Genomic DNA, 84,715 nt, shown 5'->3' on the forward strand with positions numbered 1-84,715 from the left:
ATATTTGGCATAATCATAGGCTTGCCACTGCGGATTGCTTTGCAAGGCAAGTGAACCTACACTAGTACTTACATTGACAATGCGAGGCTCATTCGAATTTCTTAGCAAATCAATAAAAGCTTGCGTGACTCTTACGACTCCAAAGACATTGGTATCAAATGTGGACATAAATTGTTCAATACTTGCCTCAAGAGCGGTAAATGGACTCCCCCCATTTATTCCTGCATTATTAACTAATACATCCAAGTAACCTACTTTATTGCCAATTTCTACCCTAGACTCCTTTACTGAGTACCCATCTGTAACATCCAGACGTACTGCCTCAACCTGAACCAGACCCTCAGCTTTTAATTTATTTACGGCTTCCATGCCCTTTTCCAGATCACGGCAGCCGAGGAATACATAAAAACCTTTTTCCAGCAATTGCCTTGCTGTTTCGAATCCAATACCTTTATTACCACCCGTTATTAATGCTGTTTTCATTTTTTCTATTTGATATTTGACTGAGGCAAAGTTCCCATACAGGAGCATTTTATCAATTACCAAATGTTAAAAAAGACTTACCGAATTTTACTTCTTATTCTACTTAATGACTGCTGCGTAACGCCTAAATAGGAGGCAATATAGGAAAGGGGTACTCTATTGATTAGTCCGGGATGATTGTCAAGAAATTCCAAATATCGGGTAGTTGCATCCTGAGAGATAACGGGACCCTTCCTGGATTTTTGATACATACATGTCTGCACTACCTTGTTTTTTATAATATTCCAGCCTGCAACATGTTCAGAAAGTGCATTCCAGCTTAACCTAGAAAAAACTACAATGCTACAGTCAGTAATAGCCTGAAGATAATCCTCGCAAACAGTTTCGTTCTCAAAACATAAATAGTCGACCAGCATACTATTTTCTTCAATAAAGCAGCGTGTAATTTCATCCCCGGCAGGAGAATGGTAATATCCGCGAACCACTCCATCCAGCACAAAACCTACACTTTTCGGTACTTTACCTGCTTCAGAAAAAAATTCCCCCTTCAGAAGATTATGTTTTGTCGCTTTACTATTTATAAAGTCAATTTCCTGCGAATTCAATTCGCCAAATTTCAATAGATACTTTATTAGCTCATTCATAATTACTTTTTCTGCTTTTTAACTTTCCGTACTTTCTTTGATTGAGGAGTAATTTTGAATCGCCTTCTCCCTTATCCATAGATAACCGAACCATTATTCCTAATGGCTTATCCCAATAATCGATCATAGTCCATTTGGATTTGCGCATCTAAGTAAGCCCAGGTTTCTGAGGACCAGTCTCTTTGTTTTAACAGCTTATTTTTTAAGGTAGTTGAAGTACTCACTTCTAACAAAAATTCCCGGGCAGTAAATTGGTCCGTAAACACTATATCGGCCAACATCAATCGAATGCAGATCTTTTTCTGAGCTAACCATTCCCAATCTACTATTTCCCGGATCGAAAGCCACTCCAAAAAGTCATATCGGGGCTCCGGAAAATTGAAAATTAAAAGGGGCAAATCTTGATAATATTCCACTCTAAAGCGAACTATGGAATCTGCTTTAAGGAGATTCTCTGGGAAACTGGTATTTTTTAAAATAATCTGCAGGGAGTTCGATGAGGGCTGTAGCCTTGTTAAAGCTCGTAAAGACATATATAATAGTTTATATTCTAAAACTGAACCCTTGAGAAACAACAATATTAATCACTCAGGTCATATAGGTAGGAAGAAGCGGCTGGCCAAGATCCGTCCTACTCGGAAATGCTAATATACTTTCAAAAATTGCCATTTGACCGTAATTTCGAACCAAAATTTAAATGGTACTTTACAGTGAAATTTTATCCTCCAGATTTATCAGCGAAATCTGTTGAAAAGAAAAACTTATAAATACTGAAAAGAAATAAAGAATCCGTTATTTCTTTTAGTAGTAACACCTAAGCCATTCATAACCGTATCCCTCATTCCATGATCCAGTTCATTTACAAAATAAGATCAACGGCCCTGATAAGTGTTTTGCTGTTGATTGCCCGACCAGTTGTATCCTTAGATCTATACGTATCTTTAAAAGGAGACGACCGAAACCCTGGAACGATGCAAAAGCCCCTGGCCACCTTACAAGGGGCACAGTTAAAAATCAGGACGATTCAAGTGCCCGTGACAGTATATGTTCGCGCCGGAACTTACTATCTGTCCAAACCCATCCTTTTTGGACCAGAAGATTCCCGCGAGCCTAAACAAAGGACGATATTTAAACCATACGCAAATGAGCATGTTGTGATCAGCGGAGGAGTGCCTATATCTTTGCAATGGAAGAGGCATCGGGATAATATCCTAAAGGCCCAGGTTCCTCAGGAACTTCTATTCGACCAAATATATCTGGATGGACAAAAGCAAAGAATGGCCCGATTTCCCAATTTCGACCCTGCTGCCAGTCATTTTGGAGGCTATTCAGAAGAGGTGCTGTCACCAGAACGCATTAAAAAATGGAAGAACCCTACCGGAGCGTTTATACATGCCCTGCATAGTCATGAATGGGGAGGTTATCACTACCGTGTAATTGGCAAAAAATCTGAAGGGGAGTTAGATTTGGAGGGCGGATATCAGAATAACCGTCAAATGGGTATGCATAAAAAATACCGATTCATAGAAAATATTTTCGAAGAACTCGACACTTTGCACGAGTGGTATTTTGATAAGGGTGCACAAACCCTATACCTATACGGATCTGATATTCAAGCGATCAGCAAACAAAAACTGGTAACTCCGCAACTTAAGAGCTTGATAATGTTTAGGGGTACCGCTAACACCCCGGTTCGAAATATTCACATTGAAGGTTTCGAATTCGCCCACGTTCTGCGGAGCTTTATGGATACAAAGGAGCCGCTACTACGAAGCGACTGGGCTATCTACAGGGGAGGAACGGTGCTATTGGAAGGTACAGAGAACTGTTCCGTTAAAAAATGCTATTTCAATGAGGTTGGTGGGAACGGGGTGTTCTTTAGTAATTACAACCGCAGCGGGGAGGTATCTGGCTGCCATATCAAAAATGCAGGTGCCAGTGGGATCTGTTTCGTAGGCGATCCTGCAGCGGTGCGCTCGCCAAGTTTTGAATATCATCAGTCGATCCCCTATAAAGAAATGGATTTAAAACCGGGACCCGTTAATAATAACTATCCTGCGGAATGCAAGGTATATGACAACCTCATACACGATATAGGGACAGTTGAAAAACAGGTAGCAGGAGTCCATATATCTATGTCGATGGATATAGAAGTTAGCCATAACACAATATATAATGTCCCACGTTCAGGGATTAACATCAGTGAAGGCACCTGGGGCGGACATTTAATAGAATTCAATGATGTCTTTAATACGGTGCTGGAAACCGGGGATCACGGAGCCTTTAATTCCTGGGGACGAGATAGATTCTGGCACCCTAATCGCAAGGTAATGGACAGCCTGGTGGCCTCACATCCCGAATTGATTCTCTTAGACGTTCAGAAAACAATCGTCCTTAGAAACAATCGCTTTCGCTGCGATCATGGCTGGGATATCGATCTAGACGACGGAAGTAGCAACTACTACATTTACAATAACTTATGCCTGAATGGTGGATTAAAGCTTCGGGAAGGATTTAACCGGAAGGTCGAAAATAACATCATGGTAAATAATTCTTTTCATCCGCATGTATGGTTTGCAAATAGTAAGGATATCTTTAGGCATAACATCGTGACTAAGCCCTATTTTCCTATCCGCGTCAACTATTGGGGCCAGGAGGTTAATTATAACTTTTTCCCTGACCAAAAATCTCTGGAAGCCTCCCAGAAGAATGGTACAGACCAGAATAGCAAATCTGGAAATCCCGAATTTATGGACCCTAAAACAGGAGACTACCGGGTTGAGAAAAATAGTGCTGCCAAAAAAATTGGCTTCAAAAATTTCCCCATGGACCAGTTTGGAGTAGTTTCAGCCCATCTTAAATCCTTGGCTATCCCAGTTCCCCTTCCACTGTTACATGACAGGGACCCTGAACAAGTTTTATCAGAGGCGTTTTGGCTTGGAGGTAAAATTCGGAATGTATCGGGTTTAGGAGATCGGTCAGCCTTTGGCCTTCCCGACCAGTTTGGTGTCATCGTTGAAGAACTGGTATCCGGCAGTGTTCTCTCAAAATCACCATTACAAAAAGGAGATGTCATACGTAAGATTGAGGGTATTTCTACTCCAGACGTAAGCGAATTGATGAATGAATACCAAAAATTGACTTGGAAAGGACGAGCCCAAATCGAAGTTTACCGCAATCAGCGTCCTATTCAGTTAGACATTCTCTTTAAATAGGTATGCTTTAATAAGCCTGAAGTACTGCCACCCCAGTACAAGCAATACAGGGCAGACGGGGGAGAATATTTACTCCCCCACCATTTCCTTAAGAAATATGGATTCTACCAGCTCTATTTGTTTGGTATAGATACTTTTTTTACGCATACCGAAATAAAGGGTATTTTCAATGGGCTGATATCCCTCCCAAAGAACCTTAATCCTTCCCGAATGCAATTCCTTTTGTGTCAGGAAATCAGGACTAACCGCTAATCCCCTTCCGCCTCCCATACATCGGATGATAGAGCTGATATTGGGGACTATAAAATTAGGTCTAAAGTCAGGACGTTTCCCAAAATTCTGCTGCCAAAAACGGCGCAGATGTTCCATATCCGCCGTGGTTCCATACCATATCTGTTGCACTAACCATTGATGAAGCTCCTCCTGTCGGTTGGCCACTAATAGATCCTGGAAAGTACTGGTATCCGTTTCTGATCCAGAAATAAGGACAATTCTTTCCTTATAAAATGGCTTAAAGAGTAAGGACCTAAAATCTCCTTTCTGCGGTGTAATGATTAAGTCCAATATACCATGATCCAAATCCTTTAACATTTCTGGATACTCCCCGAATTTGATGATGACATTGAATGGTAATTCTGACAAATACGGTTCCAAGGTAAACTGAAAAGTCTCAAAGCACATTCCAATACTAATGGTGGGTCGTTCCTTTTCTTTACTCTTCTGAAAATGCTGCTCCGCCTGTTCCAGTTTTATCAACGGCTCCATCACAAAATTGTATAGTAGTTTACCCCGCTCAGTAGCCAGCATTTTTTTGGAAGAGCGATCAAAAAGTTTGTAACCCACATGAGCTTCCAACGAACTGAGGTGAAGACTTACACCGGGTTGAGAAATGTATAAACTCTCAGCCGCTGCTGTCAGAGAACCTTTTTCGTATACGGCCCTAAAAGTCCTGAACCATTCTAGATTAACCATATTTATCTATCATTATTATGATGCAAAAATATGATTTATATAATTATAATAATAGAAACTGTCCGGCTAACTTTGTATTATTAAAATAATACAAATAACTAAGGAACATGAAAAATATTCTCATAATCAACGGAGGACAAGAATTCGCCCACTCGGGAGGTCTATTTAACAGGACACTATTTACATTTACCCAAGATTTCTTCAAATCCCGTGAAGGGTTTAATATTAAGAATACGGATATAAATGTGAACTACGATATTCCGATGGAGGTAGAGAAGTTTGTTTGGGCAGACATCATTATTTACCACACTCCCATATGGTGGTTTCAACTCCCACACGGATTCAAAAAGTATCTGGATGAGGTGTTAACTGCCGGACATCAGAAGGGACTTTACCTGCATGACGGTCGTTCTTCAAAAAATCCTGATATTAATTATGGAAAAGGAGGACTGCTTCATAACACCCAATATATGGTGACCAGTTCATGGAATGCCCCCAAAGCCGCCTTTACGATGGAAGGAGAGTTTTTTCAACAAAAAAGTGTAGATGAGGGGCCACTTTTCGGATTTCACAAAATGAACGAATTCATGGGTATGCAGGCCCTGCAAAGCATGCATTTTCATGACGTAGAAAAAAATGCAAATATCAAAAGTGATCTTGCACGCTATCAGGCGCATTTGGAGAACATCTTCGCTCCTACAGCTGTGGAGGACGACCAACTGGTCCATTAAACTATACGGGCAGCTGAGCAAAGTAAGAGCCTTCACTCAGCTGTCACCCTTAGGTCTATGATGCTAACCTTATCTTCTCCAATTATATAAATCAGGCAATAACTGGCCTTGGTTCTGACTTTTTTGACTTAGCTCTTTTCCTATTCTGCAGAATCAAAGAAATACAAAGGCCTAGCAGGGCAAGTCCCGCACCCACCCATTCGGGCGACGTAAACCCATAACCCCATGCAATGGGTAAACCGGCCAGATATGCCCCAAGGGCATTCCCTACATTCATGGCGGCAGGACCAATGGAAGAACCCAACATTTCCGCCTTTTGAGAAGCCTCCATAATCAGGATTTGTACTGGTGAAACCACAGCAAAGGCAACAGCACCAATAACTGGCGTCATAAGCATCACTAAAATCTTAGACTCTGCCACGAATATCATCATTCCTAGCACCAGGGCCATGGCGCCAAGGAGAATGATGGTGGCCTTTAATGGATTTAACCAATCTGAGAGTTTCCCTCCTAAGACGTTCCCTACGGTCATTCCCAAGCCTGCTAAGACCATTAGGTAAGTCACAGAACCAGCATCGAAGCCTCCTACCTCGGTAAATAAGGGGGCGATATAGCTATACCAAGCGAAAAAGCCTCCGGTACCAATTATGGCGATCATCAGAATAAGTTGTAAGTCCCATTGCCTGAAAATCGCAAAGTCACTTCTTATATTCCCCGATTTTCTCGCCTTCATTTCCGGTAACCAGAAACGTATTCCAAATAGGGTAAGGAGCCCAATGAGTCCTACTATACCAAATGTGATTCTCCAGTCGAACTCGTGACCAATATAAGTACCTGCCGGAACCCCAACGATATTGGCAATAGTAAGTCCGGTAAACATATAGGCTACCGCCTGCGCTATTTTACCTTTCTCAGCCAACCTTCCCGCTACTACCGCACCAATACCAAAATAAGCTCCATGAGGAATTCCAGCTACAAATCGTAGCAATAACATTGATTTATACCCTATTGCTAGAGCAGCCATGGCATTACCCAGCATAATCCAGGTTGCTAAAATCAACAACGCCGTCCGGGGAGGTTTGTTTTGTAAATAAATTGTTAAAACCGGCGCCCCTATCACTACACCTAAGGCATAGGCCGAAATTAGGTGGCCTGCTTCCGGTATCGTAATTTCCAGAGCAATAGCCATATCTGGCAGGATCCCCATCATCACAAATTCAGTCATTCCCAAAGCAAATGCCCCTATTGCCAAGGCCGTTAGTCCCTTTCTCATAATATTTTCTCACTCGATGTTAGTAGTCAGAAAAGGTTAGATACGAGTAGGGAGTTCCCGCCAATTTTTTATTCATATAAAGATTATAAAGATTCTGACTTACATTCAAACCGGAACGCAAACAAAATACCATTTCATCCAAAACCGTAGTAACCCATATAAGGCAAGAAAATATAATCCTTGGCTCAATATAAAGGCAACCGGCATATTTTCCTTGTACTTTATAGAGCATATTCTATTGGACCTTCTCTTGTGGTTTCTATATTAATCTAGACAGTTGTCAAAATTAAGAACAGTCAGATGTTCAAGTATATTTAAAAGATATTCTACTGAACACCTTGTAACCCTATTTATCTTTTTTTTCGATTAACTTCCTAGTAATTATCGACGGACTACTATATATTTAATCTAAAATTATAGAATCAGAATGTCGCTCGTTAGAATATTGCGTATACGATAGTTTTACCGATGCCATTAAAAAAAATAGTCTATCATTTAACCAAAATAGATCGGGTCTGGATTCACCATAATAAACTATATGCATATGAAAAAGAAATTACTTTACTTAGGAACAGTCGTATTATTGATAAGTCTCTGTTTCGGGGGGCCTCCATCCGCCAAGGCTCAGGTCCCCTTCTCCTGCTCCTCCGACGCATATCAGCTTGTGAGAAATACTAACCTGACCACCTCAATATTGTATAAATACAATGTAAATACGGGGGCTCGCTCCATATTAGCCAATGTCGCCACGGTTGGAAATGGAATAGGCTTTAATCCCGTAGATAATCTTCTTTGGGGATATTCTGGTGCTGTGAGTGGAAGCCTGGTACGCATTGATGCCCAAGGGAACTACACGACATTCGCCATTCCAAACCTTCCTGCAGACAATTATATTATTGGGGATATTACTTCAGATGGATATTTATTTTTACAGGCTAGTCCATCCACTCGTTTTTATGTGGTTGATCTAAATCCTGCACGGACGGGGACCTTTTTAAAATTGGTCAATCCAACCACCGGTTACACCCTCCAAACCTCATCTCCCTACGGAACGGCAATTTCCTACTCTGGAAATATATCTTCAGCAACTTATCAAGCAGCTGACTGGGCATATAACGCTTCCGATGGTAATTTTTATACGGTAAATGCGGGAACTTCCACAGCAGGAATCCATAAGCACATGGTACTCCGTCTTAACCCAACGACAGGTGTAATAACTGGTCTTTCCAAAGCTGCTGGGGGTGGAATACAAAATGAGGAAACTGATTTTTTCGGGGCTACTTTTTTCGACGCAAGTGGCTTTTTATATGCCTTCGGAAATGGTACTGGCAAGTTTTTTAAAATAAATACTTCAACATATGTTACCACTCACCTCTCTACCTCCACGCCGTCAAATAGTAATGATGGAGCGAGTTGTGCCAGTGCTATTTTAACATCTACAAGTATCTCCGGAATTATTTATGACGATGCCAACGGGGTTACTGATAATACCGTAAATGGCACAACAGTAAGTTCGTTGGCGAGCAACGACTTATTTGTCAGCTTGGTTAACTCCAGCAATCAGGTAGTCGCCAGTAAGGCGGTTGTTAACGGAGTTTATTCTTTTGAAGTAACACCTAACACCAACTATACTGTAGTCTTAAGCAATACCATTGGTACAGTAGGTCAGGCGCCCCCCAGTACCGCTCTTTCTAATGAGGTTGAACATGTAGGGGAAAATATTGGGCTCAGCGCAGGGAACGATGGAGCTACAAATGGAATATCTAATGGCTCAATCGCGGTGGCTGTGGGTACTTCAAATATTGACTATGTTAACTTCGGGATTGATGTAAGACCGGTCGTCCAAGACGGCACCGACCCTACCATTCACGTAAATCCAGGAGGGGCGACTACGGTGCAGGTTAGCTCAACCGTGTATACGGGTACTGACAGTGAAGATGGAACATATCCTAATAATTTGACGAATCGCACCGTCACACTTTCACCAGCTACAGGTGGAACCCTCTATTATAATAGTGCTCCAGTATTATCGTCATCAGAATTTACCAATTTCAATCCTTCCTTGGTAACTGTGGATCCAACAAGTTTAGGAGAGACTACTGTAACCTATCCCTACACAGTGAAGGATAATGCCGGGTTGAATGCTACTCCAGCCACAGTCACCGTGCGTTTCGCTGACCCTCTCCCAGTCAATTTGATCTCATTTACAGGAAAAGTCGAAACCAGTATCATATCACTAGCATGGTCGACTTCAGAGGAGATTAATTCGCAGCGATTCGAAATTCAGCGAAGCTCCGATCTACAGCAATGGAACAGCATAGGAGAGCTACCTGCCTCTGTAAATTCAAATGCCGTCAACCATTATGTTTATACGGATCATAGCCCTAACTTAGGCCAGAATTATTACCGTCTCAAAATGATTGACATTGACCAATCATTCGCCTATAGCTCAATGATTAATTTTAATTTAAAAGATGCGGGGTCCCCATATCTTTATCCTAATCCAGCACAAAATGAACTTAGAATTCAGGAAATTGACCCCTCTCGGGTAGCTAGTATAGAAATTCTTAATGGACTGGGTGGAGTAGTTTCAACTTATGAGATTACCACCGAAAAACGGATTCCGCTCCATCAATTGTCTTCCGGCAAGTATATGCTCCGTGTAATTTATAAGAATGGCGAAAAATCATTCTATAAATTCATCAAAGCAGATTAATGAAATATAATCTGCTGTAGCATATACAAAAGAATAAGTATGCAGCGATAAGCAGCCTAATGCTAAACCTGATTGGTTGATGTATTGGGTTGCTTTTTATTACTTTCGGCAACGCCTATCAGGGAAACTACTTTGGATCTACTACGTTATAAGTTGTAAAGATCATTAGCTCCCTTTCGGTGGTGATAGGAGCATTCATTAACCAGGCCCAAATTTTGTGGTTTGCATTCTATAAAAGTTATTTACATTATATAATATTTGGAATACTTTCACTAATGCTACACTTCTGACGATAGCGGAACCCGGCAAGCAATATAGCCCAAAAATTATCATTACTTTTGATCCCTGATCATGCCAACTGGGAAGATCTCTTTTTTAAATTTTTCGTTCAAGTACCCTTTATTTGCATTTGGATAACTGCAGCCCAACCATAGATGCATTACATTTATTGCATCACTCTGATTCTCATACTCAGTCGCGAATTCCTTATTTATTTAACGAAAACCTTTTGCCAGTTACAGTAAATGCCGTAGAAGAACTTCAGTGTTATCTGACCCATCAGAAAGATTGGGATCATAATTTTGGACTGGAAGAGCAATCTAATGCCGTAATTGGTAAGATGTTCGGTGTCTTAGTGGTTCAAACAATAGAAAAGCAATGGGGTTTTTTAGCCGCATTTTCCGGAAAACTCGCAGGTAGTAATCAGCATGCCTACTTCGTACCCCCTATATATGATGGACTCAACACAGAAGGCTTCCTTAATGAAGGGATGGTCCAACTGGGACTAATGAGTCAAGAAATCAATTCAGGACTGGTATCTGAAGATAATCTGGCACATTTGAAACAGCTACGAAAACTACATTCCATTACTTTGCAAAATAAGCTTTTCGATCAATATCATTTCTTGAATCAAAAAGGTAAATCGAAAAGTCTGAGAATGATATTTAAGAAAGACAATGACAAAAATCCTCCCGTAGGAGCAGGTGAATGTGCTGCTCCCAAGCTTTTACAGTATGCGTTCCAGCACCATTTAGAACCGGTTCAGTTGGTTGAGTTCTGGTGGGGTCTATCCCCGAAATCTAAACGCTGGAAACATAAACATTTCTATGCGCCTTGCCAGGAAAAATGCAAACCCATACTGCGATATATGCTCCCTGAAAATAACCTGATTAGCTCTTCAACCCTTAATTAGAAAAATACCAGGACAACCCCTGTTTATTGATACTTCGATGAACCAGCGCCCTTTATTTAAGGGAATTCCCATGGCTCCTCTCATACTCACTACAACCCTTAGTTGATGGTACAGACCGGGATTAAGATAGGCCATACAAAACATATAATAACCCGGTCTGGATGGACCCAGTCTGGATAGACCCGGTCTGGATGGACCCAGTCTGGATGGACCCAGTCAAGTTGTAATTAGATAGCAGCATGCGAAAAAGAAAGCAGGAGGGAAAACTGACCATACCGCTATTGCCGAAGAAGGTCTGGAGTGACCCGGTCTGGATGGGCCCGGTCTGGATGGACCCGGTCTGGATGGACCCGGTCTGGATGGACCCAGTCTGGAGTGTACCCATCAAGTTGTAATTAGATAGCAGCATGCGAAAAAGAAAGCAGGAGGGAAAACTGACCATACCGCTATTGCCGAAGAATAGCCCCAGGATGCTCAAAGAAGGATTAAGTCTTGATATAAACTGTTCGGTGGGCCCAGGGATGGACTTTCCCAAGCCCCCCTGACGAAGTATCCATAAATTCAACAACTTTTGATAGGCTCTTTAGCGATTGAGAAACCTGAATAAACCACGTAACACACCATTCAATTTACCCTTCAGCATTTTCTCCTTTTCATTCACAATAATCATTTGGTTGACTCTAGAAGCTACGGGATAAGGATATATTTTGTTAAAAATAGCATCAATATCAAGTTTTAGTGAATTAGCCAACAGTAATTCTTGTACCAATTCGCCAGCTTGAGGGGCGATCATGGTGCCGCCTAGAATTCGTTGCTTTCGCAGTAAACCCCCAGGGCTCAAATACAAAATAAGTTTGCCATATTGATAGTCGTCAACCACGGCTCGATCATCGTCTTCAAAACTAATTTCCAAACGCTGATATTTTATTTTACGCTTTTTTAGTTCACTAAGTTGAAGCCCAAACGTAGCCACTTCCGGATCGCTAAATGTAACCCAGGACATATGGTCATTATTAAGCTTTCTCTTGAGGGGGGAAAACAAATTATTTAATAAAAGTCGGGTATGTTGTTCGGCGGCATGAGAAAACTGCATGAAACCTGCAATGTCCCCGCAGGTAAAAATTCTGTTATTACTCGTCTGAAGATAGCGATTTACTATAATTTTTCCATTTTGAACCTCAATTCCCGCCCGATCCAAATCCAAATTTTCCAACTCAAAGTGTCTGCCTGCAGCTACAAAAACCGAATCGAAATTAATCCTACAGGTCTTCCCCTGCCTATTAACCAAATTGGCTTCATATGGACCTTCGAAAGACTTCACTTCGGTATTCAAACGAATGTCCATACCTTCATCAATTAGTCTTTTATGTAATATTTCTACGATTTCGGGTTCTTCCTTAGCTAGGAGCTGTGGACCACTTTGGACAATAGTAACTTGTAATCCTAACCGGTTCATAGCCTGCCCCATCTCCACCCCTATGGGTCCACCACCGACGACCAACATTCTGCCAGCAAGTTCACTGGCCGTAAATAAGTGTTCGTTATCGATACAATTCACCCGCTCAACCCCAGGTACTGATAATTTGGTAGGCCTGGAACCTGTGGCCAAAATAATCCTTCGGGCTTTGTAAACAATCCCTCTGACCGTGATGGCATCTTTATCAACAAACTTTGCCATCCCTAAAACCACATCTATGCCTTCCCTGCGTAGATAATCAGCGTTCTCATGCTTTCTGATATGCTCCTGTTTTTCATAGATATAATGCATTACCTTTTCTAAATCAGGCTTGCCGTCTGCATAAATACCAAATGCTATACCGGCCTGGGCTTGATGGACCAATCTTGAGGCATGGATAAGGGCTTTGCTGGGCACACAACCGTAATTAAGGCAGTCACCCCCGATATGTTTGTCAGACTTATCAACCAATAAGACTTTTAAACCTACCTTAGCCATAAACAAGGAAACTCCCAGTCCACCGGAACCCGCCCCTATTACTATGATGTCATATTTGGAACTTTCCATAACCAAGAGCGCCTCTAAGTTCGAATTAAGCGATTGTATAAGCGTACCAGCGATTCTTGGGAATAGCCCAGGTAGTAACAAATATATAGGTAAATAAAAACAAATTGCATCCTGTAAGGACCATTTTCCCGATACTTTCTTGCAGAGGTAGTAACATATTCTGGAATAACTTGGAAAGACGTAAAAGTGGTAATTCTATAAATAATTTCCTGATCTTCCATAAGAATCAGCGATTCGTCGAAACCACCGACAATATCAAATAAACGTTTTTGAACATACAAGCTTTGATCTCCGAAACGAATGGAATTAAGATTAAATCTTGTGAACCATGCATTAAATTTCAAAAACCAATGATTCCAGTCGAAGCGAAGCCGGAAACAACCGGCCAGATGTCCCCGGTAGTAGGACTGCTGAATAAGGTCCAGAAAATTATTTGGAGGAATAGTATCGGCATGTAAGAAATAAAGAATTTCCCCGGATGCCACTGCAGCTCCTGCGTTAAGCTGTCTTGCTCTTCCTTTGGGTGAATTTACCACCCGTACCCCTTGTGCATAGGCCTGGGCAACTGTATCATCCGTACTGCCCCCATCACATACAATAATTTCTACCATGGTAGGGTTAGCACCAAGCAAGGCCAATCGGGCCAACAGGATGGGCAGACCTTCCCCTTCGTTCAGGACTGGAATAATAATACTTATATTTGGGGATGACATTCCTTTTGGATCATAGATGATTAGCTAAAACGCTCTACCCCTTGAAATGAGAAGTGTTAAGAGGAATAACGTAGATACCTGCTTACAAATATCCTACCAACCCAAACACTTCCCCGTCTTATTTTAATAATTTAAGTGCAGCCATTAGAAAGGAACCCTTCATCCGTTGTTTATAGTCGGGGTTAATATATTCAAAAAGAATTTCTGATTTTTGATTAACTATAAAAACCGCAGGAACAGGCAATGAGCCAGGATTTTTATTGTCGCTGGCATCTTTTAGTCGCTGTACCGAAGCCTCCGGAACGGCATAAGCCAACCCCATCGCCTGCGACAATTTCATATCTGCGTCAGACAGGAGCTGATAAGAAAGCTTGTTCTTGTCCATGGAAGCTTTCATGTGGATGGGAGAGTCGGGGCTGATGGCAATTATCTGGTATCCTAACTTTACAATTTCGGATTCTATCTCCTGCAGTTCAGCCATCTGCCTATTACAGTAGGGGCACCAACCTCCTCTATAGAATATTAACACGGTAGGCTTTACTGCTAACTGCTCCTGGAGAGAAACGGCCTGACCATTGAGATCCTCCAGTGTAAGATTGGGAATGGCCTCCCCAATCAATAATGGTGATATGTCCGTAGCCTTCTGAGGAAGTGATAACGTTTGCTGTGCAAAACTTTGCGCTACAGCTCCCATCAATACGAGCGTTGCAATAAGAAAGGGTTTAAGTTTCATCGATCTGAAGTCAGAATAATTTATAAGTTAAGTTTTTTTAACCTGATTTGGGCTGGTATCGTTCCGTTTTAAACGGCCTATTTATTTTACCTTTGATCTAAATTATCCCGAATTATATCCTGACGATAAGAAGTTATACCATCCTAAGACAATCCTTAACATATGTTCATTTTAGACAGATTAAAACCAAAGGAGCTGGAAGAATATCTTAAAAGTTTTGCAGTAATCGCTCCTGATGAAAAAATTCAAGACTTAACCATTCCGGGCGCCGGAAATATGAATCGGGTACTTAGAGCCCGAACCGAAAATTCATCATTAATCATTAAACAGGCCCATAATTATGTAGAAAAATATCCTCAAATATATGCTCCTCCGACGCGAATACACACGGAGGGAGCATTTTATGAACTGATCGTTACCAATGCAGACACCAGCCATATGATGCCTGAGGTAATCAAACAGGACCCGGAGAATTATATTTTGATACTAGAGGATATGGGCGATTCGGAGGATTTCAGTTTTTTATATCATAAACATCAATTCATTCGGCATGATGAGCTACAATCCCTTTGTAATTATTTATCAGCCCTTCACACCAGTTTCAAATCGCACCAGCCCAATCCGATATTCCTTAATGATGAAATGAGGAAACTGAATCACCAGCATATTTTCGTCTATCCCTTTTTAGAAGAAAATGGCTTAGATCTTGATCATATTCAAAACGGGCTACGTGAGCTGGCACAGCCCTATAAATCTGATGAGGGATTTAGGAATATAATAAAAGATATTGGTGAACAGTATTTAACTAATGGCCCTCATCTTCTGCATGGGGATTTCTATCCAGGAAGCTGGTTAAAAACCCAAGGGGGTATCCGGGTAATTGACCCAGAATTCTGTCATTATGGATTTGCGGAATTTGACCTGGCCGTTTTAATTGCTCATTTACATTTGGCCAATCAAAGTGAATCACTGATAGAACAGGTGCTTTACTGGTATAACTCAGCCATCGATTTTCAATTTCTCCAGCAATTGACGGGGGTGGAGATAATGCGCAGACTCATAGGTTTGGCTCAACTTCCGTTAGAAAGGTCATTGGAAGAAAAACGACAACTTCTATCTAAGGCCTATCAGATGATCATCAGTTAATTAAACAACATGCCTATACCCTCTCTATGAGGGCGTAGCTTAATTTGTTACCACCCCTTAAGTTCCTCTGGAAGGTCCTCGGCATAATCCACGTCGGACAGGACAGGCAGCAGGCCTACAGACAGGCCCTGACGCTTGGCGTCGGCCAAGGTGTCTGTCAGTACCCGATCGGTACTCCAGCTTTTACCTGTAAAGAGTTGTGAATTTTCTTTATTCATGCCTATCAGGTAATAACCTCCATCTCGTGCCGGGCCCAATACCACCTCCTTCTTTTCGAGCATATGAAAGGCATCTTGGAGAACCGCTGGTGTAATCTCCCAACAATCCGAACCTATGAGGCATATCGATGTATATCCTTCCTGGAAACCGTGAGCGATAGCACGATGCATCTTCATGCCGAGGTCTCCTTCACCCTGTACCAACTTTGCGTAATGATCCCCCTCAACATCCCAAACATCATTTTCGTCCACCCGATCACTATAATAAACAATTTTGGCCAATGGGAGACCAAAAGTCTGCTCCTTCGTTTTAAGTACTAATTGATTATAAATATCCAAAGCTCGTTTCCTGCCCACGGTGGCGGCCAGCCGGGTCTTAACCTGTCCTGGAACCGGATTTTTATAAAATATAATTAGTAACTGCCCTTTATCAACACTCATTAATTTCAAACAACAGGATAAATATCAATTCTTATTTTAATACTGTCAGATGCCAGGAAAGTTTGTTAGGCTATATAGCCTAACAAATCCATAAACACCTGAAACTACAAATAAAGGGGAAATAAATCGGTATACGGTTTAGTACTTCATGCTAAACATAAAACACCAGCCCTGCAAAATTGCCTGACTGGTGTTTATGAGAAATGAATAAATTGATCAATAGCCTGGGTTCTGAGGCATCAGGTTGGGGTTAACCTGAAGCTCTACCCTTGGGAGGGGCATGAGATAATCACGGTCTGGATTGAAATTATCATGCTTTTCCAAGGCATTCGCTCCTTTGAAAACCGTTTCACCCAGTTTTCTTCTTTTGATATCGAACCAACGTTTGTATTCGAAGGCAAGCTCCAAACGCCTCTCTTCCAACACCAGCGATAAGAACGCGTCCTTACTCAGCCCAGGGGCAACATCGGCAGGGAAAGTGACCTGTTTGCCGGCCCAGTTTCTCGCCCTGGCTCTTATCTGATTGATATAACCCATCGCTTCGGCAGTAGCTCCGCTGGTCTCGGCCAAGGCCTCAGCAGCAATTAAAAGTACTTCGGCATACCGGAAGGCTGCATAGTTTTGGTCTGAATACCGCCCCTCGGTATTGGAGGTTCCGGCAAACTGGGCGTATTTAGCAATATGTGGTCTGGGGGTATTGGGGAATTCGGTGTAGGGTTTCATTTTCCCTCCGATCAAAATGGAATCAACAAAGCTTACTTTTTTTCGGTAATCTCTGGAATCCCAGTCGGTATAGACCTTCATGGACGGCACAATGACGCTCCAACCGCTACGAGGGGCGTCTCCCCCACGCACTCCCGTCATAGGGGGTACTATGTCATCATTGGCACCGCTGGAACCATTCTGAAGTCCGAGGAAATCGATATGAAAAATATGTTCCTTAAGGTCATTGGCCTGAGGGGCCTTAAACAAAGTTTGAAAATCATCGACCAAACCATAGCCAAAACGATCCTTGTTGTCGATCACCCATTTGGCCTCAGTATAAGCCTTGGCATAGTCCTGTCGTGTCAGGTAGACCGATGCCAGATAGGAAGCTGCCGTACCCTTAGTAGCCCTGCCCCTTACCGACGCGGGCTGTTTATCGGGCAACCACTGCTTGGCAAACTCCAGATCGGCAAGAATACCGGCATAAACGGTTTCTGCCGGAGTTTTAGAAATTTCCTTTACTGCATTAGGATTGGTAATAAAATAATCGACATAGGGGATGTCACCAAATACCTGGACTAAATGGAAGTAGCTAAAGGCACGAATAAACCTGGCCTCTGCGATCAGGGGATTGATCGCTGTTTCCGAAAGACCTAGTGACTGTGCCCCGGCTATGGAGGCATTGGCGGCACTAATCACCCTATACCAGTAAGGCCAGAATTTTGAGACCATGCCATTATTATCGTCCATATTAAAATCGTTGACCTGCTGCCGCTCAGCAGGGGTTCCACGATCTCCGATATCCGCCATATCGCTTCGAAGCATTAAGGCAGAAACATATTGACGACCGTACAAACTCTCCGTTGCAATCAGTCCATACGCACCGAATATTGCGGTCTGAACATCTTTGGTACTCTCAAAAAGGGATTCCGGAGCAAGCAATCCAACTGGCTTTTCATCCAGGTTCTCACAGCCTGATACCATCAGGGCCGCAGAGAACAGAAAACATTTGATTATATTATATTTCATGATTCGCGAAATTTAAAGATGCTGATGGTTTAGAAACTAACGTTAAGGCCAACCGTATACGATTTTGCGTTGGGGTAGCTACCGTAGTCGAGTCCCAGATTGGTATTCCCGTTGGTATCGCCCGTTGAAGAATAATTCACCTCCGGATCATAGCCTTTGTATTTGGTCATGGTCAGTATATTCTGAGCACTTACATAAAGGCGAACCCTTCTGATCTTCATACCTTCTAATAAAGAGGCGGGTAAGGAATAGCCAAGGGATACGTTCTTTAGACGAACGAAGCTTCCATCCGAAATCCAGCGGGTAGACACCCTTCGGGTACGTCCTAGTTGCGCCTTCGGCACATCCGTATTGGTATTCGTCGGAGTCCATCGGTTTAGGGCATCGGTGGTGGCATTGTTAATTCCCGACAATAGATTTAGTTCCATTAATGTATAACTTAAAAGGTCGTTGCCCTGGGAGCCCTGAAAAAACACATTCAAGTCAAATCCCTTGTAGCTAAAATCGTTATTAAGCCCCCAGGTAAATTTTGGATGTGGATTTCCGATAATTGTACGGTCGTCGCTGTTGAGCTGCCCGTCGGGCACCCCGGTAAGCTGACCATTGCTATCCTTTGAACCATCGATATCACGGAATTTCTCTCCGCCAGCCTCGGTCTCGAAGCCTCCGCCCGGAAGAAAATCATCGCCTTCCTGATATACGCCATCATATATCCATCCGAAGAAACTACCTACCGGATAACCTTCGCGAAGTATTTGTGTCTGGTTAAGTCCAACGAAATGCCCTGGGCCTGAACCATACATGATGTCATTCCCGGCAGGGAGCTCTAACACCTTGTTGCGGTTGACTGAAATATTGAAGTCGGTATTCCATTTAAAATTACCCACTGTATTCCTAGTGCCTAAGGTTGCCTCAAATCCTTTGTTCTCGACGGCACCCAGATTCTGAAGCTGGCTGGAGAAACCAGAGTACTGGGGAAGTTGAACATTAAAGAGTAAATCCCTCGTCACCATCCGGTAATAATCTAAAGTCAGATTCAGACGATTATTAAACAAGGATACATCGGTACCCACATCAAACTGAGTAGTGGTTTCCCAGGTAAGGTCATTATTGGCTACCGTGGTAGGATAAACAGAATTGACAGGAGCGCCATTAATCACAGTGAAAATATTTGAAAAACGCGCTTTGGTCTGGTACGGAGCAATGGCCTGATTGCCCGTCAGTCCATAACTCACCCGCCATTTCCATTGGCTAATAGCCGCTACGTTCTGCATAAAGGGCTCGCTGGACATTTTCCAGGCAAAAGCTCCGGAAGGGAAAGTGGCCCATTTATGATTTTCACTAAAGTTAGAGGATCCATCACGGCGGATATTGGCTGTAAATAAATAGCGGTCAGCCAAAGAATAGGTGGCCCTGGCATAGTAGGACGCAATCTGCCATTCGGTAAGTCCCGAAGTAGGACTCTTCCAAACGGAAGAACCATCCAGGTTCCAGTACGATACGGCGTCGGTAATAAAAGACTGACCGGTTCCACCCCATCCTTCGGAAGATGAATGCTGAATGGAATAACCACCCAGAAGGGAGAAATCATGGACACCTATCTTCTTGGAATAGGTAAGGTAGTTCTCATTCAGAAGCAAGGTACGCTTGGCGCCGGTAACCGATGCCGATCCTCCCACGGTTCGGCCTATATTAAGGGTTGTAGGCTCGTAAGTTCCTGTACGACCGCTGTAGGTAGTGGCTCCAAAGGTAGTCTTGAAGTTCAAATCTTTAATGATGTTATATTCAGCAAAAAAGTTGGCCTGTAACTGATCGGACAGGGTACTATTTTCCAGCTGAGTGGCAATCGCATAAGGATTATCGATCGGATCGTTCAGTCTAGCCAGGGTAAATACCCCATTCGCATCCCAGATAGGCTGATCCGGCTCAAACTTAAAGGCAGAGGCGATTACCCCCGGAGTAAGTCCACTGGACCCTTCCTGGGTTTTAGACTGGTTACGGTCCACACGTTGGGCAAACAGATTCAAACCTAATTTCAACTTATCAGAGGCCTGAATATCAATATTACTCGTTAAGGAGTAACGTTTGAAGTCTGAATTGATAATGACTCCATTCTGGCCATACCAGGAACCTGATACATAATATTTCACGGCATCATTCCCCCCAGCGATCGAGAGCTGGTGATTCTGAATGCCACCACGACGCAACACTTCGTCCTGCCAATCGGTATCGGCACCTTTAGATTCCACCGCTGGTCTGATTTCCTTTATATAGTCCAGAAATTGGGAAGCATTCAAGAGATCGAGGCGATTGATTTCCGTCTGTGAAGAGAAGGAAGTGTTCATTTCTATCCTTGGTTTGCCCGATTTTCCTCGTTTGGTAGACACCATGACCACTCCATTGGCACCACGAGATCCGTAAATGGCGGTGGCAGAAGCATCTTTCAATATTTCAATAGACTCAATATCCTCCGGTGGAGGCATGGTGCCCCCTACAAAGCCATCCACCACGTAAATAGGATCGCTGCTGGCATTGATGGAGGTACCTCCGCGAATTCGCACTTTATAGCCGGCTCCAGGCTCTCCGTTGGTAGCCTGGATCTGAACTCCGGCCGCACGACCTTGAAGAGCCTGTACGGTCCCCAAGGCAGGATAAGCCGTAAGTTCCCCAGATTTGACAGATGAAACCGCACCCGTTAGGTCACTCTTCTTAACGGAACCATAACCTACTACTACAATTTCTTCCAGGGATTTTTGGTCTACTTTCAGTTGGACATCGATCTGGCTCGCCGATCCTATGCTTCTTTCTACCGACTCATACCCTACGAAGCTAAAAACCAAATTACCCGCATCATCTGGCACCTGGAGTACATAGTTCCCGTTACTGTCGGAGGTGGAACCAATCTGTGTCCCCTTGACTACAATGTTTACACCGGGTAATCCGTCCAAACTTGCGGCATCCGTTACTTTTCCTTTTATAGTCCTATCGATGCTTTTATTATTGGGAGATAACGGCTCGGTTTCAAGTGCAGGGGTCATGCTATTAGGACGAATAACTATATTTTTGCCCGACACTTCATAGTTTAGCCCCAGAGGTGTTAGAAAGTCCACAAGCACATCAGACAAGGTCTCATTAGTCTTGCTCAAGTTAACCTTGCGAGAACTGCCAATCAATTTTGAACTAAAGACAAAGCGCACATCGGCCTCCTTGCCCAGCTGATTCAGAACCGTCTTAAGGTCCATGCCCTGGGCATCAATTGATATTTTTTTGCGTAATAATTCCTGGGCATGTACTTCCACTGCCGTAGCTGTGCTTATAAAACACAGGGAAATAATAAGTTGTAGCAGACTAATTCGCATAAAAAATAACAGTTGTCGGTTAAACTGTAAGGGTATTTTCATAGTTTTGACTGGTTTTTGTTAAAAATATTTGACAATAACTTTCCCCTTCCCATATATAATGGGAGCTCTGGTCGCGAAACCTTTTAAGGGGTACTTAGGTCAGAGGTGTTGACGCACCACTGACCTTTCTTTTAACTTACTTGCATCCTTTCCCTTCAATGATGATTCGGCCATCAATTATTTCATAGCGTGCTCCCACGGCTTTACATATCAGATCTAATTTTTCATATAAACTCAAATCGGCCAGATTAGCCGAAAGGGGACATTCGAACCGTACACTAGAATCAACCAGAATTTCCACGGAATAGGCCTTTTCCAAGGTTTCAAATACCTTCTGAACCGGCACGTCATCGAAGTTAAAGGCATTAACATGCCGTGGCTCCACGATTATCTCAGGAATCGGAATCAGGGTTTTCGTCATTTTCACAGAGGCCCTGACCACCACAATCTGCTGATTTGGGTCGATAATCGTTCCGGTTAGTTCTTTACTCTGATCCCGTGGAGTTTGCGTATCTTGCCGGGCAAACACCGCTACCCGCCCCGATTTCACTCTAACTGACACTTCCTGTTCATTCCCAAAAGATCGGATAAGGAAACTTGTTCCCAACACCTTGGTGACTACTTCATGCGCATAAACAAAGAAAGGTCTGGAGGTATCTTTACTGATATCAAAAAAAGCTTCACCCGAAAGATAGACCTCTCGTTTATCTGCGTTGAACTTATTTGGGAAGCTAATTTTACTCTTAGGGCTAAGGGTAATATGACTCCCATCTTCTAAGACGACCTCCAATGGAAAGTTGCTTTTATTAACCCTTTCAACCAGGGGAACCGGCGCTTCCGACACCAGCCCTTCATAGTCTACCCTATGCCCATCGGGAGGCAGCAAAAAATACCAACTAGCTAAGAGTACGATACAAGCAGCAGCCACCCACCTCAGGTAAGCGGGGAATAGTAAGGGTTTCCTGCCGAATCCTGAAGGAGGCACTTCCCTCCTCCCTTCTAAAATTTTAGAAATGGCTATTTTTTTTTCGCTTAATGGGAGGGCCATTTCTTTGGGATGTATATGAAGTACCATTTCCCTTGCCTGCCTTACTATCTCCAATTTTTCAGTGTTATCGGCCAGCCATGATTCCCATTTATGGTGATCTTCCCGGGTAGGGCGCAATACCCAATTCCGAAAATCCTCATCCAGAAACAGCTCCTCTACTGTATAATGATAGTAATGATCCATTGTAAAATATTCTTATTCAAATACCATTAGACCATAGCCTCATCCAGATACTGTATAAATTCAAATTATTTTTCAAAAAGTTTTATTTTGTTTTTTTTAAAGACAAAATCAAGTGTGCCAGTGCGAACTGCATGAGAGGTGATATTCTATTAAGTAATACCGATGGTAAGCCCACCTATACGCATGGATTTCCCGGGGTACAGGCAAAAGACCATTATCAAAAATGACAAGAGATTTGGTAAAGACGATCGATCCAAGCATCTGAAATAACCCACCAGAGCGGATAGCCGTGAATCAAAAGTTCAGAGCAGATAGCCCAAAACCGATGGCTATCCAATATAGCCAATTGCTTTTCAAAAACTTAAATGCTGTCTGAAGTAGGTTGGATACCGACTGCGGATGTATATTCATAATTTCTGCTATAGCGTAACGATCCAGATCCTGGAAAAACCGTAGATATACGGCCTCCTGTTGTCGGGCGGGCAGTTTATTGAGCATTCCGGTGATCTGAGATGCATTGATACGATCTTCTTCCTGCTCAATAAGCCTGTATTCTGCACTAAACTCTATTTGAAATTCAGTATAAAATCGAGTCGGATCAGCTACCAAGACATTTTTATTACGTTGCTGCAAACGGTGTAACTTCCGACGTAGAGAAGCCAAGAGATAGGCCTTAGGTGGAATATTTTTGTTCAATGCCTGGCGCTTTTCCCATATCTCCAAGAAAACATCCTGAATGCTGTCTTTTACCAATTCCCGTTCCTTTGAAAATTTGAGGCCATACTGAAACATAAGATCATAGCAACGCTGAATCATCGACTCAAACGCCGACTCATTCCCTCCAAGCAGGGCCTGCCATAGCAGGGTTTCTTCTTCGTCACAAATAACCCCTTCTATGCTCATAGCTTCTATAAATTTGAAAAGAAGTCTGATTTTTCAACCTGAATTGCAATCCGGACAGGTACTATATCTGAATGGTTTAATTCCCCATTTATTCTAAAATATAGACGCAATTTTAATTAGCTCTCCCTTTCCTTAATTTAAAAACATTTCATCGACCAGCAATAAGGCCTTATTCCCCTTTCTTTTACTCCATATGGGGATAGATTTTACGGGACTAGCAATAATTTTCAGGAAAGACACCTCCTCTTTGGCAAATTTACCTTCGACGAGTCTTATACTGGGCGTTTCCCCTTTTTGCGTTAACGGGGCTTTAAACCGAGTTAAAAGTTTCCAGTTTCCTGGCTTATTGGCTCCCCACACTTCTATCTTTTCTGGAGGGAAGATACCAGTGTCTTCTTCTACCATATAATGCACGCCCACCGATGAAAGCGAGATAGGTTTTTGAAATTCTGCATAAAGCTCTATATCCGTATCACGAACCCCAGCCCAATAATTGGCCCAGGCAGGATTATTGGCACCGATCTGACCAAGCTTTCCATCGAAAAAGGTATGAGCTCCAGCGGCTTTATGAACCCTGTTAAGCACATATGCCAGGCGGACACTGTCTGGTTTATAGGTGTTTTTGAGAAAATCAAAACGGGCCGTCTCACTACCGTACCATCCAGACTTATAGGCCTTGGCTCTAATAAAGGTATTCCTATCCACTTTCAACTTTTGAAAAACTGGAGCCCTCAAACTGTCAGGCTCAGAACCATCGATGGTATAACGTATTTCTGTTCCACCAATTGGATGAAATAAGTCGATATCCAGATCCGAACGAAATACCATACTCGCATTTCGAACCTGAATTGGATTCAATTGAAGCGGTTTGCTACCATCGTCTTTGAACCCCCGCACCACGGTGAGGCCTGCTAGCTTCTGCTCGAGTAGCTGAAAATCCTTGTCTGTAAGTCCTGCATCCCAAAGGATAACCTGAGTTAAGGATTTTATTTTATCCAATTGGTCTACCAAGGCATGGACCTCCATCGAGGTTCCGGACAAAGATAATTGTTGCAAATGTTTTAAGGATTGCAAAGGCCTTAATCCTGCCGCCGTAATCTCCGTAAAATTCAGATCGAGCCTCCGGAGGTTCACAAGCTTTGAGATTCCGACCATATCTTTATCTTTTACCGGCATCTTGTTGAGATTAAGAGCCACTACCTGCTTACTTACGGGCTCTAACCCTGTTATTTGTTGAGCATCAAAGAGCTTTTTATTATAAATATTTACTGTCAAAGCCGGAGAATTAATAGCCAATCTCGCAACGGTACGATAGTCGGTATTCAGTTGCGCTAACAGTTTATCATCCACCGCCTCAAAGTCAAATGGCTCATTAGCATCCGCCCCAGACTTTAAATATGCCGTCGATAAAATTCTCAGTGAATCGGCGAGGGGAAGCTCTCTCAACTTCATATCAGGCTGGGCATAGGATTTCACCCAATGATAAAGCAATTTAATCTCCTGAGATGTTAGCTGGGCCTTACCTGAAGGCGGCATATGCTTTTTATCCTCCTGAGGCAAATGAATACGTTCTAGCAGCAGACTAAGCTCAGGATTACCCGCAACAAATAGCTTCCCCGACTTCCCTCCCTTCAGCAGGGAAGACATATCTGTCAACAAAAGCTCCCCTTTTACCTTATCGGCATTATGGCAGCTCAAACATTTTTGTTGTAGTATAGGATGGACCACATGTTCAAAAACGCGTGCGGAATCGGGGGAAACAGTGGCCCTATTATCGGCAGACTTCAAAGGATCAGTCACAAAGCCCTCGCCGTGGGTGAGGGCAGCACCAAAATGGCCGGCTACTATTAATAGTAAAAATGCCGGAATAGAGAGAATTTTAAGCCCGATTGGACTCACCCTTGGCCACCAACCAATAAGATATAAGATCGCGCTAAAAAAGTAAATCCCGATCCCTGACCATTTGTGCCATAACAACAAGTCTCCCGAATAACCAGGCTCAGAAGCCAGAAACACGCCCATTAATACGGTAAAACCTGAAAGTAATACCCCCAATAGTAAGGTCCATCTGGTAAAAATATCATAAAAATACTGCCAATCAGAAGACTTAGACCGGCGGAATAATTGCATGGTAAATGACATCAACAGCAGCACTATTGGGAAGTGCAGCAATAAGGGATGCATCCTGCCTACTGCCTGAGCCCAGGGCGGTAGTACCAGGGCACCTTCGAAGAGAAGTATAAAACTGATGAAGATAAGCTGAGCGATAAGAAATTGTTCGGCCAGCAAACGATATTTATTATTCATTTATCAAATAGAAAAAAATTAAATCTTTGTCCTTCTATCCTCCTCTTCATGACAGAATATCCTTGACTACGTGGCCTGAAATGTCTGTCAGACGGTACCTTCTACCCAGATGTTTGAAGGTAAGCTTTTCATGATCGAGACCCAGCTGATGCAGGACAGTCGCCTGAAAATCATGAACATGGACAGGGTTACGGGCGATATTATAGCCCAATTCATCCGTCTCCCCATACACCATCCCAGGCTTAATACCTCCTCCTGCCATCCACACCGTAAAGCACCGTGGATGGTGATCCCGACCATAATTATCGGCTGTAAGCGTACCTTGTGTATAGCTGGTACGCCCGAACTCACCTCCCCAAATCACCAGCGTTTCGTCCAGAAGTCCTCTTTGTTTCAAATCGGTGACGAGGGCCGCGGAGGCTTGGTCGACATCCATGGCTTGTTTGGTAATTTCGAAGGGTAAGTTTCCATGCTGATCCCATCCCTGGTGATAAAGCTGCACGAAACGCACTCCATTTTCGGAAAGTTTCCGAGCTAGTAAGCAATTGGCGGCATAGGTGCCAGGCACCAGGCAGTCGGGTCCATATAATTTAATAATATCGTCGGACTCTTTAGAAAGGTCCATCACTTCTGGAACCGCCGATTGCATGCGATACGCCATTTCGTACTGCTTAATCTTTGCGGCAATCTCCGGATCTCCAAATTCCTGATAGGATATATCGTTGAGCTGTGCCAGCTGATCAAGCATATCCCTACGTTCCGTCCGGTTCAGCCCATCGGGATCGCGCAGGTATAAAACCGGATCTTCTCCTGAGCTAAATTGTACTCCCTGATGAACAGAATCCAGGAACCCATTGGACCATAACTTTGAGTATACCCCTTGTCCATTCCCTACTCCTCTGGATAGCAGTACCGTAAAATTGGGAAGGTTTTTATTTTCATTACCCAAACCATAGCTGAGCCAGGAGCCCATGCTCGGTCTATTGCCCTGCTGAGACCCGGTCTGCAGGAAGGTTAGAGCCGGGTCGTGGTTGATCGCTTCCGTATACATCGATTTGACAATGCATAATTCATCAACAATTTTTGCTGTATAGGGAAGCAGATCACTGATCCAGGTTCCTGATTGTCCATATTGCTTAAATCCTACAAAGGAATCTACCAGTGGAAAGGATGATTGATTGGCTGTCATACCCGTCAGCCTCTGCGTTCCCAAAACCGAAGGGGGGATTTCCTGGCCGCGCAAATCATGCAATTTCGGTTTATAGTCGAACAGCTCCTGTTGCGAGGGCGCACCATTCTGAAACAGATAAATCACTCTTTTGGCCTTTGGAGCATAATGAGGAATTCCGGCCATCAAAGCATCCTCCATATTGTCCTTGTCTCCATTTAACAGATCGGGCATCAGCAAGGATCCCAGTGCTGCGCTACCGATGCCCAGACTCAGACTCGAAAGAAAACGCCGGCGATTAAAACTGAAACCATGTTCTTCTATTTCCTTTTCCATTCCGTATACTTTCTAATACCTTGATAAAATCTCAGCTTTTTAAGATTTTGTAATTGTTTCTTCTAAATTATATATCGTGTTAATCACCCGCATAAGGGCTGCCTGCTCAATCTGATCGACCTTCCTTATCAAAGGAAACTCCCCTATCTGAATGATTTCTTTGGCCTGTGTCACGTTTATACTCATCATTTGCTTCTGGTGATAGGTCACCAAAATATCCAATTCTTTTTCCTTAGGCTGCCGGCACACGATCAGCCTGAAAGCCTTAATGATACGCTGTTTCGTATTCATATTCTCTTGGAGCAGTCGTCCCGCCAACACCCTGGAAGCCTCTAAAACCATGGGGTCGTTCATCATTACAAGGGCTTGTAAGGGGGTATTGGTTTTTAAGCGTTTCACTTCACAAAGATCCCTATTACTGGCATCGAATATAGCCATGGTAGGTGGTGGGACTGTACGCTTAATGAGGGTATACATCCCGCGTCGGTATAGCTTAGCTCCTTTATCTTGCTCATAAATAGACAGAAGCCCACGGCCAGAAGTGGCCCCTTCCCATAAACCCGCAGGCTGATAGGGCTTTACGCTGGGCCCACCGACGGTGGGTACCAGCAGTCCGCTACTGGCAAGCACCAGGTCACGAATATGTTCTGCATCTACATGGTAGCGCGAGGATCGTGCGAGATAGGTGTTCTCTGGATCTGTATTCAAAGCCTTAGTGGTCACTTCGGCCGATTGGCGATAGGTCGCCGAAGTCACTATTTGTTTTACCAGTCTTTGGATATCCCATCCATGCTCCATAAAGTCTACTGCCAACCAGTCCAGCAAGGCAGGGTGCGAAGGTAGGTCGCCCTGCATACCAAAGTCTCCAGAGCTTTTGACCAAGCCCTTTCCAAAAAATTCCTGCCACATCTGATTTACATAAACTCTTGCCGTAAGGGGATTATTCCTGTCAAAAAGCCATTTTGCGAGCCCCAGTCTATTTTTTGGATAACGTGAAGCGAATGGTAAGATGGCTTTGGGCGTTCCCGGACTTACCTGCTCCCCATGGGCATCATATACCCCACGCTCGAGAATATAGGTCGCCCGGGTTGTATCCAAATCTCCCATGACCGATACAATCAATCGGTTCGTATCGGGTTTATTAATAAATGTAAGAAGTTCAGTGATGTCCCGATCCGAAATCTCCATCAATGGTTTTTTCGCATAGGTTTCTGGCCCGCCTATTACCGACTCTATTCCCACTTCTTTTACATTATTAAAGAAGGCAAATAACTGATAATATTCTTTTTGAGAAATAGGATCATATTTATGATCATGGCAGTGGGCACACTCTACGGTAAATCCTAAAAATGCCTTCCCAAATAAATCGTTCCGATCGGTAACATAAGATACTCGATACTCCTCCTGAATGACCCCTCCCTCTTCAGTTATCTTATGATTGCGATTAAATCCAGTTGCTAGCAGTTGTTCTTTATTAGGATTAGGAAGCAAGTCACCGGCAAGCTGCCAGGTAACAAAATCCTTATAGGACATATTCTTGTTGAATGCATGAATAACCCAATCCCGCCAGGGCCATTGCGTGCGGTACCCATCGTCCTGATAGCCATGGGAGTCGGCATAACGGGCTACATCAAGCCAATGAACCGCCATTCTTTCGCCATAGGCGGGCGATTGCATCAAACGATTTACCATGCGATCATAGGCGTCCGGGCTATTATCTGCCAAAAACGCATCCATCAGCTCCAAGCCCGGGGGCAAGCCAGTAAGATCCAGAGCCACGCGCTTCAATAAGCGCTCTTTATCAGCTTCTGGATTAGGCTTCAGACCAATTTGTTCTTGCTTGGCCAATATAAAATGATCAATTTCATTTCTAACCCATTTGCTCGATTTCTGTTCTGGTACTGTTAACTTTTGGGGAGGTACAAAGGCCCAATGTTTTTCGTAGCGGGCACCCTGTAGTATCCATTTCTCAATCAGGGCTATCTCCTCAACGGATAATTTTAAATGTGAATTCACTGGTGGCATCACCAAGGTCGTATCAGAAGACATTATCCGTTTAAAAACCTCAGACATGGCGGGATTGCCTGCCACGAGCGCAAAGGATCCCGGACTTTCCTTTAATGACCTATGGGCATCCTCTTCTACATCGAGCCTCAGTCCAGCTTCTCTTTTATTTTCATCTGGCCCATGGCAAGCAAAACATTTATCGGAAAGTATGGGGCGTATATCAAAATTATAACTAACCCGATCTGACAGTGAGACATGTGGACCCGATGAATTGCTCCCGCTTTTGCAGCCTATGATGCCTATACCTATCAACGAGTACAGTAAGATATTTCGATAACCTTTTAAATGCATGCTGATATTTCAGAGATTATACCTATTTATGTAATTTCGCAGGCAGTAGAAACATATAAGACCAGGGGAATTCGTTTTCGTTAACCTACCCGTAACCTGGATGTATGCATAAACTAATCCTTTGATTCTATTACCTAAGGAAAGGTAATAGGAGGCACTTCTACTCAATTTATTGTATTTTAAATATTAAAAATAGACTTTTTGTCAGCTACTTCATTTTTATAATAACGCTTAAATCTTAAATAGTGCAAACCAACTCCTTTATGATTCAGAATGATGCCAGCATTCTAGGGCTACTGATGGTAGTACTCGCCCTTATTTTCTACACTGCCTCGCTTCAAGGAAAATTCTGGCAACGGTTGTATAATGTAATACCTCCACTTTTACTCTGCTATTTCATTCCCGGACTCCTGAATTCATTCGGAGTCATTAATGGTGTAGAGTCTCAGTTATATCCAGTAGTTTCCAAATATTTTCTTCCTGCCTGTCTAGTACTATTTACTCTTGGCATGGACTGGCACTCCCTCATACGGCTGGGGCCCAAAGCCATTATTGCTATGCTCACCGGGACCATAGGCATTATTATCGGTGGACCTCTAGCCATTCTGGTGGTCGGAAGCATTAGCCCTGACACCCTTGCCGGAGAGGGTGCTGATGAAGTATGGAGGGGACTGGCAACCATTGCGGGAAGCTGGATAGGAGGTGGTGCCAATCAAACGGCCTTGAAGGAAGTATTTCAACCTAGTGATCGTTTGTTCTCTCAAATGATTGCGGTAGATGTATTAGTAGCCGAATTATGGATGGCCCTGCTGATTTATGGAGCCGGGGTAGCCAGCCGGATTGATACCCTGTTCAAAGCCAATGCCCAACCAATCCAGGATGTTCAGAACCAGCTGGCCAATCAGCAATTTGAAAACGAAAGAACGCCAAAAATGAAGGAGTATATCTATCTGGCGGCCATGGGTTTTGGAGCCAGTGGTCTGGCTCATTTCCTAGCCGATATCATTGCCCCCTATATAGGCAATAACTATCCGGCCTTGACAAAATTTAGTCTGAGCTCATCATTCTTTTGGGTGGTAACTATCTCTACGACCATTGGTATCTTACTCTCAACCACGCCCTTGAGAAAACTAGAGTTTGTAGGAGCGTCTAAAATCGGTTCTGTTTTCTTATATGTACTTATAGCAACTATCGGTATGCAAATGGATCTTAAAGCAGTCATGGACAATCCAGGCTTATTCGCCATAGGAATAATTTGGATGAGTGTTCATGCGATCATTCTCATCATCGTCTGTAGATGGCTGAAGATACCATTCTTCTTTATGGCCGTAGGAAGCCAGGCCAATATGGGAGGATCCGCCTCAGCATCTGTGGTAGCGGCAGCCTTCCATCCTTCACTTGCTCCGGTTGGGGTTCTACTGGCCATATTAGGCTACGCCGTGGGTACCTATGGCGGTTATATTACCGCCCTATTAATGCAATGGGTCAGTGGTATGATTTGAACCTAAACCCTATCTTTTTACGTTGCTTTGTCGGATAAATCAGAAAATTGACCAGATCAATTATAAATAATTACCTATGAATTGGATTAACATTGAAACTAAGGACCAAATCGAAAGCATTGCCAACGAGGATTCCTATTCTATAATTTATAAGCATAGCCCTCGATGTGTGGTAAGCATGATGGCACACCGGAGACTGAAGTCAGAGCTACCTTCATTAGCCGATCAAAATATTCCACTTTATATTGTGGATGTGGTCAAAAATCGTGCGGAGTCAATGGCTATTGCCGATCACTTTGGGGTCGTTCATGAGTCTCCTCAATTATTGTTGGTACAAAAAGGGAAGGTCATTTATGATGCCTCCCACGAAGACGTTACTTTTAATACAGTCCTGGAGAAAATTGGATCCAATTAATAAATCCAGTATCATCGAAATCTCCCTTATTTGAGGAACTACAGAATGGAGAATGAAATTCAATTTCGTTCTCCATTTATTTTAAGATAAGTTGCATGTAGACAAGATCAAGCCACTGATCAAATTTATATCCTACCTCCTTGATGTAGCCCTTTTCTACAAAGCCATATTTTTCATGAAACGAAATAGAACCTCGGTTGCTGGCATCGATACAACCGATCATGGTATGAATGCCCTGCTCCCTGGCGCGTTGAATAAGACTTTCCAGAAGGCGTCCGCCTACCCCCATCCCCCTCGAAGACTCATTTAAATAGATACTGTGTTCTACACTAAACATAAAGCCCTTCTTGGGTCTGAACTGCTGAAACGATCCATAACCGATTACCTTTCCTTCCACCTCTGCTACCAGAATGGGCATGCTATTCATTAACATCTGATCAAACCATTCTGTAAGCTGCTCCAAGGAGCGGGTCTCATAGTCATAAATGGCCGTTGAGGTGAGTATGCTTTCATTCAGAATTTCCAATATAACAGGTAAATCCAGAGGAGAGGCATTTCTAATTTTCAAACTCATCAAATTCTATATGTGTTGACTTAAAATTCTACTAAAACCATTCCAATTTCCAGGTTTGCCCTATGCTTAGGAAAGGTCATTCAGGCCCTAATATAACCGTGATCATCGAATGAAATATAAAAGTCAATAAATTTATTTCTACTGCCTGCCCTGTCTAAGGCCAGAACGGTCTACATTTATACCCTTTTTGAAGCCAGTAAACATGCTTCAGCACTAGCAAATCTGCTAAATTGGCCTTCTGATGGCTATTATCGTTATTTCGGCTATCTATATTTTTTATTCTCGACTATTTTACTTTAGCTTTGTAGCAACTTTGGGGGTGTCCACTATTGTGGTCTGAGATTATACCCTTTGAACCTGATTCAGTTAATACTGACGAAGGGAAAAGTAAGGAGTCCTCATGGGCTTACTAACCTTTTCTACGTGGTCCATTCCCGGAGTTTTATTCTATAAAACCCGTATACGAATGGAAATAATTCTCAATAATCTTCCCAAACAAGTTCCTGATACCAGTAGCATCCTGCAGGTAATCCATGAATTTATTTCTGACCAACCGACTGCAATGGCTGTCGCGGTCAATCAACAGGTCATTCCAAAATCGTCTTGGCATAGTCACCAATTGATGCCTTCGGACCGGCTTACCATCATTGTCCCAACTCAAGGGGGTTGATCTGCGCCGGCAGAACAACTGTTTATTCCTATCAAACCAACAACTTATGAAAGACCAGCAAACCGTAACGGACCACGCCATTACCAGAGAACCATTTCCTAATTCGAAAAAAATTTATGTCAAAGGGACTCTTCACCCAATAGAGGTTGCTATGAGGGAGATATCGTTGTCCGATACCCATCATCATGGCACTATCGCCAAGCCCACCCCCAACGCTCCCGTCACCGTCTACGATACCAGCGGTCCTTATACCGATCCTAGCATCGATATCGATGTACGTAAGGGACTAAAGCCATTAAGAGCGGAATGGATCCGGGGCAGGGAGGATGTGGAAGAACTCGACGCTATCAGTTCTGATTATGGAACCCAGCGACTTCGGGATTCCCGTTTGGACGAACTGCGTTTTGCACACCTGAATAAACCCCTTCGCGCAAGATCAGGCATGAATGTAAGCCAGCTACATTACGCCAAGAAAGGCATTATCACTGCCGAAATGGAGTATATCGCCATCCGGGAAAATCAGCGTATAGAAGCACATACCTCAAACCTTAGCCATCAGCACCCCGGGCACAGCTTTGGAGCCAATACTCCTAAAAACCTCATCACGCCCGAATTTGTACGATCGGAGGTTGCAGCGGGTAGGGCCGTAATTCCTTCTAACATCAATCATCCCGAGAGTGAGCCGATGATTATTGGAAGGAATTTTTTGGTAAAAATAAATGCAAATATTGGCAATTCGGCCGTCACTTCGAGTATAGAGGAGGAGGTTGAAAAGGCCGTCTGGGCATGTCGCTGGGGCGCCGACACCATTATGGATCTTTCAACGGGCAAGAATATTCATGAAACCAGGGAATGGATCATACGTAACTCCCCCGTCCCTATTGGTACTGTGCCCATATACCAAGCCTTGGAAAAGGTAAAAGGTAAGGCGGAAGATCTGACCTGGGAACTATTTAGGGACACGCTCATTGAGCAGGCGGAACAAGGGGTCGATTACTTCACGATTCATGCCGGTGTATTACTACGATACATTCCATTGACCGCCAAACGCATAACGGGTATTGTTTCAAGAGGGGGCTCCATTATGGCTAAATGGTGCCTAGCCCATCACAAGGAAAACTTCCTATACACACACTTTGAAGAAATTTGTGAAATAATGAAAGCCTATGACGTAGCCTTCTCCCTGGGCGACGGTTTACGCCCTGGATGCCTTGCCGACGCCAACGATGTGGCTCAATTTTCGGAACTTGAGACCCTTGGAGAACTTACGAAAATTGCCTGGAAACACGATGTTCAGACCATTATCGAAGGTCCGGGACATGTTCCCATGCATCTTATCAAAGAGAATATGGATAAGCAGCTGAAGCATTGTCACGAAGCACCCTTTTATACCTTAGGGCCTCTTACCACCGACATAGCCCCAGGTTACGACCATATAACCTCGGCCATCGGAGCAGCGATGATCGGATGGTTTGGTACTGCCATGCTCTGCTATGTGACACCGAAGGAGCATTTGGGACTTCCCAACCGCAAAGATGTGAAAGATGGGGTGATCACTTACAAAATTGCTGCCCACGCTGCCGACCTTGCCAAGGGGCATCCCGGTGCACAGTATAGAGATAATGCCCTTAGTAAGGCCCGTTTCGAATTCCGCTGGGAAGACCAATTCAACCTTTCTCTGGATCCCGATACAGCCAAGTCCTTTCATGATGAAACCTTGCCTGCGGAAGGAGCCAAGATTGCTCATTTCTGTTCTATGTGCGGACCCAATTTCTGCTCGATGAAAATCACGCAGGATGTCCGCGATTATGCCCAGGAGAATGGATTGATGGAAGAATCGGCCCTGGTAGAGGGAATGCAGGAAAAAGCCAGAGAATTCATGGAAAAAGGTAGCCAGATATATTCCTGAGATGCTGAAACTGGTGGTCATTACTACTGCAGAAAGATGGCTTGGAGAAAGCAGGCAGATCAACAGTCTTTTCGAGGCTGGATTGGACTGCCTGCACCTTAGGAAACCACATATTTCCCAGGCTGATCTCCACATCCTGATCAATGAAATCAAGGTCGAATTTCACCCCAGGCTTAGCCTTCATCAACACCATGAAATGGCCGATAACTTTGGAATTGGGGGGCTACATTATACTGAGAATGCCCGAAGGCAGCTGACTGCTGCTGCCTTGAGAAGCAACAAAGCCCGGGGACTGAGAACAAGTACTTCTTTTCATCGGCTGCAGGATCTGGAAGAATCAGCCTATGTATTCGATTATGCCTTTTACGGCCCCCTCTTCGATAGTATCTCCAAAGAAGGCTATCAAGGGCTGGCACACGAATATTGCGACCTCTCGGGACGTGTTTTGCCTATGCCTATATTTGGACTCGGTGGAATCACCCTGAACCGACTTTTGCAATTGCCCGCCTGGGGATATGCTGGGGCTGCCCTGCTGGGTAGCATTTGGAAGCAACCCGGGGAAGCAACCAATCAGTTCCAGCAGTTCCGGTCCATCATTCAATCAACCAACTGACCCCATGGAAGCCTTACATTTTATTTCCAATCAAACAGAAAAATATTCTCATCAGGAAAGCATTTTGATGGCCCTCGAAGCGGGCTGCAGGCTGGTGCAGTTGCGAATCAAAGACCAGCCTCTGGATGAAGTTCGATCTGAAGCACTGGCTGCTCAACTACTCTGCCAAAAATTCGGTGCCAAGCTCATTATCAACGACTACCCCAGCATTGCAAGGGAGGTCGATGCCTATGGCTGCCATCTGGGTTTAACGGATATGCCCATTGCACAGGCACGAAGCCTGGTAGGAACTCAAATGATATTAGGAGGAACAGCCAATACCCTTTCGGATGTGCTTCAGCGCATCCAGGAGGGAGTCGACTACGTAGGTTTAGGCCCCCTTCGGCATACCAACACCAAAAAGGTCCTAAGTCCTCACCTGGGCTTTTCGGGTTATGCATCCATCCTTGCAAACCTTGGTAAGAGAGCGCGACAAATCCCTATTCTAGCCATCGGGGGTGTAAATACCGACGATATATTGAAATTAAAAACCTTGGGAGTATATGGGATAGCCCTCTCTTCCGCCATTTTAGAGGCTGAGAACCGAACCCAAACTGTTCAACAAATAAAAGCAAAACTATGTTAACCATTGCCGATAAAACATTTCATTCCCGACTATTTACCGGGACTGGTAAATTTAGCTCATCCTCCCTGATGCAGCAGGCTTTGTTTGCCTCCGAGACTGAGCTGGTTACTGTTGCATTGAAGCGGGTAGATTTACAGAATGCCACGGACGATATGTTATTTCACCTGCAAGGAAAAGCGATTCATCTATTACCCAATACCTCCGGAGTACGTAATGCTAAAGAGGCCGTGCTGGCGGCCCAATTAGCTCGGGAAGCACTGGAAACAAACTTTATAAAATTAGAAATTCATCCCGACCCCAAGTATCTCCTCCCCGATCCTATCGAAACACTGCAGGCCACAGAGGAGTTGGCGAAACTGGGTTTCGTGGTGCTACCCTATATTCATGCTGATCCTGTTTTATGCAAACGACTGGAAGATGTTGGCACTGCCGCCGTGATGCCCTTAGGGGCACCAATAGGGAGCAACAAAGGCCTGAAAACCATGGATTTTTTAGAAATTATTATAGAACAAAGTCGGGTGCCTGTCATTGTTGATGCCGGTATAGGCGCTCCCTCCCATGCGGCCCAGGCTATGGAACTGGGGGCCGATGCAGTGCTGGTCAACACGGCTATAGCCGTGGCCAAAGACCCTGTCCAAATGGCTATTGCTTTTAAAATGGCCGTAGAAGCCGGACGCATGGCCTATTTAGCAGGTCTCGGTGCAGCAACTAAATCAGCAGTAGCCAGTAGCCCTTTAACCTCCTTCCTCGATGTCTAGTTTCTTTGATATATTTCAACAATACGACTGGGATCAGACAAAAGCGGAGATTTATGCCAAGACTGCCCAGGATGTCCGCCAGGCCCTGCTGTCTCCCCGCCGCTCTTTGGAAGATTTCAAAGCACTTATTTCTCCAGCCGCTCTTCCGTTCCTGGAAGATATGGCGCAGCTGAGCCACAAACTGACTCAGAAGCGATTTGGCAAAACCATTCAGATGTATATCCCCTTATACCTCTCTAATGAATGCACAAATATTTGTACCTATTGCGGTTTCAGCTTAGACAATAAGGTGAGGAGAAAAACACTCACCGAACAGGAAATCATGAAAGAAGTTCAGGTTATCAAAGACCTTGGCTACGACCATGTCCTCCTGGTCACTGGAGAGGCCAACCAGACAGTTCATACCGAATACTTTCTAAAGGTACTTCGACTTATTCGTCCCCATTTCTCTCAGATATCCATGGAAATTCAACCCTTAGATAAGGAGGAATATGGCGCTCTGATCCCTGAGGGACTTCATTCCGTATTGGTCTACCAGGAGACGTACCATCAGGAAGACTACCGGAAACACCATCCTAAAGGGAAAAAGTCCAATTTCAGGTACCGGCTGGAAACCCCTGATCGGGCCGGTCAGGCGGGCGTACATAAAATAGGTCTGGGAGTGCTGATAGGTTTGGAAGATTGGCGGACCGATAGTTTCTTTACGGCCTTACATCTACGTTATCTGGAAAAAACCTATTGGCAGACCAAGTACAGCCTTTCTTTTCCCCGTCTTCGGCCATTCTCAGGAGGGCTTCCGCCAAAGGTAGAAATGGGCGATAAGGAACTGGTACAGCTTATTTGTGCCTACAGGCTCTTGGATGAAGAACTGGAGCTGAGTCTTTCCACCAGAGAAACGGAAAAATTTAGAAATCACTGCATCCCCCTGGGCATTACCTCTATCAGTGCAGGTTCGAAGACCAATCCGGGGGGCTATACTGCGGCAACAGATTCTCTGGAGCAATTTGAGATTAGTGACGAAAGAACCCCGGCACAAATTGCTGACATGATCGGGCGTCAAGGGTATGAACCCGTATGGAAGGATTGGGATAAAGCTTTCTAGCCGTTCTTCCTCCTATATTTATTTCGCAGGAAAGTGAACATCTGGAACATTTCTAATGTTTGAAAAAATATTAGAAAGTAACAAGATGCAACACCCTTTACAATCAGTAAAATGACCTTTGAACCACAAGAAAGGAAACGGTATAGTCGGCAAATTATAATGCCTGAAATTGGTATTTCAGGACAAGAAAAGCTTAAAAATGCTAGGGTGCTGGTCGTGGGTGCCGGCGGGCTAGGATGCCCCGTTCTACAATACCTTACCGCCGCTGGCGTAGGTCATATTGGCATTGTCGACGACGATCGGGTAGAACTTACTAACCTTCACCGACAAATTCTTTATGGACCGGATGACATTGGTCTGAGCAAAGCGGCTATCGCAAAGGAGAAACTGGAACGCTTGAATCCCTATGTTTCTTTCGAAGTGTTTCAAGAACGAATTTCAGCTAAAAATGCCCTTTTCATACTACCCGGTTATGATCTGGTTATCGATGGATCTGACAATTTTCCTACCCGATATGCATTAAACGATGCTTGCTATAAGATAGGAATCCCTCTGGTATTTGGTTCCATACTACGTTTCGAAGGACAGGTTTCAGTATTCAATTATCAGGGTGGGCCTACCTATCGTTGTCTTTTCCCTGATGCCAGCATAGGGGATAACTGTGCAGAGGCAGGTGTATTAGGTGTCTTGCCGGGTATTATTGGTGGATTTATGGCCAATGAGGCTATGAAAATAATATGCCAAATGGGAGAAGTGTTAAGTGGCAAGCTTCTTATTTATAATGCCTTGAACCATAGCACCCATCTATTTAGTTTTAGTAAAGATCCACTTCTGAGTCCGCAAAGTATTGAGGCCTCAGAAACTGCCTCAGCCCAAGAGGGACGCTCAGAAAACGATGTGCAGAAGGATAACGCCCAATTAGCCTTCAGTACTTATGAAGATCGCCAACATTCCGATCCGGAACAGATTTTCCTGGTGGATGTACGAGAAGAGTACGAATTTGAAGAAGATGCTGTTGGAGGCGTAAATATCCCCCTGCCCGATCTACCGGCATCCCTTACTGCTATGCCCCCCGACAAGACAATTGTTTTTTACTGTCGTAGCGGACGCCGGAGTCAGATGGCCTATAAGCTATTGAAACAAAATGGATATACTGGAGAAAGTTATTGGATGAAAGAGGAATAAGTCAGTTTATCTGCACTATCGGGCAAATTTGATTAATTTTGCCCTGTAAACGATCGAATCATATGCTTACCGACTTCGGGACTATATTACTTTTTATAATCGCTGCGCTGGTACTTGCCACCGTAATGTTAGGAGCGGCCAGACTTTTACGTCCTAGCCGCCCTAATGAAGAAAAGCTTAGTACTTACGAGTCTGGAGAAGAACCGGAAGGTAACGCCGGAGTCCAGTTTAACGTACGTTTCTATGTGGTAGCTCTCATTTTCGTACTATTCGAGGTCGAGCTTTTGTTTCTATTCCCCTGGTCCGTGGTATTTGGAAATGAAAATTTGATAGACCAAACCGATGGTCTATGGGGATGGTTCGCAATGGCAGAAATGGCCACTTTCGTGGCTGTTCTTACCTTGGGTCTGGCCTATGCCTGGGGTAAAGGCTATCTGGATTGGGTACGGCCTACCCCCAGAATACCCGAAGTGAAAAGCCCCGTACCTATAGAACTGTATGACGCTATTAATCAAAAGTACGAAAAACCTTAAGTGCGGATGTCCCCCCCTATTTTTGGGATATCTCCTCATTCATTTAGGTCATTAAATGCTCCGGGAGTTAAATAACTTTAATTATATATTTCTAATACTACCAAACTGAAAGTGGAACATCATCCTATTTCCATACGTCCTTTTATAGGAGCCATAGACTTCAAAATCTCACGTGATTTCTATAGAGATTTTGGCTTTCAGGAATTAATCATTAACCCTAAATTATCTTATTTTAAGCGTGACCATATAGGGTTTTATTTACAAGATGCCTCTATCAAGGACTGGATAGACAATACTATGATATTTATGGAAGTGAAAGATCTGGATGTTTTCTGGACGGAGCTAAAAGCTTTAAATCTTCCAGAAAAATATCAATCCGTAAGAATCATTCCTATCCAGAATAAGGAATGGGGTAGAGAATGCTTTGTCTACGACCCATCAGGAATTCTATGGCATATAGGCAGCTTTTATTAGACGCCCCATCGACCCTATTAGAAGGATTTTAAATTAATTTTTAAGGAATCCCGATTTAAGGTCCTTAGCCAAAAGCCACTGTAGCATAATAATATTGGTAGATGCATCAAATAATTCTAAAATTCGGATTACAAAACTCGAAAAGAGGACCTATATATTCCAAATGAGCAGTCCTGTTTGTTTAGTTAAGTCTGGCATGAAATCACCTAGAACGATTTAACCAATACGCTAACTATTTACCCTATACGACCATGGGACAAATAGTATTGAAACACCAAAAACTGATTTATCAAATAATGTTTCAGCCCGCAGCTGTTTTTAAGCATTGCATTTTACATTTCTTTTCAACCGAGTAATATCTATATTTGTTTAGAAAAAATCAGAAAGATGGACATCATAAATAGAAATAATGTCAAGGTATTTGGTCAAGGCACCCAGGCAATGGTGTTTGCCCATGGATTTGGTTGTGGCCAGCAGATGTGGCGTTATATCTGGCCCGCCTTCGAAGATCGCTATCGTATCGTCCTATTTGATTATGTAGGCAGCGGTAAATCTGACATGAAAGCTTACAATGCCGAACGTTATGCGAGTCTTAATGGCTATGCCCTGGATCTAATTGAGGTACTTGAGGCCCTGAATTTAGAGAAAACCATATTTGTGGGCCATTCGGTCAGTGGAATGATTGGCCTTCTTGCCTCTTTGAAACAACCTCATTTATTTGAGAGTTTGATTATGATTGGCCCATCGCCCCGATATATAAATGATCAGGGATACACTGGCGGTTTTGAGGAGGAAGATATTCAGGAACTGCTGTCGACCATGGATAATAATTATATTGGTTGGTCCAATTATATTGCCCCAAACATTATGGGTAACCCCGATCGTCCTGAACTTGGGGAAGAATTGACAGAAAGCTTTTGTTCTACAGATCCCGTAGTAGCAAGACAGTTTGCTGAAGTCACCTTTTTATCAGACAACAGGGCTGACCTGGTCAAAACGAGACACCCTACCCTAGTTTTGCAGTGTTCCCAAGATTTGATTGCTCCCTCGGAGGTGGGACAATATTTAGAAAGCAATGTGCCTAACTGTACACAAAAAGTAATGAAGGCCACTGGCCATTGCCCCCACCTGAGTGCTCCGGAAGAAACGATCGGACTTATGAAGGATTTTTTATCATAAACCTAACAAATTTGTATCCTTCCAAAGATATTTTAGAAAATTTACCTTGTGGCTGCCTGATCTTCGATGATGATGGCCATATTCTATATGCGAACCCACATTTATGTGCCATTCTAGAATGTAATTTCTATGACATTGAGAATAAGGTTATGGAGAGCATACTAACCATTTCCAGTAGTATATTTTACCAAACGCATTTTTTTCCCTTACTAAAGCTAAAAGGTGAAGTCAGTGAAATATTCATGACTTTGAAAAGCAAAACCGGGAAACGGGTTCCTGTAATGATCAATGCTCAGCAAAGCGATCAGGACGCCATGCATCATTATATTGCCAGTGTAGCCACCGTATGGGAACGTCAGAAATATGAACAGGAACTATTGGAAGCAACCAAGGCCCAAAAAAAAGCCTTGGAGGATAATGCTTTGCTGAAGCAATTAAAAGCTGAATTGGAACAACATCAAAGGAAGCTGGATAGAAATTTGAGCGTTGTGATGGAAAGAAATGCGGAATACTTACAGATTGGCAAGGTGCTCACCCATGACATGCAGGAGCCAATAAGAAAGATATCTCTTTGCTTCGACTCGCTTATTTCTCAAACGGAATTAGGCAATAATAGTAAGATCAATCATATGGTAGGAATTATTAAAAAGTCTGCCAACCGATTACATACCCTAACCAATGCTCTCAATGATTTTGTGAATTTTGGCTCTCGTGATCAGCGAACCGAAGAGATTAATCTGACCAAACTCATAGAAGAAGTTAGACTGGAACTAGAGGAGTTTTATTCCGATAATTATACTGTAACTATTGGAATCACGCCGTCCTTTTGGGGTGTCAGGCTGCAGATCAAGCGAGTGTTTACTGAACTTTTTAAGAATTCTATTCAGAACCAAACCCCTGGTCTTCCCTTAAGCATTAACATTCATGCTGTTAATATCGAGGAAAACTCCTATCAGGTCAGCAGTCAAAAATATCATTATACAGATCATCTCCGCATTGAAGTCACAGACAACGGTCAAGGCTTTGAAAATCAATATGCTGAATACGTATTTGGACTTCTTAATAAATTAAAGGACCGGGAGGAATGTCTGGGAATAGGGCTCACTATTTGTAAGCAAATTATTCAGCAACATCGGGGGACCATGAATATCAAAACCTCCCCGGGGAACGGTACCACAGCCATAATCGTACTTCCAGTGAGCAGACCAAAAGAAGTAGAAAGTTAAATCTTAGCCGCGGTGATGAAGGTATGATTTGATTTCATCAGCCAAAATCCGCAAGTCGGCTAGAGACGATGGCTTAATAAAAAATTGAGCCGCTCCACTTTCGATGGCTTGTTTGATCACTTCAGGGCTTGCCGCTGTAGACAATACCAGGATAGGCAGGCCCTGACAATTGGGGAGCGATCGCAAGGCAGCTATCACTTCAATGCCGTTCATCCGGGGCATATTAATATCCATTAATATCAATACCGAGTCTAGATCCAGACCGGGCTGTTCAAGCTGTTTTAGAAAATCAATTCCGTTAGAATATTCCGAAAAGGAGACCTGCTCAAGCACGCCCTCCACCGCCTCACGAATTATAAATCGATCGTCGTCGTCGTCATCTACAAGATAAATTGTGTGTTGACCTGTCATAAAACAAAGGTAGTAAAATTACTCCTGAATCCCGGCCATCCCATCATTGTTTGAAACTGGCCAAGTAGCCAGCCTAGGTAGTTGATAGCTTTCAGTATTTTTTTCCGATTCCGTTGACATCCAATCCAGCGGTTATCAGGAGTTAGGGCTTATAGTGATGTCGCCTTCAGGTAAAAGGAGGCACAGTTAGATACACTAGCCCGCATATGGAAGCCAGAATTAAGAGTTTGTTTACTATTTTTGCCACAGTGCAAGTCTTCACCGCGCCTAATTGAGTCGGGTTTGAATGAATTTATTCGAACAGGAAGCGGTTGGCTTACTAGCCATAAAGGTAAAAGATATTATGAGTGAGAGAATAAAAACCGGAGAGGGAGGTATTATAATTACCAATTCAGAAGATCTGATGAACTGGGCACGATTGTCGTCATTATGGCCTATGGGATTTGGCCTGGCCTGCTGTGCCATAGAAATGATGGCAGCCTACGCCTCCAACTATGATCTGGAACGTTTTGGTATCATGCCCCGCCCTTCTCCACGTCAGTCAGATGTTATGATTGTCGCCGGAACGGTGACATTTAAAATGGCCGACAGACTACGTAGGTTGTACGAGCAAATGCCCGAACCCCGGTATGTAATTTCAATGGGAAGTTGCTCTAATTGTGGAGGTCCTTATTGGGAGCATGGCTACCATGTAGTGAAGGGTGTCGACCGGATTATTCCGGTAGATGTCTATGTACCTGGCTGCCCACCCCGTCCTGAGGCCTTGATTGGAGGATTTATGAAGCTACAGGAAAAAATTCGATCTGAACACCCCTTGGCTCCAGAAGTTTTTTTAGAAATGCAAGCCGCACATCAAGAGACCGGACTCCCCACCTAACCCCCTTTATACCATGATGGTTTTTGAAGAAATTAATGACTTATTGATAACGCACTTCCCGAAGGCCATAGTCCAGACCAACCATCAAGGACTCCAACCATCGATAGAGATAACTGTAGAGAGTCTCCCTCATATTTGTCAATTTCTTTTCGAAGATAAGACCCTATATTTCGATTATTTGGCCTGTCTTACTGCCCTAGATAATGGCCCTTCCGCTGGTACTATGGAAGTGATATACCATCTGTTTTCTATTCCATATGGCCATAAATTAGTCCTCAAGGTCAAGGTTTCACGCAACTCATCCGAAGAAGACCTTCCTCAGGTACCCTCTGTAAGCCATATCTGGCGCACCGCCGACTGGCATGAGCGAGAAGCATTTGATCTGGTAGGAATTCGGTTTTCTGGTCATCCAGATCTTCGTAGAATTTTATTGCCGGAAGATTGGGAAGGCCATCCCCTTCGCAAGGATTATAAGGCGCAGGACCAATACCATGGGATTAAGGTTCGTTATGAGGACGGAAACCTCCCCTCCTAAGAAAGTCAGGATGACCACGCCCTAGTTAACCAAGGACGGGCAGGAACGAAAATTTAATTGTATGGCAAATCCTGCTATATTTATTACCACTATCAACATCTATGCTTCATGATCTATCGTTTTCTACTGATAACATTATTTGCTTTCGCTCCTACTATATTGGTTGGGCAAGTGGATAGCCTCTATATCAAAGGCCAGATAAAAAATCTGAATGGACAACTTTACCGTCAAACATCCTCTGTAAGTTTTTTCCGAAGCAACCTTTTCGACCCTCGGTCCGAAATGGTAAGTCAGGCCCCCCTCCAGGCCGATGGTAGCTTTAGCATTGCCCTCCCCCTGAATTTCGATCAGGAGGAAATGTATTTGGAGTATGGATCATTGGCTACTTCACCATTTTTAGGCTCTAAAGGAACGCTTACCCTTACCTTCGACGCCGACTCAATTGGTAAGGCTAAAAGACTATTTTACTTTTCGGGCGTACATGCAGCGGCCAATAATCAATATCAATTATATATGCCCGTTGAGGCCCAATCATTTGAAAAAAATCCATCGGTGGGATCCGACTTTTTCAAAAACTTTTGGCCCAAGTCCCAGCAGCAGGCCAAGGCCTTGCTGGAGCAGAGGTTGCAACTTCGCCTTCAAACTCTTGAGCAATATAGTCGCAATAATATATTGGATTCCGAACTAAAAAATTGGCTTACCAGCAAAGCACAGGCGGAATATGCTAATATCTGGATGGATTACCTGCGAATCAACGACCTGGATATAGAAGGGGAAAAACTGGATCAGCCCAGTTTAAATCTGCCTCCACTGACCGCCGAAAAAGTAACCTTGGCAGAGAAGTATGGTGTTTATGCCGATATCGTAAAGGATTATTATATCTATCGTTACCCGACTAAAAGTGCCCCTTTGCCAGTAAAGGCCATGGCTGGCCTCATCCATCAATACAATACGGATTTGTCCTCACAGGAAGCTACGAAGCTGAAACAAATCATGGAAATTGGTATTACCGATAGGGCAGAATATGATTTTTTAAACGCATTATTTCTACGCAATAAAGAAATGATAAATACCCTGTTCGAATATGAGCAGGCCAAGCGCTTGTATATGGAGCTCCTACCCTCTTCCATGACGGATTTGCTTTCAGGGAACTACATGATCAAGCGACTAAACGGATATACACTGGACCAGAAAAACCTCCTTTTCCGACACATTTTAAGTGATTTAAAATCGCCAGCTCTAAAGAATTCTCTCTCTGAGGTGATGCAAAGAGAAGTTAAGGATAGCGTTGATATCCGCAAAATGGTCAATTACCAGACACAACAAATAAAACCAACCGAAGTGATTCCAGGAATATGGGTCAGCGCCTCTAATGAGGCGGGAAATTCATGGTTTAAGGAATTGTTAGGACAATACAAGGGAAAGACTATTTATGTAATCAAATGGAATTTGACTGACCCCAAAAGCCTGGACGAACTGGCCTATCTTAACTTCCTGAGGGAAAAGGCCCCGGTAGGCACCGTATTTCTGATGGTTCATATGGATGATATTGAGCAGGCAGCATCACAGAGTGGGCTAGCCCGACAGTACGTTGTTCGTCATCAGCTCAAAGGCACCCATATGTTTGTGGCGTCGGATCAGCTACTTAGCTTACTTCTCAGGCTGAATCCTTTGGAGCCAGGAACCTACGCCATCATCAAGCCTAATGGTAAGTATTATTCTAAAAATGCCCCGGCTCCTTCGGATACAGAGCGTTTGATCCCTATGCTTATTGACGCCTCCAGATAAGGAAATGGGGTGCCTTACGTTATAATTAGGCATTAAAATGCCCCGGATTAATACCAACTATGCACCGTTACGTACTCTTCTTTGTTTTACTCAGCATTTGTGCCTCCGCTCAGGTGACAGACAGCCTCCCCGCTCAGGCGGTGAACAAAGATAGTATACGCTATACGAACCTGAAAGTTCGGATGTCCAAAACCAAATTCTCAAGAGCCGTCTACAGGCTCTTGTTTAGGGATGTATATAATCAGGGGAAAGTGGCCGAAGTAAAAGAGATTGAGACCAATCCCTTTACCACCTACGAAGGCATGACCATTAAAAATATCATTATCAAACAACTCAATATTCTGGGTCAGTCGGTATATGATACGGCACGGACCGGAAACCAGCTTGAGCGATTTTTAAGTAAAAGTATGCATACCAATACCCGGGAAGGCATCATTAGACGCTCCCTGTTATTATTTGAAGAGGGTGATAAAATTCAGGCTCAGGTGTTTAAGGATAATGAACGACTTCTCCGGTCTAACCGCTTAATCGTCGATGCACGGATCCTTGTGATCCCAAGAAAGGATGTTACCTGGCAGGCCGACGTAATGGTCATTATTCAGGATAGCTGGTCCCTCAATGCCTCTGGATCTTTCAGTAGCTTCAATAAATTCAGGGTAGGACTGGAAAATATTAACGTAAATGGAACGACCCATTCACAGCTGACTTCCATACGATGGAACAAAGAGGATACCCTGAGAAAGTTTCAATTCAGAACCATTTATACAGTGCCCTATATTGGGAACACCTTTATTACGGGACAGGCCAGGTTTATTTTCGAAAATGATTTAAAGGAGAAATCCATCCGTTTTAATCGATCCTTTTTAACAAATGAAACCAAATATGCCGGAGCATTTGAAGCGGGGATTATAAAAAATCGCCAATATAAACGTGAATTATCGGACCCCGAGCAGGAGATCCGATTCGTTACTTCCTTCAACTATTATGATTTATGGGTAGGTCGTTCCTATCGGTTTCCTTTCGAGAATAATATATTTAATAAGAATTCCCGCTTCATTACTGCTTTTCGTTACAATCGTTACGATTACAGGGAAAGACCCGAGGTTGGCCCCGACCTTAATAAGATATATTGGGACAAAAGTGCCACATTATTGAGTCTTGGATACTCCAATAGAAATTATAAGCGTGATGTACTGATCTATGGGTTTGGTAGGACTGAAGACGTGCCAGTAGGGAATCTGTTATCGGTAACTTTTGGCAGGGAATCCACCGAATTCGGAGATCGTGGCTACAGTGGAATTCAGTTTGCCAAAGGGATGTATCTGCCTCATCGCCTGGGGTATCTATATGGACTCTTCAATTATGGAAGCTATTATAAAAGTAGTAAGGCACAACAGGGGGTTATCAGCGGTCAGGTCAATTACTTCAGCCAGCTCATACCTTTCAAATATAGTTTTTTACGACAGTTTGTTACTTTAAAATATACCAATGGATACCATCGGGACCCTCTCGATTATATCAATATCAGCGGTAATCAGGGCATAAGAGGAATCAATAGCGACCAGCTGATTGGCACCAAAAAGTTCACACTGGGTCTGGAAACGGTATTTTTCTCAGACAAATCCTTACTGGGCTTTCGTATTGCATATTTCGTGTTTGGTGACTTCGGATTAATTAATGGCACCCGCTCTCTGTGGCGTGGCCCAGTATACCAGGGATATGGGCTTGGCTTTCGGTTCAAAAATGAAAATCTTACCTTTAATACCTTTCAATTGCGTATTGGATATTACCCCAATATTCCTGGCAATACTTCCGTCCTACGGTTTGCCGCCGACGGCAATACCCCTTTACGTCTAAGAGATTTTGACATTTCGGCCCCTTCGATTGTGCCTTTTCAGTAAGACTGCAATTTTTGCAGGACGCTAAGTAGCATTCATTTTACCGCCCAAATTGAGATTTTGACGATACATTCTGAAATTTAATTTTCAGAATCCGGAAAAAACAGTTCCATTTTCAATAATGTAAATTAACTTTGTGGAATTTTTGGACCTAACCCTACTATAGGTTAGCTAAAGCAGGGTTATATCCTCCAAAAAGCAAACAAAATCATAATTTCTTCAAAAAATAAATTACTGTGCCCAAAAATCCGAATATCAAATCCGTTCTAATTATAGGTTCAGGTCCAATCATCATTGGTCAGGCATGTGAGTTTGACTATTCCGGCTCTCAAGCAGCCCGATCATTGCGTGAAGAAGGCATTGAAGTTGTACTGATCAACTCCAATCCGGCAACGATTATGACCGACCCCATTAGTGCAGATCATGTTTATTTATTGCCCCTGGAGAAAAAATCTCTGGTAGAAATCCTGGAAAAACACCAGGCTATGGGCAGGCCCATCGACGCAGTGCTCCCTACCATGGGTGGCCAAACAGCCCTTAACCTGGCTATCGACGCAGACAAGGCGGGAATTTGGAAAAAATACAATGTTGACATCATCGGGGTGGACATCAAAGCGATTGAGACCACCGAAGATCGGGAGAAGTTCCGATTAAAAATGATCGAACTAGGTGTAAATGTATGTAAGGGACGAACAGCTCGTTCATTTTTGGAAGGAAAAGAAATCGCCCAAGAAATTGGGTTCCCACTGGTAATTCGCCCTTCTTATACCCTAGGAGGTACCGGTGGAGGCTTTGTACATACAGAAGCAGAATTTGATAAAGCCCTTAATAATGGACTTCATGCCTCCCCAGTTCATGAAGTACTGGTAGAGCAGAGCGCCCTAGGATGGAAAGAGTATGAGTTAGAGCTCCTTCGCGACAGCAAAGGAAATTTTATCATCATCTGTTCGATTGAGAATTTCGACCCAATGGGGGTTCATACCGGCGACAGCATCACGGTAGCTCCCGCCATGACGCTACCCGACACCTTGTATCAGCAAATGCGTGATTTGTCCAGAAAAATGATGGACGGAATCGGTAAGTTTGCCGGAGGATGTAACGTGCAGTTTTCGGTTAACCCGGCTGATGATCAAATAATTGCCATCGAAATTAATCCTCGGGTATCCCGTTCTTCGGCTCTGGCTTCCAAAGCCACCGGATATCCAATCGCCAAGATTGCAGCTAAAATGGCTATTGGCTACGATTTGGACGAGTTGATTAACCCCATTACCGGGACTACCTCTGCATTTTTCGAACCTTCCATCGATTATGTGATCGTTAAGGTTCCTCGCTGGAATTTCGATAAATTCCAGGGATCCGACCGCAGCCTTGGCCTCCAGATGAAGTCGGTAGGTGAAGCGATGGGTATTGGCCGTAATTTCCAGGAGGCCCTACAGAAGGCCTGCCAGTCTCTAGAAATTCGCCGCAATGGTCTTGGTGCCGACGGTCGCGAACTAAGAGACCAGGAACAAATTAAGTATAGCCTGGAACATCCTAGCTGGGATCGTCTCTTCCATATATATGATGCCTTTAAAATTGGATTGTCATTTAAGACCATTCAGAATCTTACCAAAATAGATCCTTGGTTCCTTCGTCAGATTGAAGAGCTAATAGAGCTGGAACACCAGATCGAAAAATTTGAGCTCGACGAGCTTCCTAAAGACCTATTGCTCACGGCTAAACAAAAAGGTTATGCTGACCGTCAAATTGCGCATTTGCTTGGGACTAAGGAGAGTAAGGTGTACGATCGCCGCAAAGAACTAGGTATTAAGAGAATTTACAAATGTGTAGATACTTGTGCTGCCGAATTTGAAGCTAAAACTCCATATTATTACTCCACTTTTAATTCTTCCCAGGAAACGCCGGATAACGAATCGATCGTATCTGACCGGAAGAAAGTCGTAGTTTTGGGTTCCGGACCGAATCGCATTGGGCAAGGTATTGAGTTCGACTATTCTTGTGTACATGGGGTACTCGCAGCCAAAGAATCGGGCTATGAGACAATCATGATCAATTGCAACCCTGAAACCGTTTCAACCGACCCTGATATCTCCGATAAGCTTTATTTTGAACCTGTATTCTGGGAGCACGTTTTCGATATCATCGAACACGAGAAGCCTGAAGGAGTCATTGTTCAGCTCGGCGGTCAGACGGCCTTGAAAATGGCCGAAAAGCTAGAAAAATATGGGGTTAAAATCATCGGAACCAGCTACGATTCATTAGACTGGGCCGAAGATCGCGGACGCTTCTCGTCTCTATTAGAAGAGCTGGAGATCCCCTACCCCAAGTTCGGTACGGTACGTACCTCCGATGCCGCGGTAGAGCTGTCTCGTAGCCTTGGGTTCCCTCTTTTGGTTCGTCCCAGCTACGTTTTGGGAGGACAAAGCATGAAAATTGTGATTAACGAGAAAGAGTTGGAACAGCATGTAGTGAAGATATTACATGATATCCCCGACAATAATATCCTACTCGATCACTTCCTGGAAGGTGCATTGGAGGCAGAAGCCGACGCCATCTGCGATGGAGAAGATTCTTACATTATTGGAGTAATGGAGCATATCGAACCGGCCGGGATCCACTCCGGAGACTCACATGCAGCGTTGCCACATTTCGACCTTACCGACGATGAAGTTCGCCAGATCGAAGATCATACCCGTAAGATCGCAAAGGCTATGAGTGTTAAGGGCTTGATCAATGTTCAATTCGCGATCAAGAATGGGGTAGTTTACGTAATTGAAGCGAATCCACGAGCGTCACGTACGGTTCCATTCATTTGCAAGGCATACCAGGAACCTTATGTAAATTATGCTACCAAGCTGATGCTAGGTGCTAAGAAAGTGTCTGATTTCACTTTTAACCCGGTGAAAAAAGGTTGGGCGATAAAAATACCAGTATTCTCCTTCAACAAGTTCCCTAATGTTAACAAGGAATTAGGGCCTGAGATGAAGTCGACAGGAGAAGCTATTTACTTTATCGACGATCTCCAGGATGACTTTTTTCAGAAAATTTACGGTGAAAGAAACCTTTATCTGAGCCGGTAATTTTTCATCATTATTAAATTTAAATAACCCTGGAATCAAAAACCAGGGTTATTTTTTTGTCTTCACTTCCTCTACTTGGCCTTTTCAACCTCCCCTGGCCCCATTTTTATAGTTATATATACAGATTAATCCTGAGGCCGCCCGTTTCCCCCCTGCTCTCCCACTTTGTTTTTTACAATGATCACAACGGACTGAGTTTTCAAGCAGTTACCGAATTTGTGAAAAGTTTGAGAGTAGTGTGACAAAAGTTACTGTATTCAGATTTTCCAATGCGGACATTTGTATCATATTAAATATATACCCATGGAAATAATAGGATACATCGCTTCATTATTCATCGGAATTTCTCTTGGCCTTATAGGTGGGGGCGGTTCCATACTGACTGTACCCGTTTTGGTTTACTTATTAGGTGTCGACCCGGTACAGGCTACGGCCTATTCTCTATTTATAGTAGGCCTCACCAGTCTTGTAGGAGCCTGGCCCAAATACCGGCAAGGATTGGTAGATACCAAAACAGCCATCATCTTTGGCATTCCTGCCATTGCTGCAGTATATGCTACCCGGAAGTACCTCGTGCCTGCGATTCCCGACGCCTTATTCTCTGTCGGCCAATTTGAGGTAAGTAAGTCTATTTTCATTATGGTGCTTTTCGCTATTCTAATGCTCGCAGCCTCCGTATCTATGATCCGGGAGAAAAAAGAAGAATGTGTTGACTGTGAAGAGAATTTACAATACAATTATCCTATTATCCTTTTAGAAGGAATTCTAGTGGGCACACTCACCGGGCTGGTAGGCGCTGGCGGAGGATTTCTGATTATTCCAGCATTGGTGCTCCTAAGCAAACTGCCTATGAAGAAGGCCGTAGGAACCTCCTTACTGATAATAGGTGCCAAGTCTCTCATCGGTTTCACAGGCGACCTTTCGAATTCGCAAATGAACTGGATGTTATTGGGTAGCATCACCTTCTTAGCCATCATAGGCTTCTTTGCCGGCAATGCCCTTTCTAAAAAAGTATCTGCTCAGAAATTAAAGGGCGGGTTCGGATGGTTTGTCCTTGCAATGGGGCTATATATCATAGTAAAGGAGTTATTTCTTCATTAACAATAAATGGTCTCATTTTTTTAGAAGCATTTATTTTGAAAAAGTTTAAAAAAATCATCCCCTGTGACAAAAATCACCGAATGCCTGTTAGAAGTTTAACAACTTTGTAAAACATTACGATAATTCTTAAAACCAAATACATACCATAGTCATGCAAATAGAACAAATTTATACCGGATGTCTGGCACAAGGTGCTTACTACATCCAAAGCAATGGAGAAGCAGTCGTCATAGATCCCCTACGCGAAGTCGATCCATATATACAACGTGCCGAAAAAGATGGAGCCAAGATCAAGTACGTTTTAGAAACTCATTTTCACGCTGACTTTGTCTCTGGGCATATTGATCTGGCCAAAAAAACAGGAGCTCAAATTGTCTACGGTCCCACTGCCAAACCCGGATTTGACGCATTAGTTGCTACGGATGGACAGGTACTCAAGGTCGGTGAGCTTAGCATTGAGGTGCTGCACACCCCTGGTCATACTATGGAGAGCTCTTGTTATCTGTTAAAGGATGCGACCGGGAAATCCCTCGGACTATTTACCGGTGACACCCTTTTTATTGGAGACGTAGGTCGTCCGGATTTAGCTCAGGAGGTGGTGGAAGACCTGACTCAGGAAAAGCTGGCCAGTCACCTCTACGACTCTTTAAGAAATAAAATTATGCCTTTAGAGGATGATATAATTGTGTATCCCGCTCACGGGGCTGGCAGTGCATGCGGAAAGAATATGAGTAAAGAGACGACCGATACGCTTGGAAATCAAAAGAAAACAAATTATGCCTTAAACCCCGATTTGACCAGAGAGGAGTTTATCAAAGAACTGACCGAGGGGTTAACCCCACCCCCGGCATATTTCCCAGAAAATGTAATGATGAATATCAAGGGTTACGAAAGTATTGATACCGTGTTAAAACGTGGGCGCCAGGCATTGGATCCTGAAGGTTTCGAAGCCGTAGCTAATGAAACCGGGGCCGTATTATTGGATACCCGTGATGCACAAACCTTTGCCAAAGGATTTATCCCTAACTCTATTAATATTGGGATAGACGGGGGCTTTGCACCTTGGGTAGGAGCGCTAATTCCTGATATCAAGCAGCAGATTCTGCTGATAACTGACAAAGGCCGCGAGGAAGAGGTGGTGACACGACTTGCAAGGGTGGGATATGACCATACCATCGGATTTTTATCCGGAGGATTTGAAGCTTGGCAAGAGGCTGGTAAGGAAATAGATCAGATAGAGTCCATCTCTGTCCAAGAAATGGCCAATCGTCTGGAGGCCGACCCGGAAGCAATGGTATTGGACGTTCGAAAGGAAAGTGAGTATCAATCAGAACATGTGATAGATGCACAAAATGTACCTTTGGATTATATCAATGACCATTTGGCGGATATTAGTAAGGACAAAAAGTATTTTGTGCATTGCGCTGGTGGCTATCGCTCTATGATTTTCAATTCTATTTTAAAGGCGCGGGGCTTCGATAATCTCATTGATGTAAAAGGAGGTTTCTCAGCTATCAAGGATTCTGAAACCGTTCCTGTAAGCAATTATGTATGTCCTAGCACATTGCTATAAATAGGGCTTTACAGGCATGGACGTTCTTCATAACCAGTCCATGCCTGGTCATAGAGCCCCGACTAACCGATTTTTTAATTAACAAGAAATTATGGGATTCTTAGATTCATTATTTAATAATAAAAAAGTTGACTACAAGCAGCTGGTCAAAGATGGAGCGGTCATTGTAGATGTGCGCTCCCCTCAGGAATATGCCTCCGGGCATATAACAGGGAGTATAAATATTCCTCTGACTAAAATTTCAACACAGGTTGATGCACTTAAGGAACGTTATCCCGTAATTATCACCTGCTGTGCGAGTGGAAACCGCAGTGGTATGGCCTTGGGAAGTCTTAATAAGGCCGGTATTGAAGCCTATAATGGAGGCTCCTGGAATAGTCTGAATAAAAAAATTAACGCCGTTTAAGCCATGCTAGACTTCTTAACAAAACCATGGCCTTGGTATATTTCAGGCCCAATCATCGGACTTACCGTTCCGGCTCTACTTCTTTTGGGCAATAAGTCTTTCGGCATTTCCTCCTCTTTACGCCATGTATGTGCCATGTGTGTGCCCGCCAAAATACCTTTTTTTCAATACGACTGGAAAAAAGAGGTATGGAATCTCTTTTTTGTTGGGGGTATATTCCTAGGAGGTGTAATTGCCGCTGTCTTCCTGGCCAATCCCCTCCCTGTAAAGATCGATCCGGTTCTTGCACAGGAACTAGCAGGATACGGAATTACTAACTTCGACTCTCTCATTCCCACACAAATTATGAATTGGGAGCAACTTCTTACGCTAAAGGGGTTTTTATTGATCGTATTTGGAGGTTTTCTTGTAGGTTTCGGAACACGTTACGCAGGAGGTTGTACCAGTGGTCACGCCATAATGGGCATTTCTAATCTACAACTTCCTTCACTGATTGCCACCATCTGTTTTATGATAGGCGGCTTTGTGATGTCCAACTGGATCCTCCCTATTATCTTATCGCTTTAAAAAATTGTATACCAAGTAATAGCAAAAAGCTTATGAATACCCAGCAAACCCACCAGGAAGATCACACTCGCCGCCACCTTGATGCCATGTGCGTCAACGAAAGCGCGCAAGCTCATCCCTGGTACTATAATTTGAAATATATGGCCGTGGGAATCGTTTTCGGCATTATTTTTGTAAAGTCAGAAGTAATAAGTTGGTTCCGTATACAGGAGATGTTCCACTTACAGTCCTTTCATATGTATGGCATCATCGGCAGTGCGATCATGGTTGGGATGCTTTCTATATTCCTGATAAAACGATTCGATATCCGAACCATACATGGAGAGAAGGTTTCTATTGCCGACAAAAAGTTTAATAAAGGTCAAATTTACGGGGGATTGCTATTTGGTCTTGGCTGGGGCCTTACCGGTGCATGCCCGGGACCATTATTTGCTCAGATAGGAATAGGGGCCACAGTAGTTATTATCACCTTATTAAGTGCCATAGCGGGCACCTGGGTATATGGGCGTTTTCGCGACCATTTGCCCCACTAATTTTATTTAATGAATACCATCAGATTATATACCTTACTTTTAATTGTTCTGCACCAGGGCCTGGCCTATGGGCAGGACAACACCAGATATAATGCCTGGACCCGGCTCACGGTGCAAACGACACTCAACCCAAGGTTCATCCTAGATAATGAGATTCAACACCGGCGGCAAAATGATTTCGATAATAGAAATTTTTTTTCAAAAAATTTACTGACTTCTTACAGGAGCTGGATTCATTACCGACCTTCCCGGAAAGTTCAACTCAGTCTTTCTCCCTTCGCATTTTTTAATCAGTATCCGTCCTACCGGCAGCCTGCCGATGGAAACAAAAGCAATCTACATGAACTTCGCTTCGCTGGAGCTTTCACACTACATCAACCCCTATTTTCCTCTCTATATTTATTCAGCAAAACTGGATTGGAATACCGAAGTTTTATCGATCAGACGGATAAACTTAGAGCCCGGGAAAGAATAGGCCTTAGCTATTCCTATAATAACTGGCAGGTGAGTATCTACGAGGAGTTATTACTGCATGTAGCAGGGGTGCCTATTTCCAATTTTTTTGATCAGAATAGATTATCTGCCTCTATTTCATTATCCCCAACGGACCGTCTTGGACTAGAGTTTGGCTATATTCATACGGATAAACTTCCTGGTAAAAGTAGTTCACTCACTCAGGAAGAAAATTTGTTTTTAAACCTTTCCTATAAAATTGGAAAATTGTAAGGGAGGATAATTAAGCCATCCAATTGAAAAAAAAGTATCTGGGATTTTAAGAAAACCCTCCTGTTATTATCTATATCGATCTGTGCTTTATTTGTTTACAATAATTTAACAAGTTTATGCAGAATCGTCCAAATTCGCTCCATTAAACATTTCCTTGGTTCCGTCACCTGCATCAGCCTTCCCCTGCTATACGTCTTGCTTAGCATACCGATAAGGTATTGATTTTCAAACAATACGTCACTTTGCATTAGCTTTCCTAAAAGACTGTCCCCTCAAATATATTTAAAACAACAGCATGGATAAATAGTAGTATATCCAGAAAGAATGCGTCAATAAATATTAACTTTTTGATAACTATAAAAGGAACTTCTTCCTTGTAATCAAAATTAATTTTGTCCTTTCCCTATTAGTTATACTACTCATTTATGAAAATTGTAATCTTACTCATTCTATTTTTTTGGATTCCCCCTGCCTTGCGGGCACAAGATTCCGACAGCTTACGAACGGAATTATTAAAGCAGGTAAACATCACAGCTAACCGCCATACAGAGTCTAGCCTGTCGACAATTGGTTCGGTAGGAATCATAAAAAACCTCTCTAACTCCAGCCAGCCTGGTAGTACTACCCCCGATGTACTGATGGGTACCACTGGGGTGTTTATGCAAAAAACTACGCAAGGGGGGGGATCTCCATTTATCAGAGGACTGACCGGCAACCAGACCCTCACACTAATTGACGGCATCCGACTCAACAACAGTACTTTCCGTTATGGCCCCAATCAATACCTAAACACGGTTGACCCCTTTTCATTGGATAGGATTGAAATATATAGAGGGGGAGGGTCCGTCGCCTATGGAACAGACGCATTGGGAGGAACCATTCAGCTGTTCACCCCTACCCTAGCCTATGCCTCTAAGACACAAGCCTATGGTAAAGTTCTGGCTCGCTACGGCACATCAGATATGGAAAAGTCCATTCGGGTGCAGGGAGGAATCCAAAGGGAGCGACTCGCACTTCAAGCTGGAATCAGTGTCAAGAAGTTTGGAGATGTGGTAGGGGGAGATACCACGGGTAGGCAGACCCCAAGTGGCTATACAGACATAGATTTTGATCTTAAGGGAAAATTGAAAATTTCCGAAAACTGGAATGTGATTTTAGCACACCAATCGGTAAACCAAAGACATGTACCGGTGTTCTACAGATACCAGTTAGATCAGTATGCTCTTAATGAATTTGATCCTCAGAAACGCTCACTAAGTTATGCCCGTCTGGAGGGCAGTACCACAAAGAACTTATGGAGCAAAATAACTTTTATTACTTCTTACCAAACCAGTCAGGAAGGACGCAATAGTCAGAAAATCGGAGAAAATAGTCTAAGAAAGGAGTCCGATGGGATCAAAACCTGGGGATCCTCGCTCAACTTCCAGTCTCAACTAGGCAAAAATTGGACGGCAAGTTCGGGAGTGGAAGTTTACTATGACAAAATAAATAGTAAAAGAATTGACATCAATCAGGCCGAAGGCAGCGAAATATCCAAACGAGGGTTATATCCTGACGGCAGCGCCTACCTGAACTATGCACTTTACACCCTACACCAATATAGGCTCAATCGCTGGAAAGTCGATTATGGGCTTCGATATAATGGCTTCCATATCAAATTGAATGATCGGGATTTAGGAACAATCAAGATTAGTCCTAAAGCTTTCGTAGGAAATATAGGTCTGGCCTATCAACCTTCCAGCTTTTCAAATATTTATTTGTCCTTAAACACCGGCTTCCGTGCTCCCAATATAGACGATATGGGAACCTTGGGCATAGTCGATTTTCGGTATGAATTACCAGCTTATGATCTGCGACCGGAGCGCTCCTACAATTTTGAAATGGGCTATAAGATACGGTCGGGAAGCTGGGCTATGGGCCTAGCTCTATTTCAAAATTATTTGAATGACCTGATTACCAGAGAGAAGGTGCCAGGAGAACAGATCAATGGAGTGGATGTCTATATAAAAAGCAATACCGAGAAAGCCCAGATCAGGGGCGCAGAGTTTGAGGCCGAATACCATTTGACGGAATATTGGCGGATCTATACCTCAGCCACTTATAGCTACGGAAAAAGTGTAAGCAACCAGGAGCCATTAAGACGAATACCTCCAGTCAATGGTCGGGTTGGTCTATCATTTCATAGAAATCAATTGACTCTTACCCCCGAAATGCTCTGGGCTGGAGCGCAAAAGAGACTTTCGGCAGGAGACAAAAGTGATAACCGGATTCCTGAGGGAGGAACCCCTGCCTGGTCTATCTTCAACATCAGAGCTCTGTATGACTGGAAAATCCTCAGCTTACAAGTTCAGGCTCATAACCTTTTCAATGCCGACTACCGCACGCACGGCTCAGGTATCAACGGTCCGGGACGTAGTCTTTGGATAGGCTTAACAGCCAATTTCTAAAAAACAATTCAGTCACTTTATTTATAACACTTTCTGTTAACCCTGATCATTAAATGAAATCTTCGATTAAAACCCTGGCATTGATTACTTTATCTTGTGGGCTTTGGACAGCTTGCCAGCGAAATAGTCCTAGCAACAGTCCAGAGACCGACCCACTCTATAACAAATTGAAGGCCATGTCCGTGGATCTTCCAAATGGCTGGTCCTTGACGCCGATCGGTCGCAGTGTGGAGCTCGACGACCTTCCGTTGAATCTTATCGTTTCACCCAATAAAAAATTATTGGCCGTCACCAATAATGGGCAATCCGTTCAAAGCATCATGCTTATAGATGCCCAGACGGAGAAGGTATTGCATCAACAAATTATAGACAAAGCCTATGTAGGCCTGGCCTTCAGTCAAAGTGGAGAGCGACTTTACGCATCGGCAGGCAACGATAACCGGATTCTCGAATACAAGATCGAGTCCAACAAACTCGTTAAGGTCGACTCTATCGTATTAGGGAAGCCCTGGCCAAACAAGATATCTCCCACAGGTATTTGTCTGGACGATGCTCAATCCCGAATGTATGTGGTAACCAAAGAAGACAGTTCTTTGTATGTCTGCAATACACAAACACGTGAAGTATCGTCTAAGATTAAGCTCGCCTCCGAAGCTTATGGTTGCATGCTATCACCTACCGGAAAGGAAGTATATATTTCGCTTTGGGGTGGGTCGGCAGTATGTATTTATGATGTGGCTACTGGAAAAATCGACCAGAAAATCGCCACGGATAAGAACCCAAATGATATGGCTCTTACCAAGGATGGCAAATTTTTATACGTAGCACATGGCAATGATAACAGCGTGTCGGTTATCGATGTAGCTGCTAGAAAAGTAGCCGAGAGACTAACCACCTCCCTCTACCCGGACGCCCCTGTAGGAAGCACACCCAATGGCGTTTCCCTTAGCGAAGATGAAAATACCTTATGGATTGCCAATGCAGACAACAACTGTCTGGCCGTATTCGACGTAAGCGTAAAGGGCCGCAGTAAGTCCAAAGGATTTATTCCTACGGGTTGGTATCCTACAGCTGTTAAAAATATTGGAGACCGTTTGTTTATTACCAATGGTAAAGGTTTCTCTTCCAAAGCCAATCCCAAAGGTCCTAATCCATCTTTGGCTAAGGTACCCATGGACAAGGGAGCCAATCCTCAAGCCTATACAGGTCGTGAACAATACATAGGCGGATTATTTCAAGGTACCATGTCTATTATTGACCTTCCCAATGAAACGACCCTAGCCACTTACTCCCGGCTTGTATATAGTAATAGCCCATATACTAAGGAAAAGGAATTGCAAACGGAGGGTGAAAAAGGCAATCCAATACCCATGCGGGTAGGTGATGCCTCCCCCATTAAGCATGTATTTTATATTGTAAAAGAAAACCGTACTTACGATCAGGTCCTGGGTGATATGAAAGAGGGAAATGGCGATGCATCACTATGTCTCTTTCCTGAAAAAATAACGCCTAACCAGCATGCCCTTGCCCGTGAATTCGTATTATTGGATAATTTCTATGTAGACGCTGAGGTGAGCGCCGACGGCCACAACTGGTCATCGGCTGCCTATGCCAACGATTATGTAGAAAAAAACTGGGTGACCAGTTACGGGGGACGAGGCGGCACCTACGATTTCGAAGGCTCTCGTGAAATTGCCCATCCCCGCGACGGATTTATCTGGGACCATTGCCTCCGTGCTGGGGTGAGCTACCGTACATACGGATGGTTTGTAAAAGGGAAAGAAGCCTCTATACCCGCTCTTCGTTCCAATTTCTGCCCTGATTTCAAAGGTTACGACCTGGGCTATTTAGATGTGGATCGCGTGGCTGCCTGGAAATCAGATTTCGATTCTCTCCTTGCGATAGGTAAGGTTCCTGCACTGTCCACCATTCGACTGGGCAACGACCATACCTCAGGAGCCAGTGTAGGAAAGCCAACACCTTTTGCCGCAGTAGCCGATAACGACCTCGCCGTGGGTCGCCTCGTAGAACATCTATCTAAAAGTTCTATCTGGAAGGAATCGGTCGTTTTTATCCTGGAAGATGATGCACAGAATGGTCCTGATCATGTAGATGCGCATCGTTCTATTGCTTTTGTGGCAGGGGGATTTGTTAAAAGAAATTTTGTGGACCATACCATGTACTCAACTTCTGGCATGCTTCGAACCATTGAACTTATTCTTGGGCTTAAACCCATGAGTCAATACGATGCCGCTGCTACACCAATGTGGCGCTGCTTCCAGGCGCAACCCAATACTAAGCCCTTCACTGCCATGGCTCCAGGTGTAGATCTGTACCAAAAAAACGTAGCAGTGAATAAAAACTCCCGTCGCTCCGATTCCTTCGACCTAAGTATTCCCGATGCTATTGACGACTATGTCTTCAGTGAGATTGTATGGCAAACTGTCCGGGGAGAAAACAGCATCATGCCCGCCCCCAGGAGAGGAGCTTTTGTGAAGCTTGAGAAAAAGGATGAGGACGAAGACGACGATTAAGCTCCATTTACCTAATCTTGTAAAACATGAAAAAATCAACGCTATTACTTATCCTCGCCCTGGTCAGCACAGCATCCAGGGCTCAGAAATGGATAGCAGACTCCCCGGCCGGTACTTCCTACATCAGCAGGGACCTGAATGGGGTGAGTACCATTCCCAATGGACGCTTGCTTACTCCTTACGGCACACAATATATTATCGCGCCACACCCCTATGGTTTGGCAGTCAGCAGCGACGGCCGACTTGCTGTAACGGCTAATTCAGGAACGAGTCCGATTTCAATATCCATCTTGGATAAGGTCCTCGAAAAGGGGGGCACAGTGCGTCAGATACCCGAGGGTCAGAAAACAGATAAGGGTATTCTGGAAGCATGTTTTATGGGATTGGCTATCGCCCCGGATAACCAAACTGTATATGTTGCCGGGGGGCAGGCCAATAAAATATTCATGTTCGACCCCCTTTCTGGAGAGAGCAAAGGTACTATCTCCTGTGGAGCCAAAGATAATGGTACTGACTATAGCCACGGCTATATTGGGGATATGACCTTGAGCAAAGACGGAACTACCTTGTACGCAGTGGATCAGATTGGATTCCGGTTGATGGTCATAGACACCAAATCAAGAAAAATCAGATATAATATCCCCACCGGCAGGTATCCCTTTGGAATCTGCTTATCGCCAGATGAAGGTAGACTATATGTAGCGAACGTTGGCGTATTTGAATACAAGCCATTTACCGATTTAGATCCTGAGAACCTAAAGGGTACAGCGCATCGATGGCCCTCTTCCCGCTATGGGTCAAAGGAAATGAAGGAAGGGATACCCGCGGAAGGTGTACCCGCTTTAGGGGACCCGAATGTTCCTGAGGCATTTTCGGTCTGGAGCTATGATCTAAAAGACTCCCAGCCAACTATTTCTGCTAAAATAAAAACGGGTATACTGGTAGGACAGATGGTAGAAGATTTTCCTGCCGTTGGAGGGAGTAGCCCAAATTCACTTGCAGCCACCGACGATTATGTTTTCGTGAGCAATGGTAATAATGACTGCGTTTCAGTGATCGACATAAAAAAGGATACAGTCGTTCAAAACATATTCTTAAATCCAGAACCCAAATTGGGAAATCTTCGAGGGGTTATCCCCTTCGGGTTGACCACATCTCCTGACCAAACACGTTTGTATGTAGCGGAAGCAGGCATCAACGCCGTCGCCGTCATTGCCATTCCAGAGATGAAGGTGTTGGGACATATCCCTAGCGGGTGGTTTCCCTCGAAAGTCAAGACCAGCCCCGACGGAAAGAAGCTGATAGTTACCAATGCCAAAGGTATTGGCAGTGGCCCCAATGGAGGGCGTGAACATAAGCTTGGACCCGAAGGAAGCTATATCGGAAGTTTGATGAAGGGCACGGTATCGGTAATGGATGTACCTTCCGACAGCCTGCTTGCCAGGCTCACCAAGCAGGTGATTGATAATAATTTTCGCTTTTCCGATGTGAGTACTGCAAAAACCTCAAATCCTGTACCCCTGTACCCCGGTGAATCTGAGTCACCCATCAAACATATTGTTTTTATTTCCAAGGAAAATCGGACCTATGACGAGGTCTTTGGCCAGCTTCCGAAAGGGAATGGTGACCCTAGCATCGCCCGCTATGGCCTGAAGCGCAGTTTCTCCAACAAAAACAAAAGCAACAGCCTAACAGAAGTGGACGTAATGCCCAATCATGCGGCTCTAGCCCGAGCTTTCGGTGTCTCCGATAACTTTTACTGTGATTCGGACGTATCGGCAGATGGTCATCGCTGGCTGGTTAATACCTACCCCAACGAATGGGTGGAAACGGGCACCACTGCTGCCTATGGTGGGCAACGTAGTATGCGGGAAGGTTCCATGGCTCCTGGCAATCTCGCTTTCTACGGCTCCTCGGGAAGCATATACCCCGAAGATTATAACGAGGCGGGTTCCATCTGGGAACACCTGGAAAGAAATAAAAAGGATTTTTTCAATTTTGGATTTGGTGTGGAAATGGCAGCTAATTACTCTGATAGTACAATGAAGCATATCGGAGAGCTCTATCTTGCCAATTACCCACTTCCCGCCCCTTTGTTTGACAAATCCTCACGAATATTCCCCACCTATAATATGGCCATACCCGACCAGTTCAGAGCCGACCTATTTATGGATGAGTTTAATGAAAAATGGGTCGGTGAAGACAAGGTATTACCCTCAGTCATTACTCTGATGCTGCCCAACGATCACGGAACAAGAGAACGTCCCCATGCCGGCTATCCCTTTACTGAGAGCTATATGGCCGACAATGATCTGGCCTTGGGTCGCACCGTTGAGTTCCTGTCTCATACCCCGTATTGGAAAAATATGCTAATTGTTGTAACAGAAGACGATCCCCAGGGCGGCGTCGACCATATGGATGCGCACCGTAGTATCTTAATGACCATCTCCCCCTATGCCAAAAGAGATTATGTTGGCCACCAACATTATAGTTTCGGCAGTATATTCAAAACATTCTGGCATATTCTAGGCATTCCATATTTAAATCAGTACGATGCAACCGCCAGCGATCTGCGGGACCTGTTTACCAATACACCCGACTTTACCCCTTATAATGCCGTTGCCATTGACCCTCAGCTTTTCGATCCTCAAAAAGCACTGGACCCTTTCGATGAGAAATTCGACTGGAAAGCATTTGCCGAATCTGAAGAGATGGACCGTACCGAAACGATGCAGAAACGAAGAATGGAAGACGATGATAAACTTAGAAAAATGATCAAAAAGAAGAAGTTTAAGAAGTAAGATTGCCCTTTTCGGCTTTTAGGCCACAGAAGCCAGCTTCTAATTGCTAACTGGGTTCTGTGGCCTTTTGGATGGCTGGTACTAAAACGAATACTGGAAACCAATATTGAGCCCTTGAGCAAATTGAATATCTCCGCTTTGGTCGTCGTCATAGACCACGATACTACTTAAATTAACATTAATAAACTTATTGACTTTAGCCGTCAGTGCAGCGTCCAAACGGTGATCCGCATTAAAGGGATCCATGATCGTGGAATAAAGCTGGTAGCGAAACTTCAAATTGACCTGTTTAAATATTTCCTTGTTATAATTCGCTACGATCTGCATCAGAGCCAGTTCATAGCGAATTCTATGGCCGATGGGAACACCATAATTTTTCTGATCGGGTGTGTTTACATACAAACCCCGATCGGCTACTACGGTCTGACGAAAGGCTCCAGGTGCAAAGTCTAAGAAAAAATAGGGTACAGGTTTGTACTCCAAACCTATTGATTGAGTAAAATAAGCCGGAGAAAGTAAGTTAGAAACCCGCTTTTTTATATTAATGGAATCTCCGATCGTCTTGTAATCATATCCTGGAGCAAACTGTGATTGGAAGTTCACATTGGCAAAGACTTCCCATTTCGGATTCAATGTCCTACTATATTTAAAGTCGAGAAAGACGCGATCCATATTCTTACGACTCTCCTGGCCCTGATTCTTTACGAAGCCGAACTGAGACTGGAAGTCTGTTCTCCATGCATTTTTTCCATGCTTTCGTTCGAAAAGTGCATTTACAAACGTCCCAATTCCTACCGAGGTAACGCCCCCTCCTGTCCAGTTGCTACTGAAACTGCCCTGATTGAAGTTAGCGCCAAACTGAATTTTATGCCAAGCTGTATCCTGAGATATCTTCAGACGATTGGCATTGATTTTATTCGATAAATCGACCAGCTTCTGAAAATCATATCCGGTCTGGGCAAACACTGAATTAATACCAAGACAAAATTGGAGAAACACTGACCAAGCAAAGAATATGGATAATTTTTTTAACGTTGTTAAGGGTATCATACTGTAATCGGAAGGTACTGCACTCCCCTTTAGAAAAGGGGAAATAAATTTCACTCTTTTAACCCATGACATGGGATTCTTATTGCATTCGGAAAGTTAATAAATTCTAATCAAGCTTAACCTTTATTGATTCTACGATAAGAAATAGGAAAGCAAAACTACGAAAGTGTTCTACTGATTCAAAATTCAGGTCTATGCTTAGTACCATTGGAGCAAGACAGCAAGTTTCTATAAGGAGGAAAAATCCAATATAATTTATTCTTACAAAAGTGATATATACAAGAAATTCTACGTCACATTGTCCAATAATGTGCGATAATGTAACCTTTTAATAAGTATTTTTAGCAAAAAAACTTTTACATTATATTATTGCGTTATTGTCCTACATATATTAGTTTCATTATCTGATATTACTTGCAGTATTATATATGAAATATTTCAACCACTAATCAGGAGTTTACTTTAGAACATATGCTATATGATAGCGAATACAGTTGTACAATTGATCGGATAAGAATCTTGTTTTTAATTTTTTCAGCCATACTGGGGTTGGGGGGCTGCTCAGACTCGCAGGACAGCCAAGCACAAAGGAATCAGAAGCTAGACGATGCAAGGGAAATTGCTTACGAATATATGACTATCGGGCATATAGACAGCGCCAAATACTATTACGACTCCGTATATAGCAACATTCCCCATCCCAATAAAATAGAGAAAATACAGAGACATCTATTTTACGGGGCCGGCTATTATACGCAATTATACGATGCATCTATGCAAATTGCCCATCTGGACAGCATTCAGTACTTAACAGGAGAAGATCCTGATGATTCGCAGCTACTCTCTACTTTAATTCTCAGTCTATTCTTAGCGGGAGATCGACACTTTGAAGTGGGAAGCTATAATAAGGCCTTTAAAAAATATTTTGAAGCCAAAACTTTAATGCCCCGAGTAAAAGATCCCTGTAAGAGAGGGCATCATCAGTACCGGCTTGGAATGATACATTACAAACAGGGTTTATACCAGGCTGCCAAAAACTACTTTCAAAGTAGTTTCGATCTCACTGCCAATTGTGCTGACGACTTTCCAGAGTATGCGCTTCGTCAAGAGTTATTAAACAATATTTCGCTTACCTATGACCGCCTTAAGAATCAGGATAGCTCGGCGTATTATATCAATCTATCATCAAAACTTTTTGAACAGGGTACCAAAAAGTTTCCGCAGCATGTCAAATATTTTAATAGAGTACGATCTGTCTTCCTACAGCAGGCTGCGCAGCAAGATGAGCAGACGGGGAATATTAATAAGGCAATTTACAAGGCCAATCGAGCTTACCAATATTTAATCCCGGAAGATGCCTTGTATGAAAATACGCAGGAACTGCTCCTTTATCTTGTCCGCTTAAATCGTAAGAATGGCAATCTTTCTCAAGCGCTGAGATGGTATCGCGCCCTCATGTCTACCCTGATCAAACTCCCAAACCCTACCATACGCCGTGAAGCACTCCTAGAATACAGCCATATCAAGGGTATGGAAGGGGAGTATGCTGAGGCCAACTCCTATTTATCGGAATATATTACTGAAAATAAGTCTCTTCGATTGGCGGGAAGAAGTGCCTATCATATCGATTTCCAGGAAGAATTCAGGAATTTTGAAGATCAGAAAATTTATCAGGCTCTCTTTAAAAGTAGCCGTTATCAGACATTAGGGTTGATCATTATTGCTATTTTCGCCCTATTAGTTATAGTTATCACATTCCTGTTCATCCGAAGCATTATGATTAGTGGCCGAGGCATGACCCGTTTAGAATTTTTACACAAGGACCTGGCCTTTCAGAACTGGTTATTAGCCGGTAGTCTGGCAGACCTCAAACATGTAAATCAGCAAATGGATCATTTGCTGATCATGGTAGCTAAAGGCCTTCGGGGTCCGGCATATACTATCGGCGATTATATTCATAAACTTCAGACCCTCCAGTCGTCAGATCCTGCCGCTCTCGAACTATTACAAATGGCTTCCCAAGCGCATGCTCAATCTCAAAATATGATTGAGGGACTTCTTGGTCCAGAGGCGAATAGTCAAGAAGAATTTCAGATTACAAACCTGGAACAATTAATTAGGGATAGTGTAGAACAGTCAAAATTTAGCGCTCAGAAAAAATCTCAAACCCTTCATTTCTACGGGGACCGGGGGATAAGTGCTCCTGTGCAACCCCTACAATTAAGCCGTGTAATTAATAATCTTCTTGCAAATGCCATCAAATTTAGTTCTCAGCACCAGGCTATAGAAATTTATCTAAGAAGAACCGAGCAAATTGAAATTGAAGTTCGTGATTTCGGGATCGGAATACCGCCAGAAATGCTTGGGCACATCTTTGACAAAGTAGCTGATTCTAACCGGCAGGGAACAGATGGGGAAAAGTCATATGGCCTGGGGCTGGCTTTTTGCAAAGAAGTTATTGAACACCACCAGGGTAAAATATGGATTAATAGTATACCGGGTCAGCAAACTCAGGTATTTATTAGTCTTCCCATGATTAATTCATAAAAAAGGATCCTTTGCAGGATCCAGATATTCAAAACAAAATATTTAGCTTAAAAATAAGGAGGAAAATTAAGATTACTCTGCAACATTCTCCTTTGAGCGCTTTGCATGTCCACCTGGAGTAAATTCACCGTTGATCCATCTCACAAAGTTTATTGACTGGGTCTGATACATTTGTGCAGATAGAGGTTTTAGGTTAGACTCTTCAATCTCCTTCAAATACATTTGCAACAACCGATCAATTTCTTTTAAGTTACTCTCACTGGTTTTCGTCTGCTTCATACCGTCGTATTATAAAGTGCGTTAATAACAAAATAAGACTGCTTAAGCCTTATATTCAAATTTACCACCTTTTGCCCGGCAGGAAATAAAAATGGTGCCAATGCCATGTTTATTGGGGTAAGCCCGGATATTTCTGTGATTTAACAGATTCAATGATAGAGACCACCATTATGCAGTAAGTTCGAATTAAATTATTTTGATACTGAGAGAATCTTTGAGACCTTCTTTACGAATTGAACAGTATGGCCAACGAGCTATATCTCTGCCAGCAATAGATGCCCTATAATAGCAAAGAGCCGACTGATGTGCTTCAGCCGACTCTTTCATTAGAATACAGTTCGATTTATGGATTCTGTGCTAGATTAGGGTTGCGATCAATTTCTGACTGCGGGATATAAAAGATTGTCCGCGGATCAGTAGGCAATACCTTTTGAGATAAATCGGTGGTTGGGGTATTGTTCAGACTATGTGTCCCAGGATAATTACGCTCCATCGCTCGGTTATTTCTAAACAAGTCATAGGCCCGGTGACCTTCGAAGGCCAATTCCAACCAGCGCTCCTCAAGTACAACATCCAGCACCGACTTCGAACCTAGGTTCGCAACAGAATAAAGGGCATCTCCACTCAAGCCAGCCCTGGTACGTAACCGATTGATATCTTCCAACGCCAATCCGGTTTTACCTAATTTGGCATTGGCTTCAGCTCTATTCAGATACATTTCAGCCAGACGTAAATAAACGGGGGAACTAAGGTTGATTACTCCCTCCTGCAAATTGTATTTGTTTACATAATACATGGGTGTAGCTGGATTCAGCTTCTGATTATATTGCAAGGCTCCATCCTTAATATAAGGTGTTATAAAACGAGATCTTAAATCGGAGGGGTTTTTGGCCAGAAAATCAACCAGTTTCTGCGAGGCATAAATTTCTGCCCAACCGCTAACACCTTGCCCTTGAGGTGCTCCAGAGGCATCACCACTGAAATACATGGAACCTATGGCCGAAAATCCACGATCCTGAACTTTAGTATGCTGAATCGCAAAGATCGTCTCCGGATTACTTGCCGGAGCTGTTTGGAAATAACCGGTAAAGGCATTTCCTTCCGTTAGGGAATAACGACCCGAATCGATGACCAAACTGGCATATTTAACCGCATTTTCGTAGTCTTCTTTGTAGAGATACACCCTGGATAGTAATGCCAACGCAACTTCTTTAGAAGCAAAACTATTCGATTTTGGCTCGTTCATTAATTCAGCAGCCTTTTGTAAATCGGCTATAACCGAATCATAAACCTCCTTAACGGAACTTCTAGCAATTGTATTTTTTTCTTCATCGGAAAGCCCCTCCAGAAGTAAAGGAACTCCTGGATTAGCTCCACTGCCCTGAGGGTATGGCTTACCAAAGACACGCACCAGATTATAATGCATCATAGCACGTAGATAAAGATTCTCCCCCTTAAGCTGCTTAAGGGTAACAGAAGCATCGTCAGGTACGTAAGCAATAATCTTATTTGCAGCTGCTATTACCTTATATGCCTGGCCCCAAAAGTTAGTAGCATGGGTAGAAGTATTGATATGCGTATACCGATAGGCTCGAGTAAGGTCGTCACTGGAGGATTGTCCCTGGGCGATTTCATCGCTGGGAAATTCCATTAAAAAGTGAACACTCCTGACATATGCGGCATTTAAAAGTACCGCATAGGTACCAATTGTAGCCGTTTCCACGTCGGCGGCATTGGTGAGGGCAGACTCTTCATCTATAGAAGTTGCCGGCTCAAAGTATTGCTCACAGGAAGCCGAGCCAAAGGCCAGACCACCTATTAACATGTATTTATATATCGATCTTGATTTCATTGCTCTTGATTAATTAGAATGATAAATTGATACCAAACAAGAACTTCTTGCTAATGGGGTAGCGAATGGTAGATACGCCTGAGCTCAAATTCACCTGGGAAAGGGATACTTCCGGGTCGGGACCTGAAAACTTGGTTCCAGTCCATAAGTTGTCCCCACTTACAAATACTGAAATACCATTGAAGCCGATCTTCTGAGTAATGTTTTCTGGAATGGAATATCCAAAACGTACATTCCGCAAACGGATGTAGCTTCCATCTTCCAGATAACGGGTAGAAGTTTGATTAGAATCTTTATTACCTCCTACTATCGGTTTGGGGTGCGTAGCAATGTCACCAGGTTTTTCCCAACGATTCCATCCATCCGCCAAGACCATAGCATTATAGCTTTCATATAAACCATCGTTATCGAAGTAGAACCGACTTCCGTTATACACATAATTCCCATAAACGAAATTAAAAAATGCCGATAAAGTAAAACCTTTATAAGAAAGGGTATTAGACAATCCACCTGTGAATTTAGGAGCCGCAGACTTCCCGGTGAACTGGCGAGAATCGGCAGTCTGAACTTCAGAATACTTGTTAGTAAGCGTTTTGGTAATATTTCCTTCTGCATCCTTACTTAGCTTTTCCCATTGAGGATCACCGTTGTCCGGGTTAACACCCGCCCAAACTGGCATATTCCATTCGTCCATATCGTGTCCTAATGCAATGGGTTGACTTGCCCCGCTATTAAAGACAGTAGCTCCGTCGCTAAGGCTTATCACCTTGTTCCGATTCAGGGCCAGATTAAGATTGGTCTCCCAGGTAAAATCTTTTCGTTTTATATTAGTGGAGGTAAGGCTAAATTCCAAACCCTTATTTCGTACCGAACCCGCATTGACCCACACATAGCTATACCCTGTAGTGGCCGCCAATGGTTTGCGGTAAAGCAATTCACTAGCCTCCTTTACGTAAGCATCCACCACCAGATCAATTCGATTAAAGAAGCTAAGGTCAAACCCTATATTGGAAGAGCGAATTTTCTCCCAGGTTAGATCAGGATTTCCTTTCTGTGCCGGAGCGGCTCCCGGAAGACCACCGTAACTGGCAGACTGAGAGATACTATATAGTCCCAATGAGGCGAAATTGCTAATGCCATCTGCATTTCCTACCGTACCATTACTGGCTCTTATTTTGGCAAATGTCAACGCTTTGTTTCCTTTTAAAAATGCCTCATTACTCAGGATCCAGGAGGCTCCTAATTGGTAAAAGTTCGCTGTTGCATTGTTTTTTCCGAATAAGGATGAAAATTCGTTAACAAAAGATCCTGTTAGGAAGTAGCGGTTGTCAAAATTGTAGTCGGCGGTAGCTAAATATTTTCGAAAAGCCACCTGATCGTATTCTCCGGTAGGGTTACTTAAAACAGCCGTAGCTACTGACATTACATCTCGGCCAGGAGGCAACCCCTTCCCAGAGGAGCTCGCACTACTATTATAAGTCCTTTCAGCCTCTGCGACTCCGAGTAAACTCAGGCTATGCAAACCAAACTCTTCATCGTAACGAATACGATTAGACGTTAAGAGCCGATTGGTGTAGGTAGAGCCATTATAGAGCTCTCCCCCATTTGCGCCTCCCTGTTTGGTACGCTTATCATTATAACTTGCCGACTCTCCGTTTCCGAAAAATACCCTGTTATAAGATGACAAGGTCAGTTTGTCGGTCAGGCTATAATCTAGATTAATATCGGTGTTGATATTCAAACTTTTTGCTTTTGAATAGTTATACTGAATGGAATGTAAGAAATTTTCCCGGTCACGACCCTGCCAGCCCGCGTAGCTTCGACCATCTATCGGGGCTCCATCGGCATCGTAAGCCGGATCCCAGGGCATGTTATTATAGGCATCATAAAGCGTATTACTATTCGCATAATTATCCTTTGTAAATGTACCATTGATCAAAACCTTAGCCTGCAGCTTTTTGGTAAGCTGTGACTGTAAATTAGTACGAAAGTTGTAACCTGTTTTATCGTTTTCGACCAGCGTACCCTGCTCCTTGTAATAATTTCCCGAGATATAAAAAGTGGTTTTATCATTTCCTCCCGATGCAGATAGGTTATGGTTGTTAACCATTCCCGTCCGGAAACCCTCGTCCCACCAGTTCGTATTGACGGCAGTCAGACTTGGATCAAGCGTTCTGAAGGTACTCTGATAATCGTATAACTGCTGAGAATTCATCAATTTGAAGTTACCAGTAGTAGCCTTACCAAAACCGATGGTGTTATTAAACGTAAATTTGGTTTTACCTGCCTGCCCAAGTTTTGTAGTCACGATAATTACCCCGTTGGCCGCCCGTGATCCGTAAAGACCCGTTGCCGCCACATCTTTTAGAACTGTAACATTCTCAATATCCGCAGGGTTATAGGTACCACCAATATTACCATCCACTACCACAAGTGGGCTCGTTCCGGCGGAAATAGTCCCGGCACCCCTGATCAGAATCCGAGCTGGGCTGGTCGGATCACCCGAACCGGAGGAAACCACCACCCCGGGAGCCTTTCCCTGGAGCAAGTTTGGAAGCTCATTGGAGGTAACGTCTCTTAGCTTTTTATTATCTATCACCGCTACCGAGCTGGATAGGTATTTTACTTTCTTGGAGGAGTAACCCACAACCACGACTTGCTCCAATACGCTCACCGAAGATTTAAGGCTTACTGTCAGCTGATTCTGTGCGCCAATAGCGATTTCTTGTTGTTCATAACCAATAAAACTGAAAACCAGGGTAGGATTTACGGCCTGCCCCTCCGGAATGTTTAACTGGAAGGCTCCTGATATATCCGTAGTGGTCCCTGTATTGGTTCCCTTTACAAGTACGGTTACACCTGGCATAGTCTCCCCGTTTTCGTCGGTAACCGTACCGGAGATCTTCCGGTCGACTATCATTTTTCGCATATGCACTGTAGCAGCTTGAGCAAGATTGTCACTCATGACCGGACCTAATGCTGATAGACCCAGCACCAGGGCCAATGAGCGCCTGAGTGCTCCAGGGTGCTTCTGCACCCTGGTCATTTCTTTTCTAAAAGTTCGCATAATACATAATGGTGGTTAAATGTTTAGGTATGGATGTTAGGAATATTCAGTATATAGTTTCAAGAAACACTTACTGATTTTTGGATGTGTGTACGAACCCATTCGTGAGAATTAAAAAAGACAAACAAAGTATTGTATGCCTGCCTACCCCATTGAATAGAGAACGTTCATAGGGCAAGTTTAAGAAATATAAAATAGCAATCAAAACAAATTATATTTTAAGTTGGAGTAAAATTTAAAGATATTATATATATCACCAGGCATTATTAAAATATTTATACAATGATTCGCCGAAATTTACCAAAGCCCTCCTCCTTCAATCTTTTAAATCGTATCGCTAAATCGTATTAAGCAAATCACTTAATCAAAATATAAAATATAAATATTTTTATATTCAAGAATTTATCAGGCAGGTTGCGCTGTATTTCCGGTCCTTCGCCCCATCTACCCGCAGTTACCTGCCAATAGTTCGGGAAATAAATCAGCGAGCTGATTGCAGTGTATCTGCGATTTCTGCTTTGGAATCCAATACACGGTCGCACATTTTTAAAAATACTATAAGGAATAAGGACATAGTACCCTTAGAAAGGATGGTCATATCGACGCAAAAAGGCCGACTTGTTTCCAAATCGGCCTTTTTGTTATTAATTATGAATAAAGAGTCGGTTTTATCTTAGCCGTCCTGTATTGCTATTATACGTTCCTAAAGGAAAGCTTACACCGGCATGAATGCCCCATTGATGATTTTTTAAATTCACTGCATCGTTTTTGGCAATATCCAAGAGTCCCAATCCATAGCGGGCATCGACGTTGAGCCATATTTTCTGAGAAAGCCGGTAATTGAAACCTGCTCCAAAAGTAAGGCCTAAATCGAATGGATTGTAAACCCGGTTGTTGCTGTCCCCATTGATATTATCGCCGTTTTCGTTTTTAGCATTCAGCAAAAAATTAAGATTAGGACCAGCGAAAATCTTGGGTCTAACACGTTGACCATATCGACCTAAAAAGTAGGTTGCCAGCAGAGGCACCTGAAGATAATTGAGGTTGATTTCCTGTGTTTTGTTAAAACGTTGTGCTCCCATCTGGGTATACAGCACTTGTCCGCTAAAACCAAAATTGGTTTTTGTACTATAGTTGTAAAAAGCGCCGACTGTCAATCCCGGATTCCACTGAACGTCACTAATATCGCCGCGCAGTGAAGCCATTGAAAGTCCGGCAATAGGGCCAATGGAAACGTTTTCCTGAGCTTGAGCCCCTATCCCTATAAATAGAGACATGACGAATATGATGAATTTTTTCATAATAATAAGTTTGATTTTTTTTATAATCTACTAGAACTGTGCCAGCCTTATTTTATACCAATCCAGTTCGATCAACGACTTCATTTATAAAGTATTCTACATTTTCATCAAAAAACTCAGCCCTTCTCTGTCCGGAATATAGGGATATAAATTCTACAGTTCCTCCGCAAGACTCCCACAAGTTGTTGGCATTTCCATCTTAGGTCACGCTTCCCTATTGCCGTCCAATTTCCCAGTAAGTCGATTTAATGTAGCCACACTGCATTTTTAGGATGTTTGCTGAACCATACCAGAGGGATCAAGCAAAACTAAATATCCTTGCACTACAGAACGCAGACCCGGTTCCTCTCCCTCCCCCGACACGACGGGCAACTTAACCATCAGCTTCACCGGGCCAGGTTTTTTACTTCTGCCGCTTGCAATTATTAAATGGAGCAGCCCGGTTTCACATACACCGCTCTCTAATATATTAATCCCTTGACAGCCCTGGGCCCAGATTTACGAATGAGCTAATGTGTAGGTATCCCACACCAACCGATGAGATAAAAACTCTTAGACTCGATTAGGCTCAAAACGCACCTTTCTAACAACTGAAGCATCAGGGATTACGAAAGGGCATAGGTCTGGATTTACATCCAGTGGCTGCCCGAAAGTGACTTTGCCTCTAATGACCAGCCCTGTATGGAGAAATATCCTGAAGAGCCCGCGGGGAACTTATTAAAGTGGAATTTTTCATTCCAATATATTGATTTAAGCTATTTTTAAAAGGATAATCAATTCTGATCAACTACCTGTTAGCAATCGGACTACCAGACTATAAGACAGTTGGCAGTCATTGGATATTGTGCAACCCTGTATCCCTTCTCAGACCATATGCCAGTCCAACGATTAAAATAAGTGAACCAACAAAAACGAAAGCCACCGTCAACGAATACCAGTTGGCGAGCACACCCAAAAGGGCGGGACCAGCGAGCTGCCCGGCATAGCCTAGGGAGGTAATAGCGGGCAGGGCCACAGTACTTGAAATATTGGGAAGCCGCCCAGCTTCGCTAAAAAATACGGGAACAATATTGGCTGCTCCAAGACCTATTAAAGTAAAACCTGTTAAGGCTGCAAGGCTAGAGGGTACCCAAGCTATAATAGCAAAGCCTAGTGTCGCTGCAAGGCTCCCACACACTACGATCTTCTGAGATGATGTCCGGGATACGATCCCGTCGCCGATCAATCGCATAATAGCCATAGCCACAGAAAAGCAAGCATAACCCAGTCCTGCGTATGCCTCTGGAACATCCCGGTAGTCTCTTAAATACAGGGCACTCCAGTCGAGAACTGCCCCCTCGGATAAAAACACAATAAAACACATCCCACCAAGGAAAATGACGGAAGGATTGAGATAGGAGGATTTGGCAATATAAGCATCTTGAGAAGGCAGGCTAAATTGACTGATAGAAGCCTTTTCAGTATTATAATCTAACAACCAATAATAACGCAAAAGCACGATGGTAATCAGGACCAAGGAAATTATAACAACCGATACAAAGGGTGAAAGACCTAAGGTAATGAATAAGCCTACGAAAATTGGCCCTAATAATCCGCCCACACTATAAAAGCCATGAAACGAGGACATAACGGGTTTCGAGACCAGATTTTGCACCTGTACCCCATGTGCATTCATGGCCACATCAATACTGCCTATGCCCCCACCAAAAACGAAAAGCATGCAGGAAATGCTCAGGGGGGCTTCCATTAGCAAAAGAGTAGGCAGTGACCATGCCATAACCATAGCCGCGATCAGAACAACGCGTCGGCTGCCATATTGAGCAATGAGCCACCCAGCGACAGGCATGGAAGTTATGGCCCCTGCTCCCATAGACAATAACAATAACCCCATCCCCCCTTCATCCATACCTAACCGATCTTTCACAAAGGGTACCATTGGCGCCCAGGCAGATATACCAATTCCACAAACAAGAAACATGGCCAATGTAGCATGTCTTGCATGTCTCAGTTCAAGATTACTCCTCGTAACTTCCATACCCCCTATTGGTTTCCACGTGTCGATAATGGGCTCAGCTTATTTTTTTAATGATCACATTGCTTCGAATGAAAGACTATCAAAGCTTAATTCCTGTTAATCAAAGCAACAATTTCCTTTCATATGGCTCAAAACATAGGAGCCATATGAAAGGAAATTGTTTTCCAGGTAAGTAATATACCAGACACGCTCATCTTCCTATTTATGATCGAAAGAGCGCTGACTGACCTTATTTTCGGTAGGAAAATCGGTAGGAATAGGGATATCTACCTTACCGGTGGCAGCCCACTGACTTCCACGTTGCAAGCAGGTTATAAAACCTACGCAGGATACGGAATAGTCAACATGCCCCATAGCCATATGGAATACACGTCCCTTTCCATATTTTAAAGTCATAAGCATTGGTTCGTTTCGATCGGTACCCTTATTACTTTTAGGAGAAAAAGCTGTTGCCAGTATCTGCATATTTTCAGCAGGTCCTCGCAAGCGATCGTAGAGTTCATCTTTACTATGTAGCCAATGGCTGGGCATTCCTTTGGTTATAGGATGCTGAGGCTCGCGGACAGTAATCAGAAATTCGGATTGAGCACCATGCGATCCTGCATTCCCAGGCTCATTATCTCTCACCAATTTACCTTCCTGATCATAATAGACGTACGGTCCGTCCTTTTCGGTACGATTTCCCCAACCACCTAGCCCAATCATCTGGTTATAGGCTATCCACTCGGGAAATGAGTTATTAGCAGCATGTATAACCACCAGTCCTCCACCCTTCTGCATATACCTTTCAAAATCCTTTTGGGTCTCCAGGGGCCAGGGAGCGGCATTCCACCCAAAATTACTCACGATTACATCGTAGTCCGAAAACTTAGGTCGAAAACTGGAATCGGCCTTTGGTTTGGCTAAGGCCACAGTCTCTACCCTGTTACCACTAGGATAAGCCGAAAGCCACTCGTCTCCTTTCCAAGTATAATGACTACGTTGTACGTCTACCTTAAACTTTTTGGTGTCTTCCAGAAAATATTTCATCATTGCCGTCACCTTAGGCCATTGATCGTGATTATTCTGCCCATCAACGATCAGAACGCGGATAGGAGATCGCTGTCCACTGGCCGATGGGCTGCAATAAAAAATGCTGACTAAAGCTAATAATAAAGTGAGACTAGTATTTTTTTTCATCTAATTGTTCCTTTAAATAATTTCCTAAAGAAGTTCCGTAGAGTGAATTTTTACTTATATGAGGTTCTACATATATTTAGGACGATTTTACGTCCTGTGTGCACTGGCAAAATAATGTAATTAATGTTTCAAACTTTAAGTTTCGTGGTCAGAGCCAATGTATTCCTCTTTTGGATAGGAATCTTATTCTTTGAATCAGGATGTTCAAAATCTGTAAGCGTATTGCCAGAAGTAAACCCTCCTACGGATACGACAACCACCGGGGAGCCTACACCACTAAAGCCGAGCTTACAGCTGACACTCGACACGACGTTCGCCAGCGATAGCGATGAGATCTTTGCAACCACTGCCAGATTTGGATCTAAGGAGCTTTATTCTTGGGAAGAAATTAAGGTGGAAGAAGGTATTTATGGGCAGGCGGTAGACTACCTGGGTCGCAAAATTTCTTTACAATATAAATTCATGGCTCCAGCCAACGATACCCTTTCTCATAGACCATTTATAATGATGATTCATGAAGGGGCTTTCCTGTTTGGCGATAAAGAAAATGAGACCAACAAGGTCAGGAGCCTGGCCATGAGGGGTTATGCTGTGGCCACCATCAATTATCGTGTCGGGTATGACGGAGGAAGTCAGGTGAACCCCTGTGGCGGGCAATACAAAGGCGCTGCCGAGGCGATCTACCGGGCTGTTCAAGACAGCTATACTGCTCTTCACTACTTCATGGATCGGCGTCAAATTCTTGGCATCGATACCAGCCAGGTGTTTTTGGCCGGTAGCAGCGCTGGCGCTATCACCTTGTCTGCCTTAGCCTATACAACCGAATCAGATTTTGAAAAAATACAACCTGGCCTTTTTTCATCTCTGGGTCCTTTGGATCCTTGGCAGGTTGGACGACGAATAAAGATCAGAGGATTACTTACCAGCCTTGGGTATGGCCTGCCTGTTCCCCATCAGCTACGCAGGACGAATGCCAGACCTATTATCTTCTTTCAGAAGGCAGAAGACACGGTATTGCCAAATTACTCAGGGCCTCTCTTTGGCTGTAAAGGATTCCCGGAGCTCATGGGAAGCGAATTGCTTGTAACCGAGCTAAAGAAATATGCACAAAGCTACGAACTTAATATAGAGTCAGGAACAGGGCATTTATTGAACTTTCCCGATCAGTATATTGCAGAAAAATATGCTGTATTTATCAAAAAAATATGGCAGAAAGACCTTCAACAAAGTAGATACCTAGATTATAACATGATTGAAAACAATAAGTTATAATATTGAAACCGAGGGAGCAATCACGGTATTAGCTCTATTCACTCTAAAAATATTCTCTAAATAGCGGTGTGACAAAAAGGCTATGAGGAGGGTGCAAATTATACTAGCCACCAGAAATATACCCTGCGACAAATAATCAGTAAGACCTGCCCGAAGCAGCAAACTGATCAGGAACGATTGGACGGTAAGATGCCATAAATAGATGGAAAATGAAACATCTCCCAGCCAAAGTAAAGGTCTCCAGATTTTAATATTTTTGGTTTCGAAATAGAAAATAGTACTCATAAAGGCCAAAAAAAGGATCCAGCCCACCGCCATTGGTCCATGATCCATATGATATCCAGTTATGTATTTATAGCCAAAAACTCCCCATAAAAGCAAGAAAGGCCATATTGGCTGAAATATTTTGCAAAACAATCGATAAGGAGCTGGATATATGTAAGAAAAACCAGCCAGTATCCCAAGCAAAAAATTAATATAGATAGGGGTCGAAGGAAATAAGATAAAGGGTTCTATCAAGGTGGTTAAACCACTCGTGAAAAGTAGGCTTATCGAATCCCAAAATGGAGCCAAAAGATATAAACCCCCATGGATGGCAGCCAAAATCCACCACCGAAATTTCCGAAATATCAGCGAAAAGGAGATAAAGAAGTAAAAATAAAACTCGTAATTCAGTGTCCATCCTACAGGTAAACTGGCATACCCGTAAAAGGGAGGAGTAGTACTGTCCAGGGGTAGGTAAAATATACTTTTTAACATCGCAATCGATACCTCCTTCGTAAGTTGGAAACGATAGGTTAGTAATACATGCACGATGGTGGCAATGACATAAACGGGCCAGATTCTCATCACTCTCCTCTTCAAAAAAACAAGAGCCACTCTAAGCCCCCCGCCACCTGTCTCCTTCTTCTTTAATTTTCGGGTAATGAGCACCATTAAGAAGCCACTAATAATGAAAAAGAGATCAACACCTACAAATCCATTATTAAACAAAAGATCTAAAGCCTTTTTTAATTGAGTATCTGTAATCAACAGATTTTTAAAATGAAAGAAAAGCACCGCCATGGCGGCAATGCCTCTCAGGGCCTGAATGCTCTCAATTGTTTTCATATACTGCCAGCCTTGGTGTCAGCAATCACATAGCTCAAAGATTTATCGATCTGAATTGAAATTTCATTTCAGGCCCGAAATAATCACTATTCCATTAGATATAAAAGGTAATCTTATTATTTGGTCAATTATAGCAATTGTTAATAGCCGTCTGTTGCTGCTTAAACCAAGTCTCCAGTACGCCCAGGACGTACCATCCCCCCCCGCAGGGAAAAAGAAATATAAACGGTCTGAATGAATAGAGAGTGATACCCCTTCATGATATCAGGATTAACAAAGTATTTAGATAAGCTATTAATTTACATGGCTTCCAACCACCACTGGCTTCTGGGATAGTCTTTTCCAAGTTCAAAACGTTGCCCGATAATGGGAACAATATAAGACAACCCTTTCTGGTCTGCCGATTTTGAGAACCGGGTAATAGGATCCGTCCAGGCATGGGGAGCGAGACGGAAAGCACCCCAATGGATAGGCATGGCTAAAGCGGTATGCAGGTCCAGCCCTGCTTGCACCGTTTCTTCAGGCATCATATGAATTTCACTCCAGGCTTTGTTATATTGGCCGCATTCCAGCATGGCAAAGTCGAAGGTTCCGAACCGATCTGCAATTTCTGAGAAATGCTTACCGTACCCACCATCCCCACTAAAATAAAGCTTACGAGAATCGGTACTAAGAACCCAACTTGCCCATTGGGTAGCATCACGATCAGAAAAACCCCGACCAGAAAAATGGCGCGAAGGACATGCCGTAAAGCTAATTCCTTCCCGATTCGTATTTTCCCACCAATCTAACTCAGTAATATTTTCAGCAGCGATCCCCCAGGCTTTCAAATGTGAACCCACTCCTAAGGGTGTTATAAAATGGCCTACCCTATCCTTTAACTTGGCAATGGTAGGATAGTCTAAATGATCGTAATGGTCATGAGAAATAATGATCAGATCGATACCGTTAAGCTCCTCTAATGGAATCGGGTTTTGATAGGCAAATCGACGCGTACCGAATGGTACTGGAGCCGCCACGTCCCCTAACATGGGGTCTATCAGAATTCTCTTTCCAGCAAGTTCAATCAGAAAAGCAGAATGCCCATACCAAGTTATATATACTGAGGTGTCGGAATCCGTAGTACTATGTGCGTCCTTCTCAAAGGCGGTAGGCAAAGGACGGACCGGCCCTACTTTCTCTCCAAACATCATCGTTGGCATACTTTTCAGGGCTTCCCATACGTCTCCGGTGCTGGTATCCACAATGTTGCGAAACTTATTGTCAGCATAATGCCGGGACTTCCGCATTCGTTCCAGATCCTCCCCCTCGGGACTTTGCCCAAACTCTGGGCTCGTATACATAAACAAGGCACCACCTATGGTCATCAATACAAGCAGGATGATGAGCCCGAGCACTCCGCGGAACAAAATATATTTCATAGTCTTATCTGTCTTTTGCTTTTTTTAATCAAAGATTGGGATTAACAGCAACACTTCTCTCTATTATGCCGTGCAAACCAGTAGCGCATCCCTCAATATTAATTGGATCAGTAATCTGAAGAAATTAAGGAGGCGGTCGGTCAACCTTGCGAGAACATGATGACGGATATACTGCAAATTAATGTTTATTTACCGGACTTTAACATATCTTTCAACTCATTAAGGTTGCCATCAATAGGCTTTGGGATACTCAAACCTAAAATTCGGCACATTAATGGATACAGGTGAATATTCTTTACCGAGGGACTGATATAGCCTTGTTTAAAAGCAGGTCCCTGAGCATAAAATATCCCATGCATATCCTTAAAATTTGGATCATACCCGTGCACACCAAACTCACCGATTCCATTTCGGATTTTGCTATCTATCCCTTGTTTAGAGCTAAAATAATAGCCTATATCCGGCAGCACCTGTAGACTTCCCCAATTTTTGCTCATAGGAGTATATTCAAATCCCGGTGTATTTTCTGTTCTATAAACTTTAAAATGATTTTCCCGCTTTTTCAAGTAAGTGAAAACGGTGTCAAGGGAAATACCATCCTTAGGATGAACATTTATCAAAGATCCATTGTCCATTAAGGTATATAAGCTTTCATTCTGAATGGACTCGGATGCAATTAAGTGCTCAGTTTTAACAGTAGACATTCCATGATCCGAGACGATCATAATATTTACTGGAAGTTTCAAATCCCTTACCCCTTGAAAGAGCTCGCCTAAGTTTTTATCTAATTCAAATAAAGCCGCCTTTATTTCCTTTTCATTATCTGGTCCGAAACGGTGACCAAAATCATCCATATCAGAAAAGTACAAAGTAATCAGATGGGGTCTAGATTTCTGAGGTAAAGTCAACCACTTCAGAGCCTGTGCTACCCGGACTTCATTTTTTACATTCCCGTCATAAGTATAGGTATAAGTGGGTTTAATCCCCTGAATTTTGGCTTCGGATCCTACAAAAAAGTAACTCGCCGTCACCATTTTAGCCTTGTCAGCCAATACCCAAATGGGTGTTCCCCCGTAGAAGCTGCCATCTTCAACCATTGCTCGGTTACTAATCTTATAGACCACTTCCTTCTGATAATCGTAAAAAGTATTGCCTATTATACCATGATTCTCTGGATAAAGACCCGTTGCGATGGTATAATGATTAGGAAACGTTTTTGATGGAAAAGCAGGAATTAAAGACTCTGCCTGCACCCCGTTTCTGATAAACTCACTTAAGAATGGAGGCTTGTATTGGTTCACATAATCCCACCGAAAACCATCGAGAGAAATCAATATTAAATAAGGTTTGTCGGCCGAAGCTTTCGAGTTGGTTGTGGCAGGACTCGTTTGTTTTCCAGTCCGACAAGCACTAAAAAGAATAGGGCTCGTCATTAGGAAGATACCAAGGATAATTTTTCTTGTGTACATTTATTTAGATATAAATAATTTTAAAATTCACTTTCCAACTGTATTCCAGCCCTAAGCCCCGTAATATCTCTTGAAATCCGGTTACTCCATCAAAATATGCGTTAATTCTTCCCGGAATGCCTGCCCTAGTGTGAATGCAAAAATAGGAATTATTGAGGGAAGTAGTGTGTAGGCGGATTCAAGCCCTTACCTAGCTTGGAGGAGTAGTTCAGGATGACAGGAATATAAAAGAGAAATAACTACTCCAATAGCCTCAAAGAATCAAGGGAAAACGATATGATGCAGGCATAAATAAGCAGAAAATTTAACCACTCATAGTTTCATTAAGATTCGTTTCGGGCGATTGAATGATTGTGTAAACTCTTTGTGATAATATTTTCAGAAAATTTGTATCCTTTTATTATGACTCCAGTCTATCCAATGAACCAAAAAAAATGATAACTATGAATACTTGTCAATGTAAAGAGTGCAAATGTGATCAGTGCCAATGTGTAAATTGTGCTGAAAAAGTGTGCCCCTGCGAGCGTTGCAATTGTGATCAATGCGACTGCTGCTAAAGAATCAAATGATTGGCTTCCGAAAAAGCCAATCATTTATTAACTTACAGACTATGAATACAGAGGAGATTTGGAAACAATATCATTTAAGGCTTTATGCTTTTGTTCTGAAAATGGTAAAGCAGCAGGAGGTCGCTGAGGATATCTTGCAGGCCACCTTCATAAAGATTCATCAAAAAATCGGGCAGTTAAAGGACCAGAATAAGCTTCAGAGTTGGGTATTTCAAATTGCCCGGAATGAAGTTTACGATCATTTCAAATCCAGAACTACAATTTTGTTACCGGAAGAGCTCCCTATCTCAACGGAAGTTGAGGAGACTCCCCTCTGTTGTTTTGATAAATTTTTGGATCAACTTCCAGAAATATATGCGGCACCGATGAGGTTGGTTTATATAGATGGTAGGTCGCAGGCGGAGGCTGCCGAGGAGTTGGAGATCAGTTTGGCCAATCTAAAGGCGCGTATCCGCCGAGCGAAGTCCACCCTCAAAGATCAATTTGCCGCCTGTTGCAAATTTGAATTAAACAAAAACGGGAAGCTCATCGGGGAGCCGAACTGCTCGGCCTGCAGCGAATGAACCCCACACATTTCGCCGCAATTACATTTCAGAGAAACGTTGCCCCTTTTTTCCGATGAAGATATCAGGGCGAGTGCCCCCTTTATTGATCAATATTTTCACCGTGACAAACCCATAAAAGATAAGACTGGGGCGTTAGCCCTATAATCTTAGTAGAAAAACCAGGCCTTCAAAGCATCCAAGAGCGTAGCTCTGACATCTTAGTTAACAATAGGCACATACAATATCACGGCCTTACGCCCCATGACGAACCCCTATCGCCCCCTTTCTGATGAAGAAAACAGGGCTAGCGCCCCTTAAATAATCTCTTTCCCCTTTTTTCTACCAAGAAAGCGGGGCTAACGCCCCTTAAATAATCTCTCCCCTTTTTTCCTACCATGAAAACTGGGCTAGCGCCCCCTTTATTGATCAATATTTATACCGTGACAATCCCATACAAATGAAGACTGCGGCGTTAGCCCTAAAATCTTAGTAGAAAAACCAGACCTTCAAAGCATCCAGGAGCGTAGCTCTGACATCTTAGTTAACAATAGGCACATACAATATCACGGCCTTACGCCCCATGACGAGCCCCTATCGCCCCCTTTCCGATGAAGAAAACAGGGCTAGCGCCCCTAAATAATCTCTTTCCCCTTTTTTCTACCAAGAAAGCGGGGCTAACGCCCCTTAAATAATCTCTCCCCTTTTTTCCTACCATGAAAACTGGGCTAGCGCCCCCTTTATTGATCAATATTTATACCGTGACAATCCCATACAAATGAAGACTGCGGCGTTAGCCCTAAAATCTTAGTAGAAAAAACAGACCTTCCAAGCATCCAGGAGCTCCGACCAAGAAAACGGGGCGAGCACCACCTTTATTGGTCAATATTTTCACCGTGAAAAACACATACAGGATTAGACTGGGGCGTTAGCCCTAAAATCTTAGTAGAAAAAACAGACCTTCCAAGCATCCAGGAGCTCCGACCAAGAAAGCAGGGCTAGCGCCCTTTTTATTGATCAATATTTTCACCGTGACAAACCC

63 protein-coding genes and 1 riboswitch (1 of these 64 cut by a window edge) are annotated in these 84,715 nt (G+C 43.4%); of the genes, 35 read left to right on the forward strand and 28 right to left on the reverse strand.

Annotated elements, in window-relative coordinates; translation table 11 throughout:
- The 3 genes from X939_RS0103220 to X939_RS22015 all read right to left on the reverse strand — a co-directional run.
- Window positions 1-483, reverse strand: partial view of an SDR family oxidoreductase gene (locus X939_RS0103220; RefSeq protein ID WP_025761834.1) — the 5' portion only. 255 nt of this gene lie to the left of the window's left edge; 483 of the gene's 738 nt are visible here — the first part of the coding sequence; it begins with the start codon at window positions 481-483; its stop codon lies off the left edge, out of view.
- Between the two features lie 77 nt (window positions 484-560).
- A complete protein-coding gene (locus tag X939_RS0103225; RefSeq protein WP_025761835.1) occupies window positions 561-1,127 on the reverse strand; it encodes a Crp/Fnr family transcriptional regulator in 567 nt (188 codons plus the stop codon).
- A gap of 107 nt (window positions 1,128-1,234) precedes the next feature.
- Window positions 1,235-1,660 carry a hypothetical protein gene (locus X939_RS22015; RefSeq protein WP_025761836.1) on the reverse strand — a complete coding sequence of 142 codons (426 nt, stop codon included), beginning with the start codon at window positions 1,658-1,660 and terminating at the stop codon, window positions 1,235-1,237.
- A gap of 312 nt (window positions 1,661-1,972) precedes the next feature.
- Here X939_RS22015 and X939_RS0103240 point away from each other — a divergent pair, with 312 nt between their 5' ends.
- Window positions 1,973-4,342, forward strand: coding sequence for a PDZ domain-containing protein (locus tag X939_RS0103240; protein WP_025761837.1), 2,370 nt, complete (start codon window positions 1,973-1,975; stop codon window positions 4,340-4,342).
- A 69-nt stretch (window positions 4,343-4,411) separates the two neighbouring features.
- On the opposite strand, the gene X939_RS0103245 is transcribed toward X939_RS0103240, so the two are convergent.
- Entirely contained in the window at window positions 4,412-5,314 is a 903-nt protein-coding gene (locus tag X939_RS0103245; protein ID WP_025761838.1) for a LysR family transcriptional regulator, read from the reverse strand.
- 107 nt (window positions 5,315-5,421) lie between these two features.
- Here X939_RS0103245 and X939_RS0103250 point away from each other — a divergent pair, with 107 nt between their 5' ends.
- On the forward strand, window positions 5,422-6,045 hold the full coding sequence (locus tag X939_RS0103250; RefSeq protein WP_025761839.1) for an NAD(P)H-dependent oxidoreductase: 624 nt from the start codon (window positions 5,422-5,424) through the stop codon (window positions 6,043-6,045).
- A gap of 91 nt (window positions 6,046-6,136) precedes the next feature.
- Here X939_RS0103250 and X939_RS0103255 read toward each other — a convergent pair whose 3' ends face one another.
- Window positions 6,137-7,318, reverse strand: a complete 1,182-nt coding sequence (locus X939_RS0103255; RefSeq protein ID WP_025761840.1) for an MFS transporter — start codon at window positions 7,316-7,318, stop codon at window positions 6,137-6,139.
- A 544-nt stretch (window positions 7,319-7,862) separates the two neighbouring features.
- Here X939_RS0103255 and X939_RS0103265 point away from each other — a divergent pair.
- Complete coding sequence (locus X939_RS0103265; RefSeq protein ID WP_198034353.1) at window positions 7,863-10,034, forward strand: T9SS type A sorting domain-containing protein; 2,172 nt, start codon at window positions 7,863-7,865, stop codon at window positions 10,032-10,034.
- Between the two features lie 508 nt (window positions 10,035-10,542).
- Window positions 10,543-11,226 carry a pseudouridylate synthase gene (locus X939_RS0103270; RefSeq protein ID WP_131694668.1) on the forward strand — a complete coding sequence of 228 codons (684 nt, stop codon included), beginning with the start codon at window positions 10,543-10,545 and terminating at the stop codon, window positions 11,224-11,226.
- A gap of 583 nt (window positions 11,227-11,809) precedes the next feature.
- Here the strand turns inward: X939_RS0103270 and X939_RS0103280 are convergent.
- From X939_RS0103280 to X939_RS0103290, 3 genes are all read right to left on the reverse strand, one after another.
- Window positions 11,810-13,249, reverse strand: coding sequence for a dihydrolipoyl dehydrogenase family protein (locus tag X939_RS0103280; RefSeq protein ID WP_025761845.1), 1,440 nt, complete (start codon window positions 13,247-13,249; stop codon window positions 11,810-11,812).
- Window positions 13,250-13,263: 14 nt separating this feature from the next.
- Window positions 13,264-13,962: a TIGR04283 family arsenosugar biosynthesis glycosyltransferase gene (locus X939_RS0103285; RefSeq protein WP_025761846.1), complete on the reverse strand. Its 699-nt coding sequence runs from the start codon at window positions 13,960-13,962 to the stop codon at window positions 13,264-13,266.
- A gap of 118 nt (window positions 13,963-14,080) precedes the next feature.
- Complete coding sequence (locus X939_RS0103290) at window positions 14,081-14,695, reverse strand: peroxiredoxin-like family protein (RefSeq protein ID WP_025761847.1); 615 nt, start codon at window positions 14,693-14,695, stop codon at window positions 14,081-14,083.
- Between the two features lie 162 nt (window positions 14,696-14,857).
- Here X939_RS0103290 and X939_RS0103295 point away from each other — a divergent pair, with 162 nt between their 5' ends.
- A complete protein-coding gene (locus X939_RS0103295) occupies window positions 14,858-15,841 on the forward strand; it encodes a phosphotransferase (RefSeq protein WP_025761848.1) in 984 nt (327 codons plus the stop codon).
- Window positions 15,842-15,888: 47 nt separating this feature from the next.
- Here X939_RS0103295 and X939_RS0103300 read toward each other — a convergent pair whose 3' ends face one another.
- From X939_RS0103300 to X939_RS0103340, 8 genes are all read right to left on the reverse strand, one after another.
- Entirely contained in the window at window positions 15,889-16,500 is a 612-nt protein-coding gene (locus tag X939_RS0103300; protein WP_025761849.1) for a TIGR04282 family arsenosugar biosynthesis glycosyltransferase, read from the reverse strand.
- A 216-nt stretch (window positions 16,501-16,716) separates the two neighbouring features.
- On the reverse strand, window positions 16,717-18,234 hold the full coding sequence (locus X939_RS0103305; protein ID WP_025761850.1) for a RagB/SusD family nutrient uptake outer membrane protein: 1,518 nt from the start codon (window positions 18,232-18,234) through the stop codon (window positions 16,717-16,719).
- A gap of 29 nt (window positions 18,235-18,263) precedes the next feature.
- Entirely contained in the window at window positions 18,264-21,635 is a 3,372-nt protein-coding gene (locus X939_RS0103310; protein ID WP_025761851.1) for a TonB-dependent receptor, read from the reverse strand.
- A gap of 136 nt (window positions 21,636-21,771) precedes the next feature.
- Complete coding sequence (locus tag X939_RS0103315) at window positions 21,772-22,866, reverse strand: FecR family protein (RefSeq protein ID WP_025761852.1); 1,095 nt, start codon at window positions 22,864-22,866, stop codon at window positions 21,772-21,774.
- A 294-nt stretch (window positions 22,867-23,160) separates the two neighbouring features.
- Complete coding sequence (locus tag X939_RS0103325) at window positions 23,161-23,769, reverse strand: RNA polymerase sigma factor (protein ID WP_025761853.1); 609 nt, start codon at window positions 23,767-23,769, stop codon at window positions 23,161-23,163.
- Window positions 23,770-23,901: 132 nt separating this feature from the next.
- Window positions 23,902-26,076, reverse strand: coding sequence for a c-type cytochrome domain-containing protein (locus X939_RS0103330; RefSeq protein WP_025761854.1), 2,175 nt, complete (start codon window positions 26,074-26,076; stop codon window positions 23,902-23,904).
- A 46-nt stretch (window positions 26,077-26,122) separates the two neighbouring features.
- Complete coding sequence (locus tag X939_RS0103335; protein WP_025761855.1) at window positions 26,123-27,580, reverse strand: DUF1501 domain-containing protein; 1,458 nt, start codon at window positions 27,578-27,580, stop codon at window positions 26,123-26,125.
- Between the two features lie 39 nt (window positions 27,581-27,619).
- A complete protein-coding gene (locus tag X939_RS0103340; protein ID WP_025761856.1) occupies window positions 27,620-29,938 on the reverse strand; it encodes a PSD1 and planctomycete cytochrome C domain-containing protein in 2,319 nt (772 codons plus the stop codon).
- A 263-nt stretch (window positions 29,939-30,201) separates the two neighbouring features.
- Here X939_RS0103340 and X939_RS0103350 point away from each other — a divergent pair, with 263 nt between their 5' ends.
- Both X939_RS0103350 and ytxJ read left to right on the forward strand, forming a co-directional pair.
- Window positions 30,202-31,440, forward strand: a complete 1,239-nt coding sequence (locus X939_RS0103350) for a DUF819 family protein (RefSeq protein ID WP_198034354.1) — start codon at window positions 30,202-30,204, stop codon at window positions 31,438-31,440.
- A gap of 76 nt (window positions 31,441-31,516) precedes the next feature.
- Window positions 31,517-31,855: a bacillithiol system redox-active protein YtxJ gene (ytxJ, locus tag X939_RS0103355; RefSeq protein WP_025761858.1), complete on the forward strand. Its 339-nt coding sequence runs from the start codon at window positions 31,517-31,519 to the stop codon at window positions 31,853-31,855.
- A gap of 76 nt (window positions 31,856-31,931) precedes the next feature.
- Here ytxJ and X939_RS0103360 read toward each other — a convergent pair whose 3' ends face one another.
- Window positions 31,932-32,429, reverse strand: a complete 498-nt coding sequence (locus X939_RS0103360) for a GNAT family N-acetyltransferase (protein ID WP_025761859.1) — start codon at window positions 32,427-32,429, stop codon at window positions 31,932-31,934.
- Between the two features lie 305 nt (window positions 32,430-32,734).
- A riboswitch (TPP riboswitch) is annotated at window positions 32,735-32,830 on the forward strand.
- 65 nt (window positions 32,831-32,895) lie between these two features.
- Here X939_RS0103360 and thiS point away from each other — a divergent pair.
- The 11 genes from thiS (at window position 32,896) to X939_RS0103415 (ending at window position 42,703) form a co-directional block, all read left to right on the forward strand.
- On the forward strand, window positions 32,896-33,099 hold the full coding sequence (gene thiS / locus X939_RS0103365; RefSeq protein WP_025761860.1) for a sulfur carrier protein ThiS: 204 nt from the start codon (window positions 32,896-32,898) through the stop codon (window positions 33,097-33,099).
- A gap of 46 nt (window positions 33,100-33,145) precedes the next feature.
- Window positions 33,146-35,008 (forward strand): phosphomethylpyrimidine synthase ThiC, encoded by a 1,863-nt coding sequence (gene thiC / locus X939_RS0103370; RefSeq protein WP_025761861.1) that lies wholly within the window; start codon window positions 33,146-33,148, stop codon window positions 35,006-35,008.
- Window position 35,009: 1 nt separating this feature from the next.
- Window positions 35,010-35,621: a thiamine phosphate synthase gene (locus tag X939_RS0103375; protein WP_025761862.1), complete on the forward strand. Its 612-nt coding sequence runs from the start codon at window positions 35,010-35,012 to the stop codon at window positions 35,619-35,621.
- A 4-nt stretch (window positions 35,622-35,625) separates the two neighbouring features.
- Entirely contained in the window at window positions 35,626-36,246 is a 621-nt protein-coding gene (locus X939_RS0103380; protein WP_025761863.1) for a thiamine phosphate synthase, read from the forward strand.
- Complete coding sequence (locus X939_RS0103385) at window positions 36,240-37,004, forward strand: thiazole synthase (RefSeq protein ID WP_025761864.1); 765 nt, start codon at window positions 36,240-36,242, stop codon at window positions 37,002-37,004. The genes X939_RS0103380 and X939_RS0103385 overlap by 7 nt, the downstream gene beginning before the upstream one ends.
- Window positions 36,997-38,106, forward strand: coding sequence for a 2-iminoacetate synthase ThiH (gene thiH / locus X939_RS0103390; RefSeq protein ID WP_025761865.1), 1,110 nt, complete (start codon window positions 36,997-36,999; stop codon window positions 38,104-38,106). The genes X939_RS0103385 and thiH overlap by 8 nt, the downstream gene beginning before the upstream one ends.
- 111 nt (window positions 38,107-38,217) lie before the next feature.
- Window positions 38,218-39,291, forward strand: a complete 1,074-nt coding sequence (gene moeB / locus X939_RS0103395; protein WP_025761866.1) for a HesA/MoeB/ThiF family protein — start codon at window positions 38,218-38,220, stop codon at window positions 39,289-39,291.
- 62 nt (window positions 39,292-39,353) lie between these two features.
- Window positions 39,354-39,824, forward strand: a complete 471-nt coding sequence (locus tag X939_RS0103400) for an NADH-quinone oxidoreductase subunit A (RefSeq protein WP_025761867.1) — start codon at window positions 39,354-39,356, stop codon at window positions 39,822-39,824.
- A 111-nt stretch (window positions 39,825-39,935) separates the two neighbouring features.
- Window positions 39,936-40,298: a VOC family protein gene (locus tag X939_RS0103405; RefSeq protein WP_025761868.1), complete on the forward strand. Its 363-nt coding sequence runs from the start codon at window positions 39,936-39,938 to the stop codon at window positions 40,296-40,298.
- Between the two features lie 387 nt (window positions 40,299-40,685).
- The gene (locus X939_RS0103410) at window positions 40,686-41,477 is read left to right on the forward strand and encodes an alpha/beta fold hydrolase (RefSeq protein WP_025761869.1); all 792 of its coding nucleotides are present in this window, start codon (window positions 40,686-40,688) and stop codon (window positions 41,475-41,477) included.
- A gap of 11 nt (window positions 41,478-41,488) precedes the next feature.
- A complete protein-coding gene (locus tag X939_RS0103415; RefSeq protein ID WP_025761870.1) occupies window positions 41,489-42,703 on the forward strand; it encodes a PAS domain-containing sensor histidine kinase in 1,215 nt (404 codons plus the stop codon).
- 3 nt (window positions 42,704-42,706) lie between these two features.
- On the opposite strand, the gene X939_RS0103420 is transcribed toward X939_RS0103415, so the two are convergent.
- Window positions 42,707-43,114, reverse strand: coding sequence for a response regulator (locus X939_RS0103420; protein ID WP_025761871.1), 408 nt, complete (start codon window positions 43,112-43,114; stop codon window positions 42,707-42,709).
- A gap of 343 nt (window positions 43,115-43,457) precedes the next feature.
- Here X939_RS0103420 and nuoB point away from each other — a divergent pair, with 343 nt between their 5' ends.
- From nuoB to X939_RS0103490, 14 genes are all read left to right on the forward strand, one after another.
- The gene (gene nuoB / locus X939_RS0103425) at window positions 43,458-43,991 is read left to right on the forward strand and encodes an NADH-quinone oxidoreductase subunit NuoB (protein ID WP_025761872.1); all 534 of its coding nucleotides are present in this window, start codon (window positions 43,458-43,460) and stop codon (window positions 43,989-43,991) included.
- Window positions 43,992-44,004: 13 nt separating this feature from the next.
- Entirely contained in the window at window positions 44,005-44,526 is a 522-nt protein-coding gene (locus X939_RS0103430) for an NADH-quinone oxidoreductase subunit C (protein ID WP_310588031.1), read from the forward strand.
- A gap of 108 nt (window positions 44,527-44,634) precedes the next feature.
- A complete protein-coding gene (locus X939_RS0103435) occupies window positions 44,635-46,314 on the forward strand; it encodes a hypothetical protein (RefSeq protein WP_025761874.1) in 1,680 nt (559 codons plus the stop codon).
- Between the two features lie 59 nt (window positions 46,315-46,373).
- Window positions 46,374-48,215: a BamA/TamA family outer membrane protein gene (locus X939_RS0103440; protein ID WP_025761875.1), complete on the forward strand. Its 1,842-nt coding sequence runs from the start codon at window positions 46,374-46,376 to the stop codon at window positions 48,213-48,215.
- A 233-nt stretch (window positions 48,216-48,448) separates the two neighbouring features.
- The gene (gene carB / locus X939_RS0103445; protein WP_025761876.1) at window positions 48,449-51,292 is read left to right on the forward strand and encodes a carbamoyl-phosphate synthase large subunit; all 2,844 of its coding nucleotides are present in this window, start codon (window positions 48,449-48,451) and stop codon (window positions 51,290-51,292) included.
- A 303-nt stretch (window positions 51,293-51,595) separates the two neighbouring features.
- Window positions 51,596-52,393: a sulfite exporter TauE/SafE family protein gene (locus X939_RS0103450; RefSeq protein WP_025761877.1), complete on the forward strand. Its 798-nt coding sequence runs from the start codon at window positions 51,596-51,598 to the stop codon at window positions 52,391-52,393.
- A 151-nt stretch (window positions 52,394-52,544) separates the two neighbouring features.
- Complete coding sequence (locus X939_RS0103455; RefSeq protein WP_025761878.1) at window positions 52,545-53,966, forward strand: MBL fold metallo-hydrolase; 1,422 nt, start codon at window positions 52,545-52,547, stop codon at window positions 53,964-53,966.
- A gap of 91 nt (window positions 53,967-54,057) precedes the next feature.
- A complete protein-coding gene (locus X939_RS0103460; RefSeq protein WP_044198265.1) occupies window positions 54,058-54,372 on the forward strand; it encodes a rhodanese-like domain-containing protein in 315 nt (104 codons plus the stop codon).
- A gap of 3 nt (window positions 54,373-54,375) precedes the next feature.
- Window positions 54,376-54,939, forward strand: coding sequence for a YeeE/YedE family protein (locus tag X939_RS0103465; protein ID WP_025761880.1), 564 nt, complete (start codon window positions 54,376-54,378; stop codon window positions 54,937-54,939).
- An 86-nt stretch (window positions 54,940-55,025) separates the two neighbouring features.
- Complete coding sequence (locus X939_RS0103470; protein ID WP_229235984.1) at window positions 55,026-55,472, forward strand: DUF6691 family protein; 447 nt, start codon at window positions 55,026-55,028, stop codon at window positions 55,470-55,472.
- Between the two features lie 9 nt (window positions 55,473-55,481).
- Window positions 55,482-56,198, forward strand: a complete 717-nt coding sequence (locus X939_RS0103475; RefSeq protein ID WP_025761882.1) for a DUF2490 domain-containing protein — start codon at window positions 55,482-55,484, stop codon at window positions 56,196-56,198.
- A 425-nt stretch (window positions 56,199-56,623) separates the two neighbouring features.
- Window positions 56,624-58,645: a TonB-dependent receptor plug domain-containing protein gene (locus X939_RS0103480; protein WP_025761883.1), complete on the forward strand. Its 2,022-nt coding sequence runs from the start codon at window positions 56,624-56,626 to the stop codon at window positions 58,643-58,645.
- 53 nt (window positions 58,646-58,698) lie between these two features.
- Window positions 58,699-61,179 (forward strand): bifunctional YncE family protein/alkaline phosphatase family protein, encoded by a 2,481-nt coding sequence (locus X939_RS0103485; RefSeq protein WP_025761884.1) that lies wholly within the window; start codon window positions 58,699-58,701, stop codon window positions 61,177-61,179.
- A gap of 26 nt (window positions 61,180-61,205) precedes the next feature.
- Window positions 61,206-63,980 carry a bifunctional YncE family protein/alkaline phosphatase family protein gene (locus X939_RS0103490; protein ID WP_025761885.1) on the forward strand — a complete coding sequence of 925 codons (2,775 nt, stop codon included), beginning with the start codon at window positions 61,206-61,208 and terminating at the stop codon, window positions 63,978-63,980.
- An 81-nt stretch (window positions 63,981-64,061) separates the two neighbouring features.
- On the opposite strand, the gene X939_RS0103495 is transcribed toward X939_RS0103490, so the two are convergent.
- Entirely contained in the window at window positions 64,062-64,946 is an 885-nt protein-coding gene (locus X939_RS0103495) for a DUF3078 domain-containing protein (protein ID WP_229235964.1), read from the reverse strand.
- A gap of 603 nt (window positions 64,947-65,549) precedes the next feature.
- Between X939_RS0103495 and X939_RS0103500 the strand changes: the two genes are divergently transcribed.
- The gene (locus tag X939_RS0103500) at window positions 65,550-67,577 is read left to right on the forward strand and encodes a tetratricopeptide repeat-containing sensor histidine kinase (protein WP_025761887.1); all 2,028 of its coding nucleotides are present in this window, start codon (window positions 65,550-65,552) and stop codon (window positions 67,575-67,577) included.
- 72 nt (window positions 67,578-67,649) lie between these two features.
- Here X939_RS0103500 and X939_RS0103505 read toward each other — a convergent pair whose 3' ends face one another.
- The 6 genes from X939_RS0103505 to X939_RS0103530 form a co-directional block, all read right to left on the reverse strand.
- The gene (locus X939_RS0103505; RefSeq protein WP_025761888.1) at window positions 67,650-67,856 is read right to left on the reverse strand and encodes a hypothetical protein; all 207 of its coding nucleotides are present in this window, start codon (window positions 67,854-67,856) and stop codon (window positions 67,650-67,652) included.
- Between the two features lie 343 nt (window positions 67,857-68,199).
- The gene (locus X939_RS0103510) at window positions 68,200-69,708 is read right to left on the reverse strand and encodes a RagB/SusD family nutrient uptake outer membrane protein (protein WP_025761889.1); all 1,509 of its coding nucleotides are present in this window, start codon (window positions 69,706-69,708) and stop codon (window positions 68,200-68,202) included.
- 13 nt (window positions 69,709-69,721) lie between these two features.
- The gene (locus tag X939_RS0103515; RefSeq protein ID WP_025761890.1) at window positions 69,722-72,775 is read right to left on the reverse strand and encodes a SusC/RagA family TonB-linked outer membrane protein; all 3,054 of its coding nucleotides are present in this window, start codon (window positions 72,773-72,775) and stop codon (window positions 69,722-69,724) included.
- Window positions 72,776-73,443: 668 nt separating this feature from the next.
- Window positions 73,444-74,076: a porin family protein gene (locus tag X939_RS0103520; RefSeq protein WP_025761891.1), complete on the reverse strand. Its 633-nt coding sequence runs from the start codon at window positions 74,074-74,076 to the stop codon at window positions 73,444-73,446.
- A gap of 832 nt (window positions 74,077-74,908) precedes the next feature.
- Window positions 74,909-76,111, reverse strand: a complete 1,203-nt coding sequence (locus tag X939_RS0103525) for an MFS transporter (RefSeq protein ID WP_025761892.1) — start codon at window positions 76,109-76,111, stop codon at window positions 74,909-74,911.
- Window positions 76,112-76,309: 198 nt separating this feature from the next.
- Window positions 76,310-77,290, reverse strand: coding sequence for a ThuA domain-containing protein (locus tag X939_RS0103530; RefSeq protein WP_025761893.1), 981 nt, complete (start codon window positions 77,288-77,290; stop codon window positions 76,310-76,312).
- A 123-nt stretch (window positions 77,291-77,413) separates the two neighbouring features.
- On the opposite strand from X939_RS0103530, the gene X939_RS0103535 reads away from it, so the two are divergent.
- Window positions 77,414-78,562: an alpha/beta hydrolase gene (locus X939_RS0103535; RefSeq protein WP_025761894.1), complete on the forward strand. Its 1,149-nt coding sequence runs from the start codon at window positions 77,414-77,416 to the stop codon at window positions 78,560-78,562.
- Here X939_RS0103535 and X939_RS0103540 read toward each other — a convergent pair.
- From X939_RS0103540 to X939_RS0103550, 3 genes are all read right to left on the reverse strand, one after another.
- Window positions 78,557-79,672, reverse strand: coding sequence for an acyltransferase family protein (locus X939_RS0103540; protein WP_025761895.1), 1,116 nt, complete (start codon window positions 79,670-79,672; stop codon window positions 78,557-78,559). The genes X939_RS0103535 and X939_RS0103540 overlap by 6 nt on opposite strands.
- A 299-nt stretch (window positions 79,673-79,971) precedes the next feature.
- Window positions 79,972-81,093: an MBL fold metallo-hydrolase gene (locus X939_RS0103545; protein WP_025761896.1), complete on the reverse strand. Its 1,122-nt coding sequence runs from the start codon at window positions 81,091-81,093 to the stop codon at window positions 79,972-79,974.
- A gap of 185 nt (window positions 81,094-81,278) precedes the next feature.
- The gene (locus X939_RS0103550) at window positions 81,279-82,562 is read right to left on the reverse strand and encodes an alkaline phosphatase family protein (protein ID WP_025761897.1); all 1,284 of its coding nucleotides are present in this window, start codon (window positions 82,560-82,562) and stop codon (window positions 81,279-81,281) included.
- Between the two features lie 610 nt (window positions 82,563-83,172).
- Between X939_RS0103550 and X939_RS0103555 the strand changes: the two genes are divergently transcribed.
- Window positions 83,173-83,694, forward strand: coding sequence for a sigma-70 family RNA polymerase sigma factor (locus X939_RS0103555; protein WP_025761898.1), 522 nt, complete (start codon window positions 83,173-83,175; stop codon window positions 83,692-83,694).
- The last annotated feature ends 1,021 nt before the right edge of the window (window positions 83,695-84,715 follow it).

The organism is Dyadobacter tibetensis Y620-1, from assembly GCF_000566685.1.
Lineage (GTDB): Bacteria > Bacteroidota > Bacteroidia > Cytophagales > Spirosomataceae > Dyadobacter > Dyadobacter tibetensis.

Coding starts and splice junctions, on each gene's coding strand:
- X939_RS0103225 (WP_025761835.1), bottom strand. CDS start 1,127: ATGAATGAGCTAATAAAGTATCTATTGAAATTTGGCGAATTGAATTCG.
- X939_RS22015 (WP_025761836.1), bottom strand. CDS start 1,660: ATGTCTTTACGAGCTTTAACAAGGCTACAGCCCTCATCGAACTCCCTG.
- X939_RS0103240 (WP_025761837.1), top strand. CDS start 1,973: ATGATCCAGTTCATTTACAAAATAAGATCAACGGCCCTGATAAGTGTT.
- X939_RS0103245 (WP_025761838.1), bottom strand. CDS start 5,314: ATGGTTAATCTAGAATGGTTCAGGACTTTTAGGGCCGTATACGAAAAA.
- X939_RS0103250 (WP_025761839.1), top strand. CDS start 5,422: ATGAAAAATATTCTCATAATCAACGGAGGACAAGAATTCGCCCACTCG.
- X939_RS0103255 (WP_025761840.1), bottom strand. CDS start 7,318: ATGAGAAAGGGACTAACGGCCTTGGCAATAGGGGCATTTGCTTTGGGA.
- X939_RS0103265 (WP_198034353.1), top strand. CDS start 7,863: ATGAAAAAGAAATTACTTTACTTAGGAACAGTCGTATTATTGATAAGT.
- X939_RS0103280 (WP_025761845.1), bottom strand. CDS start 13,249: ATGGAAAGTTCCAAATATGACATCATAGTAATAGGGGCGGGTTCCGGT.
- X939_RS0103285 (WP_025761846.1), bottom strand. CDS start 13,962: ATGTCATCCCCAAATATAAGTATTATTATTCCAGTCCTGAACGAAGGG.
- X939_RS0103290 (WP_025761847.1), bottom strand. CDS start 14,695: ATGAAACTTAAACCCTTTCTTATTGCAACGCTCGTATTGATGGGAGCT.
- X939_RS0103295 (WP_025761848.1), top strand. CDS start 14,858: ATGTTCATTTTAGACAGATTAAAACCAAAGGAGCTGGAAGAATATCTT.
- X939_RS0103300 (WP_025761849.1), bottom strand. CDS start 16,500: ATGAGTGTTGATAAAGGGCAGTTACTAATTATATTTTATAAAAATCCG.
- X939_RS0103305 (WP_025761850.1), bottom strand. CDS start 18,234: ATGAAATATAATATAATCAAATGTTTTCTGTTCTCTGCGGCCCTGATG.
- X939_RS0103310 (WP_025761851.1), bottom strand. CDS start 21,635: ATGAAAATACCCTTACAGTTTAACCGACAACTGTTATTTTTTATGCGA.
- X939_RS0103315 (WP_025761852.1), bottom strand. CDS start 22,866: ATGGATCATTACTATCATTATACAGTAGAGGAGCTGTTTCTGGATGAG.
- X939_RS0103325 (WP_025761853.1), bottom strand. CDS start 23,769: ATGAGCATAGAAGGGGTTATTTGTGACGAAGAAGAAACCCTGCTATGG.
- X939_RS0103330 (WP_025761854.1), bottom strand. CDS start 26,076: ATGAATAATAAATATCGTTTGCTGGCCGAACAATTTCTTATCGCTCAG.
- X939_RS0103335 (WP_025761855.1), bottom strand. CDS start 27,580: ATGGAAAAGGAAATAGAAGAACATGGTTTCAGTTTTAATCGCCGGCGT.
- X939_RS0103340 (WP_025761856.1), bottom strand. CDS start 29,938: ATGCATTTAAAAGGTTATCGAAATATCTTACTGTACTCGTTGATAGGT.
- X939_RS0103350 (WP_198034354.1), top strand. CDS start 30,202: ATGATTCAGAATGATGCCAGCATTCTAGGGCTACTGATGGTAGTACTC.
- ytxJ (WP_025761858.1), top strand. CDS start 31,517: ATGAATTGGATTAACATTGAAACTAAGGACCAAATCGAAAGCATTGCC.
- X939_RS0103360 (WP_025761859.1), bottom strand. CDS start 32,429: ATGAGTTTGAAAATTAGAAATGCCTCTCCTCTGGATTTACCTGTTATA.
- thiS (WP_025761860.1), top strand. CDS start 32,896: ATGGAAATAATTCTCAATAATCTTCCCAAACAAGTTCCTGATACCAGT.
- thiC (WP_025761861.1), top strand. CDS start 33,146: ATGAAAGACCAGCAAACCGTAACGGACCACGCCATTACCAGAGAACCA.
- X939_RS0103375 (WP_025761862.1), top strand. CDS start 35,010: ATGCTGAAACTGGTGGTCATTACTACTGCAGAAAGATGGCTTGGAGAA.
- X939_RS0103380 (WP_025761863.1), top strand. CDS start 35,626: ATGGAAGCCTTACATTTTATTTCCAATCAAACAGAAAAATATTCTCAT.
- X939_RS0103385 (WP_025761864.1), top strand. CDS start 36,240: ATGTTAACCATTGCCGATAAAACATTTCATTCCCGACTATTTACCGGG.
- thiH (WP_025761865.1), top strand. CDS start 36,997: ATGTCTAGTTTCTTTGATATATTTCAACAATACGACTGGGATCAGACA.
- moeB (WP_025761866.1), top strand. CDS start 38,218: ATGACCTTTGAACCACAAGAAAGGAAACGGTATAGTCGGCAAATTATA.
- X939_RS0103400 (WP_025761867.1), top strand. CDS start 39,354: ATGCTTACCGACTTCGGGACTATATTACTTTTTATAATCGCTGCGCTG.
- X939_RS0103410 (WP_025761869.1), top strand. CDS start 40,686: ATGGACATCATAAATAGAAATAATGTCAAGGTATTTGGTCAAGGCACC.
- X939_RS0103420 (WP_025761871.1), bottom strand. CDS start 43,114: ATGACAGGTCAACACACAATTTATCTTGTAGATGACGACGACGACGAT.
- nuoB (WP_025761872.1), top strand. CDS start 43,458: ATGAGTGAGAGAATAAAAACCGGAGAGGGAGGTATTATAATTACCAAT.
- X939_RS0103430 (WP_310588031.1), top strand. CDS start 44,005: ATGATGGTTTTTGAAGAAATTAATGACTTATTGATAACGCACTTCCCG.
- X939_RS0103435 (WP_025761874.1), top strand. CDS start 44,635: ATGATCTATCGTTTTCTACTGATAACATTATTTGCTTTCGCTCCTACT.
- X939_RS0103440 (WP_025761875.1), top strand. CDS start 46,374: ATGCACCGTTACGTACTCTTCTTTGTTTTACTCAGCATTTGTGCCTCC.
- X939_RS0103450 (WP_025761877.1), top strand. CDS start 51,596: ATGGAAATAATAGGATACATCGCTTCATTATTCATCGGAATTTCTCTT.
- X939_RS0103455 (WP_025761878.1), top strand. CDS start 52,545: ATGCAAATAGAACAAATTTATACCGGATGTCTGGCACAAGGTGCTTAC.
- X939_RS0103460 (WP_044198265.1), top strand. CDS start 54,058: ATGGGATTCTTAGATTCATTATTTAATAATAAAAAAGTTGACTACAAG.
- X939_RS0103465 (WP_025761880.1), top strand. CDS start 54,376: ATGCTAGACTTCTTAACAAAACCATGGCCTTGGTATATTTCAGGCCCA.
- X939_RS0103470 (WP_229235984.1), top strand. CDS start 55,026: ATGTGCGTCAACGAAAGCGCGCAAGCTCATCCCTGGTACTATAATTTG.
- X939_RS0103475 (WP_025761882.1), top strand. CDS start 55,482: ATGAATACCATCAGATTATATACCTTACTTTTAATTGTTCTGCACCAG.
- X939_RS0103480 (WP_025761883.1), top strand. CDS start 56,624: ATGAAAATTGTAATCTTACTCATTCTATTTTTTTGGATTCCCCCTGCC.
- X939_RS0103485 (WP_025761884.1), top strand. CDS start 58,699: ATGAAATCTTCGATTAAAACCCTGGCATTGATTACTTTATCTTGTGGG.
- X939_RS0103490 (WP_025761885.1), top strand. CDS start 61,206: ATGAAAAAATCAACGCTATTACTTATCCTCGCCCTGGTCAGCACAGCA.
- X939_RS0103505 (WP_025761888.1), bottom strand. CDS start 67,856: ATGAAGCAGACGAAAACCAGTGAGAGTAACTTAAAAGAAATTGATCGG.
- X939_RS0103510 (WP_025761889.1), bottom strand. CDS start 69,708: ATGAAATCAAGATCGATATATAAATACATGTTAATAGGTGGTCTGGCC.
- X939_RS0103515 (WP_025761890.1), bottom strand. CDS start 72,775: ATGCGAACTTTTAGAAAAGAAATGACCAGGGTGCAGAAGCACCCTGGA.
- X939_RS0103520 (WP_025761891.1), bottom strand. CDS start 74,076: ATGAAAAAATTCATCATATTCGTCATGTCTCTATTTATAGGGATAGGG.
- X939_RS0103525 (WP_025761892.1), bottom strand. CDS start 76,111: ATGGAAGTTACGAGGAGTAATCTTGAACTGAGACATGCAAGACATGCT.
- X939_RS0103530 (WP_025761893.1), bottom strand. CDS start 77,290: ATGAAAAAAAATACTAGTCTCACTTTATTATTAGCTTTAGTCAGCATT.
- X939_RS0103535 (WP_025761894.1), top strand. CDS start 77,414: ATGTTTCAAACTTTAAGTTTCGTGGTCAGAGCCAATGTATTCCTCTTT.
- X939_RS0103540 (WP_025761895.1), bottom strand. CDS start 79,672: ATGAAAACAATTGAGAGCATTCAGGCCCTGAGAGGCATTGCCGCCATG.
- X939_RS0103545 (WP_025761896.1), bottom strand. CDS start 81,093: ATGAAATATATTTTGTTCCGCGGAGTGCTCGGGCTCATCATCCTGCTT.
- X939_RS0103550 (WP_025761897.1), bottom strand. CDS start 82,562: ATGTACACAAGAAAAATTATCCTTGGTATCTTCCTAATGACGAGCCCT.
- X939_RS0103555 (WP_025761898.1), top strand. CDS start 83,173: ATGAATACAGAGGAGATTTGGAAACAATATCATTTAAGGCTTTATGCT.